The following is a 115,343-nucleotide window of genomic DNA, read 5'->3' on the forward strand; positions in this document are numbered from 1 at the left end:
TTAGTTCCATCAAAGCAACATGTATAAAACTGAATCTTAAATATAGAAATTAATCATTCAATTTATTGATTCTAATGGATTAGGATTTTATCAACGTAATTATTAATAATATGGCGGCATATAAATTAGTGTACAAAATATTTAAGGAGGGACTGTTTATGGTAAAGCTTCATCAGGTTAAGATGAAGAAATCAGTCATTGCACTTCTATGTGCCATGCTAATGATTTTGGGACAAGTGCCTTTTAGCTACAATAATAATGTACAAGCGAAAAGTAATGGTACGGCTAAAAATGTCATTATGCTTATACCAGATGGTACTAGTGTAGAGGCTATAACTATAGCTAGATGGTACAATGGTGGTAAACCACTTGCAATGGATGAGATAGCAGTAGGTCTTACAAGAACATATTGGTATAATGGGCCTATAACTGACTCTGCACCAGGTGGAACTGCTTATTCAATAGGTTATAAAACTGATGATAAGCACGTTGGAGTATTACCTGATGATAGGCCAGCGGCAACTTTGCTTGAGGCTGCTAAATTAGCAGGAAAAGCTACAGGTGCAGTTGTTACTTGCGAAATGATGCATGCAACTCCTGCAGATTTTACTGCTCATGATCCAGACAGAAATAACTACAATTCACTTATGAAGCAGCAGATTTATAATGGTATGGATATAATGCTGGGTGGAGGAGATGAATTTTTTTCACCAGCTGCTGATGGGAAAAGAAAAGATGGAAAGGATTTAAGGCAGACAATAAAGAGTCTTGGTTATGAATATGTAACTACTAAAGAAGGAATGATGAAATCCACTTCTTCAAAACTTTGGGGAGCATTTGCACCGAAGGATTTAAAATATGATATTGATCGTAAAACTACTAATTCAGATCAACCGAGCCTTGCAGAAATGACTAAGAAAGCTATAGAAGTATTATCAAAGGATAATGATGGCTTTGTTCTTTTGGTAGAAGGAAGTAAAGTAGATTAGGCAGCTCATGCTAATGATCCTACTGGACTTGCTGGAGATATTGTAGCTTTTGATGAAGCTGTAAAGGTGGCATTGGATTTTGCCAAGAAAGATGGTAATACTGTTATAGTGTCTTCTGCGGACCATGGCACTGGCGGACCTACTGTAGGCGGTATAAATAGTAATTACTCAAGTGTAACTTTTAAGGAAAGTATCAATAATCTTAAATCGGCAAAAGCTTCTTTAGACTTGGCAAAGGAATTGTTAAATGGAGCAGATGATTCAAAAATTAAAAAGGTTTTGAAGGATTATTATGGTATAGAGAACCTTACGAATGATGAAATAGAACTTATCAAGAAAGGTTCCGTTAATAAGGTAGTGAGCAATAGAGCCAATATATGCTGGGCTTATGGAGGACACGTAGGTGGAGATGTAGCCCTATTTAATTATGCTCCAGCTGGTGTTGAAAAACTTCAAGGCGTAGTTGAGAACACTGATGTAGGAAAATATATGGCGAGAGTTTTGGAGCTTAATCTTGACCAAACAACTAAGAGGCTATTTGTAAATGCAAAGGAGGCCTTCCAGGAGGCTGGAGCAAAGGCAGCAATAGACGCTTCAGATGCAGATAACCCAGTGATTAAGGTAACAAAGGGAAACAAAACACTTGAACTCCTTGGTTACACTAATATAGCAAGGTTAAATGGAAAAGAAATCAAGCTTGAAGGCGTAACGGTATGCAATAAGACTAAAGATGGTTACAGTATTGATAACTCTTATGTATCAAAGCAAGTTGTAGAGCTCATAAGGTAGTTAGTTTATAAAAAATATGTATCAAAAAGTTAAGAAAAAAGTTTAAAGGCTAAGTATAGTGGATTTCACCCACCGTGCTTCGCATACACCATTGAAATCCTCGACCGCCTGTAGATGGCTTAAATAGCTACCTACAGGCGGTTATATTTTTTGTAGAGTGAGAATAGATCCACCAAATACTACTAAATTTAAACTTAAATCTTTATTTTTTCTTTATTTTTACTATATAAAATATAAATATTTGTTCGTTAGAATAGTAATTGAGATTAAAAAATATAGGTATACAGTGTTATCCTAGGATATTCTATACCCAGCGCTATAGAAAGGAAGTAAGTTTATGTTTAGTAAGACAAAAAAACATAGAAGCAAGAAGAAAGTGCTAATTACAATCTTTATAATATTTACATCAATTGGGTTGGTAGCATTTTTTCTCCCGGTAGGAACTTATAAATATTCCCATGTTGATGGTAACAGTGGAATAGCAAGACGACCTGAAGCAGCAAATTATGATAAAGGTAAATTAAAGAAGTTACCTTCCTATAATAAAAAATCTCTAAAGATGTTTCAAGTAGATTTAAGAAGTACTGATCTCTCAGATTTAAATATTTCAGATAGAATAAACGATCTTATGTACTCTGATTTTGATAGCAAAACAAAGTGGCCTAAATCATTACCTAAGGAATTTAATCCCGAAACTATTATGGAATATGGGAAAGATCCAGGATTAAATGTAAAAAAGGTCAATGAAAAGGGTGTTACTGGCAAAGGAGTAAATGTTGCTGTTATTGACCAAATGCTTTTAACAGATCATAAAGAATATAAAGATAGATTAAAATTTTATGAAGAAATTCATGCTCAAGAAGATGGAGGAGCATCAATGCATGGAACAGCTATTAGTTCTATAGCAGTGGGAAAAAATGTAGGTGTTGCACCAGAAGCCAATCTGTATTATATTGCAGAGTTTTATGGAAATACAACCCCATTAAGTCTTATTACAATGAAGTATAGTTGGGACTTTACCTATTTAGCAAAGTCTGTTGATAGGATTTTAGAAATAAATAAAACTCTTCCTAAAGATAAAAAAATAAGAGTAATATCTATATCTATAGGCTGGGAACCAGATCAAAAGGGCTTTAAAGAAATAGATGAAGCAGTAAAAAGAGCTCAAAGTGAAGGTGTATTAGTAGTATCCTCTAATTTAGATAGATATTATAACGTAAATTTAAGAGGACTTGGAAGAGAGCCTTTAAGTGACCCAAATGATCTTAATAGTTATGATATAGGAATATGGTGGCAAAGTATGTTATATAATGAACGGTCATCCTTTGAAAAAATTATTAATAATACTATTATGGTTCCTATGGACAGTAGATGTGTTGCAAGTCCTACTGGAAACTCAGATTACGTTTTCTATAGAACTGGGGGCTTGAGTTGGTCTATTCCTTATACAGCAGGATTGTATGCATTAGCCTGTCAGATAAAACCAGATATTACTCCGGAACTTTTCTTTAAAGAAGTTATAGCTACAGGAGATGTAAAGACTATAGAAAAAAACGGCAAAAAATACAAGTTTGGCACTATTGTAAATGTTGAAAGGTTAGTAGACAAACTTCAAAAAGAAAAGTAAAAATGTTAAGAGGGCTTATACCAGTCTATTCCTATCAATGAACAAAATAGTATAATGGTGTTACAGTATTAAGGTTTAGGGTGATTATTATGAATGAAAAAATATTAGTTGTTGATGATGATAGTGATATAAGGGAAATGATGTACAGCTATTTTTCTAAAGAAGGCTATCAAGTAAGTTGTGCTGAAGATGGATATAGAGCACTTAAGCTTATAAGTAGTGAGAACTTTTCTCTTGTTTTATTAGATATAATGATGCCAAATTTAGATGGTTATGCAACTATTTCTAAAATGAGAGAGTTTACAGATATTCCAGTGATATTTTTAACTGCCAAAGGAGAGCAGATGGACAAAGTTTCTGGTTTCATCAAAGGCTGCGATGACTATGTAGTTAAACCCTTTGATTTTACCGAGCTTTCCTTTAGAATTCGTGCTATTTTAAAAAGAACCTGCAAAGATTTAAATGAGGATGAAAATTATATTTTAAAGGTTAAGGATTTAGAAATAAACACTAAAGAATACAGTGTTAAAAGAAATGAAGACTATATAAAATTAACTCCAAAAGAATTTGAAATATTGCATCTTTTAGCTTCAAATAAAGGAAGGGTTTATTCCACCAGAGCAATTTATGAATTTATATGGAAAGATACTTTTTTAGAAAATGATAATACTGTCTTAGCGCATATGAGAAATCTAAGGGAAAAAATAGGGGATAAGGCTAAAGAGAGCAAATACATTAAAACTATTTGGGGAGTTGGATATAAAATTGAAAAGAATAGTTAATCTAAAGATAGAACTTGCTTTATTTGCACTTATATCCCTAATAGTTTCAGTATGGGTATTCCTTTATTTGGGAAACAATGCACCCTTTATATCTAATAAAAGTGATGAAGAAAGAATTGAAGAGGTTACTTCTCTTTATTTACATTATTTTAAAAAGGATCTTGAAAAAATTGATTTAAAGGATAAAAACATTTACGAAAAACTCGCTAATATGCTTAATGCTCATGGATTCGAATTCTACATTGTAAATAAAAATGGAGATGTTATTGCAGCTCCAAACAAAGATGTAACAAAAATTGATGCAGATAAAATTATTGATGGGAAAAGGGAAATTTCAAATTTAAAATTCAAAAAAACATGTCACAAGTGACAGGCTGTGATTATTTAAAGGATGGATACTATGTATACTTCTTTTATTTGGGACACACTAATTCAGACGCCGCTGCAATACTATCTGCAATTTTTACCTTTATAATAATTTTCACTTTACTCAGTTTAGGGAGAATAAATTACATTATAAATATAAAGCGATCAATTAAAATTATTGCGCAAGGACAACTTGACCATAGAGTACCACTAAAATACAGAAATGAGCTAAGAGAATTAGCGGAAGACATAAACTATATGGCATCAGAACTTGAAAAAGAGGATGAAAAAAGAAGGACATTTTTAACAAATATTTCTCACGATTTAAGAACTCCTTTAACCTCAATATTAGGATATTTAAACATGATAAAAGAAGAGAAATATGAAGACAAGAAAGAATTTGAAAGCTACATAGATAAAATAAGTAGGAAAAGTTTATTTTTAAAATCCATGCTAGATGACTTTTTTCAATATTCCAAGTTATCTTCTAAGGATATTGAATTTAATAAAGAGATTATATATGTTCAAGAACTAATAAGGCAGATAGTTGAAGAAGAAGCACCAGTTTTTCAGGATAAGGATTTACAACTATCCTTAAGTCTATCTAAGGAACCAATCAGTATAAAAGGTGATGGAGAATTATTAGTTAGAGCTGTGAATAATCTTTTATCCAATGCTTTAAAATATTCTAAGAAAAATACAGTAGTTAATATAGAAGTTTATAAAGAGTTAATAGAAAAAGACACATTCTCCATTGTATCCATAAGTAATGTACCAGAAGAAGAGATAGATGAAGAAGAAATAAAAAGCTTTTTGAAAGGCTTTATAAGAAGGACAAATCTAGAAGCAAACATGGAAGTGGACTAGGTTTATCCATAGTTAGAGAGATATTAATGATTCATAATGGATATGTAAAAGGAAGTGTAAAGGATGGGAGAGCAGTTTTTAAATTGTTTGTAAAAACTTATAGCAATACATAAAATATATAAGAAGCCAATGTGGAATAGTTTAAAAACTATTCCATTATTTTGTTTTTTAGAGAACCAAATGTTAACTTAGCTTATCTAATACGTAAATACATAATATGATCATATTTCAAGATGGAGGGTAAGATGGAACATATAGACTGGATAAAATTAGCTAAAAAAGGTAATAACGAAGCTTTTAGTAAGCTTATAAAGTTTTATGAAAAAGATTTGTATAGAGTAGCCATAGCTATGCTAAAAAATGATGATGATGCTTTAGATGGAATACAAGATGCCATACTTAAGGCTTTTGAAGCCATAAATAATTTAAAAAAACCTGAGTATTTTAAAACATGGTTAATAAAAATTCTTATTAATAGCTGCAATGCAATTATTAATAAAAAAAGAAAAATTGTTGCATATGAGGATTATATAAACAAGTCTTATGAAGAAGAACACTGTGGAAAAATCGACATGAAGGATGCGATTAACAAACTTGACTATGAACTTAGAATACTTATTATACTTTACTATTATGAAGATATGAGCTTAAAAAATATAAGTGAAAGCTTAAACATTCCAGAAGGAACTATAAAATCAAGATTATCTAGGGCGAGAGGTTACTTAAAGGAGTGTTTAAGTGATGAAGAGAGGAGTGTGCTTTAATATGGAAAACAATTTTGAAAAGCAATTAAAAGAGATCATAAAAAATAGTGAAGATATAAAAGTTCCTCCAAAAATATCAGTAGGAATAGATGAAGTTTTAAAAAATTTAAAACCTAAGAATAAAAAGAAAAACTTATTAAAGAGGATAAGTATAGCAGCTGTATTGGTTTTGTCTATTTTTTCTGGTTTTGTAACAATACTTCCAACTTTGGCAGCTGAAATACCAATTATTAATAAATTTGTAGGAGATAGCTCACTATTTAACAAGGCGAAATCTGGTGAATATGGGGATGAGTTTAAAAATTTATCCAAGTTAAATAATGTATCAGTGGAGATAAATAAAGGAGTTTATGACAAAGGAGTTACTATAACTATAAAAGAAATTGCTTATGATGAAGCAGCTTTTTATGTTATTTATGAAGTTAATATTGACAAGAGCTTAAAAAATAAAAATCTAGAAAATAGCAGTGAGGTTGTAGAAATTAACGGAAAAAGGCATGTAGCAAATGCAATATTCCCATTATATTCTGAGGATACAAAGGTTGTATTTACAGAGGTGTTCCCTGTACTTGGTGAAGATGTGATGCCTGATAAGTTTGACTTCAACATAAGTTTTTCTGAAGTAAACAATATAAAAGGGAATTGGAATTTTAAAATTCCATTGATAAAACAGAACTTACAAGACAAAGTTAATATTTTTAGATTAAATAAATATATAGTAGATGGATTTAATGTAATAAAGCTAGCTAAAGTGACAAGCTCTCCAGCATACCTATCATTGTTAACAGAGTATGGAGTATATAAACCAGATAAATATGATTATGTGGTAATGGATTCAAAAGGAAATGAATTTCAACAAGTAGATATTGGTGGTATAGCGAAAAAAGCTCTTTCAACAGATGTTACATCTTTTTATAAACAAATTGAAGGAAGTAAATTAGACAGCATTAAAATATTAAAATCAAAGGTTGAAAAATATTCTCCAAATAAGCTTAAAAATGTACAGTATATAGCATTAAACTCTAAACTACCAGTTGATGTTTCAGTAGGTAAAAATAAAAAGCTTACAGTTAATTCTATAAGTGAAAAAGATAATCAAATTGAAATTATATTTAGTTCAGAGAAAGTTCCAGTGTATACTTTTGGGTTTGGAGGTGGAATAAGTATTTACGATAAAACTATGAGTAAAGAAAGTAAAGATGCTTATAACATAGTACGTCCAGAGGTTTTAGGAAATAATAAGTATAAGGTTACTGTACCTAAAAAGAGAAGTTTAACTAAAGACGATAAAGTTATAGAGTATGATAGAGATATCAAAAATTTAGTTATATGCATAGGCAACTATGATGAAATGTATAAGGAAGTTGGATATGTAGATTTAAAAAAATAAAAAAACGAAGATAAGTTAAATAACTACATTTTTATCTATTATAGTGCTTATATTCATGAAAAAATGCAGGTTAAGAACATTTTTAACAAATATTTCTCACGATTTAAAAACTCCTTTAACCTCAATATTAGGATATTTAAACATAATAAAAGAAGAAAAATATGAAGACAAGAAAGAATTTGAAAGCTACATAGATAAAATAAATAGGAAAAGTCTATTTTTAAAATCCATGCTAGATGATTTTTTTCAATATTCCAAGTTATCTTCTAAGGATATTGAATTTAATAAAGAGATTATATATGTTCAAGAACTAATAAGGCAGATAGTTAAAGAGATATTAAAAATTCATAACGGATATGTAGAAGGAAGTATAAAGGATGGTAAAGTGGCTTTTAAATTGTCTATATAGGGTTACAAGCTAGAATGTTAACCTATACTAGGAAATTCCTGGCGTAGGTTAGCGAATATATTCTAGATATATTGGAGTTTAATTCGTTAAATATATCTGAGATATCAGATATAAGTTCCTCAATACTTTCTCTAGCTGAAGGCTTATAAAGATTAGATTTCAGCCAGTTCCATATATTTTCCTGTGGATTCATGTACGGGGAATACCTAGGAAGATATATTATAGAAATTACTTCATCTTTAAACTCCAAGAACTTTCTAACAGCTTTACTAGTATGAAATTTAGCATTATCCCAAACGACATAAACCATTTTGTTAGGGTTTATATCTATGAGATATTGTAGGAAATCCATTGTTTCAACAGAGGTTATGGTCTTTTGAGAATTATAAACGTCAACAACAGTATGAGAACCTCTTAAAATTTCAGTAGCTCCAATAAGATTTACCCCATCATGAGAGCCATTTTTTTGCAATATAGAGGGGGATGCCCTATCGGTCTCCAGGACAAACGATTATTGGACTCTACTGAAACAGAAGTTTCATCTAAGGCATAAACAACAACATTATCTGTGGATTCTAAATTATGTAGCATTTTGGACATTTTTTTTAAAGCTGTCCTGTTCAGTTTTATCAGCCTTCGTCGGCTTTGGTTGAGAACGCTTGAAGCTTATTTTATTCTTGTGAAGAATAAGCCTTATGCTTTCGCCACAATACTTAATACCATAGTTTTGATATACATATTCAGCTAAGGCGTTATTAGATTTTGGAACCCTATATAATTAATATATAGAACTTTTTATTGTGATATATGAAGTATATTATAAATTGTACCTTTTTCTGTTTTTACTTTCTCTAAATCATCAATAAAGTAAAATACAGTATATTTCCACTTATCTGGATTATATATAACTATATATTCTGTATTTTCAATTTTGGGAAGCTCTTCTTCTATTCTATCTTTAAAGTTATTTAAACTTCCTTGAGGCTCGATATCTCTTGTAATTTCAAATAGATATTTTATATCTGTAATTTTACAGGTTGTTTTATCAATTAAAGGTATTCCTATATTTACTTGTTGCCATCCAAAAGAATTTATTATATTGTCATAGAATCCATTAAATAAAAATTTATTTAGTCCGTCACTATCTTTCCAAAGATATAAAGGAGCATAACTATTCTGCAAATTATTATTTTCACCCTTTTTTGTTATCATATATAGTTTAAACTTTAAACCATAAAAGCCGTCTGTCTTATGGCCATTATTTTTAACTCTGGATCTTATTATATCCATATCATAGTCATTTGGTAATGTAATCTTGTACTGTATTGCTATCATTTGATAAACACTCCTTTTCCTATTCTTTATCTTTAAGTTTATTATATATGAGTTTAAGGTCTATGAATAATAGTTATAAATCATAGCAAATATCATTTTAAATAATACCCCAATTAATAAATATCAATAGTGAAAATGTGTTAAGATTATAATTATTACTAAGTAAAGAAGGTAATGAAAAGTGGAAAGTAATGATTTGAGAATATTTCAAATTGTAGCCTATGAAGGTTCTATTTCCAAGGCAGCTTTAAAGATGGGATATGTTCAATCAAATGTAACCCTTCGTATAAAGATGCTTGAGAAGGAATTAGGGACTACTTTGCTATTAAGACATAATAAAGGTGTTACTCTTACCGATAGCGGCAAAAAGTTGCTTACATATGCAGATCAGATTATTAGATTGATTAACGAAGCCGAATCAGCTTTTAAAGATAATTGCTGTAATAATTCTTTAAAAATAGGGGCAACTCAAACAATATCAGCTTCAGTAGTGCCTAAATGGTTAAGCAGGTATTCAGAAAAACACCCTGATGTAATATTATCTTTAAAAACAGATACTCAAAGAAAATTAATAGAACAAGTTGTCAGTGGAGAGCTTGATGGTGCGTTTATTAATGGTTCGTACAACCAAAGTAGTGTTAAATCAGTTTTTGCTTTTACAGAGGAACTAGCAGTCATATCTTCCATTGACAGTAAAGAAATAGATAAATTATTAGAAAAGCCTATTATTATAAACACCAATATTGATTGTCCTTATCGTGCTATTTTGGAAAAATGGGTTGTTGCAAACAAAGGAACTCCAAGCAGAATCATTGAGGTTGACTCGCTAGAAGCTATTATAAAGTGTGTAGCAGATGGCATGGGAATATCACTACTGCCCAAAAGTGTGATAAAAGATAATGACAGAGTATATATTCATGAATTAACTAATGAATTCAACGAGCTAATAATACACTTTATCAAAGGTAATAGTTTAAATATAAATCACCCAATTAATAATTTTATTAGTATACTCTATGGATAATGACCTTAAAATATTTGCAATACATAAACTACAGATAGACAGTTGACTTCAAGTTACATATAATAGTCAACTGTCTACACTTTTCTTATAAGTACCTTTGACAGAAAATGAAGATATTTTTATGCTAATTCACGCCATTTATTTTCCATTAAAGGTGGCACATAGTTTTTCATTTGTTTGATTAATTCTAAAGGAGTGTCTGAAACTGAAATAAGCTTAATATTTGATTCATTCATGAAACCTTCAGTACAAGTGTTTTTAATCATATGTAAAAGAGGGTCAAAGAAGTTTGATATATTTAATATGCCAATAGGCTTTTTATGAATACCAAGCTGAGCCCAACTAAGTACTTCAAATAGTTCCTCAAAAGTACCTAGTCCACCAGGAAGTGCTATGAATCCATCGGAAAGCTCAGCCATAGTTTGTTTTCTTTCATGCATATTTTCAACTTCTATAAGTTTAGTCAAATCTTTATGAACCATCTCACCTGAGAAAAGCCCTTTAGGCATAACTCCAATAACTTTTCCGTTATTTCTTAAAACTTCATTTGATAGCTCACCCATAAGACCTATTTTTGAACCACCATATACTAATTCAATTTTATTTTCAGCTAATATTTTGCCAAGTAGTTTAGCACTTTCTTTATATTCTGAACGGGAACCTAGATTAGAGCCAGAGTAGACACAGATTCTTTTCATAAATATTACCTCCAATACTTTTAGTTGTTGAATAACTTTTATAAAGCAATTATAATTAATGAAATGATATAAGTAAAATTAATATCTAGTATAGGAGGTATACTAAATTTTTATATGTATATTAATCTTGAACTTTACAGAATTTTTTATATTACTGCCAAATTAGGAAGTATATCTAAAGCAGCAAAAGAGCTTTTTACATCACAGCCAGCAGTTAGTCAGTCTATAAAATTATTAGAGGGGAAATTAGGTGGAGAATTGTTTTATAGAACTCCAAAAGGGGTTTCTCTTACCTTAGAAGGTGAGGTATTATTCAAATATATAGAGCAAGGCTATGGTCTTATGATGACAGCAGAAAGAAAATTTTTAGAATTAAAAAATCTTAATTTAGGTCAGATAAGAATAGCAGTATGTAGTGCAGTATGTAAATACTATCTAATGAAATATATAGAAATTTATAATTTAAACTATCCAAATATAAAAATTTATATTAAGGATAAGTCAAGCTATGAAATAGCAAAATCGCTAGAATCAGGTGAGATAGATATAGGAATTTTAAATATGCATGTAGAGAATAATAATTCTCTTAACGTCATTAAAAAATTTAAAATACAAGATTGTTTTGTAGTAGGAGACAAGTATAAAGAAATTTGTGAAAAACAAATATCTTTGAGGAATTTAGTAGATAGATGTCCTATCATTCTACTAGAAAAAGGTGGGAATACAAGGGATTATATAGATAATTATTTTAAATCACATGGAGTAGAAATAGCACCACAAATGGAGCTGAGTAATGTAGAGCTAATGATAGAATTTGCAAAAGAGGGTTGAGAGTTTCCTGTGTTATAAAAGATTACATACAAAAGGAATTAGAGCAGGAACAATTATATGAAATACCTATCAAAGAAAAAATCCCAGAGAGAATTATGGGCATAGCAATTAAAAAAGATATTCCTATGTCTTCAGCAGCGCAGAGATTCATTGAGCTTATTGAAGATTAGATTTTTTAAGAAGTGGGAAATTTAATTTTTGGATAAATATGAAGATAGATTAGAAAGTTAAGAAGTGCACTCCAACTATTTTGTTAAACAGTTAGAATGAACTTCAACTTTATAGCAATTTTTAAGTTTGTTATGCTTGAGGAATTGATACCTATTAATTTCATGCATGTCAAGCTGTATCTTTAGATTTACCACGGATAAATAAGTAAGCTATAGAGATAACAACAGAAATACCTAAAGCAACTAGCATCATTATAGCGGAAAAGTATGATCCAGTCATTAAGCAAAATGATGCAACCAGAACCACTGCATTCATATCAAAAGAAGTAGAAGCATGGCCTTTGGTATATCCCGTTTTGGATTTCTAACCTCCGATCGTTGAAATGTAAGGAAGGTTGTCCGCGAAGTACTATTTAGTTAATTGTTCAATGATATATTCAAAACCATATTTTCTATAATCATCCCAGAATTTATTACGACTTTCTGGAAACTTTATAGGTTCACTTAAACGTTGCTGTTCTGCGAGAGATTCTTCCTTTGGACGCTTTTCATATTTTAAATCTGCGCTGCATTTCTCGAAAAGATCAGCACCTTTTCTATTGTTAATTAAAATTACAGAGACACCTCTTTTATCCATCCATTCAGGAGCATATTTTTCAATTCCCCAGTAATCTGCAATGGTAATGTCCGATGCACGATGTATATCTGTAAATCGGCATTGTTCACAAGAAGGACGCATAATAGTCTTTTCTCCAAAGAAAAGTTTATAGAACCTTTCATCGTTATGGCTCTCTTCGCTGCTCATGATTCTCGGCTATCTTATGTAGCACATGAAATTCATCGTCAAAGTCAGCACCATAAACTACTCCACCTTCATGAAGTATTGCATCGGAAATTGCTGTAAAGGCGCCTCCAGATGTAGAATTCATTAAAACCTCTTCTGATTTATGTTTTGCTGAAATCTCCATAATTTAAAGCACAATGCGTCGAATTCAATCGTGTGAGTTCCTTAAAATATTTTTGCAGGCTAAGCCTTCGTAGATAATCATTAAAATCCAACCAATAGCTATGGCGTAACACACGCTTGAAATTCCTAAATAAGGTGCAAGAATATAGGATAATGTAACTCTTACAAAAATTTGCATGAGGGTTGCAATAAATGTTATACGCAGTTTACCGACACCCCTGAATAGCCCTTGAAAGATATTACAAAACCCTGAAAGTACATAGAAAATGGACATTAACTTTAAATATCTTACGCCTATTAATATAACTTCCCTTTCAGGACCGGAAATAAATAAATTCATAATTCTTTCGGCTCCACAAAACACAATGAGGGCAGCAGTAACACTATATGCAGTGATTATAATATTACTTTTCTTGTAGCCGTCAATTATTCTATCCAGCTTTCCACGGCCCTTGTTTTGAGCAGAATAGGTAGCAACAGATGAAGAAAAACTATCACCAGGTGCCAATACAAATGAATCAACTCTTGTTACAGAGTTGTAGGCAGCTATGGCATTTATTCCAAAAGAATTAACAACACCTTGAACCAAAAGCCTTCCAATATACAGGCAAGTCTGCTGTAGTGCTGTCACCCAACTGTACTGTATAGTCAGTCTTACTAGTGACTTGTCTATAACCAATTCCTTTCGATTAAGTTTTATTAGTGGAATTTTAATATAAACGTATACTATGCACAATATAGATGATACACCTTGTGCAATTACTGTTGCAATAGCCGAACCGGCAACACCTAACTTAAAAACTATGATAAGGATGATACATAAGATTCCATTAAGTAAACAGGAAACAATTAAGAAAATTAGGGGAGTTTTTGAATCTCCTATGGCCCTAAGTGCAGACGAGTAATAATTATATAGGAATGAAAAGATTAGTCCTCCAAATATTATTTTTAAGAATACATCAGCGTCATTTAAAATCTCTTTAGGAGTTCCAGTTATTATAAGAACCCATCTAGATAGAAGTATACAGGTAATAGATAATATTATAGTAAAAATTATTCCTACAATTAGAGCTGTAGAAACTTCCTTCTTTAAGACTTTATATTCTCCTGACCCAAAAAGTTGGGACATAAGTATGGAGGTACCCATACAGATGCCAAATATGAAGAAAAGTGCTATTGACATAATGGGATTTGAAACACCTACTGCGGCTAATGCATTCTTCCCAATAAATCTTCCCACAATTATGGCATCTGTTGTATTATAAAGCTGCTGAAATATATTGCCTAGTACCATAGGAATAGCAAAAGTTATTAATATTTTTGATGAGCTTCCTTCAGTCATGTCACCTTTCATGGGTTAACCCTCCAACATATTGTATAGCTTTGTTATATAACTACTATTTTAATTAAGTTTACGTTTCTACTAAGTTTAGTGATTTTTTAATATTGTACATGTATTTTTCTAGTTTTATCAGTTCTACTGATTTTTTTATAATTTCCATAACTTCAAATTGGTTAATTGGTTTAGTAATAAAATATTCAGCTCCTGATAGGTAAGCTTGAACAATAGTTTTTTTATCGTTTACATCAGAAATTACTATAATTTTTCCATTAAATTCAGCAATTAATCTACTATCGAAAGGTATCGGTGAGGTGATAATAAGAATATCAATATCTCTTAAATCTAACCAATAATTATCTGAAATAAATTTAGAATAACTACATTGGAGTATTTCCACACAATCATAGTCTTGAGCAATGTTAGATAAAGTTAAACTAGTAGTTTGATCATCATCAACAATAAGAATTCTTATTATAATCACCCCTTAACACACCATTTTACAGCCTTGTATTGATATATATTTTAAGTAAAGTTACCTTATAATTATTTTCCTTTAATGTTGCTCGCACATGACATAGCATGTTTGCCTGTACAGAACCATGAAATGAACTCTGTATCAGTTATTTTATTTTCTACTTTAGCTATATCAATTGCCTTTGAAATACTACAGTCCTTCGCTAGGTGAATTTTTTCTACTTTTTTTATGAAATCCCTCTTTGTCATTGTATCTCCCCCCGTAAAATTATAATAAAATCCTTACATAGTCAGGATTAATCTTAAACCTTTTTTGACTTTATTTTCTATCTCATGTATGATTATAACAAAGAATAATATATACAAAAAATACGTATATATTATTATACTTATACAAAAAAATGTATAAATCAAATCTATGGAGTGAGTAATTTTATGGATATTAAGCAACTCAATTATTTTCTTGCAATTGTTGAAGAAGGAAATATAACTAAAGCAGCTGAAAGATTACATATAGCTCAACCGCATCTTACACAACAACTAAAACTTATTGAAGATGAGTTAAAGGTTAAATTGATAGAAAGAACTACTCGTAAATTTCAGATAACCGATGCAGGAAAAAGATTATGGCATAGATCGAAACAGATGATGGAATTAATGGAATCGACAGTTAAAGAATTAAAGGATTTTAATGAAGGGTTGGAAGGAACGCTATCAATCGGAACTATATCCTCTTCCGGAGATATACTTTTGCCTCAGCGGATATGCAGTTTTAATAAAAAATATCCAAATATAAATTTTGAAATACGAGAAGGAAGCACAAGTGAAATATTAGAATTACTAAAAAGTGGACTAATAGAAATTGGAATTATACGAACTCCTTTGAACTCAGAAATTTATGAATCTATAAGCTTGCCTAGTGAACCAATGGTAGCCGCCAGTAGTGATAGTACCTATTGGGAGAGTAATGAAAAAGACATATATTTGAAGGATCTTGCAGATAAACCTCTTTTAGTGCACCGTAGATATGAAAAAGCGATAGTAGAATTATGTAATCAGGCGGGATTCGAGCCAAGAATACTTTGTAAAATTGAAGATACTCGCTCAATATTGTTACTGGCCAAGACAGGAATGGCTGTTGCTATCGTACCTAAGGATTGGATTGAACTTATTCCAAATGCGAAGTTAAGCTATAAAGAAATTAATGAACCGTCCTTAAACACAAGTACAACTATAATATGGATGAAAGATCAGTATTTATCTTCTATTGCTAAGCACTTCTTACAAACTTTTGAAATGTAGGAAAGACATTATGATTTTAGAAAATTAAGGCCTAAGTAAATTATATTCAACATATATTCCTTTTTTGATTGACACGATTGGTCTATAGTAATAGACTATTAATAAGTTAGTCTATAATTATAGACCAAAGGAGGGGGAGCATGGATAAATTTAATCTTTGCGAAAGTGAATACCGTTTTGCAAGCATTGTCTGGGAGAATGAGCCATTAGGCTCAGGAGAACTTGTAAAGCTTTGCAATGAAAAGCTTGGATGGAAGAAATCTACAACATATACAGTCTTAAAAAAGCTATGCCAGAGAGGAATATTAAGGAATCAAGACTCCATTGTTACTGCTATTGTAAAAAGGGAACAAGTTCAGAAATTTGAGAGTGAAAAGTTTTTAGAAAAAACATTCGGCGGATCACTGCCTCAATTTATTACAAGCTTCATGAGTGGTAAAAAGCTGTCAAAGACTGATGCTGAGGGATTGAAGAAGCTAATTGATAGCTATAAGGAGGAGTAGTGATGGAGCATTATGTACAAAATTTATTTTTGAGGGTGCTTAACATGAGCATAACTGGCAGCTATGCTATTTTGTTTGTTGTGTTTGGACGCTTACTTTTAAAAAAAGCTCCAAAGATATTCTCATATAGCCTTTGGTTAGTAGTAATGTTTAGGCTTATATGCCCTCTTTCTTTTTCAAGTACCTTTAGCTTTTTAAGGCCTATTGTCTCAAGTAATGGCAAAATGGAGCATGTTCCTCTAAATGTAGGTATGATGTCACAGCCTAAAGTAGATTTTGGAATAAAGGGAGCCAACAATGTAATTAACAGCTCTCTGCCTTCTGCTACACATGTTGCTAGTGTGAATCCAATACAGACTATCATATTTGCGATTTCAATAATATGGATTGTAGGTATGAGCATCCTTATTGTTTATGGCATTGTATCTTATTTGCTGCTAAAGAAAAAAGTTAGCACTGCCATGTTAATTTGTGATGACATTTTTGAGTGCGAAAAAATTAAGACTGCATTTGTACTTGGAATTATAAAGCCTAAAATTTATTTGCCAATGGGACTAGGAGAAAAAGAAAGAAGCTATATTCTAAAACATGAGCAAATTCATATAAAAAGATTTGATTATATTGTTAAGCCTTCTGCTTTTTTACTACTTTGCATACACTGGTTTAATCCACTCGCATGGCTCAGTTTCAAATTGATGAGTAATGACATGGAAATGGCCTGTGATGAAAAGGTGATTAAAGAGCTTGGCAGTGGTATAAAGAAAGATTACAGTACTTCACTTTTATCAATGGCAGTAGATAAAAAACTCATAAGTGGAAGTCCACTTGCTTTTGGAGAGAATAACACAAAAAGCCGTATAAAGAACGTGCTGAAATATAAAAAGCCAGCTTTCTGGATTTTAATTTTAGGAGTGGTTACAATTATTGTTATAGGCATAGGGCTTGTTTCTAATCCAATTAATAAGAAATCTGAGAATTTAGGAATAATTTCAGAAAGTGAAAAATTACAGAAAGGGACAGGAGGAGGAGTTGCAAATTCTAAGAATGTTTCTGTTCCACCTAAAAAGGAACCGTCACTTTTAGTAGAGGAAAATTTAAAGGTTATTTTATCCTCGCCACAAACATCCTCCAATCCAGATGACTATATTGAGGCTCATAGAACAGAGTATGGAGATATATTAAAATATGGTGGAGATGATGCACTAAATTATATGTTGTTACAATTTAAAAATGGCAATGTTAAAAATGATTTGCGCGGCCAGGTTATTATGAAGCTTTGTATAGCCCAATTAGGTCAAAGAAATGGTGTAGCAGATGAAAATCTACTGCCTACGGAATGGTATTCAAAGTTGAAAATAAAAAAAGAAACTAGGTTGCCTGATTTCTCTTATAGCGGCACTGATCCTATCGAAAAGTTGGTATATGAAACTGAAATGGAGAAGAATCAAAATATAAAAAATGACAGAACTTTTCTTGTTGTGGCACCTCATATTCATGGAAAGTATGAAGAAGGAAATAAGCTGAAAGTATTTGTTACTACTTATGCCGAAACCTATCAGCTTTTTGATAAAACTATAAATGAGCAAACAGGCGCCATAACTCCTGTTGCAATAACTTACATTAAAAATGCAGATGGTACTTATAAATTAGATAAATATGAACAGGCTAAGGATGGTGATGAGTGTGCTCCATCAATTAAAGCCTTTTGTACTATGCCTGTATCTGGGAAAAAAATATGGGGGCTTGCAGATAAAATTTTTAAAGAGAATGCTAATAATGAAGATATAATTAAATTACAGGAAGACAATTTAATTAAACATCTAAAAGCAAATGGGCAGACAGGGATATCAATAAGAAAAACAACAGGCGAAAAAGCAGGTAAACTAATTCAATTGACATAGTAATAATGTAGAGAAAGGCTGTGAAAATGTGTCACATATTTCAAATAGAGAAGCCTATAAGAGGTTAGAGGAAAGAATCAATAGATTTCCACAGGGAGCACCGCCATCAAAAACATTATATAAGATATTAAGTATGCTCTTTACTGAAAGGGAAGCTGAACTTGTAGCAATGCTGCCTATTAAACCTTTTACAGTTAAAACTGCAAGTCGCATTTGGAAAATGGATGAAGTTCAAGCTGAAAACATTCTCCAAGAGCTTGCTTCAAGAGCTATACTTTTGGATGTTGATTATGATGGGAAGAAGGAGTACTGTCTTCCACCTCCTATGATTGGTTTTTTTGAGTTTTCTCTCATGAGAACTAGAGGTGATATTGATCAGAAGACTTTATCTGAACTTTATTTTCAATATTTAAATGTAGAAGAGGACTTTATTAAAGATTTATTTTTGGGTACTGAAACAAGGTTTGGAAAAGTTTTTGTACAGGAAGGTGTTCTTTCAAATCAAAATCAGCTGGAGATAATGGATTATGATAGAGCCAGTAATGTAATTAAAAATGCCAAATTTATAACTGCGAGTATGTGCTTTTGCAGACATAAGATGGAGCATTTAGGGAAAGCCTGCAGTGCTCCTATGGATGTTTGTTTAACCTTTGGAGATAGTGCATATACTTTAAGCAAACATGGGTATGGTAGAGCTATAGAAGCAGCTGAGGGCTTAGAAATATTGAATATGGCATATGATTATAATTTAGTACAATGTGGTGAGAATGTTAGGGATGGATCAGTATTTCTTTGCAATTGCTGTGGCTGCTGTTGCGAAGGTATGCAGGCAATTAAACAATTTGGATATCTAAATCCTATTCAGACTACTGCGTTTCTCCCACAAGTTACGAAAGACAGTTGCATAGGCTGTGGTAAATGCTCAAAGGCATGTCCTATAGATGCTATAAAGGTTGATCCTCAATCTAAAAAAGCCAAAGTTGATGAAAATATATGTCTCGGCTGTGGCATATGTGTTAGAAATTGCCACAAAAAAAGCATATATCTTAAGCATAGAGAAAAGGAGATAATAACTCCAGCTAATACAACCCACAGGATAGTGCTGCAGGCTATTGAAAAAGGTAAACTTCAAGAGCTCATTTTTGATAATAAGGCATTATTTAGCCATAGAGCTATGGCAGCAGTTTTATCAGCTATTTTAAAGCTTCCACCTATTAAGCGAACTATGGCAAGCAAACAGATGAAATCAGTATATTTAGATAAATTATTAAGTAAAAAATATTAGAAATAAAATTTAAAACATACATTGAAATGAAGAAAAGGTAAATCGGGAAATTTAATATATAGAATAACCTTAGGAGGGATACAATGCTAGCAATCATAAATGGCTGCCTAAAGACAATTTCAAAAGGAGTCATAGAAAATGGAACGATAGTTATAGAAAACGGGAAAATTATTAAGTTAGGAAAGGATATCGATGTATCTAATTGTCATAAAATTATTGATGCTAATGGCAGGATTGTAACTCCAGGGATTATTGATGCCCATTGTCATGCCGGATTGTTCGAGAGCGGAGTTGGCGCAGAGGGGAATGATATTAATGAAAGTACAAACCCTGTTACTCCTTGGTGCAGCGCACGAGATGGTATTAATATGCAGGATAAAGCTTTTGAAGATTTTAGAAGGGCAGGAATTACTTCTGTTGGAATTGTTCCTGGCAGCGGAAATATTATTGGAGGAACAGGTCTCGCAGTGAAATGCATAGGAACCATTGTGGATGAAGCGATCATCAAGAATCCAATAGGCATGAAGGCTGCTCTAGGTGAAAATCCTAAAGGTCTTTATGGAAATAATAAAAAGCCGCCAGCAACACGAATGGGAAATGCGGCTATTTTTCGTGAAGCTCTCCAAAAGGCAAAGGACTATTTAGAAAAGAAAAGGGAAGCGGAGAATAAAAAAGAAAACATAAAGCAGGAAATGCAAAGTGAGGCATTACTGCCTGTTATCAAAAAAGAAATACCGCTTATCATTCACTGTCATAGACAGGATGATATTGTTACTGCCGTTCGAATATGTAATGAATTTGATGTTAAATTTGTTTTAGAGCATGTAACGGATGGATACTTAATTACAGATTTTCTAAAGAAACAAAACACCCATTGCGCTGTGGGACCAACCATTCATTATGCTTCAAAAGTAGAAAACAGAGCTAGAGATTTTAAAACCCCTATCTATTTTGAAAGAGAAGGAATTCCCTTTTCCTTTACAACAGATCACCCTGTAGTGGACGCTCGTAATGTTATATTAACAGCAGGTATTGCTGTTCAGTGGGGAATGAAGGAGGAAAATGCCTTAAGAGCTATAACCTTAAGTTCTGCAGAACATATTGGGATAGAGGATAGAGTAGGCGCACTAGAAGTAGGTAAGGATGCAGATATAGTAATATGGTCAGATCATCCTCTTGAGTTTATATCTTTTGCAGATATAACACTAATAAATGGACAGGTTGTTTATGAGAGGAAGGTGAAAGCATGCTAGTGATAAAAGGAGCAAAAATTTATCCGGTAACGAAACCAGTGATTGAGAATGGCATGATTATCATTGGAGATGATGGGAAAATAGGAGAGATTGGAAAAGAACTCTCCATTCCTGAAAATATTGAAGTCTTAGATTTAACAGGTAAAGTCATTATACCTGGACTTATAGATGCCCATTCTCATGTAGGAATTTGGGGAGATGGAGAGGGCAAGCCAGGTTATGATGGTAACGAATCCATGAAACCAGTTGCTGGTGCAGTAAGGGCCTTTGATGCCACAAACCCAATGCAAAACAGCTTTGAAGGAGCAAGAGAAGGAGGAGTTACAACGGTTCAAATTCTTCCTGGATCAGCTAACCCCATTGGAGGACTCGCCTTTGCCTGCAAGACCTATGGTACTATTATTGACGATATGGTAGTTAAGAATCCTACTGGATTAAAGGGCGCTACTGGTGAAAATCCTAAGAGGGTTCATGGACAATACAACAAACAATCTCCTGTTACACGTATGGCTGTAGCTTCTATTATTAGAAATTACTTTAAGGATGCAAAAGAGTATGGAGCAAGCAAAGAAAAGGCTAAGGCGGAAGGAAAGCCCTTTAAAATGGACATGAATCTTGAACCTGGGATTATGGTGCTGAATCGTGAAATTCCTTTCAGAGTGCACGCTCATAGACAAGATGATATCGTTACGGTAATAAGAATATGTGAAGAATTGAATATAGATTTTAGCATAGAGCATTGTACTGAAGGGCATTTAATTGCAGAGTTTTTAGGTAAGAAAAAGATTACTGCTATGGTGGAGCCTGGTATTTTGCCCTCTACGAAAGTAGAAACAGCCAATAGTTCAGAAGAAAATGCAGCTATTCTCGCAAGGAATGGAGTAAAGGTATGTTTCGTCACAGATCATCCTTTCCTTAACTGTCGCTACTTACTTCCATTTGCAGCAGTAGCCTATAAGAATGGTCTCCCCTTTGATGACACCCTTAAAGCTCTAACGATTCATCCCGCTGAAGCCTTGGGTATTGAGAATAGAGTAGGTTCTTTAGAAATTGGTAAGGATGCAGACTTTGTAATCTTAGGCGGAGAACCTTTTACTTTAAAGGGAGCCGTTGAAGAAACCTATATTGAAGGTAGAAGGGTTTGGAAACGTGAAGTATTGTAATGATACTATAAAAAAGAAGTTCAAAAGTATATTGATTGCAAAAATAGAAAAATAAGGTATAATGAGACTGCTTATCTGGGCGACATTATTTAGGAGGGTACATTAAATATATTTATAATTAATAGTATAGTAGAAAATAAAGTCACCAATATACTCGTTACGGAGAACCTCCAGATTATTGAGGTTCTCATTTATTTTTCTTGCGAAAAGCATCAAATAATAAATTTAAATTAAAATGGATAAAATCCTGCTGATCAAGTGAATAATGATTTGTAAATGTTTTACCCGATAAAGAAAGCATGTGAAAAAATCCTGTTATTAAAAATTCAGCAGAATAGGTTGCCTTCATTGTATTAAGATCATTTCGGATACTTCCATCTGCTTTTCCTTCATCAATGACTTTTGCCACTTCTTGTGCGACTAATTCAGAGGCTTTATTAAATTCTTCTCGCTTATTTGTATTTTCTTTATTAGATTTGATATAGCCAACATAATTCATTAAGTGGAAGGAGCTAGGGAAATCCTGATAGAATCGATAATATGCGGAACCTAAAAGCTGAAGCTTTTCAAAACCAGTATTCTCTTTTTTACTTTCCTTCTGAATATAGCATAGAAGTCTTTTAAATCCCCTAATCACCACTGCGAAATATAAATCTTCTTTATCAGCAAAATATTGGTAAACGGTCTTTCTAGTGAATTGGGCCTCTTTGGCTATTTCTTCCATCGAAGCTCCGTTATAGCCCATTATAGTAAATATTTTTTCTGCAGCATTTATAATATCCTCTTCTCTTGCTTGTTTTTCTTTTTCTCTTCTAGTAATTGAGTTAACCAAATTTTTCCCTCCTAACTTGACAATTATAGAGCACAAGGTGTATACTTTGGTTACATGGTGTAACCTTAATACACGCTACGTATATTATGAGTTTATAATATTATGTTTTATATGTCAAGGAAGAGGAGATGAAGATATGAAAAAAGATATTAAGGTTGTTGGGGTGATAAGCAGTGCAAGATTTAACGGCAATACCGCTACACTTGTTAGGGAAGCACTTAAGGGTGCAGAGGAAGAAGGGGCATCAGTAACGGAAATTTTTCTTCCAAAATACAAGCTTGAATTTTGCACAGGATGTTTAACTTGTACAATGGAAGGGAAGTGTCCTATTCTTGATGGCTTTGAAGAGATTAGAAAACTTATTTATGAAGCAGATGGAATTATTTTGGGTTCTCCAACCTATGGTATGGAGTATAACGCAATTATGAAGTGCTTTTTTGAGCGACTTGGACCTTATACGTTGTATGCCTCTTTGCTTGGAGGAAAGTATGGCGCTGGAATATCTACATCATACAACAGAAATGCAGTAAAAAAAGTGGCGAAGAGCCTTACTGGCATGTTTAAATTTGGAATATTCGAAAGGAGTTACGTCTCGGGATTTTTAGGAGTTTATACGATGGTTAAGGGAGTTGAAAAGAAAGTTTGTGAAAGCACTGATGATTTGAAGAAGGCTCATGCGCTGGGAAGAAAAATTACAAGAGATATAAAAAGTAGCAATAAATATCCTTTCCAGAATTTAATTCTGAAATTGGTTACTGCACTTTATATAAAACCTATTTTTCAAAAGTATATTTTGCAGAATAAAGAAGAAAAAGAACGTGCTACGTATAACAGTCTTTTGCAAAGAGGTTTGATTTAAGAAAACTTTTAATACAGAATAAAAGTTTGTCTGAGAGGTGGAATGCATGAAAATAACTGATAACGTTTATGCTTTAGAGGCAACAAAAGAATATATGTGCGTATAGCAAAGATAAGAGGATTGGAGATATAAAGATTACCCCTACTCCAGGGCATACTCCGGGACATACTTGTATACTTTATAAGGATATCTTATTTGCAGGAGATTTGGTAGATTCAAGAAAAGGAAAATTGAGATCTTATCCCAATATGAACTGGGATGAAGCTGTACTTATGGAATCTATCAAAAATATATCTCACTTTCCATTCAAATGGGTATGTCCGGCACATGGAATACCGGTGGTAGAAAGAGGTGACTAATGGGAAATGATGTAATATCTAATAAGTTTTCTATTAAGGAAAAAAATTTATCATTGGTATAAGTTTTATTTTAGGTATGAGGCAATTTGGAATGATGTTAGTTATGCTTTTTATGCAAAACTATCTTAATATTTATTTTTGCATGAGCACTACAAGGAAGCGGAGCAATTAATTCGGCAGCTCTATCATGGACGGGAGATAATATTGGTAGTAATAAAATAAATATGTTTATTAATACTATAAAAATTAAATGGAGGGGTTAGCTATGAATAATGAGGGTACAGTTTTAATCACGGGTGCAACTAGTGGAATAGGATATGAACTTGCTCAAATATTCGCTTTTCATAAATATAATCTTATCTTAGTTTCAAGAAATACTGGAAAACTTACTGAATTGGCAGATAAATTAGCAAACGAATATAATATAAAAATTGATATAATTGGACAGGATTTGTCTCAGCAAGGGGCTACAAAAAAATTAGCTTTGGTAAAGGAGTAGGTGACAGTCACATGAGCATGAGTTATTGATAAGTTTTATTTAAAAAGTCCTAAGTAAAAAAGTCTACGTTATACTTGTTACGGTGAACCTTATCATAAATGATGTAGACTTTACTTAGAACCATTGATATCTGATTTGGCTTGTTTTATTCACAATTTGTAATATACAAAGTATAAGCTCCACGTTCTCTATTAATTTTCACTATATATTTTGTTCCGTCTAGCATAAAAGTTATTGGTTTCATGGTACTTACAAATATGATTTTCTTTTGATTTTCATTTGCCCAATTCTGAACCGTGTCTACAATTGTCTTTCCAGAAGGAATTGTAGTACAATCCTCCAGATCAATTACCCAAGATTTCGATGTTAGAAAATATTTTTTAAGCTTATTCATTATTTTCATAGTAATTAGATCTCCTTAAGTGCTACTATTTTTTATTTTTGAAATCATATTATGGAATTCTAGTGTATACACTAGAATTCCCACTAGCGTATAGTATTGACCCAACTTTACCATATACTGAATATTGTTCATTTTTATTTTAGCTGGAATTCCATATTCCAGAATTTCAAGAGAAAGGTGATTTTTTTTACAATAATTACTGATTTCCTCCATAAACATATCTTCTGTCTTAGGTCTCGCTGGCAGATCTTCTACTAGCACCCGACTATAGTATTCTAACCCAGAATTCAATTCATTAGCTATCTTCTTCATATACAGGTAATCCAGAAACCAAACTAATAGCAATGCTGCTCCGTTTGCCACAACTATATATCGAATAACCTGAGGAACCCAATGAGCACAAACCATAAAAATTATACTAAGCATACATATCCAGTAAATAGCAGCAGTGCCTGAGAGTAGATGGAATTCTTTTTTTCTAAGAGTGCTTCGATATACCATCCATTGGATAAACATACCCAGCAGACAATAAAAAGCGATGATTGGAATAAGGAAAGTCCCAACAACTTGCAGATGTTGCATATCCCGAAGGATTAGCAAATCAATAAGCATACTCATAAATAGTATCAGTGCTAGGAAAAGTCCTTTCACTGTAATTTCTCTTCTATCTTCCTTTGTCATGAATTTCTACCTCCAATCTTTGTTCTGAGAAGTCGGAGATATTTTCTGGAAATATACGTCTCCTCACCGTTATAAAATGTTGCTTTCATCAGCCCGTTTGCCAGAGGGCTGTAATATTCTACCTGTTTCAGATTCATTATGACTGATTTGGAAACCCGGACAAATTGCTCCGGAAGCATTTTTTCAAGTTCATAAAGCCGCTTTTTAGCTTCATATACCTTGCTGCCAGTGTGCACGAACAATATCTCCTGAATAGTTTCAATATATAAAATGTGTTCACAAGAAATAAAATATCTCTGTTCTCCAATAAAACAAGGAACCGTTATAGTCTGATAAATACCTTTTTCAATTATTTCCTGTAATTTCATAATTCCAGGATGGTTTTGACAAATCTTTAAGACTGCACATTCCTCTTCTGGAGAATTTACATACCGGATTTCTACGTTCATGGGCATCATCCTCCTTTTCTATATAATACCTGTATTTCCATAGAATATCTACACTTTGCAGGTTAGTGGTCTGAAATCCTAGGTAAGTGGACGAAGGTATGATTTTTAGTCAAATCTAAAGTATTCAACTAAAATTATTTTGAAAAATTGCATATAGCAATTCTTTTAAGTATATTTTACTTAAAAAGAGATTTAAAATATGAAAAAAATGTTTGTATAGTAATTAAAATTACTATTAGCAGTTAATTTGGTCAATATAATGACTTAATAACTTTTAAATGATAAAATACATTACATATAGCAGGAGGGTTGAGATATGGATGATTTGGATATTAAGATTATAAATATTATTAGCAATAACGCAAGAATACCTCATGAAGAAATAAGTAGAATTCTTCACATCTCAAGGCAAGCAATTCATCAAAGAATAAAGAAGCTGGAAGAAAATGAAATAATAAAAGGTTATAAAAGTATCATTGACTGGACTAAATTGGGGGAAGGTACTAGAGCATATATTTATGTAAAGGTAAATATGTCAAATTATAAAGAGGATATACAACAATATGTTAATATTGATGTACCTAATGTACTTATAGAAGAATGTCAAAGAATCCATGGTGATTGGTGTATAGTGATCAAGGTTAGGGCAAAGTCTACATCAGACATCACAAATTTCATTGATCAATTATGGAAAGTAAAATCTACTATAGACACGTCTACAACATTTATTTTATCAACAATAATTGAGGATGGTGTAAAGTAATAATTGAATGAAGGGATGAGAATTAATGAAATTTAATAAAATCGTTTGTATTGATAAAACGGGATTAGAATCTTGGGCAGTTGAAGAACTAAAGAAATACTCTATTAAACCTATTGAGATATTTGATGATTATCCACAAAATGATAACGAAATTATTCATAGAATAAAAGATGCTGATTGTGTGCTTGTATCTTGGAATACGCAGATAAGTAAAGAGGTAATTGAAACATGTAAGCAGGTGAAATATATTGGAATGTGCTGTAGCCTTTATGATGAAAATTCCGCAAATGTTGATATTAAAGCTGCAAGAGCAAATAATATTGAAGTTCAAGGAATTAGAGACTATGGGGATGAAGGATTAGTTGAATTTATAATTAGTGAATTAATAAGATTACTAAAGGGTTTAGGTGAACATCAGTGGAGAAATGAACCTGTGGAGTTAACACAAAGAAAAGTTGGAATAATTGGAATGGGTACAACGGGGAGAATGTTAGCAAAAATAGCATCTACTTTTGGAATGAAAGTTTATTATTTCAGTAGAAATAGGAAATTGGATATTGAAAAGGAAGGGATAGAATATCTTTCACTTAATGAGCTGCTAAAAATAACAGAAATTATATCAATTCATTTACCTAAAAACACAATAATACTTGGTGAAGATGAATTTTCTTTATTTGGTAATGGTAAAATATTGATTAATACTTCTTTGGGTACTCCATTTGAAGTGCCAGCATTTTTGGAATGGATACAAAGAAAAGGAAATTTTGTAATATGTGATGAAGATGGTGCCGGAAGTTTTAAAAAGGAATTTGAAAAATACTCTAATATAATCTTATCTAAAAAAGTAGCAGGTTGGACGAAAGAAGCAAGACAGAGATTATCCAATAAAGTTCTACAAAATATTGAAGAATTTTTAAAGGAATTTCATGCTTAATAGTCATGTATCTGGGTAACACAGAGTAAGCCATTATAAGAAATCAATAATAAAGAATATGTATTCTTTATAATGGCTTATTTATAGAGTATTTTTAATATAAATCAATAACTTCCAATGCTCTTTTCTTAATTTCAGAGATAGCTTCAATAGGTTCAATAATTTTAATATCTTTACCATATCCAAAAGCAAATTCTATACCTTGCAGCACAGAATCAAATTTTATATTGAGATAAATTTCATTTTCTTTAAACATAGTTTTACTTATAGTTATAAATTGCCTTTCTTTTATATGATTTAAGATACTGGGACTAACTTTAAAGGTAAAAGTATATTTAGGAATTAAATTTTTAAAATTACTAGTGGAGTTTTTCCAATAGGTTTTTAAATTAAAGTCGTATGGTCTAATAAACGTGTCATTCATTAATGAAGCAGATTCAATAGAAGTCACTTTATATGTTTTAATAATTTCCTTATCTGCTGCGACTAAATACCAAACACCACGTTTGCAAACTAATCCAAGTGGGTTTATTGCTATTTCTTTTGTTTCATCTACTTTCCTATATAATAATTTCAATGATTTTGAGTTCCATACAGCATTTTGTAATATAGAAAGAATATCTATATCTAGGCTAATGTTAGGCTCATTCCAGGTATACATATCTATATAAATATAATTTTGAATGTTTTCCAATTCCTCTATTTGATTATGTGAAGAATTTCCTAAAATTTTAAGCATTGTAGAATACTTAAGATCTTCAATGCCTAAATCCTCAAAAATTTTATCACCAGTTGGAATTAATAAAGAGAAAAGTTCTTTTTTATTTATTCCTGTAAGGGAAGTTTTATAGTCTCCTAGAAGCTTTATGCCACCATTTATACCTTTATCAGCAAATATAGGTACTCCAATACCGCTAAGAATATCAATATCCCTATAAATAGTTCTTACGGAAACCTCAAGTTTTTTTGATAATTCGGAAGCAGTCAATTTTTTATGCATTTGTAATAACATTAATATAGAAATTAATCTATCTGCTCTCATAACTTTCCTCCTATTATATGACATTAGATGTCAACTATTATAGTCTATAATTAATTAAGTATCAAACAATAATATTTATAAACTATGCAAAACCTAAAAATATTTTAGATAATAAGGAGGAATTTAATATGAAAAGAAAAATAATTTTAAATTTAGCAATAAGTCTTGATGGATATATAGCATCAGAAGATGGCAGATTCGATTGGATAGTTGGGGATGGAGATGATACATTAAATACTAAAAATAAATTTGATTTTGGTAAATTTCTAGAAGATATAGATATAGTAGTTATGGGTAAAAATTGCTATGATCAAAATATGCATGATGATTTTAAAAATAAAAAGGTGTATATAGCAACATCACAACAAATTCAAGATCGAGACAATCTAAGCTTTATTAGTGGTGATATATGTAAGGTAATTCAGGAAGAAAAAGAAAAGGATGGCAAGGATATATACTTATTTGGCGGTGGAGTTCTTGTAGATAGCTTTATTAAGGCTGATATTATTGATGAATATATAATAGGAGTAGTTCCTACAATACTAGGAAAAGGTAGACCTCTATTTTTAGAGAATAATCCAACAATAAAACTACATCTAAAAGAGTATGCCGTAGATAATGGTATTACAATTTTAAAATATATAAAAAGATAAACTTAGCATGCATATCTTACGCCAATAAACCCCTCGACAGCGATGTCGAGGGGTTCTTCTTAACTTTCTAACTCAGTTTAGTCTTATGCAGACATAAAAAATATCATTGACTTAAAACCAAGACAATGATAAAATTATACATTATAAATATAGTACCTCAATTTTATCATATCATATCTAAAACAAAAAGTCAATATAAAATTTAAAAAAATTAGGGGGGTTAATTTGTGAAAAATTATCTTATGTCTACTTCAAATTCTATAATAGCTAAACAAACATTTATAGAAATTCAGCAAATTAACGAAAAGACTTTAGAATATGGATTAAAACTTTTAGAGAAAGATATAAAAGCACTTATAGAAACGAGAGATGAAGCTTTAAGTAGTAATGGCAGAGTGGAATTTGGCGGAGGTATAATAACAAAAATCATTTCCAGCTTTTGCGATTCGCCTTATATTTTGCAAAATAATTATTCTGAAACTATAAATGACCTTATAGAAACTTTTTATTATTATAAAAATGAAACGATGGAAGAGATAAGTGATGACAAGTTAATTGAGTTGATGAAGAAGTATTTTGATAATAGATGCCAGGGAGATTTAGAACTCCTTAGATATAAATACTTGGATAAAATAGCTCATAATATGAAGTATGGAGTGGTTGATTATTTAAATATGGATGAAGACATGGAGAGTGATGAGAAGGGAGATGAGGAATAATGGATAATTTTATTATAAATAAAAAAGATGCCTTTGAAAATTTATTAAGTAAAAAACATTATTTTCAAACCCTTCTGCAGGTGCTTCATTCAAATAATTTATTAAACATAAGAGATATTGAGAGTATTCAACTTCAAGTGTTAGATATCTTAAAAGAAACGGTGGACTATTACACAAGGAATAAAAGTTCTTCCGTTAGGGTGGAAATTGCAGAGCAGATTATGTTGTCTATTTGCTATACACTGGGATTATTTTTAAAGAATCAATCAACAATAGAGGAAAGTATAACTTTAATTAAAAAGAAGGAAGTAATGTATTTATTTTCTCAGGGTGAAAAGATATTAAAGGCTAAGGTAGATAAATGTCAAAGATTATATCAGATTGTAAAGGAAACTAGATTACAAACAGAAAACTATGCCTATATAGATACCATTGATTATGGAATTCCATTATTTTTTAAAGAGTATGATATTAGATTTGCAAGGCATGAAACTCCAGGTTCTATAGATTATCCACTAGCTATTGACGAAAGGGATTTAGTAGGAATTGAATATATAGAGGATTACTTAAATAAAATAATTCTTGAAAATAAATTCTGTTCATACTTTGATGGTTCAGAAATTGAAGCTTTATTAAAAGGCTTTAACAAAGACTCTAAGCACATGTTAATTAATATATTTCAGTTAGTTCTTGTTAACTACCTAGGGTGTATTCTAATAGGAAAAGAAGGCAGGTCCTTAGAGATAACTAAAGGAGATAGAACATATCTTAAAGGTATCATGGAAAACTTATCTCAAGCGGAGTTTAGGAGATTGATTTTTGGGGTGACAGAAAAACTTTGTCAGGAACTCTTTATTAAGGATAAAAACCTTACCGAATATATAAACAGGACTGTTTGCAAGATTGCACCTGAAATAAAAAGGCATATTGAAACTAACACTTTGGAAAATATATTTATCACTTTAAGCAAGTCAGAGGAAAATCTACTTAAATATGAAGATGGAAAAAGCTTAGATGACAGTAGATTTAGAAACATAACCGAAGAGATTAGGAATTGTAGTAGAGTAGAAGATAAAATAGAGATTATTAGAGAAGAATTTCACAGCTTAAGGGATCTGATGGATGTATTTAGTTCTGATTGTATATTTGATGATGAATTTATTGATATTTTTAAAGCTCTAGAGGATTTTGAAGTAGCGCTATTAATTAAGAGTATTTCTAATGATAAAGTTCTTGATATTGATTATGGTACTGAAAGTGAGAAAGAGTGGCATGAAAAGTTTAACAAATATTTAGAAAGCTTGGATGATACGAAAAAAAGAGAAATAATTAGAATATCTCAGGAGATTAGTATGTAAATAAAGAAAAATCTTCTATACGTACCACAAATGATTGAGTTTTTTTATATTTAATAAGTATTTTTGTCATAAGGATTAACTTGTAGAAGTTAACCCTTATTTTTTTGATGCTCAGAATTGCTATAAATAATAAGCTCCCACCATGAGAACGAGCTAAATTTATGGAGAAGGAGGAGTTAAAAATATAACAAAGTATTCTTTATGACCATAATATGTTTTTAAAGTTCAAAATATTTTAATACTCAGAGGTTGATGTTATCATTTACACATAGCAAAACAAACGATTACACAAATTAATATAGAATATTGAAAGGAAGATATAAAGAATGAATTATTTTGAAGAAAGCTTAAAATTGCATGAACAAAATATAGGAAAAATAGAGATAAAATCAAAGATAGGAGTTGCAACAAGAGATGATTTAAGTTTAGCTTATACTCCTGGAGTTGCAGAGCCATGCAGAAAGATTCATGAGAATGAAGAAAACGTGTACAAGTATACTTCAAAAGGAAATATAGTTGCAGTAGTTACAGATGGAACAGCAGTATTGGGACTCGGAGATATAGGACCTAAGGCTGGACTACCAGTTATGGAAGGTAAAGCAATCTTATTTAAAGAGTTTGCAAATGTTGATGCCTTTCCAATATGCCTAGATACAAAAAATGTGGACGAGATAGTGAAAACTGTAAAGCTTATAGCGCCAGGGTTTGGCGGAATTAATCTAGAAGATATTGGAGCTCCAAGATGCTTTGAAATTGAAGAAAGATTAAAGAAAGAACTTGATATACCTGTATTCCACGATGACCAACACGGAACTGCAATAGTTGTTCTTGCAGGAGTAATAAATGCTTTAAAAGTGGTTAATAAAAAAATAGAAGATATAAAAGTTGTTATAAATGGTGCAGGAGCTGCAGGGACTGCTATAGCTATACTATTACTTTCTTCAGGAGTAAAGAATCTAATTGCATGTGATAAGGTTGGTATTCTTTACAGAGGAATAGAAAATGTAGATGACGCTAAGAAGGAACTTGCAAAGGTAACTAATCCAGATAACATTAAAGGAACCTTAGCTGATGCATTAGTAGGTGCAGATGTATTTATAGGAGTTTCAGCACCAGGAATAGTAAGCCAAGCTATGGTAAAAGCAATGAATAAGGATTCTATATTATTCGCTATGGCAAACCCAACCCCAGAAATAATGCCAGATGATGCAAAAGCAGCAGGGGCAAGAGTAATAGGTACAGGACGTTCAGATTTTCCAAATCAAGTTAATAACGTGTTAGCATTCCCAGGAATATTTAGAGGAGCGTTAGATGTTAGAGCAAAAGAAATTAATGAAGAAATGAAAATAGCAGCAGCTAATGCTATAGCAAATAGCATTAGTGATGAAGATCTAAATGAGGATAACGTAATACCAAGTGCATTAGATAAAGAGGTAGCTGCAAATGTAGCAGAAGAAATTATGAAAGCAGCTAGAGCAACTGGTGTAGCAAGATTATAAAAACTATTTAAAAATAATGGAGGAATAAAAATGCAAATTCCAATTAAGAAAACACTCGATAAAATCCCAGGTGGTATGATGGTTGTTCCACTTTTCTTAGGGGTATTAGTTAATACATTTTGTCCACAGTTTCTAAAAATTGGTGGATTTACAACGGCATTATTCAGTTCAAGTGCATCATCAACAATTTTGGCTTGTTTTATGTTTTTAATTGGTTCACAAATCAATTTCAAATTAGCACCAAAGGCAATAAAAAAAGGTGCAATATTAATATCCGGAAAATTTTTAGTAGGTGCTGGTATTGGTATATTTGTAGGAAAAGTTTTTGGTCCTGCTGGAGTACTAGGTTTATCACCATTAGCTATCCTTTCAGCATTAACAAATTGTAATGGCGGATTATATGCATCACTTGCTTCTCAATATGGTGATGAAACGGATGTAGGTGCTTATGCTTTATTGTCTTTAAAAGATGGTCCGTTCTTTACATTAGTTGCGTTAGGTGCATCAGGACTTGCTCAAGTTCCTTTTAAGGCACTTGTAGCAGTAATGATTCCAATAGTAATAGGAATGATTTTAGGAAATGTTGACCCTGATATGAGAAAATTCCTTGGAAGCAGTAAAATGTTATTAATCCCATTCTTCTCATTCCCATTAGGTGCAGGAATGAACCTTGAAACTATTGTAAAGGCTGGAGGTCCTGGTATATTATTAGGAGTAATAGCTGCGTTCACTGGAATAGGAGCTTTTATACTTCTGAAATTATTTAAAGAAGAGCCTATAATTGGCCTGGCAACAGGGTCAACTGCAGGAAATGCTGTAGCGACGCCAGTTGCTGTTGCAGCAGCAGACCCAACACTAGCTGTTGTAGCAACAGTAGCTACTGCACAAGTTGCAGCAGCATGTGTAGTATCTGCTATCCTTTGTCCGTTTATTGTTACTTATACATTTAAATGGCTTAGTAGGAATAAAGCAAAAAAATTAAATAATGAAGCTGTTGCATCATAAAAAATGATTATTAAAATTTTACACCGAGTAGTCATGAGATAAATAAAGTAAAGCAAGCTCATGAATACTAAATTTAGTCTATGGGCAAGGTTAAATAAGATATATTAGATAGATGTTAAATTAAACACGGAGAATAGAAGACAATAATGAAAGAAGTGCTATATAATAGGATTGAAGTATCTATTCCTATATTAATCCTTCTATCTATATTCATGGTCTTCTATGATTCCGTGTTTTTTTAAGCTTTTAAGCAGAGAGCCAAAATCTTAAGTAGATATCCCAAATCTTAAGCAGGCATCCAAAATCTATGATTTTGAGATGATCGCTTACACAGAGTGCTGATTTTGAGATGATCACTTATAATAAAGTTGAGGTGATAAATGTGAAAAAAGCAATGAAGCTGCAAACAAAGCTTACCTTATTGATTATCACAGTAGTGTTTATTTCTATATCTATAATAATTTTTTTTGTTGCCTCATGGACGACTGAAAATATTGAAAGCAAGGCTAGAACTAATATTATGAATGTGGCTGAGATGGTAGCACATTCTAGAGAGATGGTAGATGCACTAGCGGTTAAGGACCCAAATCGAAAGATTGGACCTTATGTTAATATGCAGCTTAAAAATTTAGAACAGGTTGAATATATAATTGTAGCGGACATGGAGGAAATTAGATATTCTCATCCAAATCCTGAAATGATAGGGAAAAGGTTTATGGGAGGAGATGAATATAGAGTACTTCAAAAGGGAGAAACATATATATCTGAGGCTACAGGAACTCTCGGAAAATCCTTAAGAGCTTTTACTCCAATATATGATGCAGAAAATAAGAAAGAGATAGGTTTTGTTTCTGTAGGTACACTTACACACAGCATTGAAGCAGCTAAGCATACAGCTATTTTATATATAATTTTAATTGGTTTTGGTGGACTCATGGTAGGTATAATAGGGGCATTTTTATTGGCCAATAACATAAAGAACACTTTACTGGGACTTGAGCCTGAGGAAATAACAAAGCTTTATAATGAAAAGATGGGAATTCTTTATGCTATTCATGAAGGGTTAATAGCTGTTGATCATAGAGGTAGAATTACTCTTATAAATGATTCAGCCTTAAATATATTACACCTTGAAAATAAAGTTAATAAGAAGGATATTATAGGAAAGAACATAGAAGAGGTTATTCCAAATACCCGTATGGTTAATGTATTAGAAACAGGGGAATCTGAATTTGAAAAAGAGCAGAGAATAAATAATACCATAATAATGACTAATAGAATTCCTATAATGAATAGAGGGAAGGTTGTAGGAGCTATTGCTAGCTTTAGAGATAAAACAGAGGTGACCAGAATGGCAGAAGAGCTCACAGGTGCTAAAAAAATGGCCTGGTCCTTAAGAGCTCAAAATCATGAATTTATGAATAAGCTTCATACTATTTCGGGGCTTATACAGCTGGAAGAGTATGAGGAGGTTCTACAGTTTATATCAGATGTGGCAAAAGTAAGAAGTAATATAAGCAATATTTTAACAGAGAATATAAAGGACTCTTCTGTATCAGCTTTGTTACTGTCAAAGTATAACAAAGCCGAGGAGTGTAGAGTTAAGTTAAAAATAGATGAAAATTCAAAACTAACAAAGTTACCAGAGAATATGACTTCTGAAGAAATTGTATCAGTTTTAGGCAATTTAATAGAAAATTCTTTAGACGAAGTTAAAAATGATGGGACTGGATTAATATATATAAAAATAATTGAAGATGAGAATTTTTTAAATATAATAGTTAAAGATAATGGTGGTGGAATTCCAGTAGAATACAGAGAAAAAATATACGAGCAAGGTTTTTCAACAAAGGATGGGCAACGTGGACATGGAATGTATATAGTAAAGAAAATAATCGATGAGTCTAACGGTATAATAAAGTTTGATGTGGATAACGGTGTTCATTGGGATATAACTATACCAATGACAAGGTAGTAAAAGCCCTAAATGGGCTTTTACGGATAACTTGTGAGCGGGAACGAGCGTCTTAAGTTACCCAGTATTTCGACAAAGGAGGAAAAAGCTTGATTAAAGTAATGATTGTTGAAGATGATCCTATGGTTAGGGAAATAAATTCTAAGTTTTTAGAAAGGGTAGAAGGGTTTGCTTTATATAAAGCAGTTTCTAATCTTGATGATGCAAAAAAAATTATATCCATTAAAAAGCCAGATTTAATATTACTTGATGTGTATCTTCCTAAAGAAAACGGGATTGATTTCTTGAAGTGGATAAGAGGACAAGAGATAGATATAGATATTATTTTAATTACAGCAGATAAAACTATTGAAAGAGTACAGGAAGCTTTTAGATATGGAGTTGTAGATTATCTTATAAAGCCTTTTAGTTTTGAAAGGTTTAAAGAATCACTTACTCAATTTAAGGATAGGTATTATCAATTTAAAAAGAATGAGGTAATTGAACAAAAGGATTTAGATAAGCTAATATCCAGTTCCAATGTTTCTCAGAATGAAGATGATTTTGCTAAGGGACTTAATAAATATACCTATAGAGCTATATGGAATGAAATAGAAAAAGGTAATTATGAGGATTTTACAGCAGAGGATCTAGCAGAAAGATTAGGGATAGCAAGAGTGACAGTTAGAAGATATCTTGAATATATGGAGAAAGAAAATAAAATAGGTAAATTGGTGGAATACGGTAAAGTGGGTAGACCACAGCATAAATATCACAAAATTTAGTATAGAGGGATTAGGACGAAAGTTAACTTATACGCCAGAGTGTAAGTGAATTTTCGGCCTTAAAAACCTAAACATTCTCTATTATGCATATGTTATAATTAAATTAGGGAGAGAGTTCTACCAATGTGGTGGAATTATTCTCACAAAATAAAAAAAATAACTAGTCCTACGCTCTTAGTCAAAAGAATGTAGGACTGTTTATTGCTATAATAAAATTCTAATGTAGAATAGTGGGGTTATTTATATATTTATAGTTTATACAGTTATAGAATAATTATTACAGATTTTATATAATGTTGCTTAATATTCATTAAAGTGGTTATAATTCACTATGTATTCCTATATCGGGATAAATCCTTTACTAAGCTTATAGCTGGCTCATTGCCAGCTATTTTTTAATATGATTTTTATAATAGGCCCTGGCTAATTTAATGTCTATTGTTTTTTGTTTATTATTTCAATATTCATCATTTCTTTCTCTTCTGCTTCACTTAAGTCACCAAGAGTTCTAAAAACAAATCCCTCATTTTTTAAATATGTTATTATTTCAGGTAGTGATTCCACTGTAAAATGTTTGTAATAAGTATCATGCATAAGTATTACTGCAATCTTTTTGTTTTGGCATTGATTTTTGACATTTCTTTTTATTTTTCCAACAGGTACTTCGTGAGCATCTGCATCACCTGAGCAAACATTCCAATCTACATACTTTATTCCCTTATCATTTAAAGTTTTTTTTATTGAATCTAAGGTTGTTTTTCTTGCCATAGGATTATTAGATCCACCTGGAAACCTAATATAATTTATAGGCTCTTTATTAGTTATTTTTTGTATTGTATTTTTACATGCTTCATAATCATCCATGTAGGATTTTAGGCTTACATATATTTTTTTATAGTTATGTGAATAAGTATGTACACCAATGCTCATACCATTATCACTTAACTCTTTTAATATGGTGGGATTTTCTTCACACTTTATTCCTACTACAAAAAAAGTAGCCTTTATGTTGTTATCATTTAATATCTTTAATATTTTTCTTGTGTTATTTATACTAGGACCATCATCAAAAGTTAAAAACACCTCTTTAGGATACTCTGCCCTATATTGATTTTTGAAGCTATTATTAAACATATTTAGTTCATCTCCATATACACTAGTTCTGGTATTTACACACATAAATAATAATGTAATTATAAATACAATATATGGATACTTGGCGAATCTTTTCATGATGAAACACCTTCTTTTGTTTAAAATATTAAACCTTATCTAAATTATATGATAACCTATAATTAATAAATAATTATAGTAATTTATTCAACTTAAGATCTTTAAGATAATATTGGGAAATATATTTTTCCCTTCAAGATTTGAGACTATCGTCAAGAGGCTTAATCTTTTTTTTATGAATACATAAAAGTTTATTATTTGTTTAAACTATTTTTGTACCGTTGATCTTACCTTAATAATAAAGTGCTATTATTCATGGCAAATGTATTTTTTAGTTTAAAAAGCTGGTGTTATATTACCAGCTTATTTTTTTATAAGGGTTAAAATTGATGGAGAAACAGAAAATCTTGATAGAGAATCTGGTGAAGATCCATTAACGGCAGAGGATTTTGAAAAACGCATTTATGAAGATTCAATAGCGGAAAAAACTTTGTTTTTAGTTGCAGAAGTTGAAGGTAAAATCGTTGGTTTTACTCGTTGTGAAGGAAGTAAACTAAGTAGATTTATACATAAAGCAGAATTTGGGATATGTATATCGAAGGAATATTGGGGTCATGGAATTGGTAAAGCAATGTTAGAAAATATTTTGATGTGGGCAGATGCTGTAGGAATTGAAAAAATCTCATTAACTGTGGTACAGACAAATACAAAAGCGATTCAATTATATAAAAGATATGGATTTGCAGAAGAAGGATTATTAATAAAGGATCGTATTCATAAAGAAGGAAACTATTATAATACAGTTATAATGGGAAGGTTATTAGATAAATGATATTGCAATATTATATAAAAGCTATTTGGCTGTTGAATTTGCTCGAAAAAACCATGCTAATTCTCTTATTTAGCATGGTTTTTTATATTAAAAAAATCATTATAGTAGTGCTGTTTTTTATATTTTCATGCTTAATATTTCTCCTGGTAAACCATCTATTTCACACACTTTGTCTGAAACAAATCCATTATTAATTAAAATTTTTCGAGAAGGAATATTGTTAGGGTCTATAATCGCAGTAATTCTGTTTAGTTGTTTTTCTTCTTTTGCCTTTTTAACCAGAAGTCGAGCAACTTCATTACCAATCCCTTTACCCCAATACTCAGGCAATAACATATACCCAAGCTCTGCCTCTTTAGCATTCATCTCTTCAATTTTCAATTTAGCTAAACCAATAAAATTATTAGTTTTTAATTCCATTACTTTGAAACTGCCAAAAGACTTTTGTAATTCATTGTTACTCAAAAGCAAATTATAATTTCCTCTAGCTTCATCTAAAGGAATTGCTCGCTCAGTAATCATTGCCATTACCTTTTCGTCGCTAACTAATTTATAATATTTATCAAAATCTTCAACGGTAAATTTTTCTAGATATACTTTTTCATTCATTACTTTCTTTACTCCCCATTTGTATATTTATGGTTTATTTAAACTTTAGTTTTACTAGTTGATTCTGTAAGTATATATAAATTGTATCTGCTGTAATCGAAATTTTATCAATATCTTTTAAACTAATATAAATTCCATGAAAGTCATAGTAATTTCTTTCACCATTTTTACTTATTAGTCTAAGTATTCTTCCATGAGGCTCATCGAACAACTCATAGTCAAACTGATCAATACAGTAAACTGTGTCAAGCTCATATGCATTCACTATGGCTACCAAATTGGAATTTTTCATCTTATCTAGTGTTTTAAAAACCTCATCTAATGTAATTTGCTTCATAACTTCTATCCCCTCTTTAAATATAATTCTAACTGCCATATAGTTGCAGTATTACGAAGAAATGTTTTATTATTACTTATTATAGCATATTACAAAATGTGGTGAAAAGGCTTGTTTTCGAATTGGAAACGATAAATCCACTGATGCTGATGTTGAAAAATATGTAGATGCTCTCGTCTTAACATTAAAGAATATTCAAAGAGGTGATTCTAATTAACAGGCTCCTTTAGTAACACAATATAATAGAATAAAACAGCAGCTTATTGTTTAATCCTCAAGCTACTGAATTAAATTTTGTCCAGCAGCTTTTGGGGTAACTTTAATTTTTTACATATAACTTGGCTATTTACAATATATTAACAATGTATCTATAAAGTTGTCACCAAGCTGTCACAAACCATGGCTATGATATATATATATTAATTATTAAATTCCATCAAACATTAAAATTCAATTTAAATTTTGGAGGTCGTTAAAATGGTAAAAAGAAATTTAAAAGTAATGGCAGCTTTAGCTCTTGTAGTATCATTAGGTTCAGGATTTGTTACAGTTCATGCGGCGGCACTATCCAATAATGCAGCAGCTAATAATTCAACTAAGATAGAACATAAGGTAAAGAATAAAAAAGATAATGCTAATCCAATCTACTCAATATTAGAAAGTAAATTAGGATTTACAAAGGCACAAATACAAGATGCTGCAAAAGCTGGAAAGACAGCATTTGATTTAGCTAGTGAAAAAGGTGTTACTGCAGATCAGCTTAAATCTATGATTATTGATGCTCAGTCACAAAATATAGATCAAATGGTTAGCAAGGGTAAGCTTACACAAGATAAAGCTAATACTATGAAAGCTAATTTAAAAACTAAGATGCAAAACTGGAATGGAAGTTTAAAACAGGCAGAACATAAAAAAGAAGGTTCTAACCCAACATATTCAATATTAGAAAGTAAATTAGGATTTACAAAAACACAAATACAAGATGCTGCAAAAGCTGGAAAGACAGCATTTGATCTAGCTAGCGAAAAAGGTGTTACTGCAGATCAGCTTAAATCTATGATTATTGATGCTCAGTCACAAAATATAGATCAAATGGTTAGCAAGGGTAAGCTTACACAAGATAAAGCTAATACTATGAAAGCTAATTTAAAAACTAAGATGCAAAACTGGAATGGAAGTTTAAAACAGGCAGAACATAAAAAAGAAGGTTCTAACCCAACATATTCAATATTAGAAAGTAAATTAGGATTTACAAAAACACAAATACAAGATGCTGCAAAGGCTGGAAAAACAGCATTTGATCTAGCTAGTGAAAAAGGTGTTACTGCAGATCAACTTAAATCTATGATTATTGATGCTCAATCACAAAATATAGATCAGATGGTTAGCAAGGGTAAGCTTACACAAGATAAAGCTAATACAATGAAAGCTAACTTAAAAACTAAGATGCAAAACTGGAATGGAAGTTTAGGTCATAAAGACGGTGGAAAATAAATTAATATAAGTAATAAACTCAAAAGAGGACTTATTAATAGGTCCTCTTTTGAGTTTATTTTGATTATCCATTCATTATTATTCCTAATATTTCGCTTATTTCAATGTAAACTTTTCTATTTTTATAACATTTGTATATACTTGAAAAACTTTAATAGTATCTCTATTTAATAAAAATTATTGAATTGATTTTCAATAAGGAATAAAATAAAATTATGGAAAACTATGTAGAATGAGTGAATAATGAAGCAAATGAAAGCACATAAAAAATAGAAAACAAGGAAGGAGAAGCTATGAATAATTCAAAATATCAAATTAAAAATACTATAAGTAAACAAATATAAATTAATTTATATGCCATTGTTCATCGGATTGCTCGCTATCCTTGCAATAAGTACAATTAGTTATTACACAAGTAAAAATTTGCTGTTAACGCAGATGAAACAAAATGGAGTAAACCTTGCTAGACAAGCTATTCTACAGGTAGAAGAAAATACTGTTTCATTAGAAATGGTTAATAAAATGATAGAAGAAAAAATTAGAATAGTTGGAAAAGATGTAATGATAGATCAAAAAAATTTAAGTAATGATCTATTGAAAAAAATCGCAAAGGATCTAGGTGTAGACGAAATATACTGGTATTCCCCAGAAGGAACGATTATTTATTCAAATATTGATGCCTATTTGGGCTGGACGGCATTAAAAGGTCATCCTGTAGAAAACTTTAGAATAAGTAGAAAAAATGAATTGATGGAAGGAATAAGAAAGGATACAGAATCAGATAATTATAATAAATATGGATACTTAAGAAATGCTGATGGTAGCTTTATTCAAATAGGTATAAGAGCTAATGAAGTCGAAAAACTCACACGTAAATTTAACTATCAAACTTTAGTAGAAAAATTAGCGCAAGAAGAAAATATCGTTCATGTACTTTTGGTTGACAAAAATTTTAAAACTATTGCAGACTCTAATATAAAAGATGTAGGCATTGTATATGACAAGGATAAAGAGCAAGAAATGCAAGAGGCGCTAAAAGGGAATATATCTACGAAAGATTCATATTACACGAAAGCAGATACAAAAGTATTGACAATATATTTTCCTGTGACTCAGAATGGAGAAATCAATAACGTTCTTGTACTAAGCCTTTCTACGGGAAAGGTTTATTATTCCATTTATATGCTTTTTATAAGGTCATCTATTATAGCAATTATAATGGTTTTAATGCTTTTATGGGTGAAAAATAAAAATATTATTAAGCCAGTAAACCAATTAAATCAATGCATTAACCAAGTTGATATAGAAAAAAATATAAAATATAGATTATCTTTAGTAGAAGGTGATACTTTTTTAGGAGTAGCTTCTTCCATAAACAATATATTAGACAAGACAGAGGACTATTTTTTTCAAATAAAAGAACATCAGCAAGAATTAGAAGCATCAAACGAAGAAATATCAGCAACCTATCAACAGTTAGCAGCATCAGATGAAGAGCTGAGAGCTCAATATGATGAAATACAAAACTATACAGAAAAACTAGAAGATTTAAAGGAAAAATTAGAATACATTGCTTATCATGATTTTTTAACAGATCTACCGAATCGAAGAAAGTTTATAAAAAAATTAGAAGAAGAAATAAGTGAAAATAAGTCTGGTGTGGTAATGCTGCTAGATCTTGATAACTTTAAAGGGATTAATGATACTCTAGGTCATAGCTATGGCGATAAAGTATTAAAAAAAGTGGCAGAGGAGCTTGAAAATATCAAAGATGAAAGAATGTTTGTATCAAGATTTGGTGGAGATGAATTTTTTGTTTTAATCGAAGGCGAAAAGGATGCTGCTGAAATTGAAAATTATGCTAAACGAATAACAAATATATTTAAAAATAAGCTAATAATTGAAGAGGAGGAAATCTATATAAGCTGTAGTATGGGGATTACTCTATATCCTTTTGATAGCCATGAAGTTATTCAATTGCTTATGAATGCGGATATGGCTATGTATAAGGTAAAGAATGCAGGGAAAAATAGCTATATGTTTTTTAATGAAACAATGACAGAAAAATTACGGGAAAAGCTTAAAGTAGAAAGAATTTTAAGAGAGGCTATAAAAAAAGATGAATTGAAACTATTATATCAGCCACAAGTATGTACATTTACAGGAAAAGTTGTTGGCTTCGAAGCTCTTTTAAGACTAAAAAATAGTTCTATATCCCCAGGGCAGTTTATACCAGTAGCAGAAGAAATGGGGATGATTATAGAACTTGGAAGATGGGTAACGAAAGAGGCAATCAACCAAATAAGCATGTGGAAAAAGAAGGGTTTTGATATAAAGCCTATTGCTATTAATTTTTCTGCAAAACAATTAAATGACTTAAATTATATAGAGTTTCTAGAAAATACATTAAAAGAGGCAAATGTAGAAGCTAAGTATATAGATATAGAAATTACGGAAAGCATATTTTTAGAAAAAAAAGAAGAAACTATAGTATTTGTTAATCAATTAAAGGCATTAGGAGTAAAAATTGCGCTAGATGATTTTGGTACAGGCTATTCCTCACTCAGTTATTTAACCTTTTTACCAGTAGATAAAATAAAGTTAGACAAGTCCTTAAACGATAAATTTTTGGAATTAGAAAATATAAAGGTAATGTACAGTTTAGTTTCTCTTGCCCACAGCTTAAATCTAGAAGTAGTAGCAGAAGGTATAGAGGAAGTATCACAATATAGATCTCTAAAGGTAGCTAGTTGCAACTATATCCAGGGATATCTTTTTAGCAAACCATTAGAGATTGAGGAAGCAGAAAAAATATATCATGATAATTTTTTAGACAAGATTCATTGATTTTTCAAAGAAAGAGAAGTAATAAAATATGAGATTAGATAAATTTTTAGCAGAGTCATCCATTGGAAGAAGGAAAATGGTTAGGACTTATATCAAAGAAGGTATGGTGAAAGTAAATGGAGATGTGATAACAGAACCTGCAATAGAAATTAAAGAGAGTTCTGATGTTATTGAGTATCTTGGTAAAGTAGTTGCTTATACTGGAAAAGTATATTATATGTTTAATAAACCTGCTGGCTGCATTACTGCAAGAAAGGATACAGTTAATAAAACAGTATTTGATTTTTTTGATAATGTTAACATGAATGGAGTATTTCATGTTGGAAGATTAGACAAAGATACAGAAGGATTATTGTTACTTACCAACGATGGTGAATTTGAACATCAATTAATGTACCCACAAAAGCATGTTGAAAAAACTTATTTTTTTTGGGCGTTGGGTTCTTTAGAGGAGGAAGATAGGAAGCAATTAGAGCAAGGAATTTACATCGGAAAAGGTGAAATACTAACGAAACCTGCAAAAATAGAAGTGAAAAAATGTGGAATGTATAAAGAGTTTAAGCATGAAATGCCTATTGAAAATTTATACAATATAGATTCAAACCATTATAATCAGCCCGTCGTTTCTGGATATCTTACTATTTCAGAGGGTCGTAAGCACCAAGTGAAGCGTATGTTAAAGGCAGTAGGCTGTTATGTGGTGTATTTAAAGAGGGTTGCCATTGGCGGATTAATGTTAGATGAATCATTGAAAAAAGGTCAGTATCGATTCTTAACAGAAGTGGAAATTCAAAATCTATTGGGAGAATATTACTAAGTAAAAATAAATAAATTTCAAACCTAGCAAGCTTGAGATATTTTATAACAGGCATTAAGGCCGCTATTAAAATTGTTAGTATTCCTAACTTATTGCATATGATTTTGTGGCTTACCATAGATTGCAAGAAGATTGAAAAAAATAAATATTTAAAATATACACAATATATTGACAATTTAGATGCGTGGAATTATAATAATATCAAGATAACTAAATTAGTTATTAAAAAATATTAATCAAAAACATACTTTTAGTTTTTAAAGTAGCTAATTTTAAACTGAAAGTAAATATAAAAGAAGAGAGGTGAGTCCACCAAAACAGTAGGTAACCCAAATGTGTGATTAAATTAATTTTTAAGTCAAGAACTCAAATTAAATTTATTTTTGAAAAAATTTTGACTCAGTAATTTTAGTTTTTAGTTTAGATTAAAGTTATATGTCCTTTGTTTATTTAAATGTTCAATAGTTATTCTAAGTTCAATGAGTTTAGTTTAAAGAATTCAAGTTAGAAAGAGTATGAAAATAGTCAGTAAGTTTTAAATTTAAACCAATAAGAATTAAGTCTGAATAATTATAGAAATTTTTCTTACTATAGTGAGGATTGAGTTACAAAGTTAATTAATCAAGTTGAATTGAAAGATTTAGATGTCACATTTAGGAAAAGTGTTTAAGGTGATTATTATTTGAAAAATAAGTTTGTAAAAGGATAGAAACCAGAGCACCTAAATTAGTATTATAGGTAATCTGGTTTCTGTTTTGTTAGATATTCTATTTTATTACTAAGTCTCTAAATATTTTAACGTCTTCTTCACCAATGAGTTTTAAAGAAAATATCGCATCACAATTTAAAAAGATTTCTTCTCGAGATGCGGTTTTACAGCCGACCGCTTCATTTTTCATCGCTTATGCCTAAACTCATTCCAAAATTATGTTCTACTATAAGTTAGTTATTAAAGTTATCTACATGTTCAGGCAATAAATCTACTCGTCTTTCACCGGGAAAGCTTGGAATGATAAGACCTAATTTCATATTCTTATACCTCTATCTTAATTTAGTGAAAATTTCAATTTGAATTTTATCATCAGTATTTACAGGTTATGTTGAACTTAACCAAAACATATGATATAATTTTCTTGAAAAGGGGAGCTTGCGCTGCAGGCTGAGAGGAAGTGTATGCTTCGACCCATAACTTGATTCGGATAATGCCGACGTAAGGAAATATTTTAGTTATACTATTTTCGTATATTTTTATGAGTATAAATGGGATATGCCTTGTTCGGTATATTCCATTTTTGTGCTTCAAGGAGTAATTCTTGGTGAGCGGAGGGGGAGCGCCCTGCGCTTTATGGCAAAGTACAACTAAATAGCGAGGGAACTTGTGTTTCAAGGTGAGAGGAAGCTTTTGAGCTTCGACCGACCGATATGATCAATGTCATATAGGAAATTGCTATTTGGTTATGCTAAAATTATGCCTCGCTTGTGGTGTTTATTTCCTATATGACATTTTGGGAAATAAATATTATTAAGGAGGTTTTTATTATGGAAAGAAACTCAAAATTATTAAAAAAACTTATGCTGGCAATGATGGTAGCAATGGGAGTTGTAATTTCACCGATTCTTCGAGTTGAAGGAATGTGTCCTATGGCACATTTTATTAACATCGTATGTTCTGTCATTCTTGGACCCTGGTATTCATTGCTTTGTGCTACACTAATTGGTGTGATAAGAATGGCTCTCATGGGAATTCCACCTCTAGCTTTAACGGGTGCAGTTTTTGGAGCCGCTTTATCTGGAATTTTGTATAGAGCATCTAAAGGCAATTTGATTTTTGCGGTTATAGGTGAGGTCGTAGGAACTGGTATTATAGGAGCTATAGTCTCATATCCTGTTATGACACTTATTTGGGGGAGAACAGGGCTTACATGGATATTCTATGTTCCGTCATTTATTATGGCCACACTTATTGGAGGAACAATTGCATTTGTTTTCCTAGGAGCATTAAGCAGAACAGGTATGCTTGCAAAAATTCAGAGACGTTTGGGGGCAGAAGTTTATGATAAACCAAGAAGTAACAATAGACAACCTATTGCAAATAAGACAGAGTGTTAAATTAAAAAAACCTCTTATCCACTGTATTACAAATCCAATTTCAATAAATGATTGTGCAAATATGGTGCTCGCTGTTGGTGCAAAGCCCATCATGGCTGAGCACCCATTAGAAGTTGCTGAAATTACCTCCGTTTCTAAATCTCTTGGGGTTAACCTTGGGAATATAACAGATATCAGAATGGAATCTATGCTGATTTCAGGTAAAACAGCTTTTGAAAAGAAAATTCCACAAATAATTGACCTTGTAGGTGTGGGCTGCAGTAAGCTTCGCCTAAATTATGCAAAGAAATTTATTTCAGAGTGTCGTCCAAGTGTTATTAAGGGTAATATGTCTGAAATAAAAGCAATCTGTGGTATAAAAAGCAGTGCAAAAGGAATTGATGTTGGAGCAGGTGATGTTGTAACAGAGCAAAATTTTGATGAAAATATAGAAGTGCTAAAGGCGCTGTCGCTGCAAACAGGTTCTGTTATTGTAGTAACAGGAGTGGTAGATATAATAACAAATGGTACTCATACATATTTAATAACAAATGGCTGTGAAATGCTTTCAATGGTAACAGGGACAGGATGTATGCTTACCGCGCTTATAGCAAGCTATATTTCATCAAAGAGTATACTGGAGGGCACTGTTCTTGCAATAGCTCTTATGGGGATATGTGGTGAACTTTCTCAGCATGTTAAGGGCACTGGAAGTTTTAGAACTGAGCTTATAGATAATATGTTTAGTATTTCTGATGATATGATAATAAAAAAAATAAGATGTAAATTAAAATAAAAAGAGATTATATTTTTATAAAAGGCATGTAACATTTTATTTTATTTGAAATATTATGATAAAGGGACTAAAAATTAAGGAGGTTACTTAATGAGTAACTATAGAAATAATGATAAAAGTGATTCATGCCCTAATATAATACATTACTGTCCATATAGTGCTAAACATCAGTTTCAATGTCCATTTAGTAATTTTTACAGGCAAGGGTTAGAAGGATTTCAAAGACAGCAGCAAGGTCCACCAACAACACCGCCACCTAGTTTTACTCCTCAGCTATCGGATGTACCAGAGGTAAGTTTGATGGCAGTGGATTCTGGAGCAATAGCACCTTGTGTATATAGATTTTCATATATATGGCTAAACAATGGCCAATCCTTCTGGGCATATCTTGTATATGTAGGAAGAACATCAGCTTCTGGTTGGAGATATATAGGAGGAAGATGGGTATACTTTGGGGTGGATTTAAAAGAAATTAAAAACTTTATTTGCTATTAGTATTATAAAAAATTACTATAACTTAGATGGTAAAATGAAGTAATATCTATACTTTTAGGCCCTCAATGTAGTTAACTACACTGAAGGGCCTTTATTTGAACATATTTAGCAGTTATAGTTAATACAGAGAAATCAAATTTGTACCAGGTATAGATGCAAACATTCTTGAAGAAACAAATTTTTGACCATCCCAAGAGAGCAAGTTTTCAATATAACCAAGAGTGTCGCTATTAGTGATACCAATAATACGCTGGAAAGCAAGTAAATCATAAGCATTAATTTTTTCATCATTTACAATTGGAACTAATGCACCTAAAGCGAGGACTTCTCCCTGTACAGGTTTCTTTAATTTACCTTTTTCATCGTAATATTGAGATACATAATCATAGCCTTTATAGCTTACGTCTAATGTAAAAAGCTTATTTAGCATAACATTACCTACATCAACTTTATAGAGATCAGCATAATCTACTTTATACTTATATTCTTCATTGTACTTGTCAAAGTTGAAAATTTCTTGAAGATTATTATTTTTAAATGAATAAAGATAGAAGAAGCCATATCCACCGCTGCCACCTGAATCAATGCTTACTTTTATATCATCTATATTATCCTTTGTAAAGTCACCAAGAAATAATCTAGGATTATATCCTGAATTAAATGCAGGAGTAATGGTTTTTGTCTCATTTGTACGTCCATCCTCAATTACAACAATAATGTTGTCAGTAAAAACTCCTGTAGCGCCTTCTGGTTTGCTGCCGTACAGAGATACCTTATCTGGTATAACATCTCCAGTTACATCGCCGATTTTTATATCAAGTAAATATGTGTTTTGACGAAAAGATTTTATATGAGGATATCTACGAGAGCTTCTAATATAATAGTGTGAAAAAGTTCCCCAATTTTCTATTCTATTAAATTGCGGGTTTGTTGACATGAAGTGGACTATTATTGGAGCATCGTTTAATTCAGGATGTGCACTAAAAAATTTTTTATCGCCATATTGGATAGCTTCTAAGACGAGTGGTAGTTCGCGTCTAAAAATATGATTTCGTATAGCTGTTGCTCCTGAGCCAAATTGTCCATCTACATATAAATACACGTAAAAAAGATATTGGTCTCCAACCTTAATCCATTCACTAAGCACTTCATCTCTCATAGCGTTAACTTTATCATAGGCATATGTTAATCCAATAGTTAAGAAAAGTTCTGCAGTTATATCAGAATGGGTAAGTGTGTAGCGTCTGGGTATAATAGATTCTGTAGTAGTAATCCCTTCTCTAAATTCTACTGAAAGTTTTTCAGGGTTTAATTTGCTCATTTAATTCCTTCCTTTAAATATCTCTCATGAGAGTATTATATGATGGTTACAGTTATTATGTTAGCAAATCCTTCTGGTTCTAAATAGAGTTCAATTTTCTAGTTTGAAACCCTATATTCACGTTATTCATATGTTTGGAATATTATGTACTGTACCAATTTGAGGTAGGAGGAGATGTTTCTATATCCCGCAAAAAGGAGTAGGTGCATAAAATAACTATGAGAGGCCAAGTGTCATTGAAGGGTTAAGCATGCTCTACATGAAATTGGGGATATGCTTGGTCACATAGAAAAAGCTCTTCTTGTCCTAAATCTTAATGATAAGGGTGAGGTAATTGAGGAAAGGAAAATATCAAGAAGTGAAAGCAAGAACTATGGGAGGACTTACTGACGTTCCTGGCATCCTGGTGGGAAACGCTGAGGACGAAAGCGGTCGTACGGGGTGTACGGTGATTATCTGCCCGGATGGAGCAGTTCCTGGCGTATCCGTAGTAGGAGGTTATCCCGGTACCCAGCAGACGGATATTATTCGCCCCGGCACCAAAGAAGATCCTGTGCATGCTATCCTCCTCACAGGTGGCAGTAACTTTGGGTTGGCAGCGGCGAGCGGGGTGACACGCTGGCTCTTTGAGCATAGTATCGACCTGGTACCTATCGTACCTGCAGCGGTCATTTTCGACCTAGTCTTCGCTAAGGGCTCAACTCCGCCTGATGCGGACCTAGGCTATGCTGCTTGCCAGGCTGCAAATTCCGGTCCTATAGCAGAAGGGAATGTGGGTGCTGGGGCAGGAGCGACAGTGGGGAAATTCTACGGGACACCGATGAAAGGTGGACTGGGCACTGCCTCTCTTCGCATTCCTGGCGGACCGGTGGTGGCAGCTCTAGCGGTAGTTAATCCTCTCGGAGACGTATGGGATCAGGGACGTATTGTCGTCGGAGCACTATGTCGTAATGGAACTTTTGTTAATCAGACCCGAGCGATGCTGGCGGGTGTACCTTCACCGCTGTTCAGTCAAACCATGAACACTACAATTGCGGTAGTGGCTACCACAGCACAGTTGACCAAGGCAGAGGCTAGCCGGGTGGCAACACTTGCTCAAGATGGAATGGCTCGAGCCATCTCTCCAGTGCACACTCAGTGGGACGGTGATACGGTCTTCTGCCTAGCGCTAGGTTCAGACACCAATTACCTGAAAGGTGACGCCGCCATTACGGTGGTGGGTACAGCTGCGGCGACGGTACTGGAGAAGGCCATTATACGGGGAGCACTAGCGGCACAATCAGGGACATGCGCATAAAAGAAAAATTTATAGATTGACAAATAATTAATGGAAAAACTTTCATAATAAAAAAAGAACCTCCTTTTGTAGATTTCTCATGAGAATCTATTAAACCAAAGGAGGTTCTTTATATTTATAATAAAATATTTTTTAATAAATTAACGTCTGAGAAGTAAAAACTTGTCTTTTTATCTTTGATTAAACATTAATGTATGTATATCTGAATTATCAAATAAGTGTGAAAAGATATATAATTTAGAATAAAATTTAACACAATGAAAATGTAAGTTAACACATAACTAATTAATTGAAAAATATTGGTTGATTTTATTATAAAGATGTAAATTGAATTATTTTACAATTTATACAAAAAATGTTAAAATAATAAAAATACCATAAAATCACAAATGATAGATTGATTGAATATACCCATAAGATATTAAAAAAGATAGATATCAAAAACAGTTGTCAATCTATTTTTGATATCTGCAATTAAATTATTTAAGGGGGGATAGCAATGAAAAGAAAAAAAATTCTTGCTGTTATGTCTTTGCTAATGACGTTATCAATTGGGATAACTGGCTGTGGAGGCACCAGTACAACAACAAAACCTGTTCAAAAACAAGACTTAAAAAACACTGTAACTGAAATTGTACAAGCAAAGGACCCATCAAAGGTACCAGAGGCTGCTAAGAATAGGAAAGATACCATAATTGTAGGATCTAATGATGCACCAAAGGGAAATCTTAATGCGTTAACAGCTCAATCTATGTATGATCAATATGCCTATGAACTTATATTTGATACTTTAGTATCAAACGATGAAGAAGGCAATCCAGTTCCAGTTGTAGCTGAAAAATGGGATATATCACCGGATGGAACAAAATACACTTTTCATTTAAGAAAAGATGTAAAATTTAGTGATGGTACACCTTTAACAGCAGAAGATGTGGCATTTACTATTACTGCGCTATGTGATCCTAAATATGATGGACAAATATCTAATCAAGCAGATCACATAAAAGGATATAAAGAGTACAATAAAGGTAATGCTAAAACAGTAGAAGGAATTAAAGTAATTGATCCTTATACTATAGAAGTTACATTAATTAGTCCAAAGGCTAATGCTATTTGGGATTTGGGTGGATTAACCATACTATCCAAAAATATTATGGTTTTGAAAAAGGAAATTTCCAAAAACTTAAGGATTTAGATCAAAAGCCAATGGGTTCTGGCCCTTACATTATGAAACAGTTTAAACCAGGACAAGAAATAGATTTTGAAAGCAATCCTTCCCATTGGAGAGGAGCGCCAAAAATAAAAAATGTAATAATGAAGAAAACAGACGCTTCTACTATGATTCAGGAGTTGACTACAGGAGGCGTTGATATAAATCTAATTCCAGCAAAGCCTGAAAATATTGCTATGCTAGACAAAGCAGGATTTATAACTAAGCAGTTTTACCCAGACAATGGCTATGGATATATGGCCTTTAATTTAAAAGACCCAAGATTCCAGGACAAAAAAGTTCGTCAAGCTTTAATCTATGGTTTGAATAGACAAGGCTTTGTTGATTCTTATTATAAAGGTTATGCAGAAGTGTGTAATCAACCATTTTCACCAGCACAATGGGCATATAGTGATGAGGTAAATCAATATAAATACGACCCAGATAAGGCAGGAAAAATGCTGGATGAAGCAGGATGGAAACTAAATAGCTCAGATGGCTATAGATATAAAGACGGAAAGAAATTTACAATAAACTGGTTAACTTATACAGGTAGTAAATATGAAGATGCACTAATATCAATAACAAAGGACAGCTGGAAAAAGATTGGTGTAGAAGTAATTCCTCAATCTATGGATTTTAATACTTTACTTGATAAGTCAGATAAGAGAGAGTATGAGATGTATAATATGAAATGGAATCTTGTAGTAGATCCAGATTCTACACAAATATTCCACAGTTCGCAGGACGTACCAGGTGGATCAAATAACATGGCTTTTCACAATGGTGACAGTGATAAACTCTTAGAAGACGGATTAAAAGAAACTGATAAGGCAAAGAGAAAAGAAATATATAATAAATGGGCTAAACTTATAAATGAAGAGTGTCCATATATATTCTTAGATCAAAATAAAGACCTTTGGGGAGTAAGCGCAAGAGTTCAAGGCATGAAGATATCACCATTTAGGGATTGGACATATGATATGTACAAGGTAGAATTAAAATAACTATTGAATAATTTAGTTATGCTCAGAAAATTTCTGAGCATAACTAAAAATTTGGAAATTTAGGATAACCTGATTTTTAGGCAGAGGTTATCCATTATTATATACAACTGTTAAGGCATATGAAAATATAAAATGAGGGGGAAAAAGATGAGACAATATATAATTAGAAGATTGCTTCAAATGATACCAGTGCTTATAGGTATATCCTTGCTCGTATTTTTCGTACTTGCAATGGCTCCTGGAGATGCAGTAACTTCAATTAATCCTCATGCCACCGCTGAGCAAAGAGCAGAGCTTAGACATAAAATGCATTTAGATGAGCCTAAAATTGTGCAATACGGTTATTGGGTAAAAGGAGTAATTCACGGGGACTTAGGTGAATCTTATTTTTATAAGCAGCCTGTATCAAAAGTTATGAGTAATTTTATATGGAATTCTTTTTATTTAGCATTAGCTTCTTCAATAGCCAGTATATTAATTGCAATTCCGATAGGAGTCATATCTGCAACAAAACAATATTCTTTCTTTGATTCATTTTTTACTATATTTGCTCTTATAGGTACATCTATACCAACCTTTTTCTTTGGGTTACTACTAATTAAATGGTTTGCAGTAGATTCAAGCATCTTTCCAGTATCAGGCATGTATTCACCTGGAAGTACAGCTACTGGGATATCAAAATTTTTAGATTGTATGTATCACATGTTTTTGCCTTTTATTGTACTAACCTTTGCAAGCGTAGCAGGTATAATGAGGTATATGCGTTCTAGTATGTTAGAGGTTATAAGACAAGATTATATTAGAACTGCTAGAGCAAAGGGACTAAAAGAAAAGGTTGTAATATATAGACATGCTTTGAAAAACGCCCTTATTCCCGTAATAACTCTTTTAGGATTTTGGATACCTGGACTTTTTTCAGGAGCTATAGTTACAGAGCAAATATTTAGCTGGCCAGGAATAGGTCCTGTGCAGGTTATAGCTACAAATGCCAGAGATTATCCCTTACTTATGGCAATTACTATGTTGCTTGCAATTTTAACCCTACTTGGAAACTTGATTGCGGATGTAGCATATGCAGTAGTTGATCCAAGAATTAGGTTAAAGTAGGAGGGTGTGTCATGGAAGTTAAAGTTAAAATTGATACAGGCAAGCCTAGAGAAGAAAAAATATTGAGTCCGGGGAGAGTTATTTGGAATAGGTTAAAGAAAAATAAGCTGGCAATCGCAGGGTTGGGAATATTGATATTTATGATATTGATGGCAACAGTTGGACCTATAATATCCCCTTATAAAATGGATACTATAGATTTAACTAATATATCTGCTCCACCTTCAATACATCATTGGCTTGGTACAGATGAAACAGGAAGAGATATCTTTACAAGGTTAATGTATGCAGGCAGAATCTCTCTTGCCGTTGGGATTTTTGCAGTAATAGTTGAAATAGTTTTAGGAAGTATTCTAGGAGCAATAGCAGGCTTTTATGGAGGATTAGTGGATTCTATAATAATGAGAATAGTTGATATATTCTTATGTGTTCCTTTTTTACCTATATTAATGGCTCTTGGAGCACTTATGTTAGATTTAAAGGTAAGACCTGAAAATAAAATGTTTGTAGTTATGTTTATTATAGGAGTTTTAAGTTGGCCGGGACTTTGTCGTTTAGTTAGAGGACAAATTCTATCTTTAAGGGAACAAGAATTTATGCAGGCAGCAGAAGCACTAGGATTAAAAAATAGAAGAAGAATATTTAGACATTTACTGCCAAATACCTTTGCTTCTATTATAGTTACAGCTACTTTAGGCATAGGAGGAGCTATTCTTACAGAATCTACCTTAAGCTTTTTAGGGCTTGGAGTAACACCACCTACACCATCTTGGGGCACTCTAATTCAATCAGTTCAAAATATGTATACACTTCAATATGAGCCATGGAACTGGATTCCTCCTGGAGTGTGTATACTTTTAACGGTTATTGCAATAAACCTTTTTGGAGATGGCTTAAGGGATGCTATAGACCCAAAGCTAAAGAAGTAGGAGGTATTCAAAGTGGCAAAAGACTTATTGGAAGTTAAAAATTTGAAAACTTATTTTAACACTGAAGATGGACTAATAAAATCTGTAGATGATATTAGTTTTAAAATAAAAGAAGGGGAAACTTTAGCTGTAGTTGGTGAATCTGGATGTGGTAAAAGTATTACATCAATGTCAATTATGAGGTTGATTCCTAATCCACCAGGAAAAATTGTAGGTGGAGAAATTATTTTTGAAGGAAAAGATATTTTAAAATATACAGATGCAGAAATGATGAAAATAAGAGGCAATCAAATATCCGTAATATTCCAAGAACCAATGACCTCCTTAAACCCTGTTTTCACTGCAGGTGAGCAAATAGGCGAAGCTATAATGCTTCATAGAAATGTAGACGAAAAAGAAGCTAGAAAACAAGCTGTTGACGTTCTTAAGCTGGTAGGAATACCGAGAGCAGATGAAATAGTAGATGCCTATCCTCATGAGTTAAGTGGTGGAATGAGACAAAGAGTGATGATAGCTATGGCAGTTTCATGCAATCCCAAATTACTCATAGCTGATGAACCTACTACTGCATTAGATGTTACTATTCAAGCACAAATACTTGATCTTATGAGAGATCTTAAAGAAAAGTTAAATACATCTATAATGCTTATTACCCATGACCTTGGAGTAGTAGCTGAAATGGCAGATTATGTAGTGGTTATGTATGCAGGGAAAATTGTAGAAGAAGCACCTGTATTAGAGCTATTTAAAAGCCCAATGCATCCATATACTATTGGACTTCTTCAATCAAAGCCTATTATAAATAAAGAAACAAATAGATTATATTCTATACCTGGTCAAGTACCGAACCCTCTAGATATGCCAACTGGATGTTATTTTAATCCAAGATGTAGTAAAGCTACTGATAAATGTAGACAAGTTTCACCTACACTTATAGAAGTAAAACCTGGACATAAGATTGCATGTTGGAATTGTAAGGAGGGTGAATAGATGGAAAAAACAATGGTAAAAGTTGAACATCTTAAAAAATACTTTCCTATAACAGGAGGTGTATTCCAAAGGGTAGTTGGTCATGTTAAAGCGGTAGATGATGTGTCCTTTGAGGTTAAGAAGGGGGAAACCTTAGGTCTTGTTGGAGAATCAGGCTGTGGAAAATCTACTACAGGAAGAACTTTATTAAGGTTAATAGAAAAAACTAATGGAAATGTATTCTTTAATGATAAAGATATATATAAATTAAATAAAAATGAAATGAGAAAACTAAGAACTAAAATGCAAATAATATTTCAAGATCCCTATAGTTCATTAAATCCTAGAATGACTGTTTGGGAAATTATAGGAGAAGCTCTATTAGACCATGAACTTTGTTCCAAAGCTGATGTAAAGGATAAGGTATTAGAAACACTAGAGGTATGTGGATTAGCATCCTATCATATGAAAAGATATCCCCATGAATTTTCTGGAGGGCAAAGACAGAGAATAGGAATTGCCAGGTCTCTTATTTTTAATCCTGAGTTTATTGTGGCAGATGAACCAGTATCAGCCCTTGACGTATCAATACAAGCACAAATAATAAATCTTCTTACAGATTTGCAGCAAAAAGAGGTTTTTCCTATTTATTTATATCTCACGATTTAAGTGTTGTCCAACATATAAGCCATAGAATAGGGGTTATGTATCTTGGTTCTTTAGTGGAACTTGCAGAAAAAGAAGAACTTTTTAAGAATCCACTTCATCCATATACAAAAGCTTTATTATCTGCAGTACCAGTGCCAGATCCTACATTAAAAAGAAATAGAATTATCCTTAAAGGGGATATACCTAGCCCTGCCAAACCACCTGCAGGATGTAAATTTCATACAAGATGCCCTTATGCTAAGGAGCAGTGTAAGAATGAAGTACCGCAGTATAAAGATGCAGGCAGCGATCATTTTGTAGCCTGCCACCTAGTGTAAAAGGAGAATTGTCTTTATGGAGAATAATGAAAATAATAATGAAAAGCAATTATACAGAACATCTAAATTTGAATTTAAAGATATAGCTGCAATGGTTATTGCTATATTCCAAGTTTTTGTTCCTATTTTTATAGTAGCACTTGTTATACTGACAGCTGTTATTTTATTTATTACTAAGGTTTGGTTAAATTAAAAAATAGCAGCCTTAGATGTAAGCACCTTTGGAAAATACCCAAGAAAAAGAAAATAATATATAAAAAGAGGTTATTGTTTAAAGAGGCAATTAGAGTGATGTTGTTGATTCACTTTAATTGCTTCTTTTTGCCTTTAAAATTACTCTAAAATAAATATAGCTTTATTAACATAAAATATAGTTTGAAAAATATAAAATCAAAATGATTGAGTGCAACAAATAGCAATAAAGTATAATAAAATACAATAAAATATTGACAAGGGTAAAATGTATTGCTATGATTGATATGTATTTAAAATAAAAAATAGGAGATTAAAAATGGAAAATAAGTTTTATACAATAGATCAAGTTGCAGAAATGTTAGGAATGCATCACAAGACAATTAGAAAATTTATAACAGAGGGAAAACTTGTAGCAAATAAGGTTGGAAAGCAATGGAGAATATCAGGCCATGATTTAAGCCTTTTCCTTGAAAAAAACGATGAAAAATTTGATGCTAAAAAAATAAATAAAGAGCAAAGTGTTAGTTTTTCAACTACAAGTGAAAATGTTGAAATTGTAGAATCAAAAATAAATGTATCTACCGTTGTAGATATAAATGAAATAGACATGGATGAGTATATGCGAATATCTAACATGCTTTTAGCAGTTATGAATTGTAAAGATTCAGAAATGAAAAAATCAACTATTAATATGAAATATAATAAAGAAGAAAAAAGATTGAGAATAATGCTATGGGGAAGTTTGAAATTTATTGAAAATATGTTAAGTACAATTTCAATTCTCGTAGAAACAAATAATTTATAAAGGAAGATAAAAATGAAAGATAAAAGAATATATAAAAATGAAGAAGGAAGAATTAAAATTTTAAATTACTATGAATATCTTCTAAAACAATGGCCAGTGCCCTATGAATATCTTAATGTTAAAACAAGATATGGTAATACATTTGTAATTGCCTCAGGTGATAAAAACAAGGAACCAGTAATATTGTTACATGGATCATCAACTAATTCATCAATGTGGATGGGGGATGTTACTAAACTAAGTAAGAATTATAGAGTGTATGCCGTTGATATTATTGGAGAGCCTGGAAAAAGTGATGAAAGTAGACCAGAAATGAAGCCGGAAAACTACTCAAATTGGATTAAGGATATTTTAGAACAATTAAATATTAGTAAGGTTAATTTGATTGGTAATTCTCTAGGTGGATGGTTTTCATTGAGTTTTGCAACGCTGAACCCTCATAGAGTAAAAAGATTAGTTTTAATTGCAACAAGTGGAGTAGCGCCAGAGAAGAAATCTTTTTTAGTCAAGGTTATTTTTCTAAGCTTGCTAGGTCAAAAGGGAGTTAATAGGATAAATAATATTGTTTATGGTAATCAGAAGATTTCAGATAAAATAACTGAATTCGGGAATTTAGTATTTAAAAATTATAATGCTAGAATCGATAGTTTATATTTATTTAATGACAATGAACTTAAAAATCTTACAATGCCAACTTTTCTAATAGTAGGGGAAAATGATGCGCTATTACCATCAGAAAAAACTGCTAATAGGTTAAAGAAACTTCTGGATAAAATTGAAATAAAAATGATTAAAGGAGGAGGGCATGTTGTTGTTAATAGTATAGATGATATCATAGATTTTATGAATAAGAATTAATATAGCATGCATTAAAAGCTATGTAGAGTGTTAGTATCTGTGTCGAATATAAAAAATAAAATTCATATATGTTTAGAAAGGATAAAATAAAATGAAGACAAACATTGTAAAAGCAAATGGTATAGAAATTGCACATGTAGAAAGTGAAAAAGTCATTATTACTGATGTTCAAAGTGCAGTTGATTTTATAGCAACTGTCAGGTATGAAACCGGTTGTGATAGAGTTATTTTAAATAAAGATGCTATTACTGAAGACTTTTTGAATTAAGTACTCGTATTGCGGGAGAAGTTTTGCAAAAATTCATTAACTACTATATGAAAATTGCTATTTTGGGAGACTTTTCGATTTATAAAAGTAAAAGTTTAAAAGATTTTATTTATGAGAGCAATAAAGGGAAGAATATATTCTTTCTCTCAACAATAGAGCAAGCAGTAGAGAAATTGAGTATTGATTAAGATTCTAAGTTCATTCTCCGGAAATGCTAATGAGCGCAGCGAATTTGCTATAGCTTTCGAAGGATTATAATGTGTCTATGGATACAAATTTTTGTAAATAAATCAAAAAAGATAGAATTGATTCGTTTTATATTTAAAGGCGGAATAATAAGGTGATACGCCTTTTTTTTATTTTTGCAAATTTTGGTGAATAGCATATTTTAGCTACTTTGACAATTACAACATTGTACTGAAATTCCTTTATTTGTTTTGGGAAAAATTATATAATTAGAGTATTATACAAATTCATACTCGTAATATTATATTGGTAGAAATAATTTCTCATAATCATTGGAGGAGATAGGTATGGATGGAAAAAAAGAGCTATGGAACTCTCAACAAAAGTTATTAAAAAGTATAATAACGAAATTAGATAAATTTGATGAAACAATTGAACTAGGTTTAGGGCAGCACTTAATGGTACATGCCTCTGAAATGTCACAAGCAAATGTTGTAACATTTGAGGATGAATTGTGGGATGGATTGGATGAAATAACATTTCGCACTATGCCAACTGAAAAGGATGAAGCAACTATAGCGTGGTGTTTATGGCATACAACAAGAATAGAAGATATAACAATGAATATATTAGTTGCTGATGATACTCAAGTTATAAATAGTAATAATTGGCTTGAAAAAATGAATGTAACAATCTGTGATACAGGTAATGCCATGACTAATAAAGAAATTGTTGATTTTAGTTCAAATATAGATATGCAGGAACTGAGAAATTATAGAAAAGCTGTAGGTAGAAAGACTCGTGAAATCATTAAAAGATTTGAACCGTCGGATTTAAAAAGGAAAATGGAAGCAAGTAGACTACAACGTGTTTTAGATGAAGGTGGAGTTTTAAATGTTGAAGGCGCGAATTGGTTAATTGATTTTTGGGGGAAAAAGAATGTTGCAGGTATTTTATTAATGCCAGTAACTCGTCACCATATTGTACATATTAATGAATCAATTAAACTGAAGGAAAAATGCAGAAAATTGGCTAAGAGATAATGCAAAGATGAAAGAAAGCATCAGATATAAAAATTAGATATATAAAATTAGGAAGATTTTTTATTTATATCCTGTTACAATTAAAGAGTAAATAAAAGGTGCCTTAACAAAATTGAACTTTACAGGAGGGAATATATTATGGAAAAAATATATTTTAATCCAGGCTGCGGTTTAAGTATATACAAGCCTGAAATAGAAAATAAAATTTTAAAGTTTTTGAATGAAAATTACGGGGATGTTACATTACATAAAATATGCTGTCACCATGATCCCCAAGTTGAAACTGGCTCATTGATTATCAATGTATGCGCTGGTTGTGACAGACGTTTTAGAAGCTTATATGAAGGCGTATCAACAATCTCTTTATGGGAAATACTTGATGGATTGGACGCATTTCAGTATCCTGACTATAAAGGCTTGAAGTTGTCAGTACATGATGCTTGTCCTGTGCGTGAAAAGCCACAAGTACATAAAGCCGTACGTAATTTACTTAAAAAGATGAATATTGATATTGTGGAAACAAAGTTTTCCGGCACGAATTCAATATGCTGTGGAGACGATTTTTACCCTAAGCTTCCTGTTGAAAAGGTTCATCAAAAAATGAAGGAACGAGCAGAATCAATGCCTTGTAATGAGGTTTGTGTATATTGTATTTCTTGTATCAAATCAATGCACATTGGAGGCAAAACACCTAGACATTTGATTGACCTTTTAATGGGCGAAACAACTGAACTACAAATATACGATACCGTGAAATGGCATGAACAATTACAAGATTATATAGATAAACATTAAGATATAGTCACTATGACCAATGAAGAAATATGTACAAGATATCGAGGTGATTGTATGAATGAATATGAATTTGAGCAACTTTTGCATAAAGTAATACCGATTACAAAAGAAATGGGAATACATGTCATAGAATTTACACCTTCAAAGGTAAAAATGTCTGCTAAATTAGAGCCAAATCTAAATCATAAATGTACTGCATTTGGTGGAAGTATAAATAGTCTTATGACAGCCTGTGGTTGGGCAATGGTATATGCAAATATTAAACCTATTGACCAAAATGCGCATATTGTAATCCAAAAAAGCAGCATTAATTATTTATTACCAGTTGATAAAGATTTTGTTGCGGAATGCATCTTATCGGATGAAATAAGTAAAAAGAAATTTTTAGATATGTATAGGAAACACGGTAAAGCAAGATTAAAACTCAAAGTAACATGTTCTAATGAACAAATAGTATTGGCGGATTATGAAGGTCAATATGTTGCATTTAAATGATATAAATTAAAATAGTACAGGTTAGGAGTTGAGAAAATGGTTCAATCAATTGTCCACATTGCTTTAGTTGTTAAAGATTATGATGAGGCAATAGAATTTTATACAAAGAAGCTCAATTTTACATTAATTGAAGATACTTATCAGCCTGAACAAGACAAACGGTGGGTAGTAGTGTCTCCACCCGGATCAGTGGGAACTACAATATTACTTGCAAGAGCATCTAAAGCTGAACAAGAGTCATTTGTAGGTAACCAGACAGGCGGAAGAGTTTTCTTATTTTTAAACACTGATGATTTTTGGAGAGATTATAATGAAATGATCTCAAAGGGAATAGAATTTGTGAGAGAACCAAAAGAACAATCCTATGGAATGGTTGCGGTATTTAAGGATTTATATGGGAACCTATGGGACTTACTACAGCTTAAAGAGGATCATCCAATTTCAAAACGAATCAAATAACTGAATCTATAAATATCATACAAGTGTTAATTCTATATTATTTAGAATTAACACTGTTTTTCATTTTCTTTCCCCAGCCAGCTAGTGTTTTAAGAGCTGGAATTAGTTCTTCTCCATTGTCAGTTAATGAATACTCAACTCTCGGTGGTACCTCCATAAATTGCTTTCGGATTATGATACCATCTAATTCAAGTTCCTTTAATGATTGAGTTAGCATCATGTTGGTAATTCCATCAATATTTCTTTTTAACTCATTGTATCGCATAGTTCTATTTTTACTTAATGCCCAAATTATAGGTAATCTCCATTTTCCACTGATAATATTTAAAGCAAATGTTAATGGACAGTTGCCAAAGTTACTTTTATATAATGTTTGATCACTCATAAAATCACTCCAATACTCAGTTTTTACTTCCTTAAACAGAAAATATTGCATACTTGTCTTTATAATTGTAACTGATATAATTATAACTAATCTGATTGGTCAATAAAACATGTTTTTCAATTTATTTTTAGAAAGGAAGATTAATATGAGTTTCCATTGTGAGGTTATTTCTGAAGATAATATTACTTGCATTAAGGATTTATGTAATGAATTAATGGCTTATCAAAAGTCTAAGGCATATATCCGTCCTGAGTTCTTTGATGGCATGTGTTTTGAAACTAGAATGATTCCATCTGTTAAGAGTGCTAAAGCTAATTATATAATAGTAGCTAAAGATGATAATGAAATTGTTGGATATGCCTATAGCACTATTGCACCAAAGGAGATATATTCTGATGATTTTGCTACTTTAAAATGTCATGCCTTCTTTGACTTTAATTCTGTAAAAGGTAATGACGTAGGCTGTCTTTCTCAGTTTTATATAAAAGAGGATTATCGTAATGCTGGCATTGGTACAGTTTTGTTTAAAAAATCTATGGATTGGATAAGTTCATTTAAATCAATAAGTGATTTGTTTATATTTGTATCAAATGGGAACGATAATGCGCTAAAATTCTATCAAGGTAAAGGCTTCAAAATAAGTCATCAGATACTAGACGGGTTTATTACAGTGTTAAGGAATACTTAAACGTTGAATATATATTCAGCGTTTTTTTATGCATCAAAATAACTCCTATTGTATTTGAAAATTTATTTATATCTTGACAAACGATTATATCGTATATTAAGATATAAACGGAGGTGATTATTATGGAATTAGAAAATAGTATTAAAATAATTAATGAACAATGGACGGATATTTACTATCTACTACATAATGTAGATAAAGACAACTTAACTCACCAAGCAATTCGATTGTTACAATACATTGATAAAAACAAAGAGGCAACTATTGGAGATTTAGCAAAACATATAGATACATCCTCAAATACAGCTTCTGAACACATTAAAAGACTAATAAATAAGGGTTTCGTTACTAAGCAAAGAAGTGAAGTAGATGAAAGAAAAACTATAGTCAAAATAACTGAAGAAGGTAAATATAAGCTGTATCGTCATACAAAATTGGATGAGACTAAATTAAAGAAAGTTTTTGACTCTCTTAGTAACTCCGAATTAGAAATAATAGAGAAGGCATTTTTGATATTTAGCGAGGAGGCAAAAAGTGTTTACGATAGTAAAAGTTTTGATTTCAGCAGTAATAATTGGAGTAGTAACAGAAATGGCAAAGGGATCTCCGACATATGGAGGAATTATTGCGGCATTGCCATTAGTTAGTTTGTTGAGCTTAATTTGGATTTATATACAAGGTGAACAAACTCAAAATCTCAGCAAATTCGTATTTGGTGTTTTAAAGGGATTTCCAGCAACAATAATATTGTTATTGATTGTAGCAATGTCATTAAGATCGTATATATCATTAGCTTTATCAATTTTCTTGGGAATTTGTGGATGGGGAATTTTTTTGGTTATCCAAAACTCTGTATTTAATTAGATAATTAGCAAGACGTAACTAAATAGCAATTGTTTTAGGTTCAGGCTTATTTCAAACCCCAAATAATAGTGCGGATATGCTAAATATAAAGAGAGACATCCTTTTGGTCATATATTAAATATTGGAACCAAAAGGATGTCTCTTATGATTAGTAGCTAATGTTAGCTTTTGGATATAATGTAGTTCCTCCAATTGAAACTTTTATTTCCTTTGATAACGGAACATTATATTCGTCAATAATTGTTCTCCACCATTCCCATGCAAGGCCTGTACACTCTCTTGCCATAATTCTTATATTTTTTGAATTAGGCGGAAGTGGTATTACTGTAGAGTAATGAGCCGTTTTGTCTTGATAGTTTCCTGACCAGGTTTTATGAGACAGTATTTCTTTTCCATTCTCATCATATGAGAATTCATCCCAGGATACTTCAAATTGAGCAACATATGCACCATAATGATCAAGAAGTATTTTACCTTTAGAATACTCTGTAGATGTTGTCTCAATATAATCTGTTTTATTATGAACAGCAGCGACTGAGTTATCTTTTAAGAAAACACTTGTATACGAAATTGGGTATCCTGGATTTTTAGAACTAAATTCTGCATTATCTTTAATTACATTTCGTATTTCATCAAAATCTTTTGTGATAATTTTATTATGTTCTTTTGAATCTCCACCTAACACTACTGCAGTAAATGAACTTTCATCAAGAATATCTTTGTATTGTGCACTAGATTTTACATCGTTATTCTTAATTAATGCTTCAAAGGCAGCTTGTACATCTTTGCTCTTAGAGGTTGTCTCTAATTTTACATAAATTGTTCTTCCATAAGCCACATTTGACACCATAACAGGTGGAGCTGAATTACTTACCCCTTTACGGGTTAATTCTTCAAAAGTAACGCTATCATCAAAAAGATCTGATGGATTGTTAGGTAATTCTGCACTTACGGTATAAAATATTTGCTTATATGCAGCAACCATAACTTTTTTCTCTCCATTTGATATAGCATTAAAGTCGATTCCAAGTGAGTTATCAAGAACTTTAGCGTTAACATTAAGAGCGCTTGCTATTTGAGATTTACTATGAACCATAGATTCTGAATACTGTGTTCTTGCAGGTAGAGTGTGTGTTGATGAATACTTTTCATTCCAAGTAGATACTAACTCATCTACTGCTCCAGATACATTACCATATGTTGGATTTTGAACGGTTATTGTATTCTCTTTTTTCATACCTGGCAAATCTATACTAATATTTAAAGGCTTTCTCTTGCACACTAATACACTAGGTTGATTGTCAGCAAAAGAATCATTTGCAAGTTGTAATGCTCCTGGATATGTACGATCAGTCATAGAATCAATAATTGAAATATCCACTGGTGAAGTTGTAAGCGATTTTTTATTACGTTCAACTACTATAAATTTTCCATCCGAATTTAAGCCTTCCTTTGGAACAAAACTTTCTATGTTATCACCATTTACTGCTAAAACCTCATTTTTATTATAATTTAAGTTTGCTATGCCAGTATCAATATCACTAGTTTTGCTTGTCCCACTAGCTAAACTAGTTGTAGGCGCTTCAGCAAAGCAAATAAGTGGATTTTGAATAACAAATAAACTAACCAATAGGCCTATTAATAATTTTGTCATCTTAAAATGCTTTATAATCTTCAAGAAATCCCCTCCTTTTTTAAACAAATTATACCATGAATTTCCATAGAAGTCAATTCAAGTTGATAAATATTTAACTGAATTAAAATTTGTATTATATTTTAGTGATAAGCATATTTGCTTATAAATAACGAGGCACAGTTAAATAAATAATGAAATAAGATGCAGGGGGATGCCATAAGACTAGATGACGATAATTTTTTTGGCATTGAAATAAGTAGATAAATTATATTGACAAAAGTTATTAATAGTATTAAACTCAAAAGTGAATTAATCATTCAGTTTTATAAGGAGATTTATATGGTGCAGGCAAAAAAGATGAAGTAAAAAGAGAAGTAGAAAATGCGGCCCTTAAAATTTTTTCTCAAAACGGCTATTTAGATACTAAAATGAGTGATATAGCAAAAGAGGCTAATGTCTCTGTAGGCAATATATATACTTACTTTAAAAATAAAGAAGATTTATTCTACTCTGTAGTTCCAGAAACACTTATGATTTTTTTGAAGGAATATCTTGTTGAAAGTGTTCATACTTATAATAAGAACTATTTAAATAATTATCAAAATGGAGAGCATGATTTTTTAACTGAAGAGCATATAAATATGGTTATAAAATACCGTATGCAGCTTTTAATTATTTTTGAAAAAAGCAAGGGAACAAGATATGAAACTGCTAAAGAGGATTTAATAAATTCTATTATTGTAGCAAAAAGAACATACTTAAGAAAAGATCATAAAAGATATAATTTATGTGTTGAGGAAAGTGTTAGATTAATGAAAATAATAATAAATAGTCTTATAAATATGGTACTGGATGTGTTAAAGGAAGAAATGAGTGAAGAGAGTAGAATAACTATTTTTAAAGCCCTTAATATATATAGGCTATATGGTATCAATGGCCTGAATGAATAGCATATAAAAAATTTAGAGACGCGAAAAAAATCGGCAATTCCAAGGTTGACTTGGCGATTTTTTTTAATTCAAAAATGAATAACGTATTCAATATTCAAAATTAAAGGAGGAAAATATGAATAAGAATTATGCATTTATAAACTGCAATATAATTGATGGGAGTTTAGACGAGCCTAAAAATAATATGGTAATTTTAATTAATGATAAAGGAATTATTCACAAAATAGGGAATAGGTATGAAATAGAGATTCCCTCAAACTATGAAATAGTTGATATAGAAAATAAATATGTAATGCCTGGTTTAATAAATGCTCATGTACATTTATTTTCTAGTGGCAAACCATTGAAAGCTGCTGCAAATGATAGACAACAAAAAGTAATTTTTAAATTATTAAATACAAAACTAGGAAAAGGTTTTTTAAAGCATAGAATGAAAAGCAATGCGATTAATGCATTAAATTCTGGGGTCACTACTATACGATGTGTAGGAGATTTTCTATATAAAGACGTAGAGATAAAGGAAGATATAGATAGCAATAAATATTTAGGGCCTAATCTTATAGTTTCTGGACATATGATAAGTATAACAGGAGGACATGGTTCCCCATATTTATCTATAATTAGCGATTCACCTTGGGAAGGAAGAAAATGTGTTAGAAAAAACATTAAAAATGGAGTTGATTTTATTAAGATTTGTGTCACTGGAGGAGTTACTGATGGTAAAGCAGTAGGACAGGCTGGTAGATTGGAAATGACTGAAGAGGAAGTAAGTGCTATTTGTGATGAAGCTCATAAAAATGGATTTTTAGTTGCTGCACACGTAGAAAGCAAGGAAGGTCTAAGAATTGCTTTAAGGGGTGGAGTTGACACAATAGAACATGGAGCTGAAATGGATGATGAAATTATAAGTCTTTTTAAAGACAATCCTAAAGCACTAAGAGGGTATTCAGCTCTTATACCAACTTTTCATGCTGCAATTCCTACGAGTGTTTTAGATGAAAATATTACTAAAATAAATGAAATAACTAAGCAAAATTCGCTTATTGTTTATAATGGAATGATTAACTGTGTAAAACAAGCCTTAGAAAATGATATAAAGATTGGACTAGGTACTGATGCTTCAATGGCTTATGTGACACACTATAATACATGGAGAGAGTTAGAGTATCTCATTAGATATATAGGAATTACTCCAAAACAGGCAATTTATCATGCAACTAAATCAAATGCTGAAATTCTTGGAATTGATAATTATACTGGTTCAATAGATATAGGGAAAAATGCAGATTTAGTAGTGTTAGATGAAAATCCTTTAAGAAATATTAGGGTTTTATCAAAGCCATCTATGGTTGTCATTAAAGGTAATGTGATTAATAACCCTAAAGTAAAGAAGTTAAAGGAAATTGATGATCTTTTAGAGTCAATACAATAGTTTTAATATTAACATTAGATAGAGCATATAATAAATTTGTTTATAAATATAGATATATAACTTCATTTCTCGGGAAATATATTATAAGTTCAAAGCTGCATGAAGATATAGAACATTTCAAGCATATAATTAATGCACGTAATATTTCATTAAATCTTATAAAACCAGTCTAAGGGGTGAAGAGCTCCTTTTGACTGGTTTTATTTAATATAAAGATACATAAGAAAATTTGTTTTATTACAAATTAGTCACTTAAAAATAGTACATGCTGATATAATAAGATTAAATGTATTAAAAGAGGTGATGTAGTTTGAAAATTTTACTAGTTGAAGATGATAAAACCATTGCAGCCGGCCTCGAATATTCTCTGGAGCAGGAGGGCTTCACTACAATACTTTGTCATGATGTTTCCTCCGCTAAGAAAGCTATAAAATATAATGAATTTGATCTGTGTTTATTTGATTTATCTTTGCCAGATGGAAGCGGTTACGAACTATGCAAAATAGCAAGAGAAAAAGGAGATGCACCAGTTATATTTTTAACTGCTTGTGACGATGAAGTAAATGTAGTAATGGGACTTGATATGGGGGCAGATGATTATATAACAAAGCCTTTTCGTATTAGGGAGCTTATTTCCCGTATAAAATCCGTACTGCGTAGATATCGCAAAGGAAACAATTCCAAAACCATACTGGAGTTAAACAATATTCGTATCAATACCTTAGATGCAAAGGTTTATAAAAATGGCGAGGAAATCATCCTTACTGCGCTGGAATATCGTTTATTGCTAATCTTTGCAAATAATCCAGGGCAGGTTTTATCTCGAAATCAGCTTTTAGAGGGAATCTGGGATGTGGCAGGAGATTTTGTAAATGATAATACTCTAACAGTTTACATAAAGCGAATACGAGAAAAATTAGAAGATGACCCACAAAAACCTACAATTATAAAGACTGTTAGGGGTATGGGATATAAGGTTGGTGATTAGTATGCTAAGAAATAGAGAAGTGAGAATATTTTTTATTACTGCTTTTAGTATATCTATAGCAGCAATAGTTTGCATTTTTCTGATTAATATTCTTGCGGGAATCGTATCCCTTGCTGCTTTTTCCCTCTTAATTGGCGGTAGTTTTTTATTCATAAAGCGAGAGTATGGAGAGATTGAAAAGCTCTCGGGTTATTTAAGGCGTATTAGTAATGGAGAATATTCCTTGGATATTAGAGATAACGCAGAGGGAGAGTTAAGTATACTTAAAAATGAAATTTACAAGGTAACTCTCATGCTTTCAAAACAAGGAGAACTTCTTAAAAAAGAGAAAATGCAGCTTGCAGAGGCTATTTCTGACATATCTCATCAGCTAAAGACACCGCTTACATCTATGATGGTTATGGCGGATTTACTAAGCGATAATAATTTAAAGGCGGAAAAAAGAATTGAATTTACTAAGAATATTGAAATGCAGCTTGATCGTATGCAGTGGCTTTTAACTTCTTTGCTAAAGCTATCTAAAATAGATGCTGGAACGGTGAGTTTTAAAAGGGACAAAGTAGCTGTATCAAAACTCATTGAAAAAGCGACTAAGCCTCTTCTTATTCCAGTAGAAATTAAGGAACAAACATTAATCATAAAAGGCGATAGCAATGTAAGCTTTATTGGAGATTTAAACTGGACTACTGAGGCTTTAATCAACATAATAAAAAATTGTGTAGAACATACTCAAGAAGGTGGAGCAATTTCGGTTTTCTTTGATGAAAACCCTTTATTTACAGAAATAAAAATCTCAGATAACGGAAGTGGAATAGAAAAAGAAGATTTACCATATATTTTTAAACGATTTTATAAGGGTAAAAATACAAGTGAAGAAAGTGTTGGGATAGGTCTTGCAATGGCTAAAAGTATTATAACAAGTCAAAATGGGGATATAAGCGTAACAAGTAGAAAGAATGAAGGGACATGTTTTAATATTAAATTTTATAAGGTAACGGTGTAAGGTATTATAGTCCTATATATATTTCTTGCAATGAGAAAGCATTTAGGCCTATGCATTTATAGGTGACTAAATTGTAATAATGAAGTCACCATAAAGTCATCTGAATTATATATACTAAAGCCATAATAAAAGACTTGGAGGTTTTACAGTGGAAATATTAAGAATAGAGCATTTGTCTAAGGTCTATGGAAGTGGAGACACTGCAGTAAAGGCACTTAATGATGTATCGTTTTCTGTAGAAAAAGGAGAATTTGTTGCAATTATTGGACCATCAGGATCTGGAAAGTCAACCTTACTCCATATGCTTGGTGGTGTAGATAGACCAACCAGCGGTAGGGTTTTAGTAGATAATACTGATATCTATAATTTGGATGAAACACAACTGGCCATATTCAGACGCAGACAGATAGGCCTTATATATCAATTTTATAACCTTATTCCAGTACTTAATGTGGAAGAAAATATTACCCTTCCATTACTGCTCGACGGGCATAAAGTGGATAAAAAGCAGCTTGATGAGATTATAAAAATACTTAATTTAGAAAAAAGATTAAACCATTTGCCTAATCAGCTTTCAGGTGGACAACAACAGAGAGTTTCTATAGGAAGAGCTATTATAAGCAATCCCGCTATAATGCTGGCAGACGAACCTACTGGAAATTTAGACAGCAAAAATAGCAGTGAAATAATTGAACTGTTAAAAATGTTTAATAAGACATTTAAACAAACTCTTATAATAATAACTCATGATGAGCGCATTGCATTACAGGCAGATAGAATCATAGCTATAGAGGATGGTGAAGTTAAGAAGGACGAGGTGATCCGTCCATGAATATAATAAACAAGTTAACCTTAAGACATATGAAATTGAATAAGAAAAGAACTCTTATAACTATAATAGGCGTAATAATTTCAGCTGCAATGATAACTGGAGTGGCTACCCTTGGAATTTCCTTTATGGATTTAAAGCAAAGACAAAGTATATCCGATGAAGGAGAATGGCATGTCATCTATAAAGATGTTAATAATACTCAACTTCAGGCTATAAAAAATGATAAAGAAACAAAACAAATCATTTTAAGTAGGGACATAGGCTGTGCGCTTCTAAATGGGAGTCAAAATTCAGGTAAACCTTATATGTTTATTCGAGAGTATAATAAAGAAGGTTTTGAAAAATTCCCTATTGAATTAGTAAAGGGAAGAGTTCCACAAACTTCAAATGAAGTTGTAATTTCAGAGGCCATTATAAATAATGCTAAAGTTAACTATAAAATAGGAGATGTTCTAACTGTTGACATCGGTAAGAGGTATTCAAAAGTTGGTGACGATAAAAACAAAGCTTTGACACAATATGCTGAGCTGCAGAAAGGCAAGGGTGCTGTTGAAGAGTTCTTGACAAAGGAAAATACAAAAACTTATAAGATTGTAGGTATAATAAAACGTCCTAAGTTTGAACCTACATGGGCACCTGGATATACAGTGCTATCCTATGTAGATGAAAATACTATTACCTCAAAGGAAAGGGCAAATGCCTCTATTATATTAAAAGATATTAATAGGGGATTATTTGATCACGCCAAAAGTATAGCTGCCCAAAATAAAATAGGAACAGTAGAGTTTAATGATAATCTATTAAGATACTATGGCGTTGTCAAGGATGACACTTTGTATAGTATGATTCTTACTTTAGCAGCTATTATGATGATAATTATTATGGTTGGATCTGTTTCGCTTATATATAATGCTTTTGCTATTTCTGTATCCGAGCGTTCAAGACATTTAGGTATGCTATCAAGTGTAGGAGCTACTAGAAAGCAAAAAAGGGATTCTGTATTCTTTGAAGGAGCTGTTATTGGAATAATAAGTATTCCTATTGGAATTATTTGTGGATTTTTAGGGATGAATCTTACCTTTTTATGTATAAATTATATGATAAATGGAGCCTTGGGCGTTACTGAAAGTTTTAGAGTAGTTATATCGCCTTTAATTATTATAATTGCAATTGTGATTTCTGCTATTACTATTTTAATCTCAACCTATGTTCCTGCAAGAAAAGCATCAAGGATATCAGCTATTGACGCTATTCGTCAAACATCAGATATTAAGCTAACAGGCAAGGAAGTAAAAGTTTCAAAACTTACAGAAAAGATATTCGGAGTTGAAGGGACTATAGGTCTTAAGAATCTAAAAAGAAACAAGGGCAGATATAAGGCAACAGTATTTTCTTTAGTTATCAGCATGATATTATTTTTAAGTGTGTCTTTCTTTACTTCCGACTTGAAGAAGTCCACAGTGCTTAGCCAAAAAGGAATGAATTTTGATATAAATGTATTACTTAGAGGGGACAACTTACTTAGAGGGGACAACTTAGAAGCAAAGGATAACACAATTAAAAAAATAAACTCACTGGGGAATATAACAGAGTGTAATGAAATAGACACTTTTGATGCGCGAGTGTGGATTAATAAAGAGTTTATGGCGGACTATTTAAAGGGTAAAGATGAGAGTACAATGAAAAATGGAGCATATCCATATGATGTTAGTGTAAATGCTCTGAATGATGAAGCTTTAAAATCTTATGCAAAAGAAGTTGGTGTGGATTTTAACTCATTGAAGGACACAACAAAACCTTCAGCAATAGTTATTGATACAACTAAATACAAGGATATGCAATCAAAAAAATATGTTGAGGCAAAAGCAGTAAAAATAAATAAGGGACAGAAACTAGATTTAATGTATCATAATTGGGAACCAGAGAATGATGTACCTCTAGTTCCAGTAGAAATAACTTCAGTTACGGATAAATTGCCTGTTGGTGTTTTATCAGAGGGGAAAAACCCAAGTTTTAATATAGTAGTATCTAAAGAAGTATTCGATAAAATAGTAAATGACCACAAAAATACAATCAAAGATCTAAATACAAGTTTGTTTATAAAAAGCAATGACCCTATGGCACTTCAGGCAGGCATTGAAACAATTAGAAACGCTGGTGAAGGAATTATAGGTCATGTTCAAAATGTATTTATGAACAGACAAAAAGATAATCAAACAATTGTATTGATGTCAGTCTTTGCCTATGGATTTATAGCTCTAATTACAACTATTTGTGTTGCCAATATACTTAACACTATATCTACCAGTGTTGCTCTTAGAAAAAGGGAATTTGCAATGCTAAAGTCTATCGGAATGACACCAGAAAGCTTTAACAAGATGATAAATTATGAAAGTATATTCTATGGTATTAAAGCACTGTTATACGGTCTTCCGATAAGTATTGCCATAATGTACTTGATCCACCGAACTCTTATGGAGAAATTCAGCTTTGAATTCACTCTTCCATGGGTAAGTATATTATTAGCTGTAGCTGCTGTATTCATAATAGTGGGAGTAGCAATGCTTTACTCCAGTGCAAAGGTGAAAAAAGAAAATATTATAGATGTGTTGAAAAGTGAGTAGTGTAAACACAATCCATTTGATTACTTTCTATCTGCCCAAATAAATTATAAAGGGCATATATGCGTTGACTACTTTATCTTGAAACCCTTGATTTTTCAAGGGTTTTTCATTTTATTTACATAGATTTTACGATTATGTTTCGAATCCCATTAGTTTTTTAACATCATTGCAGTTTTCTTTGGAAGTAAGCAATTCTAGGAGTTTGAAAGCAACATCGAAAGCAGTAGAAGGATTATAGGAGGTGATTATATTTTTATCTACAACAATAGGCTCATCGCTAAGAACATTTGCACCAAACTCTGATAGTTGTATTTGTCTTTTACCCTTCAATAAATTATAGGTTGTGGCATTTCTTCCAGCTAATACCCCGCTTTTTCCAATAGGCAGTGCACCGACACAAATAGAGCATATTATCTTTCCAGCTCTATCAAACTCTCTTATCACATTTAGAAACTCTTCACTATAGGCATCCTCATAAAAACCTGCTTCTTCAAAACCACCTGGAATTGCAAGTGCTTCAAATTCATCGACATTGACTTCGCTTATAAGTATTTCTGGAATTACTGTAAAGTTCCAGGTACATTTTAGTTTTTCTCGCATTCCAGCAGTAACCAGATCTGTAGTAGTATCGCCCTCTAATTTGTTCCATCCGATAACATCTGTGAAAACACTAGCCTCTACAGCTTCAAAACCATTAGCAAGAAGTAATAATACTTTTTTCATAATTAAACAAGCTCCCCTCAATATTTTGTTGGATTTTCTTAAGTATAACTCAACTTATATCATCAGTAAAATTGAAATAAATGAAGTAAACCATCGAAATATATGATATCATTATACTATTCATAAAAAAGTAAAGGGATGAAAATAGTGGAGATTAGACATTTAAAAACATTTATTACTATAGTTGAGCTTGGTGGATTTACAAAGGCAGCAGAACATTTAGTATATGCGCAGTCAACTATTACTTCCCATATTCAAATTTTAGAGAATGAATTAGGAGAAGCCTTATTTGACCGTTTAGGTAAAAAGGTTGTTTTGACCAATGTTGGCAAGTCCTTAACTCCATACGCTAGACAAATGTTGGAGATTTATAGAGAAATTAAAAACATAACCTCAGAACAAAATGAGGTATCTGGAGATTTAATCATTGGAGCTGGTGAATCTTTATCTATATACCGTTTAGGGAAAATCTTAAAGGAATATAAAAAAAGTTTTTCTAATGTAAATATTATTTTAAAAAACTCAATTTGTAGTGATTTAAGAAGCAAACTGCATAATGGAGAGTTGGATATAATCTTTACTATTGAACCTGAAATTACAGATACAGATTTGATTGTTAAAAATCTAAAAAATGAGAGCATGGTAATTATAGCTGAAAAAGAAGAAGATTTAAGGTTTTTAACAACAGACATAGAAAGCAAAACAATAAAGGAGAGTATTATATTTAGTGAAAAAGGCTGTAGTTTTAGAATAGCTTTTGAAAATTACTTAAAGCAGAAGAAAGTAAGATATTCAAACCCTTTGGAGTTTTCAAGTATAGAAGCTATCAAGAAGTGCGTAATAAATGGTTTAGGAATTTCACTTTTGCCATTGTATGCTGTTAGAAATGAGCTGAGTGAAGGAAGTCTTAAGATAGTGGAGGTAAGTGCATCAATGAATAAGTTTAAAACTCAGCTTGTATACCATAAAAACAAAAGACTATCATTAGCAATGATTAAATTAATAGAAGTTGCATTGAAGGATTCTCAGGTTTGGGAATAAATGTTCATATTCTGGGGAGGAAAAAAGTGATTATTGACAATAACACAATTATAAATAGATATTTGGAAAGAGTGTTTATTATTAATAAGAAAGTTGTATTAACAATTTTATGCCTATTAATGATTTTAACAGGATGTACAACCCAAAATCCAAAAGATAAAAGTGTTGAAACAGCTTTCTTAAAACCTAAGGATGTTATAGAAGAATATTTTAAATACTATAATCAACAGAATTTGGAAGGTATGAATTCATTAACAACTGAAAAAAATCATTCCTCAAAATCATCATTGGGGTTTGATAACTTAGAATATATTAAAGTCAACAATATAATTGAGGACACTAATCAAACAAATAAGGAAATCTACATACGCGGTAGAAAAAAGGGTCAGATAATAGATTTAGAAAAAGAAAAATCGGAATTAGAAAATGTAATTATATTTAAAGTAGATTTTGAAGTTAAATATAAAAAAGAAGGAATAGGTCCAAATGATAGTGGAAGTTATGAATATAATTATATTTTAACTAGAAAAGACAAAAATTCACCTTGGTTAATAGATTCTTATGGGTATTAGTATAATCAAACAATGCTATCTTTAAGTGTCACAACCTTTAAAACCGAGTAATCTTTTAAAATACCTTATTATTCAGAATAATATTCACCCCTTAGGGTAGACAGATTAAAAACAAAAATCTGTCTACCTTAAGAGGTGTATTTTTGTGTCTAAAAGAACTAGATACGTAGCTGGATAAAAGTGTGAATTAATTATTTAAAATTAAGCTTCTATCCTTTCTAATTTGTAGATAACTGGGTGAAGTCCGTCGTTACATGAATGTATTGCTATTCCATCTTGGTTTACATAAGGACTATTACCGCCTGACGCTAAAAGAGAAACTTTGCTTTTCAATCCTTCCCAAGCGCCAACACAGAATTTATTTGGCATCTCGCAGTTTTTTGATATGTATTCATCGCCTTCTTGTCCCTTTGCACAAACTACAGGAATATTACTTTTGGCGTAATCTTCATGAATATCCTCAACCTTTAATTTCTTTAAAATTGTAATTTTAACATCATAATACTTTGTAATTTCCATGTCTATACCTCCAATTTGTAAATGTTACTTTTTATAATGTCTTATGACTGATTCTTAATTAATATTATACCATGTATTGTATAACCTTTATAGTTATGAAAAGTGTTACATATTTGGACAACAATTCAATAGTTATGGTACATTAATATTAAAATCCTTTAGAGAATAGGATGATATAGACTTTAGCAAATCAAAACACTAACTAAATGAGAGGTACAATAATGGATAAAAGAAAAGTGATTGAACAAAACGAAATTGCTTGGGATAAGCGTGTAAAGGATAGTGTGTGCTGGACAATTCCCGTAACAGGCGAAGAGATAGAAAAAGCACGGAATGGGGTGTTTGGTATTAAACTAACATCTATTAAAAACGTTCCAAGAGAGTGGTTTCCTCAAAAAATGGAGGGACTTAAAATTCTCTGACTTGCTTGTGGTGGAGGCCAGCAGGCACCAATTTTAGCAGCTACTGGTGCAAATGTAACTGTTCTTGATATTTCATTGAATCAATTAAAGCAAGATGAATTTGTTGCAAGACGTGATAATCTTGATTTAGTAACTGTTCATGGAGATATGTGTGACCTATCACAGTTTAACAATGATAGTTTTGACATGATATACTGCCCGGTATCAGTTACATATATTCCTGATGTTTTGCCTGTATTTAGGGAGAGTTATCGAGTGTTAAAAAAAGACGGACTATTTCTTTTTGGCACAACTAACCCGTTTATTTATCTGTTTAATGGTGAAAAGTGGGATAATGGCATTTTCGAGGTGACAAATAAGCTGCCCTTTAATTCTTTTGATGAGCTTGATGAAAAGGGAATAGAAGATTTTATAAGAGATAAGAATGCTATCGAGTATAGTCATACATTAGAGGACTTAATAGGTGGGCAGACAAAGGCTGGATTTCTAATTGCCGATTTTTATGAAGATGTGGATAGTGATAAAATATGTCAATATAGTGCAAAATATTTTGCTACTAAGGCAGTAAAACTGTAAAGCAATACAGTTGGGAGAGAGAAATGTTGATTGAAAATACGAATAAATGATTCAGCAAATATATAAAGTGGAAAAGAGTCTTCAGATAATGGAGATTCTTTTTTATTTTGTTTATGATTGAAATACTTTCTATTAAAATAATAATTAAGCGTGATATTCTAATTAATTATATGAAGAAATATCTAATAAATTTAAAATCATGCAACTAATGGCACAATTTTCTTATCTAATATTATGAAAGAACAATATACGTATATTGAAATGTTAAAAATAAAGGTGGAAGATATATGGAAATTAAAATTCTAGTGAGGAAGGCTAAAAAAGGGGATGGAGAAGCTTTTATTAATCTTATTAAACAATATGAACAAGTGTTATATAAAGTGGCTAGCAGAATATTAACTAATGATGAAGATATTGCTGATGCTTTACAGGAAACAGTAATGATTGGTTATGAAAAAATACATGCACTCAAAAATGAAGAATATTTTAATACATGGATATGCAGAATTTTAATCAATGAATGCAATAGCATACTAAATAAGAATAAGAAAGTAATATTAGTAAATGAAATATTGCCACAAAAACATAATGACAATGATTTTATAAAAATTGAATTAGAAGATGCACTGAACAGCTTGAATAAAGATTATAAATTAGCCATGATTTTATATTATATTGCAGGATTTAGTACAAAAGAAATAAGTGAATTTACAAAAGAACCAGAAGGAACTATTAAATCGAGACTCTCTAGAGCAAAGTCTATATTAAGAGAAAATTATTTTAAGAGTGAGGGAGTTGTTGAATATGGAAAATAATTTTGAAAAGCAATTAATTAAAGTTTTAAATGAAGAAAAAGAATTACCTAGCGTAGTTAGAATATCTTTAGATACTACTTATGATAGGATACGAACTCTATCAAAAAAGAAAAATAAAGCAGGCTGGAAAATAGCAGTAGCAATTTGTTGTGTTATTATTTTAGGAGCTATGGCTACTAATGAATCTGTAAGAGCGGATATAAAATCATTTTTTGATTTTAGTGATAAAGGTGTGGAACGAGCAGTAAACAAGGGATTTATTAATGAAAATAGTAGTTCCGTTCTTAATAAAGGTGTAAAGGTTACATTAGATAGTTATTTTGCAGATTCAAATAAAATGGGCTTATCCTTTAAGTTAAAATTTGATGATTCAAAAATATTAAAAGGGAAAGTAGATAGAATTTCATTAGATTATAGAGTAAAAAATGGAAATGGTGATTATATAGCAGAAATTATTCCAGATACAAAACCGCTAAAAGGGAAAAATCAATATATGTCTTCATTCACTGATAAAAATTCTGAATTAAACTTAACAAATAATGAAGTTCAGTATGATGTGATCATTGAATCTAGTAACGGTTCGATACCTAAGTTAGAAAATGCAGTAATAGAAGTAGAAGCTGTTAAAATATTTTATAAGAGCTCTGAAAATTTAAAAATTATTGATGGAAGATGGGATTTAAAGCTTAGTGGAGGAAAATCGGATACAGCTAATTCTGTTGAATACAAAGTAAAAAGCAATACATCTGGAATTGAAATAATATCAGCTAAGTCAAGCCCAACATCATTTAATGTAACTTTTGCGGTAGATGAAAAATATAAAGATGATACATTTACTGGGAAGAATATGAAGTTAGTAGATGAAGAAGGAAAAGAATATCTATCAAATAGTTATAGTAGTGATTTAAAGAATAATAAGATAATAATATCTACAAACTTTCCTTTAAGTTCTTATGAGAATGTTAGTAAATTTAAATTAGTTATAGCATCCATAGGAGAAGTAGAATTTGTAAAATAATATATTTTGTGCTAATCAAGATAAAAGTGTCTCAATTAAGGTAAAAACGTATCAATCAAAATAAAGTAACAATAGCCGCAGTTTTATTTGGATTAGTACATTTATTTGTATTGATAAAGGTTGTATAATTACATTATTCGTTAACTAAGATATACATTCGGAGGTAAAAATAATGAACTCAAATGAAATGAATATTTCAACAGAAAGATTAGCATTAAGGGGGATTAGAATTTCTGATGCAGAGTCAATGTTTAAATACCGTTCAAATCCACAAATATATAAATTTCAAGGCTGGAGACCAGAAACCCTCAAAGAAGTAAAAGAATTTATTTGTGAAAAAACTGCTAAAACCCCTAATATACCGGATACTTGGTATCAACTTGGAATTTTGCTTAAGGAAACTGATGAGTTAATAGGGGACATAGGGATTCATTTTATAGACTCAGATAATTTGCAGGTAGAAATAGGATTTACACTATCTTTAGATCATCAATGCAAAGGATATGCTACTGAAGCTATTACAGGTGTAATAAATTACTTATTTAGCAATTTAAAAAAACATAGAATAATTGCTTCAGTTGACCCTAGAAATACAAAATCTATAGCATTACTTGAAAGAATTCAAATGAGAAAAGAGGCACATTTTAAAAAGAGCTTTTGGTTTGATAATGAATGGGTAGATGATGTAGTCTATTCAATTTTAAGGGAAGAGTGGATTAATCAAAAATCAGAGAGCAATAATGAATAAAAATTTTTTCTGGTTCAAACATATTCTCATTGATAGATAACAGAAGGCTCTGGAGTAAATCCAGAGCTTTTTAATTTGTATATTGACAGCATTAGGTATTACTGGTATAATTCTATTACTACATAACATATATGAATAGTAGGAAAAAGATAATCATATTAAACTAAAAAATTTAATAAGTCATATTCTTATCAAGAGCGGTGGAGGGACTGGCCCTATGAAACCCGACAACCAGCATTTTTCATTAGATGTATGGTGTTAATTCCAGCAGAGTATTTCTGAAAGATAAGGAAAGGTAGTTTGTCATTAAAATGCTGTTTTTCTTATCAGAAAGCAGCATTTTTTATTTTATCCGATGTTTATCGCCACTAACACCCCAACGCACTCTGTGAAAGCGATTCACACCAAATCAGCACTCTGTGTAAGTGACTATCACCAAATCACAGATTTGGGATATCTACTTAAGATTTGGGTTCTCTGCTTTTCTTAAAGTTGGGGATAAGTGGCGCTACGACCCTGGATAACGGCTTCTAAGCTTCAGATGGAGTTTAAAACTCCACCTGAAGCCAAGAATCCTGTTTATAATAAAAATTTAATTTATATATTAAAGGAGATGTTAAATAATGAAAATTAAATCCAGAGTATTAAAAATTTTTACAGCCACAATTGTAGCAGCTTTACTTATTGTAGGATGCGCTAAAGGCAATGATTCAAAAAACACTTCAACAAGTAATAGTAAAGAAGTAAAAAAAGTACTTGTTGCTACAAGTGGATCACCTAAACCTTATGTATGGGTTAATGAAAAAAATGAATTGGATGGGTATGATATCGCTGTAGTAAAGGAAATAGCAGGTCTTTTGCCTCAATATGATATTCAGTTCGAAAAAACACAATTCCCAAGCATTTTTGCAGGAATTGATTCAGGAAGATATCAGGTTGGAGCAAATAACATTACTAAAAAGCCTGAAAGAGAACAGAAGTATTTATTTGGAAATGAATATTATTATATGAATCAGACTTTGATAATCACGAAAAAAGGAAGAACTGATATTAAATCTTTAGAGGATCTTGGAGGTAAAAAAATATCTGTAAATCCAGGAGGATTTTCACAGCTGTTCATTGAACAGTTTAATAAAGATCACCCAAACAATAAAATTGTGGTGAATTATACAAATCAAGATGATTCAAAAACTTATCAAGATATAAATTCAGGAGCTTCAGATTTTACTTTTGCTGAAAAGGTAATGCTTCAAAACATTAAAGATACTTATAAAATTGACTTAGATTATGTAGAGCTTCCAAAGGAGCAAATGATAAAAATACAAGATCCTGCAGCATATTTTGTGTTTAGCAAGACAGGAGATGGTCCTAAAATAAGAGATGATTTTGATAATGCTATCAAGACTCTTATTAAAAATGGCAAACTTAAGGAACTTTCCATTAAGTACTTTGGCAGCGATTATACAGGAAGATAGTTTTTTGTTTACTAAAACACTTCCACTGGAGACATACTTTGTATTACGACTTAATGAGAGAAAATTTTTATAATTTATTTAAAATGGAGGCGTAGTTATGCCAAAGCTTTTTGATTTTAAACTTGTGTTTATGGAAATTCCAGAACTTATTAAATATTTGCCAATTACATTAAAGATTGCAGGCCTGTCAATGATTTTTAGCTTGCTGATAGGACTTATAACAGCATTAATAAAGATAAAAAAGATACCTGTGCTGAGTCAAATTTCAGCATTTTATGTATCTTTTATGAGAGGTACACCTATTGTTGTACAATTATATCTTTCATTTTATGGAATTCCAATGTTTCTGCAATATATAAACTATTATAATGGTACACATTACAATACAAATAGTATACCACCAATACTTTTTGTGCTTTTGGCTTTCTCGTTGAATGAAGGTGCATACAGCTCTGAAAGCATACGTGCTGCAATTGAATCAGTAGATAAAGGGCAGATAGAAGCTGCCCATTCTATAGGAATGACAAATTTTCAGGCGTTATATCGTATAATTCTTCCAGAGGCTCTTATTGTTGCATTGCCTACTATTGGGAATTCTTTTATAAGTACAATCAAAGGCACATCTCTTGCATTCGTATGCGCTGTTGTTGAAATGACTGCTCAAGGGCAGATTATGGGTGCACGTACTTTAAGATATTTTGAAATGTATATTTCACTAGCTATAATTTACTGGATAATTACTATAATTATAGAGCGCTTAATATCATTTTTAGAAAAACGCTTAAAAGCCAACGAAAGGGGTGTAGTTGATGATACAAATAAGAGGACTGCAGAAGCAATTCGGTAGTGATCAAGTATTAAAAGGAATAGATTTAACCATTAAGGATGGTGAAGTTGTAGGGATTATAGGACCTTCAGGTTCAGGTAAATCAACTCTGTTAAGATGTATAGATTTTTTAGAAAAACCTAATAAAGGACATATTCAGGTGGACGATTTTTCTATGAATGTTGAAAATCCTAAGAAAAAAGATATACTATATCTCCGCCGAAACACCGCTATGGTGTTTCAACAATTTAATTTATTTAAGCAAAAAACATCCATGGAAAATGTAATGGAAGGCCTTGTTACAGTACAGAAAATAAGTAAAGAAAAAGCTTATGAAACTGCACAGAATTTTTTGAAAAAAGTAGGGTTAGGTGATCGTATGGATTATTATCCAAGACAACTTTCTGGAGGTCAGCAGCAAAGGGTAAGTATTGCTCGTGCTCTTGCACTAAATCCCAAGGTAATACTTTTTGATGAGCCAACCTCTGCATTGGACCCAGAAATGGTGGGGGAGGTACTTGAGGTTATTAAAGAAGCTGCAAAGGAAGGACGTACTATGATTATAGTTTCTCATGAGATGAGTTTTGTTCGTGAAATAGCGGATAAAGTAGTTTTCTTTGATAACGGTGCTATTGTAGAGCAAGGTACACCTGATGAAGTTTTTTTGCATACTAAAAATGAAAGAACTAAGCAGTTTTTATCCAGATTCAGTAAATCTTTTGTATATAACATTTAAGAGGTGAATAATATGAAATTTGATTTTGATTATGAAATAAAAAGAACAGAAACTAACAGTATTAAATGGGACACATTTTCTTCTGAGTATATTCCTCTTTTTATAGCAGATATGGATTTTGCTTCTTCACCTGCTATTATTGAAGCTGTTGAAAAAAGAGTATCACATGGAATTTTCGGATATTCAAAACCTAGTGAAGAACTATATGACATTATTCTGGCATGGTTTAAACAAGAATACAACTTTGATATAAAGAAGTCATGGATTTTATGGCTTCCTGGAATTGTCCCAGCACTGGGAGTTGCCAGTGCAATGATTGAAGGAGATGTAATAACTACTATCCCTAATTATTCAATGTTACTTTCCGCTCCTAAAAAAGCAGGTAAGAATCGCATAGATTCTTCTCTTAAGATTATTAACGGTCGTTATGAAATTGATTTTGATGATTTAGAAAATAAAGTTACTGATAAAACCAAGATATTCTTACTTTGCAATCCTCACAACCCTGTGGGAAGAGTATATACAAAGGAAGAGCTTCTAAAGGTGGTAGAATTTTGCAATAAGCATGATTTAATTCTTGTATCCGATGAAATTCATTGTGAATTGATTTTAGAAGGAAGGCATACACCTATTGTGACAACTGGAGATATTGCCCTTGAAAGGTCAATTACTTTCATGAGCCCAGGAAAAACTTATAATATACCAGGTATACCTATTGCATTTGCTATTATTCCCAACCCTGAACTAAGAAAACGCTTTGAGTCTGCAGGCTATGCCATAGCTCATCCCGGTACATTAAGTTATGAAGCTTGCGCTGCAGCCTATGGTAAGTCAGGAGAATGGAAACAAGCTTTAATAAAATATTTGAGAGACAATCGTGATTATCTTGAAAATGAACTTAAAAGACGATTTCCTAAGATATTTTATACCCATGTTGAAGGAACTTATCTAATTTGGTTAGATTTTCGTCCACTTGGGATAGAAAATCCCTATCAGTTCTTCTACGACAATGCTAAGGTTGTATTTTCAGATGGAGGTCAATTTGGTAAAGAGGGATTTGTAAGGTTTAATTTTGGCTGTCGTCGTGCAGTGCTTGAAAAGGCACTTAATAGAATTGAAGAAGCCTTAAAAAATAGAGGAGAGATATAATATGGGAGATGGCAATACTCTTTTAAGAGCTAAAATAGCAGGTGAAGAAACTGGAATAGAAATAAAGCATACCATCTGTGATATATGTTCTGCTGGATGTGGCACTGATGCATATATAAAAGATGGTAAAGTCATAAAGGTTGAAGGTACCAAGGGTCATATTGCAGGAAATGGGTATCTTTGCACAAAAGGTTTTGCAAACAGGGAATATATTTATAAAGAAGATAGGATAAAGACTCCGTTGAAAAGAATTGGCAAAAAAGGTGAAGGTAAGTTTGAAGCTATTACTTGGGAAGAGGCTTATAAGGAAATAGAAAAAAAACTCAACGGATATAAAAAGAAATTTGGAGCAGATTCGGTAGCTTTCTTCACCGGTTATCAAAAATGGTATCGTACTATCTTCCATAGATTTGTTCATTCTTTTGGTACTTTAAATTATGGAACCGAGTCTAGTTCGTGCTTTCAATCTTTTTTTATGGCAAGCAGAATTGCTGGAGGGGTGCTTACAAGACCTGATATTGCTAATGCAGATTTATTTATAGCTTGGGCATATAATCCTTACTATTCTTCAAACGCAGTTAGTTTAAATATTGAAAAGTTTAAGAAAAATGGGTTGAAGGTTATCATAATAGACCCTAGAATAACTCCAACATCACAGAAACTGGCAGACATACACCTTAGGCCTAAGCCAGGAACTGATGGTGCGTTGGCACATGGATTTGCACGTTTTCTTATACATGAAGATAAAATTGATAGGGATTTTATAAAAAAGCATATCCATGGCTTTGAGGAATATGCAGCCTATGTGGAACAGTTTGATATTAAAAATGTGTCTAGCATTACAGGCATTTCTGAAAAAGATATAATAAAAGCTGCCGAAATGATTGCAGCAAATAAATGCATTGCTATAAATGAAGGTTTTACAGGTATTTTTCATCATCGCAATGGCATGCAAAATTTGCGTGCAATTATGTCAATAAGTGCAATTACAGGGAATTATGATCATAGGGGAGGACAAATTCCTCTTAAGTATTCAAATCCAGATAAATTAGGACCAGCACTTTTAGATGAAAAGTTTATAAATGAAGTGAGACCTAAAAATTCACTTTCTAAAATAGGTTCTGATAAATTTCCACTTTGGTCCGAATTAGTAGATGAATTTCAGGCAATGGATCTTTCAAGGCATATTTTAGAACAGAAGCCATATCCCATTAAAGCAGTATTTGCTCTTGGTATGAATGTGCGTATGTTTCCTGATAATAATTCTCTTTTTAAAGCATTAGAGGTTGTAGATTTTTTTGTTGATACGGATTTGTTTATGACAGATACGGCTAAATATGCGGATATTGTACTGCCTGCATGTTCATCCTTTGAGAGAAGTCAGCTTATAAGCTATGGTTCGGAAGTTGCTTTCACAAAAACTATCATAGAACCTCTATATGAATCAAAATCAGATGTAGATATTATTTGTGAGCTTGCAAAAGTAATGAATTTAGATGATGAGCTTTTAAAATCTGGGTATGAAAATTGCTGTAGATATTTGATAAGTGATTTGGATATTAGTCTTGAAGATTTAAAAAATTCTGATGGTCCTGTAAAAATTCCTGGATTTAAACCTTATATGGTAGGTGAAAATACGAAAGATGGGTATGATACTCCTAGCAAAAAATATGAACTTAAATCCAGTATTATAGAAAAGTATTCCAAGTGGAATCTGGAACCGCTGCCTATTTATACTGCATCTCTTGATGATGTAGATGAGGTACAGTATCCTTTTATCCTTACTGCAGGCGCAAGAATACCAGGTGCATTTCATTCAAGGCTTCATAATATAAGCTGGACAAGAGCTTTAAGACCTGAACCGACAGCAGATATAAATTTTTATGACGGAAAAAAACTTAATATTAATCAGGATGATATTATAGAGATTATTACTACAAAGGGCTCAATTGATGTTAAAGCTAATTTGACCCAAAGTGTACTTGAAGGAGTAGTAAATATGTATCATGGATATAGCGAAGCAGATGTAAATGCCATAATCGAAGGGGATCATCTTGATCCTTATTCAGGCTTTCCAGGATATCGTAGTGTACGCTGTACAATAAGAAAGAAGGTATTTTAATATGAGCTTTATAGTAGATTTTGATAGTGAAAAATGTACAGGATGTGGAGCATGTGCTATTGCCTGTATGGATTATAAAGATATAGATTTGAAATTTCATAAACCTCTAAGGCAGATAATTACTAAAGAATGGATAAGAAATGGCATTACAAAAGTTGAATTTATATCTGCAGCATGTATGCATTGCGAAGATGCTCCATGTGCAGATATATGCCCTAGAGGATGTATATACAAAAATAAAGAAAATGGACTTACTGATTATGACAATAGCTTATGTGTTGGCTGCAAAGTGTGTGCTTCAGTTTGTCAATACAACGCTATATCCTTTGATTCTAATCATAAAATGCAAAAATGTACTGGATGCATTGAAAGATTGGAACTTGAACTTCTACCTTCATGCTGTGAGGCATGTCCTCAAAAAGCTATTATTTTCATGAGGAATGATGAAATGACATCCGCAATAGAAAACATTTCAAGATAAATGTGGAGTTCTTTTTATTGTAAATCTTATAATGAATTGATTTGAATTATATGATATAATTACCAGTAATTACTTTGCAATCGTAAGATATTACAAAGTAAGGTCTATATTTTAGTATGAGCAGTAGCAATATTGTATTAAAGGACAAAGGAATTTAATGCAAAATTAATGTTCTATAATAAATATAGACAAACTGTATGATGGGGGGAAGTTATATGAAGTCTATTGAGTTGTATAGTTGCTTAGAAAGAGATTTTATCCTAAAAGGATTAGAAGATGATTGGGCAAGACACATGGGTGAATTAGATGATTATATTTCAGTCAATTTTAAAGAAAGAAGTATGGGTTTGGTATGTGATTTTGCAAATGAAATTAATAAAGTCTACTCAACTGTGTTTCCAACTGAAAAAATTATGCAGAAGATTATTGATGATGGCGTAACGGATGCCATGTTATTTGTACATCACCCTTCTATTTGGGATATTAAAAGGTCACCAAAAGCATTTTATCAAATGGATAGGGCATTATTAGAAAAGTTTAGAGAGAATAGAATATCTATATATAATTTGCATACACCACTAGATAACTTTAGTGAATATTCAACAAGCAAAACTTTGGCTGATGCGCTAGATATAGAAATTGAAAAAACCTTTGTTGAATATTATGGAGGTTTATGTGGTGTTATTGGAAAAACTAAATGCAAAAATATGAAGGAATTGAATGATAAATTTTCAGAAGTAGTAGGCCACGATACAAGACTCTATCTATATGGAGATAACAATATAAAGAATGGAAGAGTAGCTGTTGTAGCCGGTGGTGGCAATAATGCAGATATTGTTTCTGAAATGATTGAAAACAAAGTTAATGTTCTTATCACAGGAATTTCAGCAAATAATGAATATTCTGCAGAGGTTCATGAACTGGAACAAAAAAATGGTATTAATGTTTTAGGAGGCACCCATTACTCTACTGAGAAATTTGCATGTCAAAAAATGTGTGCTTATTTTGAAAAACTTGGTCTTGCTTCTATCTTTATTGAGGGTGAACCAATATATGAGGATATGTAAGGTTGGTTTAAAACACTTCACTAAGACTGACACAAAGTTTTTAAATCTACCTTCAGCCTTGGAAACATAGCCCTTTGTGTAAGTCAATTTTCTAGTTTGAAACCCTAAAGTATGGCATAGTAATATTAAGAGCAGAAATGCTCTTTTGTTTTTATCTTGCTATTTATTAGATTGATGATAAATATAATAAAAATAAGAAGCAACTGTTGAAAGTGAAAATAATAAAATAACTACTTATTTGATAATAGTAAAGAGATGTTGTAAAATAAATTGAAGGATTATGAATGGAAATTTATATTATATGGGGGAGATAGAATGATTATTGATAATAATCCAAAAGAAAAAGAAGCTATGGATGCGTTTCACAGGGGGGAACGTTCACTTGGTTATAAACTTCAAGATGAATTTGTGGCTGAAGTGAGAGAAAGCATAGAGAAAAAAGAAGATCATTGTTCATGCGAAAAGGCATGCAAGTATCATGGAAAATGTATTGAATGTGTTGCTATACACAGAGCACACAGAGATCATCTTCCTAATTGTTTTAGAAGTTTGGTTAATGAAAGGATTCAAAAACTTTCTGAACTAACAGAACACAGCATTATAGAACAAATAAAAAAATAGTATATTATTTAAGCTAATATTAAGTAGTAAAAGATATATAATAACTTGGAGGGAAACTATTAATATATGATTATTCTAATAAACATTATCATTGTATTTTTGCTTGTATTTATGAACGGGTTTTTCGTTGCCACAGAGTTTGCAATGGTAAAAGTGAGAAAGTCTAGGATAGAAACATTGGTGCTTGAAGGAAATAGAACTGCAAAACACACTTTAAAGGTTGTTAATGATTTGAATTCATATTTATCTGCATGTCAGCTAGGAATAACTTTAGCATCCTTAGGTCTGGGGTGGATAGGAGAACCTACTGTTTCAGATATGCTAGCTCCAATATTTAAATTATTTCATTTGCCAGAAGGTGTTACACACTCAATTTCCTTTATTTTAGGATTTGCAATTATAACAGCCTTTCATATTGTGCTTGGGGAGTTAGCACCTAAATCACTAGCGATTATAAGTGCAGAAAAGATAGCAATGAATACAGCACTACCGCTTATAATGTTTTATAAATTGACTTATCCAATAATGTGGGCTTTTAATCATAGCACTGATTTAGTTCTAAAGATATTTGGAATTTCACAAGTTGATGAACATGAAGCAGCTCATACTGACGAGGAAATAAAGCTGTTAGTTGAAGATAGCTATAAACACGGTTTAATTGATAAAACTGAATTAACTTTTGTAGATAACATATTTGATTTTTCTGAGAAAACCGTAAAAGAAATAATGATACCTCGTACTGATATGGCGTGTATTTTTTTAGAGGATTCTTTTGATGAGATTATAGCATTTGCCTTATATGAACAGATAACTAGATATCCAGTATGTAAAAACAGTAAGGATAATGTTATTGGGTTCATACATATTAAGGATTTATATAAGCAGAAAATTGAGGGTAATAATCAAAATATAGAAGGCATTATTCGTGAGCTTAAGTTTGTTCCAGAGTCCCTTTCAATAAGCAAATTGTTAAAGATATTTAAGCAAGAAAGAGTGCAAATGGCTATAATAATTGACGAATATGGAGGAACTGCAGGCTTAGTAACTATCGAGGATATTTTAGAAGAAATTGTTGGTGAAATTCAGGATGAGTTTGATGAAGAGTATGATGAGATTACTAAAAATGAAGATGGTAATTACATTGTAGATGGGAAACTTGTTCTTGAGGATATAAATGAACTATTAAAAATTAACATTGAATCGGAAAATATTGATACCATAGGAGGATGGATATATTCACAGTTAAAGTCATATCCACAAGTTAATGATAAAATTAATTATGAGGATTATGAATTTATAATATTAAAATGTGATAGGAAAAGAATAAGCAAGATATTAATTAAAACAATACCTCATTCATAAGGATAATACCTGCCTTTCTATATTAAGAAAGGTAGGTATTATCCTTTAATTATTTTTTGAAACTAGTTTGAGGAGAACTTAGGTAATTAGAATACAAATGGTATTAAAGCCCAACTTTTAGTAATGTATTTTTTATATTCTTCACCAAATTCTTCTATCAGAAATTTTTGTTCCTTATTTATTTTAATAATGTAAACAAATAAAATAATAATAAACCCTACTAATGAAGCAATGGTTCCAAAGGTAATAAATGTACCTAAAAAACCGCAAACAATTCCTGTATAAATTGGATTCCTAATATATTTATATGGACCATTACAAACTAATCTTTGACCCTCTACCTTTTGTATTGCTCCACTCCAATTTCTGCCTAATACTATCCTTGCCCATATAGCAAATAAAAGTGATAATACTAAAATTATTACACCAATGTATTCAACTGATGGAGTATGGGGTATTATTTCATTCCATAAAAAGATATTTCTAAATTGAAAAAATGTAATAATAAAAGCTATTACTACAAAGGTCAAATGAATAGCTCTCTGCGTACTTTTTTGTCCACTTGACTCCTTTTTAACTTTTGATCGAGTGTTTATTGCTAATAATACCCAATAAATCCAAAAGGCGCTCCAAATATAGATAGCGATTGTAACTCCGCTCATAAAAAATACCTCCTTAATCTATATATAATTTAAATTATAGAACTTTATTTCTCCTATTCCTTCTATTCCTCTTACGGGCTTTCTTATCACTACGCTGCTGCAAATACAGAGTCCAGACCTGAGGAGACCTTACAAATACAGTTAAACTTCTACTAATAAGTTGAGAAGAAAGCATAATAAGGTAAGAGATACCAGCATTCTGAAGTACTTCACCTCCAGGAAGTGACACTATTGAATGCCTTAATATAAAACGTATAGGAATCATAAAAAGTAATAATATGACTGCAGCTACCCCTCCTCTCTGATATAGTAGTCCATCTTCTCCAGTAAATATCTTAGTTATCATGCCTGATGCCAATCCAGATATTATTCCTATTGAAGCAAGAAGTATCATTGGAGCAGTCTCTTTATATATATCCCCACCTAAGCCAGTTATTCCTTTTAGAGTAAAGTAAAACAATACTATAGGCAAAACTACATACTTTGATGGTTTAACAGGTCTTAATGCAATTTGTTGATAGATAATATATCCTAATATTAAAATAACCATACCTAATTGGGATAAGTTTGCTAGTTGTAAATTATTCATATCTTTCACCTCATGAACATTTTTTAGATTTATTCTTCATGAGTAAATATTAATATAAAACTTGCTATATTTGTAGTTACCTTAGTTATCAAATAATATATGACTTAAGTAATATATTGCCTAATATATGTACAATGCTATAATGTAAAAAAGGATGTTTACTATAGAGTGAAACTTGAATCAGATGGATTCAAAACTCTACCAGAAGTCAAGAGGTTTAGCTACGACTGGAATAAAGAGAGGTTATAAAAATGTCTGTGTCTAGAAAGTACTTGTTAGTTTTTAAATATTTTTTATTAGTGTCTATATTTATTCGTACTTATTTTTTATATCATAATAAGATTGTTGCTATGATACTATTATTAGTCTTTAGCATTATACTAATGATAAATGACTATATTAGAAGTACTAAATTGGATATAGATTCTAATTATATGTATTTCTCCTTGCTCTTCACCATTTGTGGAGCTGCAGTGTTAACATATTTTGTAAGAGGATTTGGAACTAACGTTTACATATTTTTTCCTTTAGTGGAACTTTTAAAATTAAAAGGAATAAGGTTAAAAACTTTATTTTTGGTGCATTCATTGTTATTTTCAATACTATTGATGTTAGATATAGGAATACCTAACAACTGGGATAGACTTTCAAGTTTAGGTCTTAATCTATTAAGTTATTTTGCTGTAGTTAGCATAGCATACTCTGTAAAAATAATTCGAATAGAAAAAGAAGAAGTAAATCAGTTAAATGAAAAGCTGCAGCTTGCAAATATAAAGCTTCAGCAATATACACTGGAAGTGGAAGAGCTAACGGCTTCTAAAGAGAGAACTAGGATGGCCCAAGAACTTCACGATTCAGTAGGTCATTCCTTAATGGCTCTTATTATGCATCTTGAGTTTACCAAGAAGATATGCGATACAAAGCCTGAGAAAGTGAAAGAAGTATTAACTAAGTCTGAAGGTATTGCAAAATCCAGTATTAGCAGTCTAAGAGAAGCAGTTAATTTACTTAAGGAAGAACGGGAAATAAAAGACTTTAATGCTTCTATTGAGGGGATAATTAACAATTTTAATATGCTTAATAATATAAAAATTAATTTTAATACAGATGAAAATCTGGATAATTTAAGCTCAATTATTAAGAATTCTATGTATAAAACTATTAAGGAATCCATAACTAATAGTATAAAGCATGGAAAAGCAACAGAAATCAACATAAGCATTACTAGAGAAGAGAAATGTATAAGGCTTATTTTAAACGATAATGGAGTTGGCTGTAATAAAATTGTAAAGTCAAATGGATTAATTGGAATTGAGAATAGAGTAACTTCATTAAATGGATCAGTTAAGTACTTTAGTAATGATAACTTAGGTTTTGGTATAGATATATGCATTCCAATATTAACGGAGGAAGTATAAATATGATAAATGTTATAGTGGCTGATGACCAGGAAATAGTAAGAGAAGGAATAAAGATGATTCTAAGCTTGTATGAAGAGATAAACATACTTGGAGAAGCAGGGAACGGGAGACAACTAATTATGCTTCTAGAAAAATTACAACCAGATGTGATTCTTATGGATGTTAGAATGCCGATAATGGATGGGGTAGAAGCCACTAAAATCATTAAAGAAAAATATAAAAACGTAAAAGTAATAATCCTAACAACCTTTAATGAAGATGAGTATATATTTAAAGCAATTAAGAATGGAGCTGATGGCTACCTTTTAAAGGACGCCGGGTCAGAATATATAATTAGAGCAATAAAATCAGTTTATAATGGAGCTATGCTGCTTGATCCCGAGGTAACAGTAAAAGTAGTTAAAGCTTTTAATTCAATTACTGACGAAAAGCAAAGCCCTGATAAATCTGATAAGCTGAAGTATAAGTTAGATGTACTCACACCAAGAGAAATGGATGTTGCAAAGCTAGTTGCTCAAGGTAAAAGTAACAAAGATATTTGCAAGATTCTCTTTTTAACAGAGGGAACTGTAAAGAATTATGTCACAAGAATACTTGAGAAACTAGAGCTAAATAGTAGAACAGAGTTAGCGGTATTTATTAGTCAAGCGGACATATAATATGAATATGTAAAGTATAATAGAAAGAATATTGTAGGGAGCTACTATAATTATGAAGAGACTATTATTAGATTTAATTTATAGATTCAATAATGATGATGTTCCTGCTTTGGGTTATCAGCTTGCATATAATTTAGTTTTATCTTTTTTCCCTTTTATAATTTTTCTTATGACTCTTATAGGACATACTTCCTTGAGCAATAATGAAATACTAGTGGCTCTAAGTAGGATTATGCCAGTAAGTGCTTTCAACCTAATAAGTAAAGCCATTTCTGAGGTGATTACTACCAAGCATAATCAACTTATGTCTTTTAGTTTAATACTTACTATATGGTCTGCATCTGCTGGTTTTAACGCAGTTATAAAAGGCCTCAATAAAGCTTATGGAGTTCCCGAATCAAGAAATTTTATTAAGGTTAGGATTATTTCAATTCTTTGTACTCTTGGAATGGCTTTTATAATACTTATTATGATGTTTTTATTAATATTGGGGCGTATTATATGGAACTATGCAGCTTATAAATTAGGCTTTTCTCATGAGTTGGTTACCTTATGGGCAGTTATCAGATATTCCATAGTTATATCCACTGCTATATTTATTTTTACTGCTCTCTACCGTTATGCTCCATGTAAAAGGCTTACATGGCTGGAGGTTTTGCCAGGATCTCTATTTGCAACTTTTAATCTTATACTTGTATCTGCTGCCTTTGCGTATTATGTAAATAACTTTGCTAATTATTCAGTAGTATATGGCAGTATAGGTGCTATAATTATCCTACTTACTTGGCTTTTTCTCGTAGCCGTTATTGTTATAATAGGCGGAGAAGTAAATGCTTCACTATACCATGAAAATAATAATATAAAAATAACATATTCAAAGACTTTTAAAAGTTAAAAGTGGTACTATGGAGCCCTGAGCTTTTTCGGGGATACAATAACATTACTTATAAAAAGAAGGGTGAAGATAAAAGATGTCAGAAAAAATATTAACAATGAAATTATTAAAAGAAAAATATGGAGTTTGCAGGTTAGATAAAACCGAGTTAATTCCTGAGTGGGCAAAAAATAGTGAGTTTTTCTCTATAACAAAAACCTTAGATGAGTTATCAGTTGTATGTCTTCAAAATGATATTCCTAAGGATATGAAGTGTGAAAAAGAATGGAGAATTTTAAAGATTGAGGGTACATTAGACTTTTCACTTATAGGAATTCTTGCTTCAATTAGTACAATATTAGCACAAAAAGGAATAAGCATATTTGCTATTTCTACCTATGATACGGATTATATTCTTGTAAAAAGTAAAGATATAGATAACGCTATAGAAGCACTTATTAAAGAAGCATATGAAGTTAAAAATTAAGTTAATTAATTTTTAAAAGTTACTCCACAATCTTCTTATTTTGTATCACAAGTGTAGGATTATATTAATCAAGCACTAAGATTCTTTATAGAGTTTATATAATGAAAAGATAACTACCTTGCAAGGATTAGGAGAACCTAATCCTATGCTATTTTTTTCAAGGAACTATAACATATCTTTTTACAAATTCTTAAGTATCATGAGTATATCTAACTATATTAAATTCCTTAGATAAAGCTTCAATAAATTGTTCGTAAAAACGACAATTAATTTTTATGCATGTAGATAAATGTATAGTGTCTACGCCTCTTTTCTTCATTTGATTGGCTCTGTGCAATACTTGCTCTATAGCCTCTTCACTACAGCCATTACAATGAGTAAAACATATTATTTCTGAATTTTTGTCATACTTCTCAAAAGATGCAGTTCTGTCATTAAAAGCTTTAAAGCACCCAAAACTTGAACACATTTTACTTTCATTATAACAATTAATAATACCAATTTTATTCATAATTATAATACAACTCCTTACATAAGTTTATTTTATATTAGGAGTATATCATTAATAATAATAAAAAATCTTCCTGTATTCTACTATCTAATTCTAGAATGCTTAACAATAATTCATAGAGTAAAAATTAAGTACTTTGTTTCAATACAATTTGCAGGTGGCTAGAATATAAAAACCACATTAAAGATAGCTTCATGTGGTTTTTATTTGTAGTTTATATATTGTATTTAAAAATTCATAAGTAAGAATAATTTTGAATAACTTGTAATAAAGATAAAAATGTAGAAATATAGGTAAATTGGTGGTAAAATATCACTATATAAAAAAGGGGAGAACTGCAACGAGAATAAATCTATATAAAGAAATGATATGGGGGAGACTAAGATGATAAAAAATAAATTAATACTTATGCTATGTGCTATAGGAATAACTTTTTCTGCTGCAACTAAGGTAATGGCTTCAGCTGACATTCACCGTGTTTGGGGGAGTGACAGATATGATACTGCCATTGAAATTTCTAAAAGTGGTTGGTCTGATGACTCAGAATACGCTATTATAGCTAATGGAGAAAATTTTCCGGATGCCTTAAGTGCTGCTCCACTTGCAAAAAAATATAACGCACCGATATTGTTAAACTCAGGAACAAGTCTTAATAGTAAGGTAGAGAGTGAACTAAAAAGATTAAAGGTAAAAAAGGTATTTATTATAGGGGGAACAGCAGTTGTGACTAGTGGTGTAGAAAAAAGACTTTCTCAAATAAATATTGAGACTATACGTCTTTATGGACAAGACAGATATGAAACTGCAGTTAAAGTAGCTGAACAACTTGGTTTTAATGGAGAACTAGCGATGGCTTCTGGTGAGAACTTTCCAGATGCAATGTCAATGGCACCAATTGCAGCACAAAAAGGTATGCCTATAATACTTACATCAGGAGAAAATTTACCTAAAAGTGTTAGTAGCTATATAAAGAGTAAAAAGATAAATAAAACATATGTAATTGGTGGAAATGATGTAGTAAGTGATAACATTTTTAATACGCTGCCTAATGCTGAAAGATTATACGGCGATAGTAGATATGATACAAATATTGCAGTATTAAAGAAATTTGAAAATGAGCTCCATTTTAACAATATTTATTTATCTAACGGTGAAAATTTCCCAGATGCTTTAGCGGGCTCAGCCTTGGCTGCAAAGAATTCATCAGCAGTTATATTGGTAAGCGAATACTCTGGACAATCCACCAGAAACTTCGTATCTTCAAAACTAACATCAGTTAGCACCGCTAACATATTGGGAGGAACTGGAGTAGTTACTGATACATTAGCTAAAAGTCTTCTATCAATGAATACAATAATTTTTTCAGATACTGTGGGAGATTATATTTACCAATTAGAGCAATCCGCTGAAGGTCAGTGTAGAATATATAAAACTAAAATTGACGGTTCTGATAGAATCCAAATATCTGACCAATCAACTCAAGTAGTAAACTTTAAAATATATAAAGATATCATGTATTATACAACCGCCTCTAATCAGTTGTATAAAATAAGTCTAAATGGAGGAGAAAAAACTTATATTGCAGATGCATATCCAGATGGATTTGATATATCAGAAGATTGGATTTATTATTTTACTCCTGATAGACATTCTCTATCTAAAATTAAAATAGATGGCAGTGGAATTTGCAAAATAGCAGATGTGTACGGATATTATCCAAAAGTGACAGATGGTTGGATATACTATAACCACATTTTTGATGAAGCATCATCAGTTCCTTATAAAATTAGACTAGATGGTACTAACGACATGCCAGTGAATAGTAAATAATCTTAAAAAAAGTATCGCCGCTTTCCTTAAGTGGTGATACTTTTCTTAATTACTTAGCATTATTTAAAATTTATCCAATATCCTTCTTCTCAAAGCTTTTAATACTCATAAATATAAAAAATACTAAATATAAACATACATAAACCATCATCCATTCACTTGGCGTAGTTGACTTCCCAGGCATACCAAAACCACCTAAAAAATTAAAAGAGCCTAGAGAAGCAAAAATAGTAGATATCATTTTTCTATAAACTACTTCAAAGGGAGAAATTAAACTAGAAATTATTCCAATAGCGGAAAGGGATTCATTATTAGAAATTGACCCTATCTGCTCCATTACCCCGCCAATTGCTCCAAGTATATATATAGCTATTATTAATATTCCATTATTTAAAGTTTTGAATTTAGTACTTCCATAAAGAGTCAGTGCCAATATGGCTAAAGGCTGAAGAACAAAAAACAGGAAGCCTTTAGCGAGTGCTGTTACTCCAAAGGTTTCTACAATAGATATTTTACTTACGGTAGAAATAATAATCACTGCTATGTAAAGAATAGCACTGTATAAAATAATAAGAATAGATGTTCCTAAATATTTTCCCAGTATATATTCTTTTCTTCTAATTGGTTTTGTTAAAATAGTCAAAATTGTTCCATTTTCCACTTCAGAAGAAACTATGCCAATAGATAGCATTACCGTTAGAAATGCTACAAGCATGCTAGAAAAGTAAAAACCAACTATAGAAATAGTAGAAGAAAGATTTAAAATCATATCTATCATGCTATCATATCTAGTGAGACTTTTACTCATAAATTTAATAATAATGGTTAAAAGAATAAGATATAGTATAGTTAATATGCCCATAAGATGAAAAACTTTCTTCCTGTAGATCTCTTTAAAAGTGGAGAGTGCGATAGTAAACATTATTCTTGCCCCCTTTCAACAAGTTTTATAAATAGATCTTCAAGACTATTTCTGTGGGGGGTAAGACCATAGAGCTTTCCACCGCCTTCTATAATTAATGAGGCAACTTCGTGTATCTCACCATTTTCCTTTACATGCATTTTAATGTTTTTTCCATCAAAAATTACATCTTCATCAATCTTTTCAAGCTTATTTAAAATTTCATTGTTTATATTCTCTACATGAATATCTAACATTGTGTCGCCTTCTAAAAGCTCAGCCATTTTTCCTTGCTTTATTATGCTTCCTTTACTAATAATAGCAACACTATCACAAACCATTTCTACTTCACTTAAAAGATGACTGTTTAAAAATACAGTTTTTCCTCTACTTTTTAGTTCCAACATAATATCTCTAACTTCTTTTCTGCCAATAGGATCTAGGGCAGAGGTAGGTTCATCTAAAAAAAGAATATCTGGATCACAAAGAAGGGCACTGGCAATTCCTATTCTCTGCTGCATACCTTTACTATATGTACCTATTTTATTTTTTTCAGTACCCTTTAGATTAACAATTTCAAGAACTTCTTCTATTTTTATAGAAGTAGCCTTCTTATCAAGCTTGTATAATGAGGAGTGGAAGGACAGGAGGTCTAGTCCTGTCATCCATTCTTGATATTTAAAAAGTTCAGGTAAGTATCCTATTTTTTTCTTTGCTTCAATATCTCCAATAGGTCTGCCTAATATACGTGCAGTCCCTGAAGTAGGAAACAATAGCCCAACAAGGGTTTTTATAAAGGTACTTTTCCCAGCACCATTAGGACCTAAAAATCCATAAATTTCACCTTTATTCACAGTGATATTTATATCCCTGCATCCCTTATTATTTTCATATATTTTTGAAAGATTTTCTGTTTCAATTATCAATTATATCACCTCATAGATTTTACAATTTCAATTGCTTCATTTTTAGTCACATTTCCATTAATGCTAAACAAAACATCATCTTTAAGAACTAAGATAGAAGAATAATTTTTTTCAAAACATCCAACGCCTTTCATTCCATCTATATTTATTTCTTCAGAGTGGCTTCCTACGTTAGGAATATATAAAGTACTTTTCCAATCTTTAATAGATTTTAACTGTTTTTGCATCTCTGGAGGCAATACAGAAAGTTCTGAAAGAGCATTGAATATTTCATCAACATTTGCTTCGGCAGGTGCAATGATTTCTGGAACTTTACTTTCTGTTACACTTATACCTTTTTTATTTGCTGCATCCTTATATCTAATAGTTAGCATTCCAGGCATATTTACCGAAAAAGTTTTCCCATCTAACTCTTTAGGAAATACCTTTTTTCCTCCTAGAGATTTAAGGGCTTGATTTACATTTTCTACATTTAGAGTAAAATCAAGCTTTGAAGGTTTTTCTAGAATAATATTTTCCATATGGTTATCAGATGTGCTTTTAGGAACAACTATTGCAAATGGTAATTCTTTTTTTGCTTCATCTATAGTTACTTCCTTTTGCTCGCCACCTTGGTAGTTAACTTTACCTATTTTTTCAATATTAATATCTGTCTTATGCTCACTAAGTGCTTTTTCAAGCTTTTTAACATCATCTAATGAAATATTTACACTTTTAATATCCTTTGCTCTAAAAATTGAAACTCCATTAATAACCGCTGCTCTTATAGGCTTTACCGTAACACAAGTAGTTAAAACAATGGCTGCGCAAGCAGCAGCTGCTATCTTTTTATATTTTTTCATATCTTTAAACACTCCTTTTTTATTATTTACTTCTATATCCATATTTCCTGTTTTTATATGCTTTATATTAAACTCTTTCTTATAATCCTGAAGCTTTCCCATAGAAAATATATTTGTTGAGTTTAACTCTTCATAAATTTTCTTGCATTTTTCACATTGAAAAAGATGCATCTTTACCTCTTCCATTTCAACATCATTAAGCTCTTCGTCGATATATGATTGAATGGTTCCTTCATTTGGACACTTCACTTTTATTTCCCCCTCTCTTCTAATTTTAGGTAGTTCTCTTTAAATTTTGCTTGTGCTCTCGATATAATCGTGCCCACAGAGTTTTTGTCCACTTCTATTACTTCTGCAATTTCACTATATTTATATCCCGAATACTTGAGAAGGAGACACATACGGTCTCTAGGTAAAAGCATATTTAGCACCTTTCTAGTTAAATCTACTTCACAATTATTAATTGCAACTTCTTCAATTGAAACTACGTTATCTATTTCTTTTTCATAAATAACTTCATTTTTTCCTTCATGAATTTTTCTATCTCTCATATAATTATATGAAATATTAGTAGAAACCTTATTTAACCATGCAGCAACGTTGCCATGATCAGGTGGTGAATTATACAACTTCATAAATACCTCCTGTGTTAAATCTTCAGCTACATGCACATCCCCAGTGAGGTAGGAAATTCTTCTGAAAATGGTGTCATAATATTGTTCATATGCAGTTTTAAAATTTTGCTCATTTTTTTTCTTCTTGAAATAATTGATAACACCCATAATTTTGCTTGTCTTCCCCCTCCCAGGTAACATTGTTTAAAAGCTTTTGATTAACATATTCTAGAATATATCTTCGATACCTTTTTCTTCCTCGATTTTGGCATCTATAATATTAACACATAAGTATTAAAAGTTGTGACAAAGATTTTTAAAAAAGATTTTTGTTAGGTATCAGTTGAGTTTAAGCCGAAATCAAGATCGTTAGAGAATAATTTTAAGATTTTCTTAAGATATTTCTAATATGTTCTTAACCTTTATATTGCATAATGAATATACTAAGTAAAGAATTTAAAGAAATATGATAAGGATGGATTTGCTTACGGTTTATTTAAAGACAACCTATTGTATATAAAAACATAGAAGGGAAGTGATTATTATATGATAAGTTATTTACAGAATATTGATATAAAGATGTTGAATCTATTAAATAAAAAATTTCGATGTACAATACTTGATAAAATAATGCCACTGATTACTGCCATGGGTAATGGTGGTATAGTGTGGGTGATTATTTCAATATATTTGATAAATAATGAGAATTATAGAGTTGAAGGTTATATGTTAATTACTTCTCTGATTGTAACAACAATTATTGGTGAAGGGATAATAAAGAATCTAATAAAGAGGACAAGACCCTTTGTTAATATGAAAGAAAATAAACTTCTAATATCAAAACCTATAACATATTCCTTCCCATCAGGACACACTGCATCTTCATTTGCAGCGGCAGGTATATTTATTATGATGAACAATCGATTAAGTATTTTTGTGGTGATTTTAGCTTCATTAATTGCTTTTTCTAGGGTTTATTTAAATGTACATTATCCAACAGATGTTGTTACAGGAATTATTTTAGGGCTTTTGTGCTCTATGTTGGTGATAAATATATTTCACAGTGAAATCATAGACTATTTATATCTTGTTTATAAGTGTTTAATTCATTATTAGCGGATGTAAACTACGGTTGTCATAGGTAAATTTTTAAGAACAATTTAGCCACGCACCTAAATTCAATTGGCGCGTGGTTTTTAAATTGCTAGCGGTTAAAGGATATCGTTGTATTCATAACTTAGAATTCTCTTTTAAAGCATTATAATCAGTGCTTTAAATATTTACTATAATATACGTCTGAACATTTTCAAAGTATAAGGATTATTTACTTTTATAAAAATGTAATGCATAATATAGGAAATAGAGTTGATTATTGAGAGGAATTAATATGAATTTGAACAAAAAGTTTATAACCATTGGTTTAGTACTTTTGACGCTTTCCTGGGTTGCAAATATTTTTTTCTATGAGAAGCACATTCTTAAGGAGACAATATTTATCAAGCATTATTATGACATTCAAAGTGGTATGAATAACGTTCAGTTTTATTATATTCAAGATATTAATTCTCAGGAACAGGTTGCCAATATTGAATTTCCTGAAATAGGACAAGAGTATGTAAGCTTTACTGATAGTGATAGAAATAGCGATAATCGTTATTATAAGCTTAAATGCATATCTGTAAATTTTGGTAGTATAGACCAAAATAAAGTTTCTGATAATCTTAAAAATAAGGTTATTACAAAGGCTAAAGTTACTTTTACAAATGGAAAAGTCATCAACGAAGATATAGGTAAGATATGCTTTTATTATGATAACCAAAATAATACTACTTTAACTATGGCAAATGCTACTTCAAGCAGTGATAACACCGGTTCTTCTACACATAGAGCAACTAAGGATACAAAGGTTACAGGTTTATACACAAAATTTCCTGATGTTATTGAAGATATAGTATCAATGAAAATTAATGGAAAACCATTAAAGGATATTAAATTTCCTTTAGAATTAAAAGCAGGGGATAACTTAGAAGTTAGTTATGAATTTAAATTTAATAAGAATGATATTAGAAGAAATAATGCATATAACTTTCCTATAGATATTCTTACCGAAGATACCGATGGAACTAAGGGACATAGTCTGTTCTTTATGAATTATTGGCTTCAGTCTCCAGGCAAATATGATATTCAATCACTTAGAATAGGCAGGAGGTAGAGTATATGTATGCTTCAAGCTATAATAAATTATTTTGGGCTATGATCTTTATAATTTTTGATATAAACCTTGGATCAATAAACATTTTACCTAACTTTATAGGATATATATTAATTTACTCGGCTTTAAATGAACTTCAGTTGCAGCACAAAATCTATGAGAAAGGTAAGATACCTTCGATTATATTAACTATTCTTACTGTAAAAGATATAATTCATGTCAGTAATGATAATTTGTTATCAGGGCAGTTCGCTCCACCGAATTTTTGGTTGATGGCATTAAGTTCAGTAATTTTAATTATAAATATTTATTTAATATATATAATATGCAAAGGAATATATTTGTTGTGCTTAGAGAGAGGACTGCAGGAATTAAAAGATAGTGCTAAAAATCGATGGATAGCTTTTCTATCAGTATCCATTATTTCTATATTTTATATACCTTTTTCTTTAAATCTTAGTCTGCAATTTAAAAGTGCAATGATAATTTTTGCATTTATTAATATAATAGCAGAACTATCAATTGCCTTTTTATTTAGAAAGTCAACAATTCTACTGGAATCATAATCATAAAGCCAATCAATGATATTTATTCATTAAGAAAAAAGTTAAATAGAAAATAAGAATTAGAATACCAAATAATATAGTAAAAATTAGTCCTTGAAAATTAAAGCTATTAAAGATGACATTTAATAAATACAAAGGATTAGTTATTAAATCCCAACTATTTACCCTTGTAAATCTTCCTAAATAAATTGCGAAACTGCTTAGCATGCAAATTATAAGAATAAAAAGCCAGCCTAAAATATAATTATATTTTTCCTTTATATAGTTGTGCATAATAGATAATGATATAAAACTTAATACTAAACCAATAATTACAAAAATACTAATTAAAAAGAAATCGTACCATATAGCAAAGTCTGAGTTAAAGGCCATTCCATATGCGTTATTTTCATAAAATTTATATTTTGATAGGTGAATAAAGTCTGTTAATATATAAGGTGCATTAGGATAAAAAATAAGCCATAATAGGCCAACTATATATTGACAAAAATTTATTCTAAACTTATAGTTCGTATAAATTAAACTGAAATAAAATGGAAGCCATGCTAAAAAGATATTCCATATTAAAAAAAGGTAGCCTTCAGAGTCAAAGAAAATGACTCTACAAAATACAAATATGCTGGCCATTATGGTTATTACAATAAGTTTTGTAGTTAAATGATATAAGTTTTTATTAGACTGTTTTAAAAATGATAGCATACTTTTTCCTCCATTCCAATATTAAACATTATACCAAAATTATACTTTTTATATACTAATTATAGTACTATTTTAATTGTAGTGTATATAGTCTATGTAAAGTAGATATATCACCTATATCTGATATGGCTTTTGGTTAAAATTGAGAATGTATCATAATTGAGGTAAAAGTGCATTGAAAAAATCCTAAATTTATGTATAATATAAATAGACTTAAATATAAACATGAAAAAAATATAAATGTAAAGGTGTTGTAAATATGCGCAAAGAGGTAGTTTTTAACTAAACTAACTGAATAGGGATTATTTCTAGAAAGTACGTAGAAAAATCTTGAATTGTTCAAGGTTTATTCATGGTGGAATTAATTTTTAAAATTTTGATTCTTACCATGTTTGTTTGTGTACTTCAAAAATAATCATTATTATAATGAGCATGTTACACCTTATTTGCATAGTAGGAAAACCGTGTTCTAAACACGGTATTTTTATGCCTATTTTTGCTGCATTTATAGATATGATATAAGATTTTAATCTATATAACTTAGTGATAGGTTGTATAAATTAAAGCCCTATATTTCATGTTTATATTTAGGTCATATAATTATGAGGCTGTAAGTGAACCTGTGTTCATTTGCGGCCTTTTTTATTTAAGGAGATTATTATGATGATTTATATATTTAAAATATTTAGATTACAAATCATAAACAAATTTTTTCAAAATATAAGGACGGTGGATAATTAATGGTTAAAAAACTTTCAGCATATAAAATTTATTTATTATTTTCAGCTATTACAGCAATGTGTTTTTCATTGGCAGCTACAGTTATGATAGTTTATCATATTGAAAAGGTTCATTTAAATCCACTTCAACTTATACTTGTTGGAACTACACTGGAAGCAGCATGCTTTATATTTGAAATTCCTACAGGTATAGTTGCAGATGTATACAGCCGTAAGCTATCTATTATTATCGGTGCAGTTTTAATAGGATTAGGATTCATTTTAGAAGGTTCAGTTGCTAGCTTTATCTTTATACTTGCAGCGCAGGTAATATGGGGATTAGGTTCTACCTTCGTCAGCGGATCTGTTGAGGCGTGGATTGCAGAAGAAGAGAAAGCTAAGGACTTAGACCAAATATATATAAAAGGAGCGCAAGCAGGACAAATAGGCACAGTTATTGGAATAATACTAAGCACAATAATAGGTAATTTATCTGTTAGGCTGCCTATTATAGTCAGTGGATGTCTATTTATAGTTTTTGCATTATTTTTAGCATTGTATATGCCAGAAAACAATTTTAAACCATCTGCTCCTAAAGATTTAAACACTTTTAAAAAGATGGGGTACACTTTTAAAACAGGATTTAAATTTGTGAAAAGTAAAGTCATATTAATGATTTTGCTTTCTATAACTCTGTTTCATGGTTTATCAAGTGAAGGTTATGATAGACTTTCCAATGCACATTTTCTACAAGATACTACACTTCCACAGCTTGGAAATCTTCAGCCAGTAACCTGGTTCGGTATATTCGGAATTACAGGGATGATATTAAGTGCTATAGTAATGCAGTTTATATCAAAGAAGTTAGAGAAAGAAGATGAGAATCATAGTGGAAAGATATTATTAGCTATAAACATATTTTATGTTTTATGCATGCTAGTATTTGCACTTACAAGAAACTTTAGTTCAATGCTGATAGCTTATTTATTAACCAACATGTTTAGAACTATAAATGAGCCTATATTTAGTGCATGGTTAAATAACCATATCGATGACAATGCAAGAGCTACTATACTTTCTATGAATGGACAAATTAATGCTTTAGGGCAAATTTTAGGTGGTCCAATTATTGGAATCATAGCCACAAAAATTTCTATAAGTATTGGTATAGCAAGCACTTCATTATTGGTAACGCCAGTATTAGTCTTATATGTCATTTCTATAATGATGGACAAAAATGATGCTAATAAGTTTAGAGGGGGAGATGATATATATGAAAACAATTAATATTGGAATTGTAGCTCACGTTGATGCAGGAAAAACAACTACAACAGAAAATCTTTTATACTATAGTGGAGCTATAAAAAACGTTGGTAGGGTTGATTTAGGTAATACACAAACAGACTCAATGGAACTTGAACGTAAGAGAGGAATTACTATTAAATCATCAGCTATATCTTATACCTGGAATAATGTTAAAGTAAATATTATTGATACCCCAGGACACGTAGATTTTATTTCTGAAGTTGAACGCTCTTTAAGTGTTTTAGATGGAGCTGTACTGGTTATATCAGCGGTAGAAGGAATTCAATCACAGACGAGAATATTATTTAACACATTAAAGTCTTTAAAAATTCCAACAATAATTTTCATAAATAAGCTAGATAGAGCTGGGGCAAACTGTGATAAAGTTTTTGAAGAAATGAAAAAGACTATGTCTAATAAAATAGTTAGATTACAAAAGGTTTATGGTCAAGGAAGTAAAGATGTTTATTTAAATAATTTATTTGAAACGAACAGCATAGATGATAGTGTTATTGATGTTTTATCAGATTTAGATGAAGTGTTTTTAGAAAAATACGTTAGTGGAATGGAACCTGATAAAAAAGAGATAGAAGAAAAGCTCTCATTTTATTCAAGAGAAGGAAGTTTATATCCTGTATTTTGTGGTGCTGCATCAATTGGTTTAGGTGTTAGAAATTTATTAGATGGAATTTGCAGCTACCTACCTTTTGCAGATGAAGACTGCAGTACCGATTTAGCTGGAGTAGTCTTTAAGGTTGAAAGAACAAATACAAATGAAAAGAAAGTTTATGTAAGATTATTTGATGGCAAAATATCTGTAAGAGATAAAATAGAGGTGCCTAATAAGGATATTGTAGAAAAGGTGAAGAAAATTAGTGCTTTAGAAAATGGTAAGCTTGTTGAAGCTTCCAGTATAGAAGCTGGGGATATAGGTATTTTATATGGACTTACAAGCTTTCAGGTTGGAGATGTTATCGGCGTCTCTAAAGACAAAATTAAAAATATATCTATAGCTAAACCAACATTAAAAACAACTATTTATGCTATTAATAAAGAAGAAAATGCGGAATTATTTAAGTCATTAACACTGCTTACAGAGGAAGATCCACTATTGGAATTAGGTATGGATGATAATAGCAAAGAAATTTATGTTAATTTATTTGGTGAGGTTCAGATGGAAATACTACGTTCTATACTAGATGATTTCTATGGAATAAAAGTAGAATTTTCAAATATCCAGACCATTTATAAAGAAGCGCCTAAGGGTGTTGGCACTTCAATAATGTGCATGCAGGAAGGGTTAAATCTTTTCTGGGCTACAGTGGGGTTAAAAATAGAACCTGCTAAGAGAGGTGAAGGGCTTAAATATATTTCAAATGTTTCAGTAGGATCACTGCCAAAATCTTTTCAAAATGCAATCGAGGAGGCAGTTATTAAGACAAGTAAACAAGGCCTATTTGGCTGGGAAGTTACTGATATTAAGGTTACACTTACCTGTGGTGAGTTTTTTAGTCCAGCTAGTACTCCAGCGGATTTTAGAAATGTAACTCCTATGGTATTTATGGAGGCGCTGTATGATGCCAAAACTGATTTGTTGGAGCCTTTACATGAATTTGAACTAAGGATTCCTCAAAATGTTTTAAGTAAAGCTATTTGGGATTTAGAAGTTATGAGAGCAACTTTTGATAATCCTGTTATTGCTGAAGATGAATTTTTGATAAAAGGACTAATTCCTGTAGAAAACTCAAAAGAGTATAAGTTAAAAATAGCTTCATATACAGAGGGGAAGGGAATGTTTTTAACAAGATTTTTGGATACAAGGAGGTTCCTTTCCAATTAGCAAAAACTCGCCAAAAAACAACCTATGACCCTTTAAATAAAAAGGAGTATTTACTTCATAAGTTAAATGCAATAAGAGATTAATTACATTTCAGTTATAGATATATCAATACTTAGCTGATTAAAGCATGATTATGCTTTGATCAGCTTTTTTATTTCTAGTTTACGATTTTTTTATACTGGCATTTTTCAATAAAAACACAGAAATTAGTATTAAAAGCAATATAAAAATATTAAGTATCCTGAAAAATTTATATTGACAGAGTGTCTAAAGGGAAGTATAGTTTATTTAGTAATTTAGTAATTTAGTAAATTACTAAATCTTAAAAGTCTAAATGTGAATTGGAGGTAAAACCAATGGCAAAAGCACTTTATATCAGCGTAGGTGGAGAAGGACATATAAATCCAACGCTGGCATTAGTAAGAGACCTAGTGTCTCGTGGAGAACAAATCGTCTATTATTCATCTGATGGTTTTAAAAAGAAAATTGAAGAGACTGGAGCTGAGTTTCGTCCAGTTAATCAAGAAGCACAGCGAAAGCTTCATGAAAGTACGGCTCTAAGCTATTCCAATCCTAAGGAATATATGCTGCAGTTTCTCAGTGCTCTGGAAATGATAACAGATTCGATTTTAGAGGATATATCAAAAGAAACATATGATTATTTATTATATGATGCGCAGACACTGCCAGGAATATGGGTTGCCTATAAGAGTAAGCTATTATCAGTTGCTACATGGACTACTTTTGCATATTCGTTAGATCCAAGTGTAAATATGGAACTTACAGAACCTGGTGATGTAAAGCGAAAACAGGAGAGTATGGCTATGCTGGCGGCATTTTTTCAGATAGAAGAAATAGCACATAGAAAAAGACATTTAGAAAACAAGTACGGTGTACCATTAAAAGGCAACTTTTTATTTAGTCCTGGAGCAGGTAATTTAAATATCGTATTTACTTCTTCCTTATTTCAAAGAAATAGCTTTAAGTTTGGAGAACACTTTACTTTTGTTGGACCATCTTTTACTGAAGGCAACAACAAAAATGACTTTCCAATCCATAAATTAGAGGGGAAACCTGTTATTCTTATTTCCATGGGAACAATTGTAAATAAACAACTTGATTTATATAAAAAGTGTCTTGAGGCTTTTAAAAACTTTGGTGGAAAAGTAGTACTAAGCATAGGGAAGGAGTTATCGGTTGAAGAACTAGGACATATACCAGATAACTTCATTGTTTGTAACCATGTTCCTCAAATAGATATACTACGTTATACTGATGTCTTTATTACTCATGCTGGAATGAATAGCACAAGTGAAGCACTTTATTATGAAGTGCCTTTAGTTATGATTCCGCTGATGAATGATCAGTATTCAATTGCTCAGCGAGTTAAGGAGCTTGGAGCAGGTAGCTTATTAGATATTCAGCATTTATCTGTGGAAAATCTAAAAGAAGCTGTAGGTGAAGTGTTCAACAATCCTAATTATAAGGAAAATGCTATAAAAATCAGCAGTTCTTTCCGAAATGCAGGAGGTTATGTTAAAGCAGCTGATGAAATCATCACATTTACTCGTTTGTAATGTTTTTTCAGGAGTTAATGATAAATAATGAATGGGCTTTTACTATGGTTAAAAAGGGCATCTAAAGTTTAGAGCGATTAGTGGTATTTTTATCAAAGCAAAATAAAAGATGCAAATTTAGAAAATGGGTATCCTAACGTTATATATTGATATAGCATACAAGAAGTATTATAATATACACAGTAAATTACTAATTTAGTAAATTGATATTTATGGAGGGAAATTATGAAAATACCAACTAGTTTAAAACATAAACCGGTTATTGTTTCTGAAAACTATGAAAATGTTGACGGAAGATATGCTTATGATTCTGATGCAAAAGGACTTTCATTAGGACTAGCACAATGGAATGATCGAGGTAAAGTAGATATTTCAGCTAAAGTATGGAGGCATACAGGAGGAAAGTGGTCTAGACAATCTGAGGAATTACCACTTCATCGTGTGCTTGATTTGGCAATCCTTATATGTAGGACAAAATTATATTTCCAAGAAGAATCTTATCGACATGAGAAGCTATATAACACTGATAAGCCTGCCATAGACAGAGTTGGTTTACAAGGTGATGCTATGACAGTGGCAGTATGTACAGACAATGAAAAAATTGATGAAGATATTAAGTTATTCAGTCAAGCTCTCAGCGATGACGATGAGCTTATTGGTGAAAGATTGCATACCTTATCAAGAATTTTAAAGGAGATGGGGTATTAATTTACACACGAGCAATTAGCGCCACTTATTCAGGACTTTTGATAATGAAAGTATTAATCATCTATGGTAGTTTTTCTTTTTATTGGAGGGGCCTTTAGTTCAGTTTTTAATGTTTTTATGCTAGCTTCTATTCACTTAATTGTTCCTCCAGAAATGAGGGGAAAGGTGTTTTCGTTAGTTGGAATGTTGACACATAGACTTATGCCTATTGAAATGGGATTAGGCGGTATTCTAGGAGAATTTATTCCTTTGCAAATAGTTATTGTTTCCGCTTATGTAATCCAGCTATTAGCGTTTTTACCAATTGCATTTATACCTTCTTTCAAAAGATTTATTAACTTTAATCCTAAAACTGAAATCGTAGAAGAAATTTTATAGATAAAACTTGGAGAATGTAAATAAAATTTAAAGGTCTAAATAATAATTTATAGGAAAACATAGCTGGCCCCATAAGTTGAGACTGACCGCCGTAAAATTCTATATTGCCTAGAAAGGAGAGAAAAACATGGACAAGAAGAAGCGCAAGGAGCTGCTGGAAGAATATAAGCAGATTAAAACCTACATGGGCGTAACTAAAATAACAAACACTGTCAGCGGCAAGATTTTTATAGCTGCCTATCCAAACTTGAAGAACCAGTGGTTGACCATACAGGGCAAGTTGGTCATGAGTAGGCATCCAAATTCTCAGCTACAGAAAGACTGGAAGGAGCTAGGGGACGAAGCCTTCACCTACGAGGTGTTGGAGGAAAAAGAAGCGGACGAAGTTACCGACATGCGTTGGGAGCTTAAGCAGATAGAAAAGCCATGGCTGGAGAAATTGCAGCCTTACGGAGAGAGAGGATATAATAAGCCACCAATGGAATGATGTATAGACACAGAATAAATAGCGCTATGCAAGCCTTCTCCAGAATTTATAGTAGTTTCATAGTTCAAGTACAGAAGATAAGTAGGTCACTAAAAGTTAACTATATATCTAGTTAATTTTTATATGATTGATAGTAAATACTTTTTGTTCATTATTGAAAATAAAATTCAGTATCAATTATCTTTGAAATTTGTAATTTAAGCATGATGCACTCATCAGATTTAAAACAACATAAAGAAAGAGTTTAGGAGGAACTAATGGGTATAAAAACATGTACGGCTAAACAATATGAAATGAATAGCTCAATGTCCGATACTTGTTGCATTTGCAACGGGTTTAATGGAGCTTACAATGAAGATTGTTGCGAGTATAGTTACCAAATTCCGCAAGAGTTGGGTAATGGACAACTTAGACAGTTATCTAATTGCCGTAATACTAGGATTATAGAGTTTGATACGCGATTTGAGCATAAGTTTGAACTCAACGGTATTTCAAGAGTTCCTCACATGGATATGATCTTTTGTCTTGGAGAAGACGTTTATTGGGAGTTACCTCAAATAGGTAAAAATTTTGAAATGTTATCTGGTGAAAGTTATATTGGCACCAGCCAAGAGAACATGAAAAGGTGTATTTATCCTGCACAACAAGACATTCACTTAATTGAAATTAAAATGCCGTTAAATGAAGTTGAAAATACCATTGCTAAGATTCATGAAAGTTATGATTTTAATTATAGCTTTTTAAAAAGTGCACCTTTTGGGAAATTTAAAATGACACCATCCATTCAAATAATTTTACAGCAGATGTTAAAATGCCCTTATCAGGCATCTTTAAAAAAGCTATACATGGAAGGAAAACTACTTGAGCTTATAGCTGTATATCTAAATGAAACTGTTTTTCAGCACGAAAAAGTTTCAAGCAACATTAATTTATCATCGGAGGATATAAAAAGCATTCATAAGGCGAAGGAAATACTAGATGAAGAGTTGATCCAAACACTTCCTTTAAAGTGTCTATCAAAGCGTGTATGTCTTAATGAATTTAAATTGAAAAAGGGATTTAAAGAACTATTTGGGGTACCCGTACATACCTACGTTTTGGATAAACGTTTGGAACTTGCAAGGTTTCTTTTAGAAGAGAAAAATTTACGGGTTAGTGATGTAGCAGGGAGTGTTGGATACGGAAATATGAGTCATTTTGCAGCAGCTTTTCGAAAAAAATACGGTGTTAATCCTGGGGATTATTTACAAGATATAAAAAATAGAAGATAGCAAATCTTTACTGCATACACCTGCTTGTATGCAGTTTTTTTATGGAATCCTGTTTTGAGTGAACATAATCCCATTTTGGGTAGAGAATGCTCTGATATTTTTTTATAATTGATAAAGAAAGTCAATTTCATTTAACTGATTATTAACGATAAAATTTAAAATGTAAGGAGGAATTTCATTGAACTCTCAAAGTATAAATCAAAAAAGTAATTTTTGGGTTTTTGCATTAACAGGAATGTTGCTTATTGTTACAACTAGTGGATTCGCCCGAATGTCCTATGGAGCGGTGCTGCCATACATGCAAAAGGATTTAGGCTTGTCTATTTCACAGGCTGGACTTGTAGGAACAATTATGTTCTTAGGCTATTTGGTAACGGTAGGATTGTCTGGGGTTTTAGCAATCCATTGGGGTGCTAAGTCCGTATTGCTAATAGGGGGAAGTGGTGTTTTGGTTAGCATGCTGGGATTGGCTAGTGCATCTTCCTTTTGGATGATTTGCATGTTTATGTTTATTTCAGGAGCTGGCAGTGCTTTAGTTTTCACACCACTGATGTCTGTAATGATTGGATGGTTTCCGGGAAAAAGAGGCACCGCACTGGGAATTATATTGAGCGGGGCTGGTATTGGTATGCTTTTAAGTGGCATTTTAATACCATTTATCATGAATCAGTTTTCGGTGCTTGGTTGGAGAGCTGTGTGGATTTGCTTCGGTGTTATCTCTTTTGCAGTTTTGATCATTGCCGTAATAACTTTAAAAAATCCAAGTACTGTGAATAGAACTGGTGAAAAAGAAAACAAACCTCAATGGCTTAAAAACAGAGAACTGACTAAAATTGCTCTGCTTTATTTCATGCTAGGTGTTGCATATCTCATTCCGAATCTGTACCAGACAAGCTTTATGCTTGAACGCAATTTTTCAGGACAAATGGCAGGCTTGGTTTATGCAATTGCCGGAGTATTTAGTATTGTCGGTGGTCCGATATGGGGAAGCATTTCCGATAAGGTTGGAGTACAAAAGACGCTGCTTGCTGCATGGATTTTTGCGGTGGCAGGTGATTTGATTCCTGTGATTTTTACTAATCTTGGAGGATTTATGGCTTCAGCGGTTATTTGGGGGTCAAGCATTGGAGGACTGGTAACTCTGATTCAAGTAAAAGCTTCGCAACAGGTTTCTCAAAAGTATGTTTCAGCTGTTATCGGTTTTATTTCTGTGTTCTATGCTGTTGGACAAATGATTGGTCCAGGAATATCGGGCTGGATTATTGAACATATAGGGGGATTTTCAAGCGCATATGGATTTGGCGCACTGATATATACTCTTGGAATTGCTTTAACTATTTTCCTTAAAAAAGAAGTGGAACAGTAGTCCTCTATTAATTTCCCCAGTATATAACTTGTTCGAATTTTGAATTAGAAGAATAAAGGATTTAAGCAAAATATATTTTAGATTTTAGGTAAAATAAATGAAATGATAAATTATAAAGAATAGTTCTTTAAAATTTTAGAGAACTATTCTTTTATTAATTTAGAGAATTTTATTATATATATTGATAAAAAGAGGAATAAAGCATGATATGATAATAACAATCAGATTTGCGTTATCCTTTAAATTCAATACTGTTTCTAAATTCAAGTGGTGTCATATTTGTAAATTTTTTAAAAATCATACTAAAATAATTTTGATTATTAAAGCCAACGGAAAGAGCTATATGTAAAAGTGGCAAATTTTCTGCTGCTATTAATTCCTTACTTTTTTCAATTCTTAGCTCATTTAAATATTGGGAGTAGGTTTTCCCTGTTTCACCTCTAAATAAAGAACAAAAATAGCATTTATTAATGTTAAGCTCCTTGGAGATATCATCTAGAGTTATAGATTTATGATAATTCTTATTAATATAGTCTATAGCTTTTTTCACATAATAGGTATAAATCTCGCTATTTTCATTACTTTTTTTATCTATTAAAGCTTCATCTTTATATATAGAATGAAGAAGAGACATAATATGAGGAATACAGCTTTCTGGCTTGTACACAATATTCGACTCTTCTAATGGTTCTGATACATAAGGACCAATAACAAACAAACTTTCCATGGGCTTGCAAGGACATATGGGCGATGCTGTAAATTTTATATTATCTAAACAGGTAGTTGTCATAGGGTAACGTTCTTCATTTTGTAGAATGTTATTTTTAATTTCTTTATAAATTTCATCACTATTAAATGCTTTGTCCAGTTGAGCATCAAGCCCAGCAGAGTGAATCAAAGTTCCATCAGCTTTTAAAGCTTTGATCGGAATAAGTGCGCATGAATAGAATTTATCTATAGCATTCTTTATATACTTCTCAGTTAACAAAAACAATTCACACTCCTTAAAATATATTTAAAAATTACCTAAAGATATTTATAAAAAAACAAATATGTTTAAGATGAATAATTATATAAATGATATATTGAATTGAGAATGATTATCAATTCAATAACAAGAAGATTATAACAGTATTATAAGAAAATTGTCAATCAAGGAGGGTAAATTATGGTTCGCCTATATACAGATAACATAAACATTGGCTATGGTGAGCTTTTAATAGTGAAGGATCTTAGTGTAGAAATTCCAAGTAAAAAAATTACAACTATCATCGGTTCTAATGGTTGTGGAAAATCTACATTGTTAAAGGCAATAACTCGTATTATTTCTCATCAATCTGGATCAGTCATTTTAGATGGGAAAAATATCTTGAAAGAAAATACTAAAACACTGGCTAAAAAAATGGCTATCCTTCCACAAACACCGGAAGGTACAAGCGGACTAACAGTAGGTGAGCTGGTATCCTATGGTCGATTTCCCTATCAAAAGGGCTTTGGGCGATTAACAAAAAAGGATTATGAAGTAATCGACTGGGCATTGGAGGTCACAGGGACGAAGGACTTTAAGTTCCGTAGTATAGATGCACTATCAGGTGGGCAGCGTCAGCGTGTTTGGATTGCAATGGCCCTTGCACAGGAAACTGAAATTATATTTCTTGACGAGCCTACAACTTATTTGGACATGGCTCATCAGTTAGAGGTTTTAGAACTCTTACATAAGCTAAATAAAGAGCAGGGGCGTACCATTGTTATGGTTCTTCACGATCTAAATCAAGCTGCTC

Annotated in this window: 115 protein-coding genes, 10 pseudogenes and 2 riboswitches (1 of these 127 cut by a window edge); of the genes and pseudogenes, 93 read left to right on the top strand and 32 right to left on the bottom strand. The window is 31.5% G+C overall.

Translation table 11 applies throughout. From position 1 onward, the window contains the following. The first annotated feature begins 221 nt into the window (after positions 1-221). The 9 genes and pseudogenes from RCG18_RS15460 (at position 222) to RCG18_RS15495 (ending at position 7,983) form a co-directional block, all read left to right on the top strand. A pseudogene (locus RCG18_RS15460) lies at positions 222-1,778 on the top strand (alkaline phosphatase). 337 nt (positions 1,779-2,115) lie between these two features. Then, positions 2,116-3,405 carry a S8 family serine peptidase gene (locus RCG18_RS15465; RefSeq protein WP_308036940.1) on the top strand — a complete coding sequence of 430 codons (1,290 nt, stop codon included), beginning with the start codon at positions 2,116-2,118 and terminating at the stop codon, positions 3,403-3,405. 89 nt (positions 3,406-3,494) lie between these two features. Further along, positions 3,495-4,187, top strand: coding sequence for a response regulator transcription factor (locus RCG18_RS15470; RefSeq protein ID WP_308036941.1), 693 nt, complete (start codon positions 3,495-3,497; stop codon positions 4,185-4,187). Further along, complete coding sequence (locus RCG18_RS15475; protein ID WP_308036942.1) at positions 4,171-4,557, top strand: hypothetical protein; 387 nt, start codon at positions 4,171-4,173, stop codon at positions 4,555-4,557. Before RCG18_RS15470 ends, RCG18_RS15475 begins: the two co-directional genes overlap by 17 nt. Beyond that, positions 4,545-5,420, top strand: a complete 876-nt coding sequence (locus RCG18_RS15480; RefSeq protein ID WP_308036943.1) for a HAMP domain-containing sensor histidine kinase — start codon at positions 4,545-4,547, stop codon at positions 5,418-5,420. Before RCG18_RS15475 ends, RCG18_RS15480 begins: the two co-directional genes overlap by 13 nt. Continuing rightward, a pseudogene (locus tag RCG18_RS29095) lies at positions 5,417-5,533 on the top strand (hypothetical protein); the annotation flags it as partial. The gene RCG18_RS15480 and the pseudogene RCG18_RS29095, both read left to right, overlap by 4 nt. 132 nt (positions 5,534-5,665) lie before the next feature. Beyond that, on the top strand, positions 5,666-6,184 hold the full coding sequence (locus tag RCG18_RS15485; protein WP_308036944.1) for a sigma-70 family RNA polymerase sigma factor: 519 nt from the start codon (positions 5,666-5,668) through the stop codon (positions 6,182-6,184). Position 6,185: 1 nt separating this feature from the next. Further along, positions 6,186-7,574, top strand: a complete 1,389-nt coding sequence (locus RCG18_RS15490; protein ID WP_308036945.1) for a DUF4179 domain-containing protein — start codon at positions 6,186-6,188, stop codon at positions 7,572-7,574. Positions 7,575-7,629: 55 nt separating this feature from the next. After that, the gene (locus RCG18_RS15495; RefSeq protein ID WP_308036946.1) at positions 7,630-7,983 is read left to right on the top strand and encodes a histidine kinase dimerization/phospho-acceptor domain-containing protein; all 354 of its coding nucleotides are present in this window, start codon (positions 7,630-7,632) and stop codon (positions 7,981-7,983) included. A gap of 22 nt (positions 7,984-8,005) precedes the next feature. Here the strand turns inward: RCG18_RS15495 and RCG18_RS15500 are convergent, their stop codons facing one another. The 3 genes and pseudogenes from RCG18_RS15500 to RCG18_RS15510 form a co-directional block, all read right to left on the bottom strand. Further along, entirely contained in the window at positions 8,006-8,455 is a 450-nt protein-coding gene (locus RCG18_RS15500) for a transposase (protein WP_308036947.1), read from the bottom strand. Between the two features lie 108 nt (positions 8,456-8,563). Continuing rightward, positions 8,564-8,722, bottom strand: a pseudogene (locus tag RCG18_RS15505) (winged helix-turn-helix domain-containing protein); the annotation flags it as partial. A gap of 56 nt (positions 8,723-8,778) precedes the next feature. Beyond that, the gene (locus tag RCG18_RS15510) at positions 8,779-9,318 is read right to left on the bottom strand and encodes a DUF4865 family protein (protein ID WP_308036948.1); all 540 of its coding nucleotides are present in this window, start codon (positions 9,316-9,318) and stop codon (positions 8,779-8,781) included. A 181-nt stretch (positions 9,319-9,499) separates the two neighbouring features. On the opposite strand from RCG18_RS15510, the gene RCG18_RS15515 reads away from it, so the two are divergent. Beyond that, the gene (locus RCG18_RS15515) at positions 9,500-10,342 is read left to right on the top strand and encodes a LysR family transcriptional regulator (protein ID WP_308036949.1); all 843 of its coding nucleotides are present in this window, start codon (positions 9,500-9,502) and stop codon (positions 10,340-10,342) included. Positions 10,343-10,461: 119 nt separating this feature from the next. Here the strand turns inward: RCG18_RS15515 and RCG18_RS15520 are convergent, their stop codons facing one another. Continuing rightward, positions 10,462-11,040, bottom strand: a complete 579-nt coding sequence (locus RCG18_RS15520) for a TIGR00730 family Rossman fold protein (protein ID WP_308036950.1) — start codon at positions 11,038-11,040, stop codon at positions 10,462-10,464. Between the two features lie 114 nt (positions 11,041-11,154). On the opposite strand from RCG18_RS15520, the pseudogene RCG18_RS15525 reads away from it, so the two are divergent. Further along, positions 11,155-12,041 (top strand): annotated as a pseudogene (locus RCG18_RS15525) (LysR family transcriptional regulator). Positions 12,042-12,210: 169 nt separating this feature from the next. Here the strand turns inward: RCG18_RS15525 and RCG18_RS15530 are convergent. The 6 genes from RCG18_RS15530 to RCG18_RS15555 all read right to left on the bottom strand — a co-directional run bounded on the left by RCG18_RS15530 (position 12,211) and on the right by RCG18_RS15555 (position 15,073). Then, a complete protein-coding gene (locus tag RCG18_RS15530; RefSeq protein ID WP_308036951.1) occupies positions 12,211-12,357 on the bottom strand; it encodes a hypothetical protein in 147 nt (48 codons plus the stop codon). A gap of 93 nt (positions 12,358-12,450) precedes the next feature. Beyond that, entirely contained in the window at positions 12,451-12,846 is a 396-nt protein-coding gene (locus RCG18_RS15535) for a Coenzyme F420 hydrogenase/dehydrogenase, beta subunit C-terminal domain (protein ID WP_308036952.1), read from the bottom strand. Next, positions 12,824-13,009 carry a coenzyme F420 hydrogenase/dehydrogenase beta subunit N-terminal domain-containing protein gene (locus tag RCG18_RS15540; RefSeq protein ID WP_308036953.1) on the bottom strand — a complete coding sequence of 62 codons (186 nt, stop codon included), beginning with the start codon at positions 13,007-13,009 and terminating at the stop codon, positions 12,824-12,826. Before RCG18_RS15540 ends, RCG18_RS15535 begins: the two co-directional genes overlap by 23 nt. Positions 13,010-13,033: 24 nt before the next feature. Next, positions 13,034-14,362: an MATE family efflux transporter gene (locus RCG18_RS15545; RefSeq protein ID WP_308036954.1), complete on the bottom strand. Its 1,329-nt coding sequence runs from the start codon at positions 14,360-14,362 to the stop codon at positions 13,034-13,036. 58 nt (positions 14,363-14,420) lie between these two features. Next, positions 14,421-14,831 (bottom strand): histidine kinase, encoded by a 411-nt coding sequence (locus RCG18_RS15550; RefSeq protein WP_308036955.1) that lies wholly within the window; start codon positions 14,829-14,831, stop codon positions 14,421-14,423. A gap of 62 nt (positions 14,832-14,893) precedes the next feature. Continuing rightward, positions 14,894-15,073 (bottom strand): hypothetical protein, encoded by a 180-nt coding sequence (locus tag RCG18_RS15555; RefSeq protein ID WP_308036956.1) that lies wholly within the window; start codon positions 15,071-15,073, stop codon positions 14,894-14,896. Positions 15,074-15,259: 186 nt separating this feature from the next. On the opposite strand from RCG18_RS15555, the gene RCG18_RS15560 reads away from it, so the two are divergent. The 6 genes from RCG18_RS15560 to RCG18_RS15585 all read left to right on the top strand — a co-directional run bounded on the left by RCG18_RS15560 (position 15,260) and on the right by RCG18_RS15585 (position 22,231). Continuing rightward, positions 15,260-16,126 (top strand): LysR family transcriptional regulator, encoded by an 867-nt coding sequence (locus tag RCG18_RS15560; protein ID WP_308036957.1) that lies wholly within the window; start codon positions 15,260-15,262, stop codon positions 16,124-16,126. Between the two features lie 140 nt (positions 16,127-16,266). Continuing rightward, positions 16,267-16,629, top strand: coding sequence for a BlaI/MecI/CopY family transcriptional regulator (locus tag RCG18_RS15565; RefSeq protein ID WP_308036958.1), 363 nt, complete (start codon positions 16,267-16,269; stop codon positions 16,627-16,629). Between the two features lie 2 nt (positions 16,630-16,631). Next, positions 16,632-18,530 carry a M56 family metallopeptidase gene (locus RCG18_RS15570; protein WP_308036959.1) on the top strand — a complete coding sequence of 633 codons (1,899 nt, stop codon included), beginning with the start codon at positions 16,632-16,634 and terminating at the stop codon, positions 18,528-18,530. A 28-nt stretch (positions 18,531-18,558) separates the two neighbouring features. After that, a complete protein-coding gene (locus RCG18_RS15575) occupies positions 18,559-19,815 on the top strand; it encodes a 4Fe-4S dicluster-binding protein (protein ID WP_308036960.1) in 1,257 nt (418 codons plus the stop codon). 83 nt (positions 19,816-19,898) lie between these two features. Then, entirely contained in the window at positions 19,899-21,068 is a 1,170-nt protein-coding gene (locus RCG18_RS15580; RefSeq protein WP_308036961.1) for an amidohydrolase, read from the top strand. Then, the gene (locus RCG18_RS15585; protein WP_308036962.1) at positions 21,062-22,231 is read left to right on the top strand and encodes an amidohydrolase; all 1,170 of its coding nucleotides are present in this window, start codon (positions 21,062-21,064) and stop codon (positions 22,229-22,231) included. Before RCG18_RS15580 ends, RCG18_RS15585 begins: the two co-directional genes overlap by 7 nt. Positions 22,232-22,418: 187 nt before the next feature. Here RCG18_RS15585 and RCG18_RS15590 read toward each other — a convergent pair whose 3' ends face one another. Continuing rightward, positions 22,419-23,063, bottom strand: a complete 645-nt coding sequence (locus RCG18_RS15590) for a TetR/AcrR family transcriptional regulator (RefSeq protein WP_308036963.1) — start codon at positions 23,061-23,063, stop codon at positions 22,419-22,421. Positions 23,064-23,199: 136 nt separating this feature from the next. On the opposite strand from RCG18_RS15590, the gene RCG18_RS15595 reads away from it, so the two are divergent. From RCG18_RS15595 to RCG18_RS15605, 3 genes are all read left to right on the top strand, one after another. Continuing rightward, positions 23,200-23,922 (top strand): flavodoxin family protein, encoded by a 723-nt coding sequence (locus RCG18_RS15595; protein ID WP_308036964.1) that lies wholly within the window; start codon positions 23,200-23,202, stop codon positions 23,920-23,922. Between the two features lie 134 nt (positions 23,923-24,056). After that, positions 24,057-24,281: an MBL fold metallo-hydrolase gene (locus RCG18_RS15600; RefSeq protein ID WP_374119145.1), complete on the top strand. Its 225-nt coding sequence runs from the start codon at positions 24,057-24,059 to the stop codon at positions 24,279-24,281. Positions 24,282-24,546: 265 nt separating this feature from the next. Continuing rightward, on the top strand, positions 24,547-24,780 hold the full coding sequence (locus RCG18_RS15605; protein ID WP_308036966.1) for an SDR family NAD(P)-dependent oxidoreductase: 234 nt from the start codon (positions 24,547-24,549) through the stop codon (positions 24,778-24,780). A gap of 145 nt (positions 24,781-24,925) precedes the next feature. Here RCG18_RS15605 and RCG18_RS15610 read toward each other — a convergent pair whose 3' ends face one another. The 3 genes from RCG18_RS15610 to RCG18_RS15620 are packed head-to-tail and all read right to left on the bottom strand — an operon-like array spanning position 24,926 to position 26,313. Continuing rightward, positions 24,926-25,183 carry a DUF4318 domain-containing protein gene (locus RCG18_RS15610; RefSeq protein WP_308036967.1) on the bottom strand — a complete coding sequence of 86 codons (258 nt, stop codon included), beginning with the start codon at positions 25,181-25,183 and terminating at the stop codon, positions 24,926-24,928. 15 nt (positions 25,184-25,198) lie between these two features. After that, positions 25,199-25,864: a DUF4318 domain-containing protein gene (locus tag RCG18_RS15615; protein ID WP_308036968.1), complete on the bottom strand. Its 666-nt coding sequence runs from the start codon at positions 25,862-25,864 to the stop codon at positions 25,199-25,201. Next, entirely contained in the window at positions 25,861-26,313 is a 453-nt protein-coding gene (locus RCG18_RS15620) for a LytTR family DNA-binding domain-containing protein (protein ID WP_308036969.1), read from the bottom strand. The genes RCG18_RS15615 and RCG18_RS15620 overlap by 4 nt, the downstream gene beginning before the upstream one ends. A gap of 316 nt (positions 26,314-26,629) precedes the next feature. Between RCG18_RS15620 and RCG18_RS15625 the strand changes: the two genes are divergently transcribed. Further along, positions 26,630-27,076: an Lrp/AsnC family transcriptional regulator gene (locus RCG18_RS15625; RefSeq protein ID WP_308036970.1), complete on the top strand. Its 447-nt coding sequence runs from the start codon at positions 26,630-26,632 to the stop codon at positions 27,074-27,076. Between the two features lie 25 nt (positions 27,077-27,101). Beyond that, the gene (locus RCG18_RS15630; protein ID WP_308036971.1) at positions 27,102-28,010 is read left to right on the top strand and encodes a D-isomer specific 2-hydroxyacid dehydrogenase family protein; all 909 of its coding nucleotides are present in this window, start codon (positions 27,102-27,104) and stop codon (positions 28,008-28,010) included. A 94-nt stretch (positions 28,011-28,104) separates the two neighbouring features. Here the strand turns inward: RCG18_RS15630 and RCG18_RS15635 are convergent, their stop codons facing one another. Then, entirely contained in the window at positions 28,105-29,052 is a 948-nt protein-coding gene (locus RCG18_RS15635) for a WYL domain-containing protein (RefSeq protein WP_308036972.1), read from the bottom strand. A 128-nt stretch (positions 29,053-29,180) separates the two neighbouring features. Here RCG18_RS15635 and RCG18_RS15640 point away from each other — a divergent pair, with 128 nt between their 5' ends. The 7 genes from RCG18_RS15640 to RCG18_RS15670 all read left to right on the top strand — a co-directional run bounded on the left by RCG18_RS15640 (position 29,181) and on the right by RCG18_RS15670 (position 37,025). Beyond that, positions 29,181-29,705 carry a dihydrofolate reductase family protein gene (locus tag RCG18_RS15640; protein WP_308036973.1) on the top strand — a complete coding sequence of 175 codons (525 nt, stop codon included), beginning with the start codon at positions 29,181-29,183 and terminating at the stop codon, positions 29,703-29,705. A gap of 227 nt (positions 29,706-29,932) precedes the next feature. Next, a complete protein-coding gene (locus RCG18_RS15645; protein WP_374118909.1) occupies positions 29,933-30,424 on the top strand; it encodes a DUF6323 family protein in 492 nt (163 codons plus the stop codon). Then, complete coding sequence (locus tag RCG18_RS15650) at positions 30,424-31,782, top strand: DUF6179 domain-containing protein (protein ID WP_308036974.1); 1,359 nt, start codon at positions 30,424-30,426, stop codon at positions 31,780-31,782. Before RCG18_RS15645 ends, RCG18_RS15650 begins: the two co-directional genes overlap by 1 nt. Positions 31,783-32,108: 326 nt before the next feature. Further along, positions 32,109-33,281, top strand: a complete 1,173-nt coding sequence (locus RCG18_RS15655) for an NADP-dependent malic enzyme (protein WP_308036975.1) — start codon at positions 32,109-32,111, stop codon at positions 33,279-33,281. A 30-nt stretch (positions 33,282-33,311) separates the two neighbouring features. Further along, complete coding sequence (locus tag RCG18_RS15660) at positions 33,312-34,286, top strand: 2-keto-3-deoxygluconate permease (RefSeq protein ID WP_308036976.1); 975 nt, start codon at positions 33,312-33,314, stop codon at positions 34,284-34,286. 382 nt (positions 34,287-34,668) lie between these two features. After that, the gene (locus RCG18_RS15665; protein ID WP_308036977.1) at positions 34,669-36,261 is read left to right on the top strand and encodes a sensor histidine kinase; all 1,593 of its coding nucleotides are present in this window, start codon (positions 34,669-34,671) and stop codon (positions 36,259-36,261) included. 89 nt (positions 36,262-36,350) lie between these two features. Continuing rightward, positions 36,351-37,025 carry a response regulator gene (locus RCG18_RS15670; protein ID WP_308036978.1) on the top strand — a complete coding sequence of 225 codons (675 nt, stop codon included), beginning with the start codon at positions 36,351-36,353 and terminating at the stop codon, positions 37,023-37,025. Positions 37,026-37,460: 435 nt separating this feature from the next. Here the strand turns inward: RCG18_RS15670 and RCG18_RS15675 are convergent, their stop codons facing one another. Further along, positions 37,461-38,258 carry a polysaccharide deacetylase family protein gene (locus tag RCG18_RS15675; protein WP_308036979.1) on the bottom strand — a complete coding sequence of 266 codons (798 nt, stop codon included), beginning with the start codon at positions 38,256-38,258 and terminating at the stop codon, positions 37,461-37,463. 313 nt (positions 38,259-38,571) lie between these two features. Here RCG18_RS15675 and RCG18_RS15680 point away from each other — a divergent pair. After that, positions 38,572-39,030: pseudogene (locus RCG18_RS15680) on the top strand (N-acetyltransferase family protein); the annotation flags it as partial. A 117-nt stretch (positions 39,031-39,147) separates the two neighbouring features. Here RCG18_RS15680 and RCG18_RS15685 read toward each other — a convergent pair. Together RCG18_RS15685 and RCG18_RS15690 are read right to left on the bottom strand one after the other, a co-directional pair. Further along, positions 39,148-39,639: a GNAT family N-acetyltransferase gene (locus tag RCG18_RS15685; protein WP_308036980.1), complete on the bottom strand. Its 492-nt coding sequence runs from the start codon at positions 39,637-39,639 to the stop codon at positions 39,148-39,150. 34 nt (positions 39,640-39,673) lie between these two features. Beyond that, positions 39,674-39,976 (bottom strand): hypothetical protein, encoded by a 303-nt coding sequence (locus tag RCG18_RS15690; protein WP_308036981.1) that lies wholly within the window; start codon positions 39,974-39,976, stop codon positions 39,674-39,676. 477 nt (positions 39,977-40,453) lie between these two features. Between RCG18_RS15690 and RCG18_RS15695 the strand changes: the two genes are divergently transcribed. The 6 genes from RCG18_RS15695 (at position 40,454) to RCG18_RS15720 (ending at position 48,513) form a co-directional block, all read left to right on the top strand. Then, positions 40,454-41,470, top strand: coding sequence for a hypothetical protein (locus RCG18_RS15695; protein ID WP_308036982.1), 1,017 nt, complete (start codon positions 40,454-40,456; stop codon positions 41,468-41,470). Positions 41,471-41,908: 438 nt separating this feature from the next. Continuing rightward, positions 41,909-44,317, top strand: a complete 2,409-nt coding sequence (locus RCG18_RS15700; RefSeq protein WP_308036983.1) for an EAL domain-containing protein — start codon at positions 41,909-41,911, stop codon at positions 44,315-44,317. A 28-nt stretch (positions 44,318-44,345) separates the two neighbouring features. Beyond that, positions 44,346-45,134 (top strand): pseudouridine synthase, encoded by a 789-nt coding sequence (locus RCG18_RS15705; protein ID WP_308036984.1) that lies wholly within the window; start codon positions 44,346-44,348, stop codon positions 45,132-45,134. Between the two features lie 1,129 nt (positions 45,135-46,263). Next, positions 46,264-46,368, top strand: a riboswitch (TPP riboswitch). 305 nt (positions 46,369-46,673) lie between these two features. Then, on the top strand, positions 46,674-47,243 hold the full coding sequence (gene thiW, locus RCG18_RS15710; RefSeq protein ID WP_308036985.1) for an energy coupling factor transporter S component ThiW: 570 nt from the start codon (positions 46,674-46,676) through the stop codon (positions 47,241-47,243). Beyond that, entirely contained in the window at positions 47,221-48,018 is a 798-nt protein-coding gene (thiM, locus tag RCG18_RS15715) for a hydroxyethylthiazole kinase (protein WP_308042043.1), read from the top strand. Before thiW ends, thiM begins: the two co-directional genes overlap by 23 nt. Positions 48,019-48,108: 90 nt before the next feature. Next, positions 48,109-48,513, top strand: coding sequence for a hypothetical protein (locus RCG18_RS15720; RefSeq protein WP_308036986.1), 405 nt, complete (start codon positions 48,109-48,111; stop codon positions 48,511-48,513). An 871-nt stretch (positions 48,514-49,384) separates the two neighbouring features. On the opposite strand, the pseudogene RCG18_RS15725 reads toward RCG18_RS15720, so the two are convergent. After that, positions 49,385-49,834, bottom strand: a pseudogene (locus tag RCG18_RS15725) (staygreen family protein); the annotation flags it as partial. Positions 49,835-50,207: 373 nt separating this feature from the next. Here RCG18_RS15725 and RCG18_RS15730 point away from each other — a divergent pair. The 15 genes and pseudogenes from RCG18_RS15730 (at position 50,208) to RCG18_RS15800 (ending at position 62,443) form a co-directional block, all read left to right on the top strand. Then, on the top strand, positions 50,208-51,131 hold the full coding sequence (locus RCG18_RS15730) for a P1 family peptidase (protein WP_308042044.1): 924 nt from the start codon (positions 50,208-50,210) through the stop codon (positions 51,129-51,131). Between the two features lie 499 nt (positions 51,132-51,630). Then, positions 51,631-52,326 (top strand): ABC transporter substrate-binding protein, encoded by a 696-nt coding sequence (locus RCG18_RS15735; protein WP_308036987.1) that lies wholly within the window; start codon positions 51,631-51,633, stop codon positions 52,324-52,326. A gap of 32 nt (positions 52,327-52,358) precedes the next feature. Then, positions 52,359-53,348, top strand: coding sequence for an ABC transporter substrate-binding protein (locus RCG18_RS15740; protein ID WP_308036988.1), 990 nt, complete (start codon positions 52,359-52,361; stop codon positions 53,346-53,348). A gap of 147 nt (positions 53,349-53,495) precedes the next feature. Next, positions 53,496-54,455, top strand: a complete 960-nt coding sequence (locus RCG18_RS15745; protein WP_308036989.1) for an ABC transporter permease — start codon at positions 53,496-53,498, stop codon at positions 54,453-54,455. A gap of 11 nt (positions 54,456-54,466) precedes the next feature. Then, the gene (gene opp4C / locus RCG18_RS15750) at positions 54,467-55,384 is read left to right on the top strand and encodes an oligopeptide ABC transporter permease (protein WP_308036990.1); all 918 of its coding nucleotides are present in this window, start codon (positions 54,467-54,469) and stop codon (positions 55,382-55,384) included. 12 nt (positions 55,385-55,396) lie between these two features. Further along, positions 55,397-56,374: an ABC transporter ATP-binding protein gene (locus tag RCG18_RS15755; protein WP_308036991.1), complete on the top strand. Its 978-nt coding sequence runs from the start codon at positions 55,397-55,399 to the stop codon at positions 56,372-56,374. After that, positions 56,375-57,339: pseudogene (locus tag RCG18_RS15760) on the top strand (ABC transporter ATP-binding protein). Between the two features lie 16 nt (positions 57,340-57,355). After that, a complete protein-coding gene (locus tag RCG18_RS15765) occupies positions 57,356-57,532 on the top strand; it encodes a hypothetical protein (RefSeq protein ID WP_308036992.1) in 177 nt (58 codons plus the stop codon). Between the two features lie 318 nt (positions 57,533-57,850). Further along, the gene (locus RCG18_RS15770) at positions 57,851-58,339 is read left to right on the top strand and encodes a helix-turn-helix domain-containing protein (RefSeq protein WP_308036993.1); all 489 of its coding nucleotides are present in this window, start codon (positions 57,851-57,853) and stop codon (positions 58,337-58,339) included. 12 nt (positions 58,340-58,351) lie between these two features. Further along, positions 58,352-59,197 carry an alpha/beta hydrolase gene (locus RCG18_RS15775; RefSeq protein WP_308036994.1) on the top strand — a complete coding sequence of 282 codons (846 nt, stop codon included), beginning with the start codon at positions 58,352-58,354 and terminating at the stop codon, positions 59,195-59,197. A 91-nt stretch (positions 59,198-59,288) separates the two neighbouring features. Next, a pseudogene (locus RCG18_RS15780) lies at positions 59,289-59,653 on the top strand (DUF4180 domain-containing protein). A 345-nt stretch (positions 59,654-59,998) separates the two neighbouring features. Further along, positions 59,999-60,694 (top strand): DinB family protein, encoded by a 696-nt coding sequence (locus RCG18_RS15785; RefSeq protein WP_308036995.1) that lies wholly within the window; start codon positions 59,999-60,001, stop codon positions 60,692-60,694. A 138-nt stretch (positions 60,695-60,832) separates the two neighbouring features. Then, a complete protein-coding gene (locus tag RCG18_RS15790) occupies positions 60,833-61,489 on the top strand; it encodes a (Fe-S)-binding protein (protein ID WP_308036996.1) in 657 nt (218 codons plus the stop codon). 54 nt (positions 61,490-61,543) lie between these two features. Further along, a complete protein-coding gene (locus RCG18_RS15795; RefSeq protein ID WP_308036997.1) occupies positions 61,544-61,984 on the top strand; it encodes a YiiD C-terminal domain-containing protein in 441 nt (146 codons plus the stop codon). Between the two features lie 36 nt (positions 61,985-62,020). After that, positions 62,021-62,443 (top strand): VOC family protein, encoded by a 423-nt coding sequence (locus tag RCG18_RS15800; protein WP_308036998.1) that lies wholly within the window; start codon positions 62,021-62,023, stop codon positions 62,441-62,443. 37 nt (positions 62,444-62,480) lie between these two features. Here RCG18_RS15800 and RCG18_RS15805 read toward each other — a convergent pair whose 3' ends face one another. Beyond that, entirely contained in the window at positions 62,481-62,828 is a 348-nt protein-coding gene (locus RCG18_RS15805) for a helix-turn-helix domain-containing protein (RefSeq protein ID WP_308036999.1), read from the bottom strand. 145 nt (positions 62,829-62,973) lie between these two features. On the opposite strand from RCG18_RS15805, the gene RCG18_RS15810 reads away from it, so the two are divergent. The 3 genes from RCG18_RS15810 (at position 62,974) to RCG18_RS15820 (ending at position 64,380) form a co-directional block, all read left to right on the top strand. Then, complete coding sequence (locus tag RCG18_RS15810; RefSeq protein ID WP_308037000.1) at positions 62,974-63,516, top strand: GNAT family N-acetyltransferase; 543 nt, start codon at positions 62,974-62,976, stop codon at positions 63,514-63,516. A gap of 122 nt (positions 63,517-63,638) precedes the next feature. Then, positions 63,639-64,163, top strand: coding sequence for a MarR family transcriptional regulator (locus RCG18_RS15815; protein WP_308037001.1), 525 nt, complete (start codon positions 63,639-63,641; stop codon positions 64,161-64,163). Continuing rightward, entirely contained in the window at positions 64,108-64,380 is a 273-nt protein-coding gene (locus RCG18_RS15820) for a DUF3147 family protein (protein WP_308037002.1), read from the top strand. Before RCG18_RS15815 ends, RCG18_RS15820 begins: the two co-directional genes overlap by 56 nt. A 148-nt stretch (positions 64,381-64,528) precedes the next feature. Here the strand turns inward: RCG18_RS15820 and RCG18_RS15825 are convergent, their stop codons facing one another. Further along, entirely contained in the window at positions 64,529-66,058 is a 1,530-nt protein-coding gene (locus RCG18_RS15825; protein WP_374118910.1) for a thiol-activated cytolysin family protein, read from the bottom strand. 386 nt (positions 66,059-66,444) lie between these two features. On the opposite strand from RCG18_RS15825, the gene RCG18_RS15830 reads away from it, so the two are divergent. The 6 genes from RCG18_RS15830 (at position 66,445) to RCG18_RS15855 (ending at position 73,845) form a co-directional block, all read left to right on the top strand. Further along, positions 66,445-66,966, top strand: coding sequence for a TetR/AcrR family transcriptional regulator (locus RCG18_RS15830; RefSeq protein ID WP_374118911.1), 522 nt, complete (start codon positions 66,445-66,447; stop codon positions 66,964-66,966). A 115-nt stretch (positions 66,967-67,081) separates the two neighbouring features. Further along, the gene (locus tag RCG18_RS15835; RefSeq protein WP_308037003.1) at positions 67,082-68,398 is read left to right on the top strand and encodes an amidohydrolase family protein; all 1,317 of its coding nucleotides are present in this window, start codon (positions 67,082-67,084) and stop codon (positions 68,396-68,398) included. Positions 68,399-68,708: 310 nt separating this feature from the next. Then, a complete protein-coding gene (locus RCG18_RS15840; RefSeq protein WP_308037004.1) occupies positions 68,709-69,386 on the top strand; it encodes a response regulator transcription factor in 678 nt (225 codons plus the stop codon). A gap of 1 nt (position 69,387) precedes the next feature. Next, entirely contained in the window at positions 69,388-70,389 is a 1,002-nt protein-coding gene (locus RCG18_RS15845) for a HAMP domain-containing sensor histidine kinase (RefSeq protein ID WP_308037005.1), read from the top strand. Between the two features lie 148 nt (positions 70,390-70,537). After that, positions 70,538-71,221, top strand: coding sequence for an ABC transporter ATP-binding protein (locus RCG18_RS15850; RefSeq protein WP_178909931.1), 684 nt, complete (start codon positions 70,538-70,540; stop codon positions 71,219-71,221). Continuing rightward, positions 71,218-73,845: an FtsX-like permease family protein gene (locus RCG18_RS15855; protein WP_308037006.1), complete on the top strand. Its 2,628-nt coding sequence runs from the start codon at positions 71,218-71,220 to the stop codon at positions 73,843-73,845. The genes RCG18_RS15850 and RCG18_RS15855 overlap by 4 nt, the downstream gene beginning before the upstream one ends. 132 nt (positions 73,846-73,977) lie before the next feature. Here RCG18_RS15855 and RCG18_RS15860 read toward each other — a convergent pair whose 3' ends face one another. Beyond that, positions 73,978-74,568, bottom strand: coding sequence for a DJ-1/PfpI family protein (locus RCG18_RS15860; RefSeq protein WP_308037007.1), 591 nt, complete (start codon positions 74,566-74,568; stop codon positions 73,978-73,980). Between the two features lie 147 nt (positions 74,569-74,715). Between RCG18_RS15860 and RCG18_RS15865 the strand changes: the two genes are divergently transcribed. After that, on the top strand, positions 74,716-75,609 hold the full coding sequence (locus tag RCG18_RS15865; RefSeq protein ID WP_308037008.1) for a LysR family transcriptional regulator: 894 nt from the start codon (positions 74,716-74,718) through the stop codon (positions 75,607-75,609). Positions 75,610-75,635: 26 nt separating this feature from the next. Next, positions 75,636-76,181 (top strand): DUF4829 domain-containing protein, encoded by a 546-nt coding sequence (locus RCG18_RS15870; protein WP_308037009.1) that lies wholly within the window; start codon positions 75,636-75,638, stop codon positions 76,179-76,181. A 201-nt stretch (positions 76,182-76,382) separates the two neighbouring features. On the opposite strand, the gene RCG18_RS15875 is transcribed toward RCG18_RS15870, so the two are convergent. Beyond that, on the bottom strand, positions 76,383-76,700 hold the full coding sequence (locus RCG18_RS15875; RefSeq protein WP_308037010.1) for a TIGR04076 family protein: 318 nt from the start codon (positions 76,698-76,700) through the stop codon (positions 76,383-76,385). Positions 76,701-76,921: 221 nt separating this feature from the next. Here RCG18_RS15875 and RCG18_RS15880 point away from each other — a divergent pair, with 221 nt between their 5' ends. The 14 genes and pseudogenes from RCG18_RS15880 (at position 76,922) to RCG18_RS15945 (ending at position 90,118) form a co-directional block, all read left to right on the top strand. After that, on the top strand, positions 76,922-77,122 hold the full coding sequence (locus tag RCG18_RS15880) for a hypothetical protein (RefSeq protein WP_308037011.1): 201 nt from the start codon (positions 76,922-76,924) through the stop codon (positions 77,120-77,122). 12 nt (positions 77,123-77,134) lie between these two features. Further along, positions 77,135-77,698, top strand: a pseudogene (locus RCG18_RS15885) (class I SAM-dependent methyltransferase); the annotation flags it as partial. Positions 77,699-77,985: 287 nt separating this feature from the next. Then, positions 77,986-78,513: a sigma-70 family RNA polymerase sigma factor gene (locus RCG18_RS15890; RefSeq protein WP_308037012.1), complete on the top strand. Its 528-nt coding sequence runs from the start codon at positions 77,986-77,988 to the stop codon at positions 78,511-78,513. Further along, on the top strand, positions 78,503-79,531 hold the full coding sequence (locus RCG18_RS15895; RefSeq protein ID WP_308037013.1) for a DUF4179 domain-containing protein: 1,029 nt from the start codon (positions 78,503-78,505) through the stop codon (positions 79,529-79,531). Before RCG18_RS15890 ends, RCG18_RS15895 begins: the two co-directional genes overlap by 11 nt. Before the next feature lie 172 nt (positions 79,532-79,703). Then, on the top strand, positions 79,704-80,279 hold the full coding sequence (locus RCG18_RS15900) for a GNAT family protein (protein WP_308037014.1): 576 nt from the start codon (positions 79,704-79,706) through the stop codon (positions 80,277-80,279). A 185-nt stretch (positions 80,280-80,464) separates the two neighbouring features. Then, positions 80,465-80,571, top strand: a riboswitch (SAM riboswitch). Between the two features lie 331 nt (positions 80,572-80,902). Next, entirely contained in the window at positions 80,903-81,754 is an 852-nt protein-coding gene (locus RCG18_RS15905; protein WP_308037015.1) for a transporter substrate-binding domain-containing protein, read from the top strand. Between the two features lie 97 nt (positions 81,755-81,851). Then, positions 81,852-82,601: an amino acid ABC transporter permease gene (locus tag RCG18_RS15910; protein WP_308037016.1), complete on the top strand. Its 750-nt coding sequence runs from the start codon at positions 81,852-81,854 to the stop codon at positions 82,599-82,601. Further along, on the top strand, positions 82,564-83,316 hold the full coding sequence (locus RCG18_RS15915) for an amino acid ABC transporter ATP-binding protein (protein WP_308037017.1): 753 nt from the start codon (positions 82,564-82,566) through the stop codon (positions 83,314-83,316). Before RCG18_RS15910 ends, RCG18_RS15915 begins: the two co-directional genes overlap by 38 nt. A 12-nt stretch (positions 83,317-83,328) precedes the next feature. Further along, complete coding sequence (locus RCG18_RS15920) at positions 83,329-84,465, top strand: PatB family C-S lyase (RefSeq protein WP_308037018.1); 1,137 nt, start codon at positions 83,329-83,331, stop codon at positions 84,463-84,465. Between the two features lies 1 nt (position 84,466). Then, a complete protein-coding gene (locus RCG18_RS15925; protein ID WP_308037019.1) occupies positions 84,467-86,587 on the top strand; it encodes a molybdopterin-dependent oxidoreductase in 2,121 nt (706 codons plus the stop codon). Between the two features lies 1 nt (position 86,588). Next, positions 86,589-87,068, top strand: coding sequence for a 4Fe-4S dicluster domain-containing protein (locus RCG18_RS15930; protein ID WP_308037020.1), 480 nt, complete (start codon positions 86,589-86,591; stop codon positions 87,066-87,068). A gap of 215 nt (positions 87,069-87,283) precedes the next feature. Continuing rightward, the gene (locus RCG18_RS15935; RefSeq protein WP_308037021.1) at positions 87,284-88,135 is read left to right on the top strand and encodes a Nif3-like dinuclear metal center hexameric protein; all 852 of its coding nucleotides are present in this window, start codon (positions 87,284-87,286) and stop codon (positions 88,133-88,135) included. A gap of 270 nt (positions 88,136-88,405) precedes the next feature. After that, a complete protein-coding gene (locus RCG18_RS15940) occupies positions 88,406-88,756 on the top strand; it encodes an LPS biosynthesis protein (protein WP_374118913.1) in 351 nt (116 codons plus the stop codon). 66 nt (positions 88,757-88,822) lie between these two features. Further along, a complete protein-coding gene (locus tag RCG18_RS15945; protein ID WP_308037022.1) occupies positions 88,823-90,118 on the top strand; it encodes a hemolysin family protein in 1,296 nt (431 codons plus the stop codon). A gap of 86 nt (positions 90,119-90,204) precedes the next feature. Here RCG18_RS15945 and RCG18_RS15950 read toward each other — a convergent pair whose 3' ends face one another. Together RCG18_RS15950 and RCG18_RS15955 are read right to left on the bottom strand one after the other, a co-directional pair. Next, positions 90,205-90,780 (bottom strand): isoprenylcysteine carboxylmethyltransferase family protein, encoded by a 576-nt coding sequence (locus RCG18_RS15950; RefSeq protein ID WP_308037023.1) that lies wholly within the window; start codon positions 90,778-90,780, stop codon positions 90,205-90,207. Positions 90,781-90,814: 34 nt separating this feature from the next. Continuing rightward, complete coding sequence (locus RCG18_RS15955) at positions 90,815-91,369, bottom strand: hypothetical protein (protein ID WP_308037024.1); 555 nt, start codon at positions 91,367-91,369, stop codon at positions 90,815-90,817. 251 nt (positions 91,370-91,620) lie between these two features. Between RCG18_RS15955 and RCG18_RS15960 the strand changes: the two genes are divergently transcribed. The 4 genes from RCG18_RS15960 to RCG18_RS15975 all read left to right on the top strand — a co-directional run bounded on the left by RCG18_RS15960 (position 91,621) and on the right by RCG18_RS15975 (position 94,810). Then, positions 91,621-92,787 (top strand): sensor histidine kinase, encoded by a 1,167-nt coding sequence (locus tag RCG18_RS15960; protein ID WP_308037025.1) that lies wholly within the window; start codon positions 91,621-91,623, stop codon positions 92,785-92,787. Positions 92,788-92,789: 2 nt separating this feature from the next. Next, positions 92,790-93,449: a response regulator transcription factor gene (locus RCG18_RS15965; protein ID WP_308037026.1), complete on the top strand. Its 660-nt coding sequence runs from the start codon at positions 92,790-92,792 to the stop codon at positions 93,447-93,449. Between the two features lie 52 nt (positions 93,450-93,501). Further along, positions 93,502-94,344: a YihY/virulence factor BrkB family protein gene (locus tag RCG18_RS15970; RefSeq protein WP_308037027.1), complete on the top strand. Its 843-nt coding sequence runs from the start codon at positions 93,502-93,504 to the stop codon at positions 94,342-94,344. Between the two features lie 76 nt (positions 94,345-94,420). Next, positions 94,421-94,810, top strand: a complete 390-nt coding sequence (locus RCG18_RS15975) for an ACT domain-containing protein (protein WP_308037028.1) — start codon at positions 94,421-94,423, stop codon at positions 94,808-94,810. A gap of 190 nt (positions 94,811-95,000) precedes the next feature. Here the strand turns inward: RCG18_RS15975 and RCG18_RS15980 are convergent, their stop codons facing one another. Next, positions 95,001-95,321, bottom strand: a complete 321-nt coding sequence (locus RCG18_RS15980; protein WP_308037029.1) for a CGGC domain-containing protein — start codon at positions 95,319-95,321, stop codon at positions 95,001-95,003. Positions 95,322-95,705: 384 nt separating this feature from the next. Here RCG18_RS15980 and RCG18_RS15985 point away from each other — a divergent pair, with 384 nt between their 5' ends. Next, positions 95,706-97,151, top strand: a complete 1,446-nt coding sequence (locus RCG18_RS15985; RefSeq protein ID WP_308037030.1) for a cell wall-binding repeat-containing protein — start codon at positions 95,706-95,708, stop codon at positions 97,149-97,151. A 70-nt stretch (positions 97,152-97,221) separates the two neighbouring features. Here RCG18_RS15985 and RCG18_RS15990 read toward each other — a convergent pair whose 3' ends face one another. From RCG18_RS15990 to RCG18_RS16005, 4 genes are read right to left on the bottom strand one after another with little or no spacing between them, the layout of a single operon-like run. Continuing rightward, on the bottom strand, positions 97,222-98,073 hold the full coding sequence (locus tag RCG18_RS15990; protein ID WP_308037031.1) for an ABC transporter permease subunit: 852 nt from the start codon (positions 98,071-98,073) through the stop codon (positions 97,222-97,224). Continuing rightward, a complete protein-coding gene (locus RCG18_RS15995; RefSeq protein ID WP_308037032.1) occupies positions 98,073-98,978 on the bottom strand; it encodes an ABC transporter ATP-binding protein in 906 nt (301 codons plus the stop codon). Before RCG18_RS15995 ends, RCG18_RS15990 begins: the two co-directional genes overlap by 1 nt. A 5-nt stretch (positions 98,979-98,983) precedes the next feature. Further along, positions 98,984-100,069 carry a DUF4367 domain-containing protein gene (locus RCG18_RS16000; RefSeq protein ID WP_308037033.1) on the bottom strand — a complete coding sequence of 362 codons (1,086 nt, stop codon included), beginning with the start codon at positions 100,067-100,069 and terminating at the stop codon, positions 98,984-98,986. A gap of 2 nt (positions 100,070-100,071) precedes the next feature. Beyond that, positions 100,072-100,635: a sigma-70 family RNA polymerase sigma factor gene (locus RCG18_RS16005; RefSeq protein WP_308037034.1), complete on the bottom strand. Its 564-nt coding sequence runs from the start codon at positions 100,633-100,635 to the stop codon at positions 100,072-100,074. Between the two features lie 345 nt (positions 100,636-100,980). Here RCG18_RS16005 and RCG18_RS16010 point away from each other — a divergent pair, with 345 nt between their 5' ends. The 3 genes from RCG18_RS16010 to RCG18_RS16020 all read left to right on the top strand — a co-directional run bounded on the left by RCG18_RS16010 (position 100,981) and on the right by RCG18_RS16020 (position 103,212). Further along, a complete protein-coding gene (locus RCG18_RS16010; protein WP_308037035.1) occupies positions 100,981-101,550 on the top strand; it encodes a phosphatase PAP2 family protein in 570 nt (189 codons plus the stop codon). Positions 101,551-101,821: 271 nt separating this feature from the next. Next, positions 101,822-102,646: a hypothetical protein gene (locus tag RCG18_RS16015; protein WP_308037036.1), complete on the top strand. Its 825-nt coding sequence runs from the start codon at positions 101,822-101,824 to the stop codon at positions 102,644-102,646. Positions 102,647-102,651: 5 nt separating this feature from the next. Continuing rightward, entirely contained in the window at positions 102,652-103,212 is a 561-nt protein-coding gene (locus tag RCG18_RS16020) for a hypothetical protein (protein WP_308037037.1), read from the top strand. Positions 103,213-103,224: 12 nt separating this feature from the next. Here the strand turns inward: RCG18_RS16020 and RCG18_RS29100 are convergent, their stop codons facing one another. Continuing rightward, positions 103,225-103,911 carry a DUF1361 domain-containing protein gene (locus tag RCG18_RS29100; protein WP_374118914.1) on the bottom strand — a complete coding sequence of 229 codons (687 nt, stop codon included), beginning with the start codon at positions 103,909-103,911 and terminating at the stop codon, positions 103,225-103,227. Between the two features lie 740 nt (positions 103,912-104,651). Between RCG18_RS29100 and tetA(P) the strand changes: the two genes are divergently transcribed. From tetA(P) to RCG18_RS16060, 8 genes and pseudogenes are all read left to right on the top strand, one after another. Beyond that, entirely contained in the window at positions 104,652-105,917 is a 1,266-nt protein-coding gene (gene tetA(P) / locus RCG18_RS16025) for a tetracycline efflux MFS transporter TetA(P) (RefSeq protein WP_308037038.1), read from the top strand. Beyond that, positions 105,904-107,858, top strand: a pseudogene (gene tet / locus RCG18_RS16030) (tetracycline resistance ribosomal protection protein). Before tetA(P) ends, tet begins: the two are co-directional and overlap by 14 nt. A 273-nt stretch (positions 107,859-108,131) precedes the next feature. Continuing rightward, positions 108,132-109,352, top strand: a complete 1,221-nt coding sequence (locus RCG18_RS16035; protein ID WP_308037039.1) for a macrolide family glycosyltransferase — start codon at positions 108,132-108,134, stop codon at positions 109,350-109,352. Between the two features lie 225 nt (positions 109,353-109,577). After that, complete coding sequence (locus RCG18_RS16040; protein WP_308037040.1) at positions 109,578-110,060, top strand: DUF6530 family protein; 483 nt, start codon at positions 109,578-109,580, stop codon at positions 110,058-110,060. Positions 110,061-110,123: 63 nt separating this feature from the next. After that, positions 110,124-110,438: a hypothetical protein gene (locus RCG18_RS16045; RefSeq protein WP_308037041.1), complete on the top strand. Its 315-nt coding sequence runs from the start codon at positions 110,124-110,126 to the stop codon at positions 110,436-110,438. Between the two features lie 127 nt (positions 110,439-110,565). Then, on the top strand, positions 110,566-110,925 hold the full coding sequence (locus tag RCG18_RS16050) for a GIY-YIG nuclease family protein (RefSeq protein ID WP_308037042.1): 360 nt from the start codon (positions 110,566-110,568) through the stop codon (positions 110,923-110,925). A gap of 263 nt (positions 110,926-111,188) precedes the next feature. Beyond that, complete coding sequence (locus RCG18_RS16055; protein WP_308042048.1) at positions 111,189-112,196, top strand: AraC family transcriptional regulator; 1,008 nt, start codon at positions 111,189-111,191, stop codon at positions 112,194-112,196. A gap of 178 nt (positions 112,197-112,374) precedes the next feature. After that, a complete protein-coding gene (locus tag RCG18_RS16060; protein ID WP_308037043.1) occupies positions 112,375-113,562 on the top strand; it encodes an MFS transporter in 1,188 nt (395 codons plus the stop codon). 232 nt (positions 113,563-113,794) lie between these two features. Here RCG18_RS16060 and RCG18_RS16065 read toward each other — a convergent pair whose 3' ends face one another. After that, positions 113,795-114,556 (bottom strand): AraC family transcriptional regulator, encoded by a 762-nt coding sequence (locus tag RCG18_RS16065; RefSeq protein WP_308037044.1) that lies wholly within the window; start codon positions 114,554-114,556, stop codon positions 113,795-113,797. 174 nt (positions 114,557-114,730) lie between these two features. Here RCG18_RS16065 and RCG18_RS16070 point away from each other — a divergent pair, with 174 nt between their 5' ends. Beyond that, positions 114,731-115,343: the 5' portion of an ABC transporter ATP-binding protein gene (locus RCG18_RS16070; protein ID WP_308037045.1), read on the top strand. It continues 233 nt past the right edge of the window; only the first 613 of its 846 coding nucleotides appear in the window; it begins with the start codon at positions 114,731-114,733; the stop codon falls past the right edge of the window.

This window comes from Clostridium sp. OS1-26, assembly GCF_030915445.1.
In the GTDB taxonomy this organism is placed as follows: domain Bacteria; phylum Bacillota; class Clostridia; order Clostridiales; family Clostridiaceae; genus Clostridium_AM.

Coding starts and splice junctions, on each gene's coding strand:
- RCG18_RS15735 (WP_308036987.1), top strand. CDS start 51,631: ATGAAAAGAAAAAAAATTCTTGCTGTTATGTCTTTGCTAATGACGTTA.
- RCG18_RS15970 (WP_308037027.1), top strand. CDS start 93,502: ATGAAGAGACTATTATTAGATTTAATTTATAGATTCAATAATGATGAT.
- RCG18_RS15740 (WP_308036988.1), top strand. CDS start 52,359: ATGAAACAGTTTAAACCAGGACAAGAAATAGATTTTGAAAGCAATCCT.
- RCG18_RS15530 (WP_308036951.1), bottom strand. CDS start 12,357: ATGAATGCAGTGGTTCTGGTTGCATCATTTTGCTTAATGACTGGATCA.
- RCG18_RS15520 (WP_308036950.1), bottom strand. CDS start 11,040: ATGAAAAGAATCTGTGTCTACTCTGGCTCTAATCTAGGTTCCCGTTCA.
- RCG18_RS15765 (WP_308036992.1), top strand. CDS start 57,356: ATGGAGAATAATGAAAATAATAATGAAAAGCAATTATACAGAACATCT.
- RCG18_RS15775 (WP_308036994.1), top strand. CDS start 58,352: ATGAAAGATAAAAGAATATATAAAAATGAAGAAGGAAGAATTAAAATT.
- RCG18_RS15925 (WP_308037019.1), top strand. CDS start 84,467: ATGGGAGATGGCAATACTCTTTTAAGAGCTAAAATAGCAGGTGAAGAA.
- RCG18_RS15675 (WP_308036979.1), bottom strand. CDS start 38,258: ATGAAAAGATTCGCCAAGTATCCATATATTGTATTTATAATTACATTA.
- RCG18_RS15920 (WP_308037018.1), top strand. CDS start 83,329: ATGAAATTTGATTTTGATTATGAAATAAAAAGAACAGAAACTAACAGT.
- RCG18_RS15880 (WP_308037011.1), top strand. CDS start 76,922: ATGGATAAAAGAAAAGTGATTGAACAAAACGAAATTGCTTGGGATAAG.
- RCG18_RS15730 (WP_308042044.1), top strand. CDS start 50,208: ATGGGAGGACTTACTGACGTTCCTGGCATCCTGGTGGGAAACGCTGAG.
- RCG18_RS15655 (WP_308036975.1), top strand. CDS start 32,109: ATGAATTATTTTGAAGAAAGCTTAAAATTGCATGAACAAAATATAGGA.
- thiW (WP_308036985.1), top strand. CDS start 46,674: ATGGAAAGAAACTCAAAATTATTAAAAAAACTTATGCTGGCAATGATG.
- RCG18_RS15695 (WP_308036982.1), top strand. CDS start 40,454: ATGGTAAAAAGAAATTTAAAAGTAATGGCAGCTTTAGCTCTTGTAGTA.
- RCG18_RS15635 (WP_308036972.1), bottom strand. CDS start 29,052: ATGAGAGCAGATAGATTAATTTCTATATTAATGTTATTACAAATGCAT.
- RCG18_RS15965 (WP_308037026.1), top strand. CDS start 92,790: ATGATAAATGTTATAGTGGCTGATGACCAGGAAATAGTAAGAGAAGGA.
- RCG18_RS15650 (WP_308036974.1), top strand. CDS start 30,424: ATGGATAATTTTATTATAAATAAAAAAGATGCCTTTGAAAATTTATTA.
- RCG18_RS15935 (WP_308037021.1), top strand. CDS start 87,284: ATGAAGTCTATTGAGTTGTATAGTTGCTTAGAAAGAGATTTTATCCTA.
- RCG18_RS15835 (WP_308037003.1), top strand. CDS start 67,082: ATGAATAAGAATTATGCATTTATAAACTGCAATATAATTGATGGGAGT.
- RCG18_RS15745 (WP_308036989.1), top strand. CDS start 53,496: ATGAGACAATATATAATTAGAAGATTGCTTCAAATGATACCAGTGCTT.
- RCG18_RS15630 (WP_308036971.1), top strand. CDS start 27,102: ATGAAATTTAATAAAATCGTTTGTATTGATAAAACGGGATTAGAATCT.
- RCG18_RS16010 (WP_308037035.1), top strand. CDS start 100,981: ATGATAAGTTATTTACAGAATATTGATATAAAGATGTTGAATCTATTA.
- RCG18_RS15895 (WP_308037013.1), top strand. CDS start 78,503: ATGGAAAATAATTTTGAAAAGCAATTAATTAAAGTTTTAAATGAAGAA.
- RCG18_RS15595 (WP_308036964.1), top strand. CDS start 23,200: ATGAAAAAAGATATTAAGGTTGTTGGGGTGATAAGCAGTGCAAGATTT.
- RCG18_RS15900 (WP_308037014.1), top strand. CDS start 79,704: ATGAACTCAAATGAAATGAATATTTCAACAGAAAGATTAGCATTAAGG.
- RCG18_RS15790 (WP_308036996.1), top strand. CDS start 60,833: ATGGAAAAAATATATTTTAATCCAGGCTGCGGTTTAAGTATATACAAG.
- RCG18_RS15890 (WP_308037012.1), top strand. CDS start 77,986: ATGGAAATTAAAATTCTAGTGAGGAAGGCTAAAAAAGGGGATGGAGAA.
- RCG18_RS15945 (WP_308037022.1), top strand. CDS start 88,823: ATGATTATTCTAATAAACATTATCATTGTATTTTTGCTTGTATTTATG.
- RCG18_RS15570 (WP_308036959.1), top strand. CDS start 16,632: ATGGAGCATTATGTACAAAATTTATTTTTGAGGGTGCTTAACATGAGC.
- RCG18_RS15985 (WP_308037030.1), top strand. CDS start 95,706: ATGATAAAAAATAAATTAATACTTATGCTATGTGCTATAGGAATAACT.
- RCG18_RS15800 (WP_308036998.1), top strand. CDS start 62,021: ATGGTTCAATCAATTGTCCACATTGCTTTAGTTGTTAAAGATTATGAT.
- RCG18_RS16040 (WP_308037040.1), top strand. CDS start 109,578: ATGAAAATACCAACTAGTTTAAAACATAAACCGGTTATTGTTTCTGAA.
- RCG18_RS15810 (WP_308037000.1), top strand. CDS start 62,974: ATGAGTTTCCATTGTGAGGTTATTTCTGAAGATAATATTACTTGCATT.
- RCG18_RS16005 (WP_308037034.1), bottom strand. CDS start 100,635: ATGTTACCTGGGAGGGGGAAGACAAGCAAAATTATGGGTGTTATCAAT.
- RCG18_RS15805 (WP_308036999.1), bottom strand. CDS start 62,828: ATGAGTGATCAAACATTATATAAAAGTAACTTTGGCAACTGTCCATTA.
- RCG18_RS15700 (WP_308036983.1), top strand. CDS start 41,909: ATGAAACAAAATGGAGTAAACCTTGCTAGACAAGCTATTCTACAGGTA.
- RCG18_RS15485 (WP_308036944.1), top strand. CDS start 5,666: ATGGAACATATAGACTGGATAAAATTAGCTAAAAAAGGTAATAACGAA.
- RCG18_RS15955 (WP_308037024.1), bottom strand. CDS start 91,369: ATGAATAATTTACAACTAGCAAACTTATCCCAATTAGGTATGGTTATT.
- RCG18_RS15690 (WP_308036981.1), bottom strand. CDS start 39,976: ATGAAGCAAATTACATTAGATGAGGTTTTTAAAACACTAGATAAGATG.
- RCG18_RS15555 (WP_308036956.1), bottom strand. CDS start 15,073: ATGACAAAGAGGGATTTCATAAAAAAAGTAGAAAAAATTCACCTAGCG.
- RCG18_RS15585 (WP_308036962.1), top strand. CDS start 21,062: ATGCTAGTGATAAAAGGAGCAAAAATTTATCCGGTAACGAAACCAGTG.
- RCG18_RS15975 (WP_308037028.1), top strand. CDS start 94,421: ATGTCAGAAAAAATATTAACAATGAAATTATTAAAAGAAAAATATGGA.
- RCG18_RS15860 (WP_308037007.1), bottom strand. CDS start 74,568: ATGAAAAAAGTATTATTACTTCTTGCTAATGGTTTTGAAGCTGTAGAG.
- RCG18_RS15820 (WP_308037002.1), top strand. CDS start 64,108: ATGGCAAAGGGATCTCCGACATATGGAGGAATTATTGCGGCATTGCCA.
- RCG18_RS15470 (WP_308036941.1), top strand. CDS start 3,495: ATGAATGAAAAAATATTAGTTGTTGATGATGATAGTGATATAAGGGAA.
- RCG18_RS15990 (WP_308037031.1), bottom strand. CDS start 98,073: ATGTTTACTATCGCACTCTCCACTTTTAAAGAGATCTACAGGAAGAAA.
- RCG18_RS15640 (WP_308036973.1), top strand. CDS start 29,181: ATGAAAAGAAAAATAATTTTAAATTTAGCAATAAGTCTTGATGGATAT.
- RCG18_RS15910 (WP_308037016.1), top strand. CDS start 81,852: ATGCCAAAGCTTTTTGATTTTAAACTTGTGTTTATGGAAATTCCAGAA.
- opp4C (WP_308036990.1), top strand. CDS start 54,467: ATGGAAGTTAAAGTTAAAATTGATACAGGCAAGCCTAGAGAAGAAAAA.
- RCG18_RS15510 (WP_308036948.1), bottom strand. CDS start 9,318: ATGATAGCAATACAGTACAAGATTACATTACCAAATGACTATGATATG.
- RCG18_RS16020 (WP_308037037.1), top strand. CDS start 102,652: ATGTATGCTTCAAGCTATAATAAATTATTTTGGGCTATGATCTTTATA.
- RCG18_RS15620 (WP_308036969.1), bottom strand. CDS start 26,313: ATGAACGTAGAAATCCGGTATGTAAATTCTCCAGAAGAGGAATGTGCA.
- RCG18_RS15930 (WP_308037020.1), top strand. CDS start 86,589: ATGAGCTTTATAGTAGATTTTGATAGTGAAAAATGTACAGGATGTGGA.
- RCG18_RS15490 (WP_308036945.1), top strand. CDS start 6,186: ATGGAAAACAATTTTGAAAAGCAATTAAAAGAGATCATAAAAAATAGT.
- RCG18_RS15950 (WP_308037023.1), bottom strand. CDS start 90,780: ATGAGCGGAGTTACAATCGCTATCTATATTTGGAGCGCCTTTTGGATT.
- RCG18_RS15845 (WP_308037005.1), top strand. CDS start 69,388: ATGCTAAGAAATAGAGAAGTGAGAATATTTTTTATTACTGCTTTTAGT.
- RCG18_RS15560 (WP_308036957.1), top strand. CDS start 15,260: ATGGATATTAAGCAACTCAATTATTTTCTTGCAATTGTTGAAGAAGGA.
- RCG18_RS15855 (WP_308037006.1), top strand. CDS start 71,218: ATGAATATAATAAACAAGTTAACCTTAAGACATATGAAATTGAATAAG.
- RCG18_RS15580 (WP_308036961.1), top strand. CDS start 19,899: ATGCTAGCAATCATAAATGGCTGCCTAAAGACAATTTCAAAAGGAGTC.
- RCG18_RS16050 (WP_308037042.1), top strand. CDS start 110,566: ATGGACAAGAAGAAGCGCAAGGAGCTGCTGGAAGAATATAAGCAGATT.
- RCG18_RS15685 (WP_308036980.1), bottom strand. CDS start 39,639: ATGAATGAAAAAGTATATCTAGAAAAATTTACCGTTGAAGATTTTGAT.
- RCG18_RS15720 (WP_308036986.1), top strand. CDS start 48,109: ATGAGTAACTATAGAAATAATGATAAAAGTGATTCATGCCCTAATATA.
- RCG18_RS15795 (WP_308036997.1), top strand. CDS start 61,544: ATGAATGAATATGAATTTGAGCAACTTTTGCATAAAGTAATACCGATT.
- RCG18_RS15480 (WP_308036943.1), top strand. CDS start 4,545: ATGTCACAAGTGACAGGCTGTGATTATTTAAAGGATGGATACTATGTA.
- RCG18_RS15830 (WP_374118911.1), top strand. CDS start 66,445: ATGAGTGATATAGCAAAAGAGGCTAATGTCTCTGTAGGCAATATATAT.
- RCG18_RS15605 (WP_308036966.1), top strand. CDS start 24,547: ATGAATAATGAGGGTACAGTTTTAATCACGGGTGCAACTAGTGGAATA.
- RCG18_RS15625 (WP_308036970.1), top strand. CDS start 26,630: ATGGATGATTTGGATATTAAGATTATAAATATTATTAGCAATAACGCA.
- RCG18_RS15770 (WP_308036993.1), top strand. CDS start 57,851: ATGGAAAATAAGTTTTATACAATAGATCAAGTTGCAGAAATGTTAGGA.
- RCG18_RS15905 (WP_308037015.1), top strand. CDS start 80,903: ATGAAAATTAAATCCAGAGTATTAAAAATTTTTACAGCCACAATTGTA.
- RCG18_RS15495 (WP_308036946.1), top strand. CDS start 7,630: ATGAAAAAATGCAGGTTAAGAACATTTTTAACAAATATTTCTCACGAT.
- RCG18_RS15565 (WP_308036958.1), top strand. CDS start 16,267: ATGGATAAATTTAATCTTTGCGAAAGTGAATACCGTTTTGCAAGCATT.
- RCG18_RS15705 (WP_308036984.1), top strand. CDS start 44,346: ATGAGATTAGATAAATTTTTAGCAGAGTCATCCATTGGAAGAAGGAAA.
- RCG18_RS15660 (WP_308036976.1), top strand. CDS start 33,312: ATGCAAATTCCAATTAAGAAAACACTCGATAAAATCCCAGGTGGTATG.
- RCG18_RS15980 (WP_308037029.1), bottom strand. CDS start 95,321: ATGAATAAAATTGGTATTATTAATTGTTATAATGAAAGTAAAATGTGT.
- RCG18_RS15615 (WP_308036968.1), bottom strand. CDS start 25,864: ATGACAAAGGAAGATAGAAGAGAAATTACAGTGAAAGGACTTTTCCTA.
- RCG18_RS29100 (WP_374118914.1), bottom strand. CDS start 103,911: ATGCTATCATTTTTAAAACAGTCTAATAAAAACTTATATCATTTAACT.
- RCG18_RS15535 (WP_308036952.1), bottom strand. CDS start 12,846: ATGAGCAGCGAAGAGAGCCATAACGATGAAAGGTTCTATAAACTTTTC.
- RCG18_RS16015 (WP_308037036.1), top strand. CDS start 101,822: ATGAATTTGAACAAAAAGTTTATAACCATTGGTTTAGTACTTTTGACG.
- RCG18_RS15610 (WP_308036967.1), bottom strand. CDS start 25,183: ATGAAAATAATGAATAAGCTTAAAAAATATTTTCTAACATCGAAATCT.
- RCG18_RS15960 (WP_308037025.1), top strand. CDS start 91,621: ATGTCTGTGTCTAGAAAGTACTTGTTAGTTTTTAAATATTTTTTATTA.
- RCG18_RS15545 (WP_308036954.1), bottom strand. CDS start 14,362: ATGAAAGGTGACATGACTGAAGGAAGCTCATCAAAAATATTAATAACT.
- RCG18_RS15915 (WP_308037017.1), top strand. CDS start 82,564: ATGATACAAATAAGAGGACTGCAGAAGCAATTCGGTAGTGATCAAGTA.
- RCG18_RS15785 (WP_308036995.1), top strand. CDS start 59,999: ATGGATGGAAAAAAAGAGCTATGGAACTCTCAACAAAAGTTATTAAAA.
- RCG18_RS15540 (WP_308036953.1), bottom strand. CDS start 13,009: ATGGAGATTTCAGCAAAACATAAATCAGAAGAGGTTTTAATGAATTCT.
- RCG18_RS15875 (WP_308037010.1), bottom strand. CDS start 76,700: ATGGAAATTACAAAGTATTATGATGTTAAAATTACAATTTTAAAGAAA.
- RCG18_RS16035 (WP_308037039.1), top strand. CDS start 108,132: ATGGCAAAAGCACTTTATATCAGCGTAGGTGGAGAAGGACATATAAAT.
- RCG18_RS16045 (WP_308037041.1), top strand. CDS start 110,124: ATGGTAGTTTTTCTTTTTATTGGAGGGGCCTTTAGTTCAGTTTTTAAT.
- RCG18_RS15815 (WP_308037001.1), top strand. CDS start 63,639: ATGGAATTAGAAAATAGTATTAAAATAATTAATGAACAATGGACGGAT.
- RCG18_RS15465 (WP_308036940.1), top strand. CDS start 2,116: ATGTTTAGTAAGACAAAAAAACATAGAAGCAAGAAGAAAGTGCTAATT.